Origin of the sequence: Thiohalomonas denitrificans (assembly GCF_900102855.1) — a bacterium.
Classification (GTDB): Bacteria; Pseudomonadota; Gammaproteobacteria; order Thiohalomonadales; family Thiohalomonadaceae; genus Thiohalomonas; species Thiohalomonas denitrificans.
Window position 1 is genome coordinate 54,418 of the sequence record NZ_FMWD01000008.1, and the last position, 115,343, is coordinate 169,760.

At 59.4% G+C, this 115,343-nt stretch carries 88 protein-coding genes, 1 tRNA gene and 1 pseudogene (2 of these 90 only partly in view); 63 read left to right on the forward strand and 27 right to left on the reverse strand.

Going from position 1 to position 115,343, the window contains the following annotated elements; translation table 11 throughout:
• The 15 genes from BLP65_RS12920 to BLP65_RS12990 form a co-directional block, all read left to right on the forward strand.
• Positions 1-171, forward strand: the end of a protein-coding gene (locus BLP65_RS12920; RefSeq protein WP_092997990.1) for a ParA family protein. Its footprint begins 630 nt before the window's first position; only the last 171 of its 801 coding nucleotides appear in the window; its start codon lies off the left edge, out of view; the stop codon is at positions 169-171.
• Between the two features lie 334 nt (positions 172-505).
• Positions 506-1,390, forward strand: a complete 885-nt coding sequence (locus BLP65_RS12925; protein ID WP_092997993.1) for a ParB/RepB/Spo0J family partition protein — start codon at positions 506-508, stop codon at positions 1,388-1,390.
• Positions 1,391-1,794: 404 nt separating this feature from the next.
• A complete protein-coding gene (locus BLP65_RS12930; protein WP_092997996.1) occupies positions 1,795-2,193 on the forward strand; it encodes an ATP synthase subunit I in 399 nt (132 codons plus the stop codon).
• Between the two features lie 19 nt (positions 2,194-2,212).
• Positions 2,213-2,995: a F0F1 ATP synthase subunit A gene (gene atpB / locus BLP65_RS12935; RefSeq protein ID WP_092997999.1), complete on the forward strand. Its 783-nt coding sequence runs from the start codon at positions 2,213-2,215 to the stop codon at positions 2,993-2,995.
• A gap of 63 nt (positions 2,996-3,058) precedes the next feature.
• The gene (atpE, locus tag BLP65_RS12940; protein ID WP_092998002.1) at positions 3,059-3,331 is read left to right on the forward strand and encodes a F0F1 ATP synthase subunit C; all 273 of its coding nucleotides are present in this window, start codon (positions 3,059-3,061) and stop codon (positions 3,329-3,331) included.
• A 49-nt stretch (positions 3,332-3,380) separates the two neighbouring features.
• Positions 3,381-3,851 (forward strand): F0F1 ATP synthase subunit B, encoded by a 471-nt coding sequence (locus BLP65_RS12945; protein WP_092998005.1) that lies wholly within the window; start codon positions 3,381-3,383, stop codon positions 3,849-3,851.
• A 13-nt stretch (positions 3,852-3,864) separates the two neighbouring features.
• Positions 3,865-4,401, forward strand: coding sequence for a F0F1 ATP synthase subunit delta (locus BLP65_RS12950; RefSeq protein ID WP_092998008.1), 537 nt, complete (start codon positions 3,865-3,867; stop codon positions 4,399-4,401).
• 27 nt (positions 4,402-4,428) lie between these two features.
• Positions 4,429-5,970, forward strand: coding sequence for a F0F1 ATP synthase subunit alpha (atpA, locus tag BLP65_RS12955; RefSeq protein WP_092998011.1), 1,542 nt, complete (start codon positions 4,429-4,431; stop codon positions 5,968-5,970).
• Between the two features lie 14 nt (positions 5,971-5,984).
• Complete coding sequence (gene atpG, locus BLP65_RS12960) at positions 5,985-6,848, forward strand: F0F1 ATP synthase subunit gamma (protein ID WP_092998014.1); 864 nt, start codon at positions 5,985-5,987, stop codon at positions 6,846-6,848.
• A gap of 42 nt (positions 6,849-6,890) precedes the next feature.
• Complete coding sequence (gene atpD / locus BLP65_RS12965; RefSeq protein WP_092998017.1) at positions 6,891-8,267, forward strand: F0F1 ATP synthase subunit beta; 1,377 nt, start codon at positions 6,891-6,893, stop codon at positions 8,265-8,267.
• A gap of 136 nt (positions 8,268-8,403) precedes the next feature.
• On the forward strand, positions 8,404-8,832 hold the full coding sequence (locus BLP65_RS12970; protein ID WP_092998021.1) for a F0F1 ATP synthase subunit epsilon: 429 nt from the start codon (positions 8,404-8,406) through the stop codon (positions 8,830-8,832).
• 150 nt (positions 8,833-8,982) lie between these two features.
• Positions 8,983-9,471, forward strand: a complete 489-nt coding sequence (locus tag BLP65_RS12975) for an FKBP-type peptidyl-prolyl cis-trans isomerase (protein ID WP_092998026.1) — start codon at positions 8,983-8,985, stop codon at positions 9,469-9,471.
• Positions 9,472-9,497: 26 nt separating this feature from the next.
• Complete coding sequence (gene glmU / locus BLP65_RS12980; protein WP_175452570.1) at positions 9,498-10,871, forward strand: bifunctional UDP-N-acetylglucosamine diphosphorylase/glucosamine-1-phosphate N-acetyltransferase GlmU; 1,374 nt, start codon at positions 9,498-9,500, stop codon at positions 10,869-10,871.
• Positions 10,872-11,003: 132 nt separating this feature from the next.
• Entirely contained in the window at positions 11,004-12,836 is a 1,833-nt protein-coding gene (gene glmS / locus BLP65_RS12985; RefSeq protein ID WP_092998029.1) for a glutamine--fructose-6-phosphate transaminase (isomerizing), read from the forward strand.
• Positions 12,837-12,935: 99 nt separating this feature from the next.
• On the forward strand, positions 12,936-13,259 hold the full coding sequence (locus tag BLP65_RS12990; RefSeq protein WP_092998032.1) for a c-type cytochrome: 324 nt from the start codon (positions 12,936-12,938) through the stop codon (positions 13,257-13,259).
• Between the two features lie 39 nt (positions 13,260-13,298).
• Here the strand turns inward: BLP65_RS12990 and BLP65_RS12995 are convergent, their stop codons facing one another.
• The 10 genes from BLP65_RS12995 to def all read right to left on the reverse strand — a co-directional run bounded on the left by BLP65_RS12995 (position 13,299) and on the right by def (position 24,967).
• On the reverse strand, positions 13,299-13,622 hold the full coding sequence (locus tag BLP65_RS12995; RefSeq protein ID WP_092998220.1) for a tetratricopeptide repeat protein: 324 nt from the start codon (positions 13,620-13,622) through the stop codon (positions 13,299-13,301).
• 249 nt (positions 13,623-13,871) lie between these two features.
• The gene (locus tag BLP65_RS13000; protein ID WP_092998035.1) at positions 13,872-14,462 is read right to left on the reverse strand and encodes a class I SAM-dependent methyltransferase; all 591 of its coding nucleotides are present in this window, start codon (positions 14,460-14,462) and stop codon (positions 13,872-13,874) included.
• A gap of 206 nt (positions 14,463-14,668) precedes the next feature.
• Positions 14,669-16,123, reverse strand: a complete 1,455-nt coding sequence (locus tag BLP65_RS13005; protein ID WP_092998038.1) for a TrkH family potassium uptake protein — start codon at positions 16,121-16,123, stop codon at positions 14,669-14,671.
• 95 nt (positions 16,124-16,218) lie between these two features.
• Positions 16,219-17,592 (reverse strand): Trk system potassium transporter TrkA, encoded by a 1,374-nt coding sequence (gene trkA, locus BLP65_RS13010; protein ID WP_092998041.1) that lies wholly within the window; start codon positions 17,590-17,592, stop codon positions 16,219-16,221.
• 243 nt (positions 17,593-17,835) lie between these two features.
• A complete protein-coding gene (locus BLP65_RS13020; protein ID WP_092998222.1) occupies positions 17,836-19,200 on the reverse strand; it encodes a sigma-54-dependent transcriptional regulator in 1,365 nt (454 codons plus the stop codon).
• 129 nt (positions 19,201-19,329) lie between these two features.
• Positions 19,330-21,516 carry a sensor histidine kinase gene (locus tag BLP65_RS13025; protein ID WP_092998047.1) on the reverse strand — a complete coding sequence of 729 codons (2,187 nt, stop codon included), beginning with the start codon at positions 21,514-21,516 and terminating at the stop codon, positions 19,330-19,332.
• The gene (locus tag BLP65_RS13030) at positions 21,498-22,058 is read right to left on the reverse strand and encodes a DUF4390 domain-containing protein (protein WP_092998050.1); all 561 of its coding nucleotides are present in this window, start codon (positions 22,056-22,058) and stop codon (positions 21,498-21,500) included. The genes BLP65_RS13025 and BLP65_RS13030 overlap by 19 nt, the downstream gene beginning before the upstream one ends.
• Entirely contained in the window at positions 22,055-23,362 is a 1,308-nt protein-coding gene (gene rsmB / locus BLP65_RS13035; RefSeq protein WP_092998053.1) for a 16S rRNA (cytosine(967)-C(5))-methyltransferase RsmB, read from the reverse strand. Before rsmB ends, BLP65_RS13030 begins: the two co-directional genes overlap by 4 nt.
• Positions 23,355-24,302, reverse strand: a complete 948-nt coding sequence (gene fmt, locus BLP65_RS13040) for a methionyl-tRNA formyltransferase (RefSeq protein WP_092998056.1) — start codon at positions 24,300-24,302, stop codon at positions 23,355-23,357. Before fmt ends, rsmB begins: the two co-directional genes overlap by 8 nt.
• Before the next feature lie 161 nt (positions 24,303-24,463).
• Complete coding sequence (gene def, locus BLP65_RS13045; protein ID WP_092998059.1) at positions 24,464-24,967, reverse strand: peptide deformylase; 504 nt, start codon at positions 24,965-24,967, stop codon at positions 24,464-24,466.
• Positions 24,968-25,111: 144 nt separating this feature from the next.
• Here def and BLP65_RS13050 point away from each other — a divergent pair, with 144 nt between their 5' ends.
• The 8 genes from BLP65_RS13050 to BLP65_RS13085 all read left to right on the forward strand — a co-directional run bounded on the left by BLP65_RS13050 (position 25,112) and on the right by BLP65_RS13085 (position 35,964).
• Complete coding sequence (locus tag BLP65_RS13050; RefSeq protein WP_092998062.1) at positions 25,112-26,245, forward strand: LysM peptidoglycan-binding domain-containing protein; 1,134 nt, start codon at positions 25,112-25,114, stop codon at positions 26,243-26,245.
• Positions 26,246-26,443: 198 nt separating this feature from the next.
• Entirely contained in the window at positions 26,444-27,562 is a 1,119-nt protein-coding gene (dprA, locus tag BLP65_RS13055; protein ID WP_217631994.1) for a DNA-processing protein DprA, read from the forward strand.
• A 1-nt stretch (position 27,563) separates the two neighbouring features.
• On the forward strand, positions 27,564-28,046 hold the full coding sequence (locus BLP65_RS13060) for a DUF494 family protein (protein ID WP_092998065.1): 483 nt from the start codon (positions 27,564-27,566) through the stop codon (positions 28,044-28,046).
• Between the two features lie 191 nt (positions 28,047-28,237).
• Positions 28,238-30,568 (forward strand): type I DNA topoisomerase, encoded by a 2,331-nt coding sequence (gene topA, locus BLP65_RS13065; protein WP_092998068.1) that lies wholly within the window; start codon positions 28,238-28,240, stop codon positions 30,566-30,568.
• A gap of 167 nt (positions 30,569-30,735) precedes the next feature.
• Positions 30,736-31,269, forward strand: a complete 534-nt coding sequence (locus tag BLP65_RS13070; protein ID WP_399352082.1) for an L-threonylcarbamoyladenylate synthase type 1 TsaC — start codon at positions 30,736-30,738, stop codon at positions 31,267-31,269.
• A gap of 203 nt (positions 31,270-31,472) precedes the next feature.
• Positions 31,473-32,372, forward strand: a complete 900-nt coding sequence (hemF, locus tag BLP65_RS13075; protein WP_092998226.1) for an oxygen-dependent coproporphyrinogen oxidase — start codon at positions 31,473-31,475, stop codon at positions 32,370-32,372.
• Between the two features lie 124 nt (positions 32,373-32,496).
• A complete protein-coding gene (uvrD, locus tag BLP65_RS13080) occupies positions 32,497-34,659 on the forward strand; it encodes a DNA helicase II (protein WP_092998074.1) in 2,163 nt (720 codons plus the stop codon).
• A 225-nt stretch (positions 34,660-34,884) separates the two neighbouring features.
• Positions 34,885-35,964 (forward strand): TRAP transporter substrate-binding protein, encoded by a 1,080-nt coding sequence (locus BLP65_RS13085; protein ID WP_092998077.1) that lies wholly within the window; start codon positions 34,885-34,887, stop codon positions 35,962-35,964.
• Between the two features lie 114 nt (positions 35,965-36,078).
• Here BLP65_RS13085 and greB read toward each other — a convergent pair whose 3' ends face one another.
• The 5 genes from greB to BLP65_RS13110 form a co-directional block, all read right to left on the reverse strand.
• A complete protein-coding gene (greB, locus tag BLP65_RS13090) occupies positions 36,079-36,615 on the reverse strand; it encodes a transcription elongation factor GreB (protein ID WP_092998080.1) in 537 nt (178 codons plus the stop codon).
• A 173-nt stretch (positions 36,616-36,788) separates the two neighbouring features.
• Positions 36,789-38,174, reverse strand: a complete 1,386-nt coding sequence (locus BLP65_RS13095) for a TRAP transporter large permease (protein WP_175452571.1) — start codon at positions 38,172-38,174, stop codon at positions 36,789-36,791.
• A complete protein-coding gene (locus BLP65_RS13100; RefSeq protein ID WP_092998083.1) occupies positions 38,174-38,719 on the reverse strand; it encodes a TRAP transporter small permease subunit in 546 nt (181 codons plus the stop codon). The genes BLP65_RS13095 and BLP65_RS13100 overlap by 1 nt, the downstream gene beginning before the upstream one ends.
• A gap of 245 nt (positions 38,720-38,964) precedes the next feature.
• Positions 38,965-39,294 (reverse strand): DUF2782 domain-containing protein, encoded by a 330-nt coding sequence (locus BLP65_RS13105; RefSeq protein WP_092998086.1) that lies wholly within the window; start codon positions 39,292-39,294, stop codon positions 38,965-38,967.
• Positions 39,295-39,308: 14 nt separating this feature from the next.
• Entirely contained in the window at positions 39,309-40,031 is a 723-nt protein-coding gene (locus tag BLP65_RS13110; protein ID WP_092998089.1) for an LOG family protein, read from the reverse strand.
• A 245-nt stretch (positions 40,032-40,276) separates the two neighbouring features.
• On the opposite strand from BLP65_RS13110, the gene polA reads away from it, so the two are divergent.
• Complete coding sequence (gene polA, locus BLP65_RS13115; RefSeq protein WP_092998092.1) at positions 40,277-42,970, forward strand: DNA polymerase I; 2,694 nt, start codon at positions 40,277-40,279, stop codon at positions 42,968-42,970.
• 476 nt (positions 42,971-43,446) lie between these two features.
• On the opposite strand, the gene yihA is transcribed toward polA, so the two are convergent.
• Positions 43,447-44,097, reverse strand: a complete 651-nt coding sequence (gene yihA, locus BLP65_RS13120; protein ID WP_092998095.1) for a ribosome biogenesis GTP-binding protein YihA/YsxC — start codon at positions 44,095-44,097, stop codon at positions 43,447-43,449.
• Positions 44,098-44,363: 266 nt separating this feature from the next.
• Between yihA and BLP65_RS13125 the strand changes: the two genes are divergently transcribed.
• From BLP65_RS13125 to ccsB, 4 genes are all read left to right on the forward strand, one after another.
• Entirely contained in the window at positions 44,364-44,672 is a 309-nt protein-coding gene (locus BLP65_RS13125) for a c-type cytochrome (RefSeq protein ID WP_092998098.1), read from the forward strand.
• An 18-nt stretch (positions 44,673-44,690) separates the two neighbouring features.
• Positions 44,691-45,293: a c-type cytochrome gene (locus BLP65_RS13130; protein ID WP_092998102.1), complete on the forward strand. Its 603-nt coding sequence runs from the start codon at positions 44,691-44,693 to the stop codon at positions 45,291-45,293.
• A gap of 189 nt (positions 45,294-45,482) precedes the next feature.
• Positions 45,483-47,474 (forward strand): cytochrome c biogenesis protein ResB, encoded by a 1,992-nt coding sequence (locus BLP65_RS13135; protein ID WP_139181507.1) that lies wholly within the window; start codon positions 45,483-45,485, stop codon positions 47,472-47,474.
• A 20-nt stretch (positions 47,475-47,494) separates the two neighbouring features.
• Positions 47,495-48,673, forward strand: a complete 1,179-nt coding sequence (gene ccsB, locus BLP65_RS13140; RefSeq protein WP_092998108.1) for a c-type cytochrome biogenesis protein CcsB — start codon at positions 47,495-47,497, stop codon at positions 48,671-48,673.
• 358 nt (positions 48,674-49,031) lie between these two features.
• On the opposite strand, the gene BLP65_RS13145 is transcribed toward ccsB, so the two are convergent.
• On the reverse strand, positions 49,032-49,523 hold the full coding sequence (locus BLP65_RS13145) for a Crp/Fnr family transcriptional regulator (protein WP_092998111.1): 492 nt from the start codon (positions 49,521-49,523) through the stop codon (positions 49,032-49,034).
• A gap of 401 nt (positions 49,524-49,924) precedes the next feature.
• Here BLP65_RS13145 and BLP65_RS13150 point away from each other — a divergent pair, with 401 nt between their 5' ends.
• The 20 genes from BLP65_RS13150 to BLP65_RS13245 all read left to right on the forward strand — a co-directional run bounded on the left by BLP65_RS13150 (position 49,925) and on the right by BLP65_RS13245 (position 87,238).
• Positions 49,925-50,563 carry a thiol:disulfide interchange protein DsbA/DsbL gene (locus BLP65_RS13150; protein ID WP_092998114.1) on the forward strand — a complete coding sequence of 213 codons (639 nt, stop codon included), beginning with the start codon at positions 49,925-49,927 and terminating at the stop codon, positions 50,561-50,563.
• Positions 50,564-50,740: 177 nt separating this feature from the next.
• Entirely contained in the window at positions 50,741-52,378 is a 1,638-nt protein-coding gene (locus tag BLP65_RS13155; protein WP_092998117.1) for an acetolactate synthase large subunit, read from the forward strand.
• Between the two features lie 44 nt (positions 52,379-52,422).
• The gene (locus BLP65_RS13160; RefSeq protein ID WP_245688335.1) at positions 52,423-53,223 is read left to right on the forward strand and encodes an endonuclease/exonuclease/phosphatase family protein; all 801 of its coding nucleotides are present in this window, start codon (positions 52,423-52,425) and stop codon (positions 53,221-53,223) included.
• 137 nt (positions 53,224-53,360) lie between these two features.
• The gene (locus BLP65_RS13165) at positions 53,361-53,873 is read left to right on the forward strand and encodes a hypothetical protein (protein WP_092998120.1); all 513 of its coding nucleotides are present in this window, start codon (positions 53,361-53,363) and stop codon (positions 53,871-53,873) included.
• A 110-nt stretch (positions 53,874-53,983) separates the two neighbouring features.
• Positions 53,984-55,525, forward strand: coding sequence for a 2,3-bisphosphoglycerate-independent phosphoglycerate mutase (gene gpmI / locus BLP65_RS13170; protein ID WP_092998124.1), 1,542 nt, complete (start codon positions 53,984-53,986; stop codon positions 55,523-55,525).
• A gap of 184 nt (positions 55,526-55,709) precedes the next feature.
• Complete coding sequence (locus BLP65_RS13175) at positions 55,710-56,354, forward strand: YceH family protein (RefSeq protein WP_092998127.1); 645 nt, start codon at positions 55,710-55,712, stop codon at positions 56,352-56,354.
• A gap of 328 nt (positions 56,355-56,682) precedes the next feature.
• On the forward strand, positions 56,683-57,186 hold the full coding sequence (locus BLP65_RS13180) for an outer membrane beta-barrel protein (protein ID WP_139181508.1): 504 nt from the start codon (positions 56,683-56,685) through the stop codon (positions 57,184-57,186).
• Between the two features lie 239 nt (positions 57,187-57,425).
• Positions 57,426-57,827 (forward strand): CoA-binding protein, encoded by a 402-nt coding sequence (locus tag BLP65_RS13185; protein ID WP_245688329.1) that lies wholly within the window; start codon positions 57,426-57,428, stop codon positions 57,825-57,827.
• A gap of 324 nt (positions 57,828-58,151) precedes the next feature.
• Complete coding sequence (locus BLP65_RS13190; protein WP_092998133.1) at positions 58,152-58,682, forward strand: hypothetical protein; 531 nt, start codon at positions 58,152-58,154, stop codon at positions 58,680-58,682.
• A 42-nt stretch (positions 58,683-58,724) separates the two neighbouring features.
• On the forward strand, positions 58,725-60,668 hold the full coding sequence (locus BLP65_RS13195) for a tetratricopeptide repeat protein (protein WP_175452572.1): 1,944 nt from the start codon (positions 58,725-58,727) through the stop codon (positions 60,666-60,668).
• A gap of 68 nt (positions 60,669-60,736) precedes the next feature.
• The gene (locus BLP65_RS13200) at positions 60,737-63,757 is read left to right on the forward strand and encodes a tetratricopeptide repeat protein (protein WP_175452573.1); all 3,021 of its coding nucleotides are present in this window, start codon (positions 60,737-60,739) and stop codon (positions 63,755-63,757) included.
• Complete coding sequence (locus tag BLP65_RS13205; protein WP_092998139.1) at positions 63,750-64,442, forward strand: tetratricopeptide repeat protein; 693 nt, start codon at positions 63,750-63,752, stop codon at positions 64,440-64,442. Before BLP65_RS13200 ends, BLP65_RS13205 begins: the two co-directional genes overlap by 8 nt.
• A gap of 2 nt (positions 64,443-64,444) precedes the next feature.
• Entirely contained in the window at positions 64,445-64,711 is a 267-nt protein-coding gene (locus BLP65_RS13210; protein ID WP_175452574.1) for a hypothetical protein, read from the forward strand.
• A 48-nt stretch (positions 64,712-64,759) separates the two neighbouring features.
• The gene (locus BLP65_RS13215) at positions 64,760-65,449 is read left to right on the forward strand and encodes a MotA/TolQ/ExbB proton channel family protein (RefSeq protein WP_175452575.1); all 690 of its coding nucleotides are present in this window, start codon (positions 64,760-64,762) and stop codon (positions 65,447-65,449) included.
• A gap of 2 nt (positions 65,450-65,451) precedes the next feature.
• Positions 65,452-65,940 carry an ExbD/TolR family protein gene (locus tag BLP65_RS13220; RefSeq protein ID WP_092998142.1) on the forward strand — a complete coding sequence of 163 codons (489 nt, stop codon included), beginning with the start codon at positions 65,452-65,454 and terminating at the stop codon, positions 65,938-65,940.
• Positions 65,937-66,437 carry an ExbD/TolR family protein gene (locus BLP65_RS13225; protein ID WP_217631996.1) on the forward strand — a complete coding sequence of 167 codons (501 nt, stop codon included), beginning with the start codon at positions 65,937-65,939 and terminating at the stop codon, positions 66,435-66,437. Before BLP65_RS13220 ends, BLP65_RS13225 begins: the two co-directional genes overlap by 4 nt.
• A 9-nt stretch (positions 66,438-66,446) precedes the next feature.
• Positions 66,447-67,817 (forward strand): AgmX/PglI C-terminal domain-containing protein, encoded by a 1,371-nt coding sequence (locus BLP65_RS13230; RefSeq protein WP_139181509.1) that lies wholly within the window; start codon positions 66,447-66,449, stop codon positions 67,815-67,817.
• 636 nt (positions 67,818-68,453) lie between these two features.
• On the forward strand, positions 68,454-80,669 hold the full coding sequence (locus tag BLP65_RS13235; RefSeq protein ID WP_175452576.1) for an isopeptide-forming domain-containing fimbrial protein: 12,216 nt from the start codon (positions 68,454-68,456) through the stop codon (positions 80,667-80,669).
• Positions 80,670-80,730: 61 nt separating this feature from the next.
• Complete coding sequence (locus BLP65_RS13240; protein ID WP_092998152.1) at positions 80,731-85,953, forward strand: OmpA family protein; 5,223 nt, start codon at positions 80,731-80,733, stop codon at positions 85,951-85,953.
• 178 nt (positions 85,954-86,131) lie between these two features.
• Positions 86,132-87,238 (forward strand): hypothetical protein, encoded by a 1,107-nt coding sequence (locus BLP65_RS13245; protein WP_092998155.1) that lies wholly within the window; start codon positions 86,132-86,134, stop codon positions 87,236-87,238.
• Positions 87,239-87,416: 178 nt separating this feature from the next.
• On the opposite strand, the gene BLP65_RS13250 is transcribed toward BLP65_RS13245, so the two are convergent.
• Positions 87,417-87,493 (reverse strand) — tRNA-Arg (locus tag BLP65_RS13250).
• 764 nt (positions 87,494-88,257) lie between these two features.
• On the opposite strand from BLP65_RS13250, the gene BLP65_RS13255 reads away from it, so the two are divergent.
• The 4 genes from BLP65_RS13255 to BLP65_RS13270 all read left to right on the forward strand — a co-directional run bounded on the left by BLP65_RS13255 (position 88,258) and on the right by BLP65_RS13270 (position 91,591).
• The gene (locus tag BLP65_RS13255; RefSeq protein WP_092998158.1) at positions 88,258-89,145 is read left to right on the forward strand and encodes a DMT family transporter; all 888 of its coding nucleotides are present in this window, start codon (positions 88,258-88,260) and stop codon (positions 89,143-89,145) included.
• 179 nt (positions 89,146-89,324) lie between these two features.
• Positions 89,325-89,822, forward strand: coding sequence for a nitrous oxide reductase accessory protein NosL (locus BLP65_RS13260; RefSeq protein WP_092998162.1), 498 nt, complete (start codon positions 89,325-89,327; stop codon positions 89,820-89,822).
• A 122-nt stretch (positions 89,823-89,944) separates the two neighbouring features.
• Positions 89,945-90,484, forward strand: coding sequence for a c-type cytochrome (locus BLP65_RS13265; protein ID WP_217631997.1), 540 nt, complete (start codon positions 89,945-89,947; stop codon positions 90,482-90,484).
• A 282-nt stretch (positions 90,485-90,766) separates the two neighbouring features.
• Positions 90,767-91,591: a DUF2189 domain-containing protein gene (locus BLP65_RS13270; RefSeq protein ID WP_092998165.1), complete on the forward strand. Its 825-nt coding sequence runs from the start codon at positions 90,767-90,769 to the stop codon at positions 91,589-91,591.
• Between the two features lie 128 nt (positions 91,592-91,719).
• Here BLP65_RS13270 and rep read toward each other — a convergent pair whose 3' ends face one another.
• On the reverse strand, positions 91,720-93,732 hold the full coding sequence (gene rep / locus BLP65_RS13275; RefSeq protein ID WP_092998167.1) for a DNA helicase Rep: 2,013 nt from the start codon (positions 93,730-93,732) through the stop codon (positions 91,720-91,722).
• Positions 93,733-93,863: 131 nt separating this feature from the next.
• Between rep and BLP65_RS16990 the strand changes: the two genes are divergently transcribed.
• Positions 93,864-94,040 (forward strand): hypothetical protein, encoded by a 177-nt coding sequence (locus BLP65_RS16990; protein ID WP_175452577.1) that lies wholly within the window; start codon positions 93,864-93,866, stop codon positions 94,038-94,040.
• A gap of 142 nt (positions 94,041-94,182) precedes the next feature.
• Here BLP65_RS16990 and BLP65_RS13280 read toward each other — a convergent pair.
• Positions 94,183-94,863, reverse strand: a pseudogene (locus BLP65_RS13280) (ATP-binding protein); the annotation flags it as partial.
• Positions 94,864-95,054: 191 nt separating this feature from the next.
• On the opposite strand from BLP65_RS13280, the gene BLP65_RS13285 reads away from it, so the two are divergent.
• On the forward strand, positions 95,055-95,699 hold the full coding sequence (locus BLP65_RS13285; protein WP_092998172.1) for a TnsA endonuclease N-terminal domain-containing protein: 645 nt from the start codon (positions 95,055-95,057) through the stop codon (positions 95,697-95,699).
• Positions 95,700-95,726: 27 nt separating this feature from the next.
• Here the strand turns inward: BLP65_RS13285 and BLP65_RS16995 are convergent, their stop codons facing one another.
• Positions 95,727-96,032, reverse strand: coding sequence for a hypothetical protein (locus tag BLP65_RS16995; RefSeq protein ID WP_175452578.1), 306 nt, complete (start codon positions 96,030-96,032; stop codon positions 95,727-95,729).
• Between BLP65_RS16995 and BLP65_RS13290 the strand changes: the two genes are divergently transcribed.
• The 6 genes from BLP65_RS13290 (at position 95,997) to BLP65_RS13310 (ending at position 106,698) form a co-directional block, all read left to right on the forward strand.
• Positions 95,997-97,613 (forward strand): Mu transposase C-terminal domain-containing protein, encoded by a 1,617-nt coding sequence (locus tag BLP65_RS13290; RefSeq protein ID WP_175452579.1) that lies wholly within the window; start codon positions 95,997-95,999, stop codon positions 97,611-97,613. The genes BLP65_RS16995 and BLP65_RS13290 overlap by 36 nt on opposite strands.
• Positions 97,606-98,502: a TniB family NTP-binding protein gene (locus BLP65_RS13295; RefSeq protein WP_092998178.1), complete on the forward strand. Its 897-nt coding sequence runs from the start codon at positions 97,606-97,608 to the stop codon at positions 98,500-98,502. Before BLP65_RS13290 ends, BLP65_RS13295 begins: the two co-directional genes overlap by 8 nt.
• Positions 98,495-101,365, forward strand: a complete 2,871-nt coding sequence (locus BLP65_RS17435) for a TniQ family protein (protein WP_092998180.1) — start codon at positions 98,495-98,497, stop codon at positions 101,363-101,365. Before BLP65_RS13295 ends, BLP65_RS17435 begins: the two co-directional genes overlap by 8 nt.
• 739 nt (positions 101,366-102,104) lie before the next feature.
• The gene (locus BLP65_RS16765; protein WP_139181510.1) at positions 102,105-102,932 is read left to right on the forward strand and encodes a hypothetical protein; all 828 of its coding nucleotides are present in this window, start codon (positions 102,105-102,107) and stop codon (positions 102,930-102,932) included.
• A gap of 20 nt (positions 102,933-102,952) precedes the next feature.
• Positions 102,953-105,523, forward strand: coding sequence for an ORC-CDC6 family AAA ATPase (locus tag BLP65_RS13305; protein WP_092998182.1), 2,571 nt, complete (start codon positions 102,953-102,955; stop codon positions 105,521-105,523).
• Positions 105,523-106,698, forward strand: a complete 1,176-nt coding sequence (locus BLP65_RS13310) for a hypothetical protein (RefSeq protein ID WP_092998184.1) — start codon at positions 105,523-105,525, stop codon at positions 106,696-106,698. Before BLP65_RS13305 ends, BLP65_RS13310 begins: the two co-directional genes overlap by 1 nt.
• A gap of 7 nt (positions 106,699-106,705) precedes the next feature.
• On the opposite strand, the gene BLP65_RS13315 is transcribed toward BLP65_RS13310, so the two are convergent.
• From BLP65_RS13315 to BLP65_RS17465, 4 genes are all read right to left on the reverse strand, one after another.
• Positions 106,706-107,887, reverse strand: a complete 1,182-nt coding sequence (locus tag BLP65_RS13315; protein WP_092998186.1) for a Druantia anti-phage system protein DruA — start codon at positions 107,885-107,887, stop codon at positions 106,706-106,708.
• A gap of 63 nt (positions 107,888-107,950) precedes the next feature.
• Positions 107,951-108,082, reverse strand: coding sequence for an excalibur calcium-binding domain-containing protein (locus BLP65_RS17345; RefSeq protein ID WP_092998188.1), 132 nt, complete (start codon positions 108,080-108,082; stop codon positions 107,951-107,953).
• A complete protein-coding gene (locus BLP65_RS13325; RefSeq protein ID WP_245688330.1) occupies positions 108,049-108,534 on the reverse strand; it encodes a thermonuclease family protein in 486 nt (161 codons plus the stop codon). The genes BLP65_RS17345 and BLP65_RS13325 overlap by 34 nt, the downstream gene beginning before the upstream one ends.
• Before the next feature lie 395 nt (positions 108,535-108,929).
• Positions 108,930-109,604 (reverse strand): SOS response-associated peptidase, encoded by a 675-nt coding sequence (locus BLP65_RS17465; protein WP_175452580.1) that lies wholly within the window; start codon positions 109,602-109,604, stop codon positions 108,930-108,932.
• A 467-nt stretch (positions 109,605-110,071) separates the two neighbouring features.
• Between BLP65_RS17465 and BLP65_RS13335 the strand changes: the two genes are divergently transcribed.
• The 3 genes from BLP65_RS13335 (at position 110,072) to BLP65_RS17225 (ending at position 112,260) form a co-directional block, all read left to right on the forward strand.
• Positions 110,072-110,857, forward strand: a complete 786-nt coding sequence (locus BLP65_RS13335) for a TraB/GumN family protein (RefSeq protein ID WP_139181511.1) — start codon at positions 110,072-110,074, stop codon at positions 110,855-110,857.
• Positions 110,858-111,162: 305 nt separating this feature from the next.
• Positions 111,163-111,594, forward strand: a complete 432-nt coding sequence (locus BLP65_RS13340) for a hypothetical protein (protein ID WP_092998194.1) — start codon at positions 111,163-111,165, stop codon at positions 111,592-111,594.
• 30 nt (positions 111,595-111,624) lie between these two features.
• Positions 111,625-112,260: a hypothetical protein gene (locus tag BLP65_RS17225; RefSeq protein ID WP_245688332.1), complete on the forward strand. Its 636-nt coding sequence runs from the start codon at positions 111,625-111,627 to the stop codon at positions 112,258-112,260.
• A gap of 1,196 nt (positions 112,261-113,456) precedes the next feature.
• Here the strand turns inward: BLP65_RS17225 and BLP65_RS17000 are convergent.
• Both BLP65_RS17000 and BLP65_RS13365 read right to left on the reverse strand, forming a co-directional pair.
• Positions 113,457-113,624, reverse strand: coding sequence for a hypothetical protein (locus BLP65_RS17000; protein ID WP_175452581.1), 168 nt, complete (start codon positions 113,622-113,624; stop codon positions 113,457-113,459).
• 184 nt (positions 113,625-113,808) lie between these two features.
• Positions 113,809-115,343, reverse strand: partial view of a sigma factor-like helix-turn-helix DNA-binding protein gene (locus BLP65_RS13365; RefSeq protein WP_092998200.1) — the 3' portion only. It continues 589 nt past the right edge of the window; the window shows 1,535 of its 2,124 coding nt (coding positions 590-2,124); its start codon lies beyond the right edge, outside the window; its stop codon occupies positions 113,809-113,811.

The window sequence follows — 115,343 nt, forward strand, 5'->3', positions numbered from 1 at the left end:
ACGGTGATCCCCCGTAACGTCCGGCTCGCGGAGGCGCCCAGCCACGGGGTGCCCGCGATGGCGTATGATCGCTCGTCGCGCGGGGCCATCTCCTATCTGGCGCTTGCCGGCGAGATCCTGCGCCGCTATGAGAAACAGGCGCTGGGTGCGGAAACCGCAAGCGCGGAGTGAAACGGTATTCACCGCAAAGGTGCAAAGGATGCGAAGAAACTGATTTCCATGACGAGTCTTTCGCGCGTCGCCGCAACGTTTGTTGCCGTTTGCGGTTACACTCCGACGTGCCACGATAACCCATTGCGTCGCTGGCGCTCCTGGCGTCTTTGCGGTGAATCTATGAAACGTTCGGGTCGGCTCGCAAGCACCCTCGGCCGCGTTGCAGTCGCTTGAATTGGCTACGCGGCCAGTCTTGTACTCCTGCGCCTTGCCGAGGGCGCTTGTGAGACCGGCTGAGCGTTACACTATTTCCGGCATGGACCACTAGACGAACCTACCGACGACAAAAACCATGGCAACCAGAAAGCGACGGCTCGGAAAAGGCCTGGATGCCCTGCTTGGGGCCGGCAGTTCCCCTGCAGAGGCAACCGGTGATAGCACGGGTGAGGAAACACACGACAGTGAGTTCCGTCACCTGCCGGTGGATGTGATCCAGCGCGGCAAGTATCAGCCGCGGCTCGATATGCACCCCGATACGCTGGAAGAGTTGGCCGACTCGATTCGTTCGCAGGGGGTGGTCCAGCCGATCGTCGTTCGTCCGCTGGCGCAAAAGGGACGTTACGAGATCATTGCCGGCGAGCGCCGCTGGCGCGCCGCCCAGATCGCCGGATTGCACGAGATTCCGGCCGTAATCCGCGATGTGCCCGACGAGGCAGCCATCGCCATGGCGCTGATCGAGAATATCCAGCGCGAAGAGCTCAACGCCATGGAAGAGGCCCATGCCTTGCAGCGCCTCGTCGACGAATTCGGCATGACGCACCAGCAGGTGGCGGAGGCAGTGGGCCGCTCGCGGGCCGCGGTATCCAATCTGCTGCGTCTGCTGAGTCTCGCTCCGGACGTCAAGCGCCTGGTGGAGAACGGCGATCTGGAGATGGGGCACGCCCGTGCCCTGTTGGGCCTGAGTGGCGACCTGCAGAGTCAGGCTGCCCGTCAGGTGGTGGGCAAGGGACTGTCCGTGCGCGAGACCGAAAAGCTGGTGAAGCGGCTCTGCGAAGGTGCGCCGGAGAAGGCGCCGGAGAAGAAGGTCGATCCCGATATTCGCCGCCTCGAGGAGTCACTCGGGGAGCGTATCGGTGCCCGTGTTGCCATTCAGCATGGTCCCAAGGGCAAGGGCAAACTGGTGATCCAGTACAACACCCTCGACGAACTCGACGGGATTCTCGAACATATCTCGTAGGCCGCGCCATGAACCGCCCGCTCCGAATTCCCCTGTGCGGGCAGGCTTCAAGCCGCCGGTTACGACAGCGCTCCCTTGCCGGGCCTTCGCTTGTCGGGCTGAAGCCCGATCTACAAGGATTGCGCCTCCAGTGAGAAGATCGCCACACTGCACTCGCCACTCGCCACTCGCCACTCGCCACTGTACCTACACCACCTTCAGCTAGGCTTGTTCCGTGTACTCCGGGCTTGTAAATTCCCTTATCGTTACATTTATTATTACTTATATAAGGCCTTTTTATTGGTGCATCATTGACGCTCCGGGCTGAGGTTTATATACTTTCGCGCCGCTGAAGCTCGACTCGGCGATGTGAACAAACCGAGACCCAGAGGGGCGTGCTCGAGCCGCCCCGGTTGCCTAATTTAATGAGTTATGCGGCAAAGGTCCTGCTGGGTATGACCCGCAGGCTCCTGACGATTCAGGCAGCCCTGGCCCTGCTGGCGGCCGGGACTTTTCTTGTGCTGAGAGGCTGGGAACCGGCTTTGGCCGCGGTGTTCGGGGGAGCCATCGCCCTCTTCAATACCCTTGTCAGTGCACAGCGGCTCGCGCGGGCCTCCGAGTCGGCCGCCAGCGACTTGAAGCGCGGAATGATGGAGTTGTTTATCGGCGCGGCCATACGCTTTCTGGCCACGCCCGGCTTGATTGCCGTCGGGATCGTCTTTCTGAATCTGGACCCGGTCGCCATTATCGTGGGCTTCGGCGTGGCGCAAGTTGGATATTTCTTCAACAGTGCGCCCTCCCACCTGCAAAAACCGAATTCATAATTGTTCTTGGAGTGAAACCGTGAGTAGCGCGACCGCACCTGCAACCGATAGTCCGGTTACCTATATCCAGCACCACCTGACCAATCTCAGTGTCGGCGAGGGGTTCTGGACATGGCACCTGGATACCCTGTTTTTCGGAGGACTTCTGGCCGCTCTCATCATGCTGGTTAGCTGGAGGATCGGGCGTAGTCTCGATGCCGAGAAGCCCGCCGGCATGCAGAATCTGCTTGAAACCATTCTCGAATTCGTAGACGGCCAGGTGAAATCCATCTTCCATGGCCGCGACCGGCTGGTGGGACCGCTGGGGCTGACCATTTTTGTCTGGGTGTTCCTGATGAATGCCATGGATCTGATCCCGGTCGATCTGTTGCCCAAGCTTGCGGAGATGATGGGTGTTCATTACCTGAAAGTTGTGCCGACCACCGACCTGGGTACTACCTTCGCTCTGGCTCTCTCTGTCTTCGGCCTCATTATCATCTACAACATTCGCTCCAAGGGTGTGATCGGGTACATCAAGATGTTCCTCTTCCACCCGTTCGGAAAATGGCTGATACCGGTCAATATCGTCATGACCACGATCGAAGAGGTGGCCAAACCCGTCAGTCTGGGGCTTCGTCTGTTCGGAAACATGTTCGCCGGCGAACTGATCTTCCTTCTGATCGCCCTGCTGCCCTGGTGGATTCAGTGGCCCCTGGGTGGCAGCTGGGCCATTTTCCATATTCTGGTCATTACCCTGCAGGCGTTCATCTTCATGCTGCTGACGATTGTCTATCTCAGCATGGCTTCGCAGGCCGACCACTAACCGCAGAACCGTTTCTTCACTGTTTAATATCAACTTTTCACAACTATATCGAGGAGAGCTCCAATGGATCCATCCATTCTCGCCAACGTCTACGCCTTCACCGCAATCGGTGTCGGTATCATCCTTGCCGCCGCCGGCCTGGGTTCCGCTCTGGGCTGGGGCCTGATCTGCTCCAAGTACATTGAGGGTATCGCGCGTCAGCCCGAAATGCGTCCGCAGCTGATGGGCCAGATGCTGTTTACCGGCGGACTTATGGAAGCCTTTCCGATGATCGTGCTGGGTATGGCCATGTGGTTTGTATTCGCCAACCCGTTCGTGGGCGCGCTGGTCGGCTAAGCCGGAGTTTTTCAGCCAGTTTCGCCAACCCATACGGGAGATAGAAGACGTGAATGTAACAGCAACCCTCTTTGGGCAGATGCTGACCTTCTTCGTCCTGGTCTGGTTCGTCTGGAAGTTCCTTTGGGATCCGATGACCCAGATGATGGAGGACCGGAAAACGCGCATCGCTGATGGTCTTGCGGCCGCCGAACGTGGAAAACACGAGCAGGAGCTTGCGGAGAAACGCGCCGCCGAGGTGATCCATGAGGCCAAAGAGAAGGCCGCAGAGATCATCGCCCAGGCCCAGAAGCGTAGCAGCGAGATCGTTGAAGAGGCCAAAGAGACTGCCCGTACCGAAGGAGAGCGCATCAAGGCGTCCGCCCAGTCGGATATCGAGCAGGAAGTTAACCGCGCCAAAGAGAGTCTGCGTGGCAAGGTGGTCTCGCTATCTGTGGCCGGCGCATCGAAAGTGCTCGCCCGGGAGATCGACGAGAAGTCACAAGAGGACCTTCTCAAGGACCTCGTGGCGCAGATATAAGGGCTGTACCCAAATGGCTGAACTGATAACCATCGCACGCCCGTACGCCCAGGCCATTTTCAGTCTCGCCCGGGATGAAGGCGATCTGAAGGGGTGGTCTGACATGCTGGCCTTTGCCGCTCTCGTCGCAAGCGATCCCGACATGGCCGCGTTGATCGAAGATCCGAGGGTCGATCGTGAGCAGACGGCGACGATCTTTCTCGATGTCTGCGGCGAACGCCTGAATGCCGGCGCCAAGAACACGATCCGCGTCCTGGCGGAAAATAACCGACTCGAGCTGCTGCCGGAAATCGCCGTTTTGTACGAGGTCGAGCGTGCTACTGCCGAAGGGACCCTGCGGGCCGAGGTGACCTCCGCCCATTCCTTGTCGAATGCACAGAAGAAGGCGATTGCGTCGGCCTTGACGAAGCGATTTGGCCGTGATGTCACGCTCGACTGCAAAATCGATGAAGAGCTGCTCGGTGGGGCCATTATCCGTGCGGGAGACGTGGTCATCGATGGTTCGGTCATCGGCAAGCTGGACAAGCTGGCTCATCAGCTGCTGCGCTAAACCGGACCGATTAGAGGACACATTACAATGCAACTGAATCCTTCAGAAATCAGTGAACTGATTAAGAAGCGCATCGCCGACTACGACGTGGTCACCGAAGCGCGCACCGAAGGTAGCGTCGTCAGTCTGACGGACGGTATCGCGCGCGTTCACGGGTTGGCCGATGTCATGTCCGGCGAAATGCTCGAATTTCCCGGCAACACCTTCGGCCTGGCGCTGAATATCGAGCGTGACTCGGTCGGTGCGGTCATCCTGGGCGCCTACGAGCACATTTCCGAAGGCGACAAGGTCACCTGTACCGGTCGTATCATGGAGGTGCCGGTGGGCGAGGCCCTGTTGGGGCGCGTGGTCAACTCTCTGGGTGTACCCATCGATGGCAAGGGGTCGATCGATGCCACGGAGACCTCGCCAATCGAGAAGATCGCGCCCGGCGTCATTCACCGCCAGTCGGTCGATCAGCCGCTGCAGACCGGTCTGAAATCGGTTGATGCGATGGTGCCGATTGGTCGTGGTCAGCGTGAACTGATCATCGGCGATCGCCAGACGGGCAAAACCGCTGTCGCTATCGACGCGATCATCAGCCAGAAGGGTACCGGTGTTAAGTGCATCTACGTAGCGGTTGGCCAGAAGGCTTCCTCTATTGCGGGTGTAGTGCGCAAGCTCGAAGAGCACGGCGCCATGGAGCACACCATCGTGGTGGCAGCTGCCGCCTCTGATTCGGCTGCGCTGCAGTACATCAGTCCCTATGCCGGCTGTGCCATGGGCGAATACTTTCGTGACCGCGGCGAAGATGCCCTGATTGTCTACGATGACCTGACCAAGCAGGCCTGGGCCTATCGCCAGGTGTCGCTGCTGCTGCGTCGGCCGCCGGGCCGCGAAGCCTATCCCGGTGACGTGTTCTATCTCCACTCCCGGCTGCTGGAGCGTGCATCACGCATCAATGCCGCGGAGGTGGAGAAGATTACCAACGGCGAAGTGAAAGGCAAGACCGGCTCCCTGACCGCGCTGCCGATCATTGAGACCCAGGCGGGCGACGTCTCGGCGTTCGTGCCGACCAATGTGATCTCCATCACCGACGGTCAGATCTTTCTCGAAACCGACCTGTTCAATGCGGGCATCCGCCCGGCCATCAACGCCGGCCTTTCGGTTTCCCGCGTCGGTGGCGCAGCTCAGACGAAGATCGTCAAGAAGCTTGGTGGTGGTGCACGTCTGGATTTGGCGCAATATCGTGAATTGGCGGCCTTCGCTCAGTTCGCCTCCGATCTGGACGAATCGACTCGCAAACAGATCGAACGCGGTCAGCGCGTTACCGAACTGATGAAGCAGAAACAGTACCAGCCCATGAGCGTTGCTCAGATCGCTGTGTCGCTGTTTGCCGCCAACCAGGGCTTCCTGGATGACGTTGGTGCGAAAAAGGTCGTGGATTTCGAACAGGCGCTACAGGCCTACATGAAATCCGAGCAGTCGGACCTGATGGAAAAGATCAACGTTTCGGGCGATTACAACGACGAGATCGAAAATGCGCTTCGAAAGGCCGTCGAAGACTTTAAAGCCAACCATACCTGGTAAGCGGGAGGCACTTGATGGCCAGCGGAAAAGAGATACGTACCCAGATCGGGAGTGTCAAGAACACTCAGAAGATCACCCGCGCCATGGAGATGGTGGCTGCGTCCAAGATGCGCAGGGCGCAGGACCGGATGGTGGCTTCCCGACCCTATGCCGACAAGATGCATAAGGTGATCAGTCACTTGGCGCACGCGCATACGGAGTATAAGCACTCCTACCTTGTGGAGCGCGAGGTCAAGCGGGTCGGGATGATTATCGTTTCGTCGGACCGGGGTCTTTGTGGCGGTCTGAACACCAACGAGTTCAAGGTGGCGTTGCAGACCGTCAAGGAGTGGCGGGAGCGCAATGTCGAGGTCGATGCATGCCTTATCGGCCAGAAGGCCGCCGGATTTTTCAAGCGGATCAAGGTGAACGTCGTCTCCCAGACGACGCAGCTCGGGGATGCACCCGGGCTCCAGGACCTGATCGGTGCGGTGAAGGTGATGCTGGAGGCATTCGATGAAGGGAGAATCGACCGATTGTACATTGTGTTCAACGAATTCGTGAACACCATGACGCAGAAGCCGACCGTCGAACAGCTTCTGCCGATCCGGGCCGGAGAGCTCGACCCCGAACTCAAGCATCACTGGGACTATCTGTACGAGCCGGACGCCGAGCAGGTCCTGGAACAGTTACTGATGCGCTACATCGAGTCGCTGGTCTACCAGGGTGTGGTCGAAAATATCGCTTGCGAACAGGCTGCCCGAATGGTGGCCATGAAAGCGGCATCCGACAATGCCGGAAGTCTGATCGAGGAGCTGCAGCTGGCCTACAACAAGGCCCGCCAGGCAGCAATCACCCAAGAGTTGTCGGAGATCGTCGCGGGCGCAGCGGCTGTATAGGATCCGCGCAGCAAGGTTTCGAGTATTTTAAGGGGACTGACCATGAGTTCTGGAAAGATCGTTCAAATCATCGGCGCGGTGGTCGACGCACAATTCCCGCGCGATGCCATGCCCAAGGTCTACGACGCGCTGAACGTCGAAGAGCTGGGATTGACCCTCGAGGTGCAGCAGCAACTCGGTGACGGGGTCGTGCGTACCATCGCCATGGGCTCGTCCGACGGGCTCAAGCGCGGCATGGATGTCGGCAATAGCGGTGCGCCGATTTCGGTGCCGGTCGGCAAGGCCACACTGGGCCGCATTATGGACGTGCTGGGTAATCCCATCGATGAACGTGGCGATGTCGGCGAAGAGCAGCGCTGGGCGATTCACCGCAAGGCGCCGATTTATGAAGAGCTGGCCGCCAGCACCGAGCTGCTGGAGACCGGTATCAAGGTTATCGATCTGGTCTGCCCGTTTGCCAAGGGCGGTAAAGTCGGCCTGTTCGGCGGCGCCGGTGTGGGCAAGACCGTCAACATGATGGAGCTCATCCGCAACATCGCTATCGAGCACAGCGGGTACTCCGTGTTCGCCGGTGTCGGCGAACGTACCCGTGAGGGTAACGACTTCTATCATGAAATGAAGGAGTCGAATGTTCTCGACAAGGTGGCACTGGTCTACGGCCAGATGAACGAGCCGCCGGGAAATCGCCTGCGTGTCGCCCTGACCGGCCTGACCATGGCGGAGTACTTCCGCGATGAGGGTCGCGATGTGCTGCTGTTCATCGACAACATCTACCGCTATACCCTGGCCGGCACCGAGGTTTCGGCACTGTTGGGCCGTATGCCCTCTGCGGTCGGCTACCAGCCGACACTGGCTGAGGAGATGGGCCAGCTTCAGGAGCGCATTACCTCTACCAAGACCGGCTCCATCACCTCCATTCAGGCCGTCTATGTCCCTGCGGACGATTTGACCGATCCGTCCCCGGCCACGACATTCGCGCATTTGGACGCCACGGTGGTATTGTCCCGTCAGATTGCCGAGCTCGGTATCTACCCGGCAGTGGATCCGCTGGACTCGACCTCCCGTCAGCTGGATCCACTGGTCGTTGGCAACGATCACTACGAAGTGGCTCGCGCCGTCCAGGGTACGCTGCAGCGCTATAAAGAGCTGCGTGACATCATCGCCATCCTGGGCATGGACGAGCTGTCCGAAGAGGACAAGCTGACGGTGACGCGAGCCCGCAAGATTCAGCGCTTCCTTTCGCAGCCGTTCTTCGTTGCCGAGGTCTTCACGGGGTCGCCCGGCAAGTACGTGTCACTGAAGGAGACCATTCGCGGCTTCAAGGGTATTGTCGAGGGTGAGTACGACCATCTGCCGGAACAGGCGTTTTATATGGTCGGCACCATCGAGGAAGCTGTTGAGAAGGCGAAATCTCTCTAGGAGCCTGCTCTGCCGTTTCTCGGACAGGCTCCGGAAGTCGCAAGGGGCAAGCCGCAAGAGACAAGTGGCTTGTTCGAGGGTGTTAGGGCGGCCGCTCCGGCCGTCCGAAGTGCACCTTTAACCTGGAATTGAAATTATGGCAATGACAATGCACGTGGACATCGTCTCTGCCGAGTCGGAGATTTACTCCGGCACGGTGGAAGCCGTGTTCGCTCCGGCAGTTGAGGGAGAGGTTGGGATAATGCCCCGCCACACCCCGCTGCTGACGCAGTTGGCACCTGGTGAGGTGTGCGTTCGGAAGCAGGGCGGAGAAGAGGAGTTCTACTTCGTCTCCGGCGGGATGCTCGAGGTTCAGCCACACACGGTGACGGTTCTGGCGGACGTTGCGATGCGCGCCAAGAGTCTTGATGAGGCTGCCGCCCAGCAGGCGAAAGAGCAAGCCCAGCAGGCGATGCAGGACCGGGTCTCTGATGAAGAGTATGCCCGGGCTGAAGCGGAGTTGGCACAGGCCGCGGCACAGCTGCAGACCATCCAGCGTCTGCGGCAGCGCAAGGGCCGGCGGTAGCTGAGGTACGAGATTCGAGGGAATGTGTCGCTGCGCGGCGCGGATCTCGCTCCTGTAGCCGTGGTCCGAACGTGAGTTGTTAACCCGTGATGTGAGAAGAACAAAGGGCAGTGCTAAACTGCCCCTTTTTTGCTTGCGAGGAGTGCACGAATGAGTGAGCCCAGGGTAGGCGTCAATAAAGTCGTCTCGGTGACCTACAGCATCCTGGACGACCAGCAGCAGGTCGTCGAACAGATCGAAGTCCCCGTATCTTATCTGCACGGCCGCGATCGCGGGCTTTTCGAGCCTATCGAAAGAGCGCTGGAGGGCAAGACGGTGGGCGATGAGGTTACGGTTCAACTGCCGGCAAAAGAGGGATTCGGTGAGTGGGATCCGACCAAGTCCTTCTCCGATGCCATCGAGAACGTCCCGCCCGACTACCGCAAGCTGGGGGCCGAGGCAGAGTTCGAGAACGAAAAGGGCGAAAAGCTCACGATGGTGGTCACTCACGTCGATGAGGGGACCGTCACGCTCGATGGCAATCACCCCTTTGCCGGCAAGGATTTGACGTTCCACGTCACAGTTACCGATATTCGCGACGCGACCCCGGAAGAGGTTGCCGCCGGTGACGTGCAGGAGCGGACGGGCACGCTACACTGACTTCAAAATAACGCCTCACATCGTCAATGAGCAATCATCTGGAAGTCATCATTCTGGCTGCGGGGCAGGGGACACGCATGCGTTCGTCCCTCCCGAAAGTTCTCCATCCCCTTGCGGGCAAGCCGCTGCTCGGCCACGTCCTCGATACGGCCCGACAGCTTGAGCCGACCGGGATACACGTCGTCTACGGGTACGGCGGCAAACAGGTCATTGACACCTTCGAAGAGGAGTCTGTGCACTGGGCCGAACAGGCCGAGCAACTCGGGACCGGCCACGCCGTCGCTGCCGCCCTGCCAGGAGTCGCCGAAGAGGCCACGGCCCTGATCCTCTATGGTGATGTGCCGCTGATCGGGCCCAACACGCTTCAGCGGCTTGTAGAGGCCGTATCCGGGGAGACTCTGGTACTGTTGACAGCGATTCTGGACGACCCCCACGGCTACGGCCGCATCATCCGGGATTACAAGGGTCAGGTGCAGCGAATCGTCGAGCAAAAAGACGCCACCACCGAAGAGCGGAGTGTCTGCGAAGTGAACACGGGCATGATGGCCATGCCTGCCGCACGCCTTAAAGAGTGGCTGGGCCGTGTCGAAAACAACAACGCCCAGGGCGAGTATTACCTCACCGACATAATTGCTCTTGCTCGTGCCGACGGGGTCGCCGTGGAAGCGGTGATAGACGATGACCTCGAGGAGATATCCGGTGTTAACGACCGGGTACAACTCGCCGCCCTGGAGCGCAGCTATCAGCGTCGTCGCGCCGAGGAGTTGATGCGCAGTGGGGCGACCCTGATCGATCCGGCCCGGTTCGACCTGCGGGGGACATTACGGGTGGGCCGGGACGTCAGCATCGATGTCAATGTTGTTGTCGAGGGGGAAGTATCTCTTGGTGACGGCGTGACCATCGGCGCCAATTGCATCCTGCGGGACGCGGTGATCGAAGAGGGCACGACCGTCGAGCCGATGACCATCATCGAACAGGCCCGTATTGGACCGAACTGCCAGGTTGGTCCGTTTGCCCGCGTCCGCCCCGGCACGGAGATGGCCGCAAAGGCGAAGGTGGGCAATTTCGTGGAAGTAAAGAAGAGCCGCATCGGTGCCGGATCCAAGGTCAACCACCTCAGCTATATCGGCGATACCATCATGGGTGCCGATGTCAACGTCGGTGCCGGTACCATTACCTGTAACTATGACGGCGCCAACAAATACCAGACGAACATCGGTGATGGCGTCTTTATCGGTTCGGATACACAACTGGTAGCTCCGGTTGAAGTTGCAGATGGCGCAACCATCGGTGCCGGATCTACCATTACCAAAGATACACCGGCCGGTGAACTGACCCTCAGCCGGAGCAAGCAGATCACCATCAAGGGCTGGAAACGGCCTGTCAAGAAAAGTGGTTAGTGGCTAGTAGCGAGTGGCTAGGATAGTGTGACGTTAGGGAGAACCGTCGGGCGGGACGGCCTGGATGGTGTTTTCATCGGAACTTCGGGCTACCTTACTAGCAACTAGTCACTGAACATTAGGATTTAGAACATGTGCGGAATCGTCGGAGCAGTAGCGGAAAGGGATGTCGTTCCGATTCTCATCGAGGGCCTGCGCCGTCTTGAGTATCGGGGGTATGATTCGGCAGGGGTGGCCGTCATCGACGAGGAAGGGGTCCTGCAGCGCCTGCGACTACCGGGGAAGGTCGACGGACTGGCGGATGCCCTGAAGGGACAGGAATTGGCCGGCTATACCGGGATCGCCCATACCCGGTGGGCCACCCATGGCAGGCCCAGTGGCAACAATGCCCATCCTCACGTTTGTCGCAACACGGTGGCCGTTGTCCATAACGGCATCATCGAGAACCATGAAGCGTTGCGACGCAGCCAGCTGGCGCGGGATCACCTCTTTACCTCCGAAACGGATACCGAGGTCATCGTTCACCAGGTTCACGACTATCTCCACGAGGGGTGCGACCTCCTCGAGGCGGTGAGGAGTACCGCCTCCGATCTCGAAGGGGCGTTTGCCCTGGGCGTCGTCACCGATCGTGAACCGGACCGGCTGGTGGCTGCCCGACAGGGGAGTCCCCTGGTGATCGGCGTCGGCATTGGCGAACACTTCATTGCCTCCGACGTCGCGGCCCTGTTACCGGTCACCCGCCGCTTTATTTTCCTGGAAGAGGGCGATATTGCCGACATAACCCGCGAACGTGTGGTGATCTACGACGCTGAGGGGAACAAGGTCACCCGCCCCGTCAGGGACTCGGAGCTTTCGGCCGATTCGGTCGAGCGTGGTGAATTCCGCCACTATATGCTCAAGGAGATCCATGAGCAGCCGCGGGCTATCGCCGACACGCTGGAGGGTCGCATCAGCGCGGGACGGCTCCTCGAGGCCAGTCTGGGCCATGAAGCCGGCGCCGTTCTGGACCAGGTGCGCCGCATCACCATCGTAGCCTGTGGCACCAGCTATCACGCCGGGATGGTGGCCCGCTACTGGTTCGAGGGTATCGCGGGCGTGCCGTGCAGCGTCGAGGTCGCCAGCGAGTTCCGCTATCGGGAGCCGATTCCCGAAGACGGCAATCTGCTGGTGCTGATGTCCCAGTCCGGCGAGACGGCCGATACGCTGGCGGCTCTCCGGGAGGCTCGGCGCACCGGATTTGCCGACTATACCCTGGCGATTTGCAATGTTCCGGAAAGTTCGCTGGTGCGTGAGACCGACCTGGTGCTCATGACCCGGGCCGGCCCCGAAATCGGTGTCGCCTCCACCAAGGCGTTCACCACGCAGTTGGTATCTCTGCTTTTGCTGGTGATTGCCGTCGGCCGCCGGCACCGCCTGGCACACTCCGGGCAGGAGGAGTCAATCGTTGCCGCATTGAAGCAACTCCCGGGTCAGGTGGAGCGCGCCGTCGAACTCAACAGCCAAATCGAAGTCATGGCCGGGCACTTTGCGGAAAAGCGCCATGCCCTGTTCCTCGGCCGTGGCCCCCACTTTCCGGTGGCGATGGAGGGAGCGCTCAAGCTCAAGGAGATCTCCTACATCCATGCCGAGGCCTATCCGGCGGGCGAGCTCAAGCACGGTCCACTGGCATTAGTGGACAGCGAGATGCCTGTCATTACTGTGGCGCCCAACGACTCCCTGCTGGAGAAGCTCAAATCCAATCTGCAGGAGGTGCGGGCCCGGGGCGGTGAATTGTTCGTTTTCGCAGGCAAGGGCATTCACATGGACAACGGCGATCACGTGCTAGAGCTCGATGCGGTCGATGCGGTCACCTCGCCCATACTGTACACGGTGCCCCTGCAGCTGTTGGCTTACCACGTCGCTGTACTCAAGGGCACCGACGTCGACCAGCCGCGCAACCTGGCGAAGTCGGTTACGGTGGAGTGAAACCGGATGAAATGTCCGGCGGGCGAGCCATACTGACAAAAAAAAAGCGAAGGGATTCTGCTGAGGGGTCTGACACCCAACCCACGAAAGGAGTGAACCATGACCGGAAAGCTTACCAAAATGCTGGCTGTCGTCGGTCTGAGCGCAGCCTTCGCGGCGCCGGCCTTCGCAGCCGACGGCCAGGTCTTGTACGAGACAAAGGGCTGTGCGGCCTGTCACGGTGCGGACGGCAATACACCTACGGCACCCATTTACCCTAAACTGGTGGGCCAGCCGGTGCAGTACCTTGTCACACAGATGACGGACATCAAGAGTGGTGCCCGGAATAACGGCATGACGGCGGTTATGAAGCCCATCATGGCGAATGTGAGCGAGGCAGAGATTGCCGTGCTCGCCCAATGGCTCTCCGAGAAGGGGGAGTGATGGCCTGAAGAAAGGAGGGGCCGGCGTTCGCCGGCCCTTCTACTGTTCTCCCCCGGACGATTTCTCGAGACGTTTGAGGAATACCCCCATCTCTCTGGCAGCTTGCACATCTCCCTTCTGTGTTGCCACTTCGATGCCGCGCCGAAAGGCCTGGGCAGCCTCGTCAGTGTGCTTGGCTTGCACCTGGGCACGGCCCAGCAGTTTCCAGGCTGCGGAGTATTCGGGGTCCTGTTCTACCGCCCGTTGCAGATGCTCGGCGGCACTGTCGAACTCTTTTTCGTTCAGGTAGGCCTTGCCCAGTCCAAAACGAAGCATCGGATTGTCCTGGCCGCTGGCCAGCATGCGTTCGAGGTTTTCGATGATGGTCGACACGTTGAATCCTCCCGAGTGCGTCTGCGTTAATCCTGGATGAGCGTGCCTAGGAGCCTGTCGGACTTAACACGGATCTAGTGCGGAAAAGCCGGATTTGGCCATATTTTTCGATCTTTCTCGTTAAATAGACCCACTCGGCTTTGGCTCCTGCGTCGCTCTAACGACTGCGTCCATGCAGTCGTATTCGCCTCGAAAGATCGAAAAATCTGTCTCAAACCGGCTTCCCCTCGCTACGATCGGTCAAGTCCGACAGGCTCCTAGCGGCTTCACCGCGACCAGCATGGCTTCATCCCGAAAGCCCCGGTCGAGCCGTCCCAGGCGGCCCTCCTCCCGATAGGCGACCACGCGCAGATCCGGGAACAGCGCCAGCAGTTCGTTTGGCGCCAGTCGGAAGGCATCCCGCCCCGGTCCGGCTTCGCTCACCCGTTCCCTGGTATAGGTCTGATAGAACAGCAGGCCACCGGGTTTCAGGGCCGCGGTCAGGTGCGGCGCCAGCGAGCGCTCAAGGTAACGGCTGACTACGATGACGTCGAACCGGTTGGCCGGAGGCGGTTCGCGCACCAGGTCGCGGACTCCGGCCTGAAGGGCAAGTCCGTCGGTGGCGGCCCGTAATCGCTGAATGGCGACCGCCGAAATATCCCATGCAGTCACCTGAAGTCCTTTTTGCGCAAGAAAACGGGCATTCCCGCCCAACCCGCAAGCCACGTCCAGCGCCTCGCCCCGTTCCGGCAGGAGATGCGCAAAATCCATCAATACACGGGCAGGGGCCGCCTCTGCTGCATCGGCATCGCGGTAGCGGGCGTCCCATTTGGCGCGGGGATCATCAGGCATGACGGTTTAAACCACTGCGGACACGAACAAACTGTATGGGGGGACCGGGAGCTTTTTGCAAGCACTATCCCCTGCTGCGCACGCCTAAAAAGAACTGGAAATCACGGGGACTAACCCGGTAAAACAGATTGTCCGATCTTTTTCCCCGTGCGCTCCGTGGTGGAATCCCTTTCTCTGTGTTCTCAGTGGTTAAAAGGTCGAAAAAATCACTTCCGCCAAAAGGCAGGCGTAAGCAGGACCAGAAGTGTGAAGATCTCGAGCCGCCCCAGGAGCATGGCGAAGCAAAGCAGCCATTTGGCGAAGTCGCTGATGTTGCCGTAGTGGGCGGCAACATCGCCGAGGCCGGGGCCGAGATTATTCATGCTGGCGGCGACGGCGGAGAACGCGGTGACCTGATCCAGCCCGGTGAACATCAGCAGCAGAAGAAGAATGGCGAAGATTGCCACGTAGGTGGCGAAAAAGCCCCATACCGATTCCACCACCCGACTGGGGAGCGGCTTTCCCCCTACCTTGATGGTGATAATGGCATGGGGGTGGATCAGGCGAAGGATCTCGCGTAGCCCCTGCTTGATCAGCAAAAGAAAACGAATCACTTTCATGCCGCCGCCAGTCGAGCCGGCGCAGCCCCCCACAAAGCTGGCAAACAGCAATACCACCGGCAGAAAGCCCGGCCATTGGCTGTAGTCGGCGGAGGTGAAGCCGGTGGTGGTGCCGATGGACACCGCCTGGAAGACGCCGTGTAGTACCGCCTGCGAGGCATTTGGAAAGACTTCCGCCAGGTAGAGATAGGAGGAGGTGATGACGGCCAGGGCACCCAGCACGATGGCATAGGTGCGAAACTCGGCATCCCGCAGGTAGGGGCGCAGGTTCAGTGATCGCCAGGCGAGGAAATGCAGGGCGAAATTCACCCCCGATGCCAGCATGAAAATGATGGCGATCATCTCAATGAGCGGCTTGTCCTGGAAGAAGCCCATGCTGGCGTCGTGGGTTGAAAAACCGCCAATCGCTACGGTGGAAAAGGCGTGCCCCACGGCGTCGAAAAAGCTCATTCCCGCCACCCAGTAGGCCAGCACACAGGCAACGGTCAGCCCCAGATAGATGTACCAGAGGGCCTTGGCGGTTTCGGTGATGCGCGGGGTAAGTTTGTTGTCCTTCATCGGGCCCGGGGTTTCGGCCCGGTAGAGCTGCATGCCACCGACGCCGAGCATCGGCAGGACTGCCACGGCCAGCACGATGATCCCCATGCCGCCAAGCCACTGCAGTTGCTGCCGATAATAGAGCAGCGAGGGTGGCAGGTGATCAAGGCCGGTAATCACCGTGGCCCCGGTGGTGGTGAGCCCCGAGATGGACTCGAATACCGCATCGGTCACCGACAGGTTGGGCTCGGCACCGACAGCGAAAGGGAGGGCGCCGAACGTTCCCAGTACGCTCCAGAACAGTACAACCACCAGGAAGCCGTCGCGCAGCCGCAGATCCCGGCGGATATTCCGTACCGGAAGCCAGAGCATGATCCCGGTGGCAAGAGTGAGGCCGAAGGCAAGCAGAAACGACTCGTAGAAGCCGTCACCAAACAGCAGTGAGACCACTACCGGTGGCAGCATGGTCGTGGAGAAGAGGGCCAGAAGCAGGCCCAGAATGCGCTGAACGACAGTAAATTGCATGGGTCAGGGGCGAGCAGCGGGAAACGGGATTCGAGCCGCCGCGCCCGGCGGCGTGGCCGGGCGGTCCACAAGTACCGAATCTCGACCCGCGTAGTTCACAGGAAGGTGATCCCCACCTGGAACAGCTGTTCGACGTCGGGGATACGGCGCTTGTCGATGACGAACAGAATGACATGGTCTTCCGATTCGATCACCGTGTCGTGGTGGGCTATGACGACTTCATCGCCCCGCACGATCGCACCAATGGTGGTGCCATGCGGCAGACGGATCTCCTCGATCGCCCGACCCACCACTTTCGAGGAACGTCGATCGCCGTGCGCCACTGCCTCGATGGCTTCGGCTGCGCCTCGACGCAGGGAGTGCACCATGGCCACATCACCCCGGCGTACGTGGGCGAGCAGGGAGCCGATGGTCGCCTGCTGGGGTGAGATTGCGATATCGATATCGCCACTTTCGACCAGATCCACATAGGCGGCCCGGTTGATCAGGGCCATGACCTTGCGCGCCCCAAGCCGCTTGGCGAGCATCGACGCGAGAATGTTGGCCTCGTCATCATTGGTCATGGCGCAGAACACATCGGTTTCTTCGATGTTCTCCTCCAGGAGCAGCTCCTCGTCGGCGGCATCGCCGTAAAGGACGATGCACTTGTCGAGGGCTTCGGAGAGATCCCGGGTACGGGCCATGTTGTGGTCGATGAGCTTGACCTGATACTTGTTTTCCAGCGCCATCGCCAAGCGTTTGCCGATATTGCCGCCGCCGGCCACCATGATCCGTTTCACCGGCTTTTCGAGGCGGCGCAGTTCGCTCATTACTGCCCGGATGTCCTTGCTGGCGGCAATGAAGAAGACCTCGTCGTCCGCCTCGATAACGGTCGTGCCCTCCGGGATGATGGCCCGGTCGCGGCGATAGATGGCCGCTACCCGGGTCTGCACGCCGGGCATATGGTCGCGCAGGGTGCGCAGCTCGTGGCCTACCAGTGGACCGCCATAATAGGCCTTGACGCCCACCAGCTGCACCTTGCCCTCGGCGAAGCCCAGCACCTGCAATGCGCCGGGATGGGCGATGAGCTGGACCACGTAATTGGTGACCAGCTGTTCGGGGCTGATCAATACGTCGACCGGAATCGCTTCGGGCGTGAACAGTTCGGGGTTTTGAAGGTACTGCTGGGAACGGACGCGGGCGATTTTGGTGGGGGTATGGAACAGTGAATAGGCGACCTGGCAGGCCACCATATTGGTTTCATCCGAGTTGGTGACCGCGATGATCATGTCCGCGTCTTCGGCCCCGGCCCGGCGCAGCACCTCGGGATGCGAGCCGCGACCCGCTACCGTGCGCAGATCGAGACGGTCCTGCAAGCCCTGCAGACGTTTGCCATCGACATCGATCACGGTGATATCGTTGGCTTCGCTGGCCAGGTTGTTCGCCAGTGATGAACCCACCTGACCGGCACCGAGGATGATGATCTTCATGCTTCACATTCGCCGCACCCGGGAAGTACGCATTGTAGCGCGCACCTGAGGTAGTAGCGAGTGGCTAGTAGCTAGTTGCTAGTTGCTAGTTGCTAGTTGCTAGTTGCTAGGCGGTGGGGTTTACTCTTGTAGACTCGCCACTCGCCACTCGCCACTCGCCACTCGCCACTCGCCACTCGCCACTCGCCACTCGCCACTCGCCACTCGCCACTCGCCACTCGCCACTCGCCACTCGCCACTCGTCTATTCCACCTGCTTCGGGTCGATCCCCAGTGTCCGCAGTTTGCGATAGAGGTGGGTGCGTTCGACGCCGGCGTGCTGGGCGGTCTGATTTACGTTGCCGCCATATTCCCGCAGCAGGTGTTCGAAGTAGGTGCGTTCGAATTGCTCGCGCGCCTGACGAAGGGGCAGGTCGAAGGCGACCCCCACTGCGGGGGACGAGGCGTGCTTTGCGCTCCCGAGTGCAGCATCCACCTCATCGGCATCGACCTGACTGCTGTGACCCACGATCAGTAGACGCTGGACGAGATTCTTCAGCTCACGGACGTTTCCGGGCCAGGCGTAATGGCGCAGCCGGTTCTGCGCGGAGACCGAAAAATCCCGGTAGGGCAGATTGTCCTGACTGACGAAGTAGTCCACGTAGAAATTCAGCAGTTCGGGGATATCCTCGGCATGCTGGCGCAGGGGTACGACCGTTAGCGGCACTACATTGAGCTGATAGTACAGGTCGTTACGGAAGCGTCCCTCGGCGATTCGCTGCTCCAGGTCGTAGCGCGTGGCGGCGACGATGCGTACATCCGTCTTCACCGGTTCGCTGCCGCCGATGCGTTGATAGCGGCCCGTTTCCAGGGCTCCCAGCAGCCGGGCCTGTGTGGCCACGTCCATATCGCCGATGTCGTCGAGAAACAGTGTGCCGCCGCTGGCCTGCTCCAGAAGCCCGTACTGGACATGCCCCTCCTCTTCCCCGCCGAAGAGTTCGACCGCCGGATTGTCCCCCAGTAGCGAGGCCACCCCGACGTCGACGAAGGGGCCGCGACGACGCGGGCTCGAGTCATGCAGATAGTGGGCGAACAGGCTCTTGCCGGAACCCGGTTCGCCGCTGATGAGCACCGCCGTGTCGTGCTGGGCAATGCGGCGAACCTGATTGATGAGCCGGCGCATCGCTTCGCTCTTCCCGACCGGTTCGGTAACCGGCTGCGCCTGGCGCTTGAGGCCGGCGTTTTCCCGGTAGAGATTGTAGGCTTCGAGCGCCCGCTGCACGGTCACCAGCAGCTTGGCGAGCGACAGCGGCTTTTCAATAAAATCATAGGCCCCCAGGCGGGTCGCCTCTACAGCGGTCTCCACCGTGCCATGCCCGGACATCATGATGATCGGGGTACTGCCGTCCTCCTCCTCCTCTTTCCACTCCTTGAGCAGAGAGATGCCGTCGATTCCCGGCATCCAGATGTCGAGCAGGACCAAATCGGGACGGCGGACGCGCCGCAGCCGGCGCGCCTCTTCCCCGGACTCGGCAGTGGCCACCTCATAGCCCTCGTCCTGGAGGATTTCCTGTAGCAGGGTACGAATGTCCGGTTCGTCATCGACGACCAAGATATATGCCGAAGCCATTGCCATCCTGTTGTCAGTTCCTGAAAAAGCAAAATTCATCGTACCACCGAGCATTCGGGTCTTGTCATTCAACCAGTGTGGCTTTCACGAAAACCGCGACGCCCTTTGCGATGCAATCCTGTTGACCGGTCAGGAAGCAAGGGCGTCGGTTTGCCGAATCGGCAGGCGAATGCTCACGCTCACGCCCCGGGGTTGCGTGTTCTCCACGCTCAACATGCCCCCGTGCTCCTCGATGATCTTCTGGACAATCGCCAGTCCTAATCCGGACCCCTTTGGTTTGGTGGTGACATAGGGTTCGAAAAGCCGTCCCAGCAGTTCTTCGGGAATCCCCGGGCCATCATCAGTAAGGTCTAGCTGTGCGAACCGGCAGCTGTCACTGCCGGGGCAGGATGTGGCGACGGTAATCGTCACGGGGTGCACATCGCTGCCGGCCTCAATGGCATTTTTGATGAGATTGTGGAGGACCTGGCGCAGACGCCCGGCATCGGCCTCCACCGGCAGCAGCTCCCGGTCCAGCTTGAGTCTGATGGTGGCATGGCCACCTCGGTAGAGTTCCACCACCTCGCTGACCACGGCATTGAGATCGAGGGGTCGGAAATCCATCTCCGGCGTGTGGGCGTATTCGGAAAAGGAGCGCACCATGGTTTTCATCGCCTCTACCTGCTGGATGATGGTGTGGGTGGCACGGTCCAGCAGGTCGGCCTCCTCGACCGACATTTCCTTGAGGTATTTGCGCCGCAGACGCTCCGCCGAGAGCTGGATGGGGGTGAGCGGATTCTTGATTTCGTGGGCGAGCCGACGGGCCACCTCCGCCCAGGCGGCGTTTCGCTGCGCCTGGATCAGGGCAGTGACGTCATCAAAGACGATAACGTGCCCACCCTGGATGTCGCCCACCCCGGGTAGCGCCGAGCCCCGGCACATCAGTACCTGTCGGCCATTGCTGCCGAATAGCACGACTTCAATGCGCCAGTCGCCGGCCGGCTCGTTTAGCCGCGGCAGAAGGGACTCCACCAGCGATTCCAGTGCCGGGTGGCGCTCGCGCAGTTCGACGAAGGGTCGCCCGAGTAACGGAGCCAACTCAACCCCCAGGATGTGTCCGGCGGTGGCATTGGTGGTACGCAGCACCAAATTGGTATCCACGGTCAGCACTCCCGAGGAGAGGTGGCCGAGGACGGTCTCCAGGTAGCTGCGCTGCTCCTCGGCGTGTTGCTGGCTCTTGTGCGCCTCATCCCGTGCCAGCGCGATCTTGCGCGTCATCTCGTTGAATGAGCGCACCAGGAAGCCGAGCTCATCCCGTCCGGGCAGCGGTAGTTTTTTGTCGTAATCGCCGGCGGCCACCGCCCTGGTGCCTTCCACCAGGTCGGAAATGGGCGCCACCAGTCGTCGTGCCGCGAAAAAAGCCGCCCATACGGCCGTCAACAGGGACAGCAGGAGAACCAGCGACAGCGTCAGGATGAAGCTGTACTTGAGCGGCTGGCGCAGAAAGGACAGCTCCCGGTAATCGGCGAACGCCGATTGTACCGAGTCGGCCAACTCGCTGACCTGTCCGGGGACCGAAAACAGGGCGTGCAGAGCGCGCTTTTCCCCGGCAGGGTGACTCTTGGGTACGCGAACGGCAATGCGCACCTGCAGCCCGCCACCCTCACTCACCGGCTCCAGGGCGGCAAAATCCTCTCCCTGGCGCAGTTGCAGCAGGATCGCTGAATTGGGAATGGCGGGGACCAGTTCCGCCGGCTCCGCGCTGCTGCTGGAAATCACCGTGCCGTCGAGGGTCAGCAGGGTCAGTTCCAGCGCCTCGCTCGCCGAGCGGAGCTCGTATAGACGCAGGGTGGCATCGGAAGAGGCTACCGGACCGAGAGTCTCAGCCATCTGGCGACTCTCCCGCAGCAGTTGGCGCACGCGACCTTCGAGAACGGTGCGACCCATATCCAGAGCGTCGCCGAGGGCCTGCTCGACGCGGACATCGAACCAGCTGTCGATGCCGCGATCGAGAAACTGGAGTGCGAAATAGTAGACGACTGAAACCGGGGCAACCGCGAGAGAGACGAACATCACCACCAGTCGGACCGTCAGCCGGGAACCCGGTGAACGCTGCCTGTACTGGACGACCAGTCGCCATAGATGACGGAGGATCAGCCCGACCAGCAGTATCAGTGCGGCGATATTGACTGCCAGCAGCAGTGAATAGAGCTTGTCGAAGGTAGCCGAGTTCTGGGTGGCGCCACTCATCAGGTAGAGTGAAGCCAGCAGCAGCGTGAATAGCAGCGCTACCGGGCGGGCCCCCGAAAAGAGGCGTTTCAGGGGCTTAAGGTGCATTCGTACCAGTCACTCGACAGGCGCCACCCGGGTGTCACGTAGGCGAGAGGCCGCAGCGGCGACGGTAGAGATTCGATGTCCAGCCGTGACCGGAGTTGCACTTCGTAGCTGGCATCCGGTTCGATCAGGTTGGCATCCAGGAGTGGTAGTCCGCGGATATGTCCGACCGCGTCCGCCGTTGAGGAGAGCGTGGGGTAGGCGTAGAGGGCGCCGCTATTGAGATTGCTGAGCAGGTACTGGTCGGAAAGGGCGTGGTATTGGATCTCGAAACGCTGTTCCAGTGAGGCCACTTCGGAGTCATACCACCACCAGGGACGCTTTTTCTCCACCTCGATATCCAGAACCAGTACCAGCGGGACACCGTTCTCCAGGGCCTCCAGCGCCTTGGAAGAGAAGCGATAGTCGACCTCGGCATCGAGCAGATAGACGCCTCCCTCGAGCCGGGTCTTGGCGTCCTGAACGACAAAGTCGTCCTTTGCAACGGCCGCTGATAGTGGCAGCAGGGAGACCAGCAGTGCGGAGAGCCAGCGCTTCAACATCATTTCATCGTTTTGCTCAGACGCGCGTAATAGAAGCCATCCATTCCGTTCTCGCCCGGCAGTATCTGGCGTCCTACCGCTGCCGCCCTTCCCCACGCGGCGCTAATCGGTTCTTCAACGGCATCATCACGCGACGCCAGAAAAGCGGCGAGCTGACGATCGTTTTCATCGCGTAGCAGCGAACAGGTGGAGTAGACAAGCATACCGCCTGGACTCAACAGGGGCCACAGTGCCTCCAGTAACCTCCGCTGCTCCTGCACCAGGGCATCGATGTCGCTGGGCCGGCGCAGCAGTTTGATATCCGGATGCCGGCGGATCACCCCGGTCCCCGAGCAGGGGGCGTCCAAAAGGATGCGGTCAAACGGCTGTCCGTCCCACCAGGCATCGGGCGCCCCCGCATCTCCCGCTGCCACCTCCGCGGAAAGCCCCAGACGGCTGAGGTTTTCCCGGACCCGTTGCAGCCGCGCCGCATCCCGATCCAGAGCCACCACGCGGGCCTCGGGTACGAGCTCGAGCAGGTGCCCGGTCTTGCCGCCGGGAGCGGCGCAGGCATCGAGAATCCGTTCGCCTGCAGCGGGTGCGACGAGAGCGGCGGCCAGTTGTGCGGCCTCGTCCTGGACCGATGCGCTGCCCGCTTCGAATCCCGGCAGCCGATCGACGCCAACCGGCTGTTCGAGGCGAATCCCGCAGGGTGCGAATTCGGTCGCTGTAGCGCCGATATCGGCCTTTTGCAGTGCCTCGAGGTAGGCCTCGCGTGTGGTTTTCTGACCGTTCACTCGCAAGGTCATCGGCGGGCGGGCATTGTTGGCCTCTACGACCGCCGGCCACTGTTGCGGCCAATCGGCCTGCAGCCGCTGCAGGAGCCAGGCAGGGTGGGCGGTGGCGGCGCTTTCATCACCGTCCACTTTCTCCAGCAGCGCCTGGTGCTCACGTCCGGCGCGGCGCAGTACCGCATTGGTGAGACCTCGAGCCCACTCCTTTTTCAGCGCTCCCACTGCCGCCACCGTTTCGCCGACAGCGGCGTGGGGCGGCATCTCAAGGATCAGCAGCTGATAGAGCCCCACCAGCAGGAGGGCTTCCACTTCCCGCTCCCTGGCCTTGAGCGGCCTGGAGAGCAACTGCTTCAGGATGGCATTGAGTCGCGGGTGCCAGCGAACGGTCCCGTAGGCCAGCTCCTGGGCCAGCCCGCGATCCCTGGGCGGCAAGCCATCGAGCCCCCGCAGGACGAGATCGCTGAGGGAGTGACCGGCCAATACACCGGCCACAATCCGTGCAGCACTCACACGTGGTGCCGCACCATCACTCATCGTTGAACCGCTCGTCCCGGATTTGGTGTGCATTGACGAAGTCTGCCACGTCCATGGGACGTTTGCCCGGAAGCTGTAGCCTTTTCAGTCGCAGTATGCCGTCTCCGGTGGCCACATCAATCCCGTCACGGTCGGCGGCCACTACCGTACCCGGTGCAGCATCACTGGTCGGGGCCTCGATCGTTTCCGCCTCCCAGACCCGCAGGGTATCGTCCCGCCAACGGGTCTGGGCGACCGGCCAGGGATTGAAGGCCCGTACCTGGCGCGCCAGTGCACGGGCGGGGAGCGTCCAGTCCAGGCGGGATTCGGACTTGCTGAGCTTGGCTGCATAGCTTGCCTGCGCCTCGTCCTGTGCCTCGGGTGTCAGTTGTCCGGCCTGAAGCGCATCCAGAGCCTCCAGCAGGGCCTTGCCCCCTATCGCTGCGAGCCGATCATGGAGACTTTCCGAGGTATCGTGCGGCTCGATCGGCGTCGAGCGCTTGTGCAGCATGGCGCCGGTATCCAGACCGGTGTCCATTTGCATGATGGTGATGCCGGTTTCGTCATCACCGGCCAGTATGGCCCGATGAATGGGGGCCGCACCGCGCCAGCGGGGCAGCAGTGAGGCGTGTACATTCAGGCAGCCATGCCGCGGGATCTCCAATACCTCTTCGGGCAGGATCAGGCCATAGGCGGCGACCACCATCACATCGGGAGCCAGTGCTGCGAGCCGTTCCTGCTCTTCGGGGTCTTTCAGGCTGGGCGGCTGATGAACCGGCAGGCCATGTTCCTGTGCCAGTTGTTTTACGGGACTGGCCTTCAGTTTGCGGCCGCGGCCCGCCGGCCGGTCGGGCTGCGTATAGACCGCCGTGACACGGTGCCGGGAGTCGAGCAGGGCCCGGAGCGAAGCGGCGGCGAAATCGGGCGTGCCTGCGAAGACGATATTCAGTGGTTGTGGCATTGGAATCTATGGTTATTTGCCGGGAGGGGCGACGGGCTGTCCCGGAATATGGATTAATTACCGCAAAGGACATTGAAAAACCGATCAAAACCCTTCGCGGCTTCGGCTGCTCCTGTTCAGGAGTCGCCCGAAGCCGCAAAATAGCGTGGTGAAACGCGAGTCTACATGGTTTGGCGGCGCTGTTTTTCCAGTTTCTTCTGGATACGCTGTCGCTTAAGGCTGGAGAGATAGTCGACAAAAAGCTTGCCTTCCAGATGGTCCAGTTCATGCTGAATGCAGACGGCGAGCAGACCCTCCGCTTTCATCTCGAAGCTCTTTCCGTCCCGGTCGAGCGCCCGGATCCTGACACGGTCCGCCCGCTGCACCTTTTCAAAGAATCCCGGCACCGAAAGGCAACCCTCTTCCATCTCTTCAATGCCGTCTTTTTCCAGGATCTCTGCGTTGATCAGGACCAGCGGATCATTGCGCTCTTCGGAGATGTCGATCACCACCAGTTGTCTGGCGACATTGACCTGGGTCGCGGCGAGCCCGATGCCGGGCGCGTCATACATGGTCTCGAGCATGTCGTCGACCAGTTGCCTCAACTCGTCATCGACCGACGCCACCGGTTCGGCCCGGTTTCGCAGCCTGGGGTCGGGGAAATGCAGGATGTTTAAAATCGCCATGACTAATGTTCCGGTCTGTTGGGGGTTGCTCCGGCAGACCCCGGTAACCCGATCATACTGAATTCGCCATTGTGACGCCCACACTGTCGACGCCGTTCATTTTCGGATAAACTCCGTCCAGGTTGCCTAACCGAAGGGATGTCCATGGATAACCCCACAATTCGCCTGTTGCTGCCCCTTGCAGTTGCTGCACTGCTGTATGGCTGCGCCAGCGCGCCATCGGAAATCCCGGCAGCAGCGGCGGTCGAAACCGAACCCAAGGCCGAACCCAAGGCCGAACCCGAGCCGGCCGTTCGGGCGAAAAAGCCGGAGCCGATCGCGCTCAAGCCTGACTACCCCGAGCTGTACGTAGTCAAAAAGGGCGACACATTGTGGGATATCTCCGGCCGTTTCCTCCGGGACCCCTGGCATTGGCCGGAGTTGTGGCAGCACAATCCCGATATCGAGAATCCACACCTGATCTACCCGGGGGATGTCCTCCGGCTTGTCTATGTAGACGGGCGCCCGACACTTGAAGTTCAGCGGGCCGATCCGCGGCTGCCCACAGAGCGACTCTCGCCCAGAATACGTAGCGAGGAACTCGATCGGGCCATCGCCACCATTCCCCTGGATAATATCCGCCCATTTTTGCAGCGGCCACAGATCCTCGATGAAGAGGAGTTGGAAGCCGCTCCCTACATCGTTGCTGCGGCTGACGAACACCTGATTGCCGCCACCGGTAACCGCGTTTACGTGCGCGGCCTCAGTGAGCCGGACCTGACCACTTACGTGGTGGTGCGCAAAGGACAGGCCTACCGCAACGCGGACGACAACGAGCTGCTTGGTTACGAGGCGATCCATGTCGCTGACGCCAAAATCGAGCAATTCGGCGATCCCGCCACACTGATGCTGTCCAAGTCCCGGCGCGAGGCTCTGAAGGGCGATCGGTTGCTGCCGGGCGCCCGCGAGCGCCTCAGTGCCAATTTTGTTCCGCGGGCGCCACAGGACCAGGTGGACGGGCAGATCCTTGCCGTGATCGATGGCGTTTCACAGATTGGCCAGTATCAGGTGGTAGCCATCAATCTCGGGGAGCGCGAGGGCATGGAGGCCGGCCACGTGCTTTCGATTTATCAGCAAGGCGCGAGCGTGTCCGATCCCGTCGTCGGCGGCCGTGTCACTCTGCCCGAACAGTATGCCGGCGTGATGATGGTATTCCGACCCTTCCAGAAGATGAGCTATGCGCTGGTGATGGAGGCGACTCGGCCGATACACGTACTGGACCGGGTGACCAACCCATAGTACGGGGTCCATGAAACCGAATCTTTGCACCGCAGGGAGCAGGGTGTGCCGGGGGAAGCCCGGGGATGCAGTGCACCGGTCGCAGCGAAAGCCAGGAGGTTTTCGTTGCATTGGTTGCTCCCGTTGCGGCCGCCTGTACGTTTCTCTGCGGTAGCAGGCCCGTCCCGGAATACCCGAACCACAAAGGAACTGCATCTCTTGCATGCCACCGATGACAAGGAGGAGTTGCATTACCGGCTGGCGCTGCTGCATGCGCCGGGTGTGGGTCCTGTCACCTTCTCCGACCTGCTCGGGCGCTACGGTAGTGCCGTTGCCGTTTTCCGGGAGGGGCGTGAACAGGGAGCACTCGGCACGTACCTCCGCGGGCCGGACTGGGTGGCGGTCGAACGGGACCTTGCCTGGTCCGAAGAGCCCGGCTGCCGATTGCTCCTCCAGGGCGAACCCGAATACCCTGAACAGCTTGCCGTTGTTGCCGATGCGCCTCCGGTCCTTTTCGTTCGCGGAGACGCCGCCCTGCTGAGCGGGCCGCAACTGTCCATGGTCGGCAGTCGCAATCCGACCCCGCTGGGGGCCGAAACGGCCCGAGAGTTCGCGCACCACCTGGCGGGTGTGGGGCTGACCGTCACCAGCGGGCTCGCCCTCGGCATCGATGCCGCCGCGCATCGCGGTGCACTGTCGGCCGAAGGGAGCACGGTTGCCGTCTTCGGCACCGGTCTCGACCGGGTCTATCCGGCACGGCACCGGGAGCTCGCCCATGCCATCGTCGAGGCCGGCAGCACGCTGGTGTCGGAATTCCCGCCGGGTACGGCGCCGCTGCCAGGTCATTTCCCCCGCCGCAACCGAATCATCAGCGGACTGTCTCTCGGCACGCTGGTGGTGGAGGCGGCCCCGCGCTCCGGTTCGCTGATCACCGCCCGCCAGGCCAATGAGCAGGGCAGGGAGGTGTTTGCCGTGCCCGGCTCCATTCATAACCCGTTGGCCCGGGGGTGCCATCAGCTCATCCGCGATGGTGCCAAGCTGGTGGAGACCGCACAGGACATCCTCGAAGAGCTGGCACCACAACTCGAAGCGATAGTGAACACACCACCGGCGTCGCGGGAGGCCGACAAAGCCTCCCGGGAATCGGTGCCTGAGCTGGACAAAGAACAGCTGGAGCTCCTGGTGTGCCTGGATCACAGTCCCACCAGCGTGGACCGGCTGGTCGAGCGCAGCGGATTGACGCCCGATGCGGTTTCCTCCATGCTGTTGCTCCTGGAATTGCAGGGGTACGTGGTCTCCGTCGCTGGCGGCTACGCCCGTACCGTCAAGAGAGAGTGAGATGAAACAAGACGTTTTCGAGATTCTTCTGTATCTATTCGAAAACTATGTCTACGACGATGACGGCGATCTTGAGGCGGATCGTGAAACCCTTCGTAGCGAACTGACGCAGGCCGGTTTTCGCCAGAGCGAAATCGGCAAGGCGTTCGACTGGCTGGAAGGCCTGGCAACGATGCAGGACAGTCCGGATTCCTACCCGCTGGCCAACCAGCAGTCGGTGCGTATCTACTCCGACCCGGAATGTGAGCGGCTGGACAGCGAGTGCCGGGGTTTTCTACTGTTCCTCGAACAGATGGGTGTCCTCGATCATGGCACGCGGGAGATGGTCATTGACCGGGTGATGGCCCTGGATAGTGATGACAGCGATCTCGATCAACTCAAGTGGGTCGTGCTGATGGTGCTGTTCAACCAGCCCGGCCAGGAGGCCGCCGTGGCCTGGATGGAAGATCTGGTGCTGGATGAAATGGCGGGCTTGCTGCACTAGACTCCGTCGTTGGGATCTGCTTGCAATGCCCGCTGCCGCGGGCATTGCTGTTTAGGGCTCAAGGAAATCCCGGTTGGGTTCAGCAAGCCCCGAGAGGAAAGAAGCGAACTTCCCGGCCGTATCGGATCACTAAGGGCAACAACAGCCTCGGCCCGGCGGGAGCGCCGGGCTCTCTATAACGAGCGAACCGTATGACCAAAAACCTGGTAATCGTTGAATCGCCGGCCAAGGCGAAGACCATCAAGAAATACCTGGGCAAGGACTTCGAGGTCCTGGCCTCGTATGGGCACGTGCGCGATCTGCTGCCGAAGGAGGGGGCGGTCGACCCCGAGCACGACTTTGCCATGCGCTATCAGGTGATCGACCGAAACGCCAAGCATGTCGATGCCATCGCCAAGGCCCTTAAAAAGGCCGATGCGCTCTATCTTGCGACTGACCCGGATCGCGAGGGCGAGGCCATTTCCTGGCACCTGTATGAACTACTGAAAGAGCGCAAGCTGCTCAAGGATAAGGAAGTGGGCCGGGTGGTCTTCAACGAGATCACCAAGGGCGCCGTTCGGGATGCCGTCGCGCATCCGCGGGAGCTCTCCCTCGATTTAATCAATGCCCAGCAGGCGCGCCGTGCGCTGGATTATCTGGTGGGTTTCAATCTCTCGCCGCTGCTGTGGAAGAAAATCCGCCGCGGTCTCTCCGCAGGCCGGGTGCAGAGTCCCGCATTACGGATGATCGTCGAGCGCGAAGAGGAGATCGAACGCTTCCAGTCCCGGGAGTACTGGAGCCTGGAGGCCGACGTCTCCAGCAAGGGCCAGAATTTCGCCGCCAAGCTCACCCACTACGCGGGCGAAAAGCTCGGCCAGTTCAGTGTCGAGGATGGTGACACCGCTCACGATTGGGAAAGAAACCTGCTGAAGGCCGCCGACGGTCGGTTGACCGTCGAAAAGGTGGAGAAGAAGCAGCGCCGCCGTAATCCCGCCGCGCCCTTCACCACCTCGACGCTCCAGCAGGAGGCCTCGCGCAAGCTGGGTTTTACCGCCCAGCGCACCATGCGTACGGCCCAGCAACTGTACGAGGGTATTGACCTCGGCGGCGAAACGGTGGGTCTGATCACCTATATGCGTACCGACTCGGTCAATCTCGCCCAGGAAGCGATTGGGGAGATCCGCGACTTCATCGGCCAGCGCTACGGCTCGGATAACATTCCCAAGGAGCCGCGGCTCTTCAAGACCAAGGCCAAGAATGCCCAGGAGGCGCATGAGGCGATTCGCCCTACCGGTATCACCCACGTGCCCGAGTCCATCAAGGGCTATCTCTCCAAGGACCAGGCCAAGCTCTACGAACTGATCTGGAAACGCACTGTGGCCTGTCAGATGGTTCACGCGACCATCGATACCGTGGGTGTGAATCTGGTCTGCGGCGAAGGCAATGTATTCCGCGCCAACGGCTCGACGGTGGTGAATCCGGGGTTCATGGCCGTCTACCAGGAAAGCGTGGACGACCGGAAGGAAAAGGAGGAGGACAGCAAGCTCCTGCCTCCGCTGCTGGAGGGCGAAAAGGTCGATCTGCTCGGTATCCGTCCCGAGCAGCACTTTACCGAACCACCCCCGCGCTATACCGAGGCAAGCCTAGTCAAGACCCTGGAGGAGCACGGCATCGGCCGGCCCTCCACCTACGCCTCGATCATCTCCACCCTGCAGCAGCGCGAATACGTGGAGATGGACAAGAAGCGTTTCATTCCCACGGATGTGGGCCGGGTGGTGAACAAGTTCCTTACTCAGCACTTCACCAATTATGTGGATTACGATTTCACAGCGAAACTGGAGGATGAGCTGGACGCCATCTCGCGCGGCGAAGCGGAATGGGTGCCCATCATGCGCCGTTTCTGGAAACCGTTTCACGAGCTGGTGGAGGACAAGGAGAAGAGCGTTCAGCGCAAGGATGTGACCCAGGAAGAGCTGGACGAGAAGTGCCCCAAGTGCAGTCAGCCGCTCTCCATTCGTCTGGGACGCCGCGGGCGCTTCATTGGCTGTACTGCCTATCCCGAGTGCGATTACACCCGTAATCTGGGTGAGAGTGCCGATCAGGCCGCTAGCGAGCCCGAGAAGGTGGAGGGGCGGACCTGCCCCAAATGCGATTCGGAGCTGATCATCCGTTCCGGACGCTACGGCAAGTTCATCGGCTGTTCGAGTTACCCCAAGTGCCGTTATATCGAGCCGCTGGAGAAACCGGCCGACACCGGCGTCGAGTGCCCCGAGTGTCACAAGGGTTCACTGCTGGAGCGGCGCTCGCGTAGTGGCAAGACCTTTTACTCCTGCTCCCGTTATCCCGACTGCAGCTATGCGGTGTGGAACCCTCCGGTGGCCGAAGCCTGCCCCAAGTGCCACTGGCCGGTACTGACCATCAAGACCACCAAGCGGCGGGGTACCGAAAAGGTTTGTCCGCGCAAGGAGTGCGACTTCGCCGAACCGGTGGAAGAGAAGGATGAGGAGCCGGCGGAGGATGAGCAGCGCAAGGCAGCCAACTGATTTTTTGCACCACAGAGGCGCAGAGTACGCAGAGAATTGATGCCGGAAGGTGAGCGGCTCCCGGCGTTCGGTGACCATCCGGCTGATTCTTTAGGGTCTTCAGTGTTCTCAGTGGTGATTTAGAAAAGAGGCTTCAGGTGAGATCCCCAAGTGCCCACCGGCTGCGAATGGCGCGCAGGGTCCTGCAATCCGGCGGCGTCATTGCCTACCCGACCGAAGGAGTCTGGGGACTCGGCTGTGATCCGGCCAATTCATCTGCCGTCGAAGCCATTTTCCGTCTCAAGGGTCGTGCCGCGGCGAAGGGCCTGATTCTGGTCGCAGCCGAATTCCGTCAACTCGAGCCCTGGCTGGCGCCGCTGGACCCGGAGTCCCGATCGCGTGTGCTCCCAAGCTGGCCGGGGCCGGTTACCTGGCTGCTGCCGGCGCGACCCTCGGTCCCCTCCTGGCTACGGGGGCGACACGCGACGCTGGCGGTTCGTGTCTCCGACCATCCGGTGGTCCAGTCCCTGTGCAGGACCGCGGGGATGCCGCTGGTCTCGACAAGCGCCAATCGCAGCGGCGGCCACCCCGCCGTCAGTGCCTTCGAGGTGCGGCGTATCTTCGGCAAGGATATTGATTTGATCGTCACCGGTGAGTTGGGCGGGCGCAGGCGGCCCAGTGAGATCCGCGACCTTTCCGGTCGGGTCCTTCGTCCCGGGTGATGGGTGGATCAACCACGGAGGACACAGAGGAATACGTATTGCACTCTCGGCAACTGCTCCATGCGTTGCTCTACCTCCTGCATCTGACCCACATGGACGTGGGGAATGCAGAAGAATTGCAGGGAGCAATCCCTGCCATGCAGTCGTGTGCGCTCTGTGGTTTTGCATTATCCTCTCGGACAGTTCCTGGAGATGCCTTGATGATGGAGCGCGATTTTTCCACCGTAACCACCCGCTTTACTGCCCTCCAGGACCGGATTACCGATGCACTGGAGGCTCTTGATGGCAGTCGTTTCCGTCGTGACCCCTGGCAGGGCGGGCCGGGGCGCGGCGAGGCTCGAATCCTCGAGGCCGGCGCGCTGTTTGAAAAGGCGGGGATCAACTTTTCGGAGGTCGGCGGTGATCAACTGCCGGCGGCCGCGACCCGTGCCCGCCCGGAACTGGCCGGACGCCGTTACCGCGCTGCGGGCGTGTCGCTGGTGGTCCACCCGCGTAATCCGTTCATCCCGACTGCACACGCCAATGTGCGCTATTTCGTGGCCGAAGCGGAGGGTGTGGAGCCGGTCTGGTGGTTCGGTGGCGGTTTCGATCTGACGCCTTTCTATCCCTTCCACGAGGACGTGGTGCACTGGCACCGCACTGCGCGGGACGCCGTCGCCCCTTTCGGGGAGACGCTCTACCCCCGCTTCAAGGCGGCCTGCGACGACTACTTCTACCTGCCCCACCGGGACGAGGCGCGGGGGGTCGGCGGCCTCTTCTTCGATGACTTCAATGAGGGTAGTTTTGACCACGGGCTCGCCCTGGTCTCAGCGGTGGCCGAGGGGTTTATCCATGGCTATGTTCCCATCGTCGAACGGCGCACCGATACCCCCTACGGCGAGCGGGAACGGCAGTTTCAACTCTATCGCCGGGGCCGTTATGTCGAATTCAATCTGGTGTGGGATCGCGGCACGCTGTTCGGCCTGCAGAGCGGTGGCCGCACCGAATCCATCCTGATGTCACTGCCACCGCTGGCCGCCTGGCGCTATGACTGGGCGCCGGAGGCCTCGAGCGAGGAGGCGCGCCTGGCGGAATTCCTGCGTCCCCGTGACTGGCTGGATTGAGATCAGCGATGGCTTCCGCTCTTTCACGCCCAGAAGGATGGGCGCTTGTGGAGTGATGCAATCGGTCTCCGCCCTCGGCCGACAGCGTCGGCGCGCGGGTTAGACTCTGATACCATCCGCCTCCATGGACGTTTCTGACCTGATCGACCCTCTCAACGAGGCCCAGCGCGAGGCAGTCTGCGCACCGGCGGGCAACCTCCTGGTGTTGGCCGGCGCCGGCAGCGGCAAGACCCGTGTGCTGACACACCGCATCGCCTGGCTGATCCGCACCGAAGGCGTCTCTCCCTTCGGTATCCTTGCAGTGACCTTCACCAACAAGGCGGCCCGGGAGATGCGTGGCCGGATAGAGTCCCTGCTGCAAATGCCGGCCGGCGGTATGTGGGTGGGTACCTTCCACGGTATCGCCCATCGTCTGTTGCGCCAGCACTGGCGGGAGGCGGACCTGCCCCAGAGCTTCCAGATCCTCGACTCGGACGACCAGTACCGCATGGTGCGCCGCGTGCTGCGTGAGCTGCAGCTCGATGAGACCAACTGGCCGCCGAGGCAGGCGCAGTGGTTCATCAATGGCCGCAAGGATGAAGGTCTGCGGCCTGAACATGTGGATCCCCAGGGTAATCCGGTGCAGATGCAGCTGGTACGCATCTACCAGGCCTATGAGCAGGCGTGCCAGCGCGGCGGTGTAGTGGATTTCGCCGAACTGCTACTGCGGGCTCATGAGTTGTGGCGCGACCGGCCGGACTTGCTGGCCCACTACCGAGAGCGGTTCCGGCATATCCTGGTGGATGAGTTTCAGGATACCAACGCCATTCAGTACGCCTGGATCCGGCTGCTCGCCGGTGATTCCGGCCAGGTCTTCGTAGTAGGGGATGACGACCAGTCCATCTACGGCTGGCGTGGCGCCCGGGTGGAGAATATTCATCAGTTCCGCCGGGATTTCCCCAATGTGAAACTCATTCGCCTGGAACAGAACTATCGCTCTACCGGCACCATCCTGTCCGCCGCCAACGGCATCATTGCCCACAACGCCGACCGGCTCGGCAAGGAGCTGTGGACCGCGGGGGAAAAGGGGGACCCGGTACGCATCTACGGGGCCTTCAACGAAATTGAAGAGGCCCGCTTCGTGGTGGACCGTATCCGCACCTGGAACCGGGAGGGCGGGGCGCGCTCCGAGGTGGCGATCCTCTACCGTTCCAACGCCCAGTCGCGGGTGCTCGAAGAGGCCCTCATGCAGGCGGCGGTGCCGTACCGGGTCTATGGCGGCCTGCGCTTTTTCGACCGCGCCGAGATCAAGGACGCGCTTGCCTACCTGCGCCTTATCGTCAACCGTGGCGATGATCCCTCCTTCGAACGGGTGGTCAATACCCCCACCCGCGGCATCGGCGATCGCACCGTGCAGGCCATCCGGGAGCATGCCGCCGCCCATCAGCAGCCCCTATGGCAGGCAGCTATGGAAGTGGCCGAGGGTACCGGGCTTCCGGCCCGGGCGCGCAACGCCGTGCGGGCCTTTCTGGAGCTGGTCGAGCGTCTCGCAGAAGAGACGGAGATGCTCGAACTGCATGACACCTTCGAGCATGCGGTGACGCGAAGCGGCCTCATCGAGCACTGCAAAAAGGAGAAGGGCGAGCGCGGACAGGCGCGTATCGAAAACCTCGAGGAGCTGGTCAACGCTGCGCGCCAGTTCGAATTCGACGAGGAGCAGCACGAAGGGATGAGCGCCCTTTCGGCATTTCTCGCCCACGCCGCCCTGGAGGCAGGCGAAGGCCAGGCGGACGAGTGGGAGGATTCGGTGCAGCTGATGACCCTGCACTCCGCCAAGGGACTGGAATTCCCCCTGGTGTTCGTCTGCGGCATGGAGGAGGGGCTGTTCCCCCATCGTATGTCCGTGGAGGAGCCCGGCCGGCTCGAGGAGGAGCGCCGCCTCTGCTATGTCGGCATGACCCGTGCCATGCGCCAGCTCTACCTTACCTATGCCGAGGTGCGCCGCCTCTATGGGAAGGAAAACTACACCCGCCCCTCCCGCTTCCTGCGTGAGCTGCCGCCGGAATTCGTCGAGGAGATCCGTCTGCGCGGAATGGGCGCGGCCATGCCCTCGCCGTCGCGCCGCGCTGAACCGACGGAAACCGCCGACGGACTCGGTCTGGGTCAGCGGGTCACCCATCGCAAGTTCGGCGAAGGCGTGATCCTCGCCCTGGAGGGCCAGGGCGCCCAGGCCCGCGTCCAGGTCGCCTTCGACGATGTGGGCACCAAATGGCTGGTGCTCAGCTACGCCAACCTCGAAGCTGTATGAATAACCACGGGGGACACCGGGAGCACGGGAACATGCTTTTTAACCACAGAGAACACAGAGGAAAAATCATCGAAGCACCAAAGTCCAAAAAGGGTTTACTCAGTGTTCTCGGTGGTTTTCTTTTTAAAACCCCGTGCACCCCGTGGTTCAATCCCTTTGCGCTCTTCGCGTCTTTGCGGTTAGATCCGACTCTGCGCGTCCGCGGTGACACATAAAGGAGAAATCATGAAGCGTCGCGACTTTATCAAGGGGGTCGGTGTCGGCTCCGTGCTCGCCGGGAGCACATTGGCCGCACCGGCGGTGCATGCCGCCAAGCCGCACAAGTGGAAGATGGTCACCACCTGGCCGAAGAATTTTCCGGGTATGGGCACCGGCGCCAATAATCTGGCGAAGTTGATCACCGAGATGTCCGGCGGGCGTATCGAGGTGAAGGTGTATGGCGCCAAGGAGTTGGTGCCGGCTTTCGAGATCTTCGATGCGGTTTCCCGCGGCACGGCGCAGATGGGTCACGGCGCCGCCTATTACTGGAAGGGCAAAAGCGAGGCGGCCCAGTTCTTTGCGGCGGTGCCGTTCGGCATGACCGCCCAGGAGATGAATGCCTGGCTCTATCATGGCGGCGGTATGGCGCTGTGGCAGGAGGTCTATGCACCCTTTGGACTGATCCCCGCCGCGGCCATCAATACCGGTGTGCAGATGGGTGGTTGGTTCAACAAGGAGATCAACTCCCTCGATGATCTCGAGGGCCTGAAGATGCGTATTCCCGGATTGGGGGGCGAGGTCCTGAAGCGCCTCGGTGGTACGCCGGTCAGCCTCCCCGGCGGTGAGATCTTCTCATCCCTGAAGTCCGGCGCTATCGACGCGACCGAGTGGGTGGGGCCCTACAACGACCTGGCCTTCGGCCTCCACAAGGCGGCCAAATACTATTACTACCCCGGCTGGCATGAGCCGGGCACCGTCCTGGAGTCCTTTATCAACAAGGAGGCATTCGAAGCCCTCTCGGCCGATCTGCAGGCGATTGTCATCAACGCATGCAAGGCCTCCAATGTTGACGGCCTGTCGGAATTCACCGCCCGCAACAACGAGGCGCTGGATACCCTGGTCAACCGGCACAAGGTGCAGCTGCGCCGCTTCCCTGATAGCGTCCTGAAGGAGTTGAAGGGGATCTCCGACGATGTGGTGGCGGAAGTCGCCGCCAGGGACCCCCTGTCGAAAAAGGTCTACGACTCCTTCCGGACTTTCCGCGACCAGGTCGTGGCCTGGCACGACGTGTCGGAGCGCGCCTACCTGAATGCGCGCGCCCTCTGAGGGTTAACCACGGGGGACACGGGGAGCACGGGGTACACGGGGTGTTAAAAGAAAACCACAGAGGACACGGAGTAAACCCTTTATAAACTTTGGGGTCCTCGGTGTCCTCTGTGGTTAAAAAGCAGTTCCTCCCGTGTCCCCGTGGTTCAAGCCTTTTCGTTCGTAGCTCACCCCCACTATCCAGTAGGTCGCCTCGCCCTCGGGAAGCCGGACAGTCACTTCGTCGTCGAGGGCCTTTCCTAGCAGGGCGCGCGCCACGGGGGCATCGACACTGATGTAGCGGGGATCGGCGTCGAATTCGTCGGGGCCGACGATGCGGTACGGGTGCTCCTCGCCCGCATCATCCTCCAGCGTCACCCGGGCGCCGAAGAAGACCCGGTTCCGATCGGAGGGGATAGTGTCGACGATTTGCAGATCCGGAAGCCGCTTCTGCAGATAGCGAATGCGCCCGTCGATGCCCCGCAACTCCTTTTTGCGATAGATGTACTCGGCATTCTCCGAGCGGTCTCCTTCGGCCGCTGCTGCGGAGAGCGCCTTGACCACGTCATGGCGCCGCGCCCACAGCGCCCTCAGCTCCGCTTCCAGTCTGGCGTAGCCCTCCGGGGTGATGTACTTCGAACCGGGTTCTCGCGGTGGTCGCCAGCGTCCCATCGACCCTCCTTCCAAAGAGTAAACCACGGGGTGCACGGGGAACACGAGGCTGCTCTTAACCACAGAGGACACAGAGAACCCGTTTGATCCCGAAACTCTGTGTGCTCAGTGCCCTCTGTGGTTAAAAAAGTGGGTTACCCCGTGAACCCGTGTCCCCCGTGGTTAAATCCGATCTATTCGCCGTAGACGACCCCCGGAAGCCAGGTCGCCAGTTCGGGCCACCAGGCAAGGGCGGCGAGGGCGGCGGCCTGGATGACGATAAACGGGGCGACGCCGCGGTAGATCTGCACCGTGGTGACCTCCGCGGGTGCCACGCCCCGCAGATAGAAGAGGGCGAAGCCGAATGGCGGAGTGAGGAAGGAGGTCTGCAGGTTGATGGCGATCATCACCCCCAGCCAGACCGGATCCAGGCCCATGGCCAGCAGGATCGGCGCCACCACCGGTACGACCACGAAAGTGATCTCGATGAAATCGAGGATGAAACCGAGCAGGAACATCACGAGCATGACCACGAACATGGCGGCAAAAACGCCCCCGGGCAGATCGGTGAGTACACCTTCCACCAGTTCATCACCCCCGTAGCCTCGAAAGACCAGGGAAAACAGGGAGGCACCGATGAAGATCAGAAACACCATGCTGGTGACCTGAGTGGTTGCCCGAACCACCTCGGTCATTTTTCCAAGCGTCAACTGCCCCTGCGTCGCGGCCAGCAGGATCGCCCCTACTGCGCCGACCGAGGCCGCTTCCGTCGGCGTGGCGGCGCCGGCCATGATGGAACCGAGTACCGCCAGGATGAGAGCCAGTGGCGGCAGCAGCACCTTGCCGGCGCGAAGCGCCAGGGCGAGGCCCCTCTCGGTGCGTTCCGCCGCGGGGATCGCCGGGGCCGCCGATGGTCGGAAAAAAGCGACACCGGAGAGATAGAGGATATAGAACCCGACCAGTAGCAGTCCCGGAAGCAGGGCACCGGCGAACAGATCACCGACCGAAACCGTGTCGGGCGACCAGATGCCCATCTCCAGCTGCGCCTGCTGGTAGGCCGATGAGAGCACATCACCGAGCAGAACCAGGATAATGGAAGGGGGAATTATCTGCCCTAGGGTCCCCGAGGCGCAGATGGTGCCGGTGGCCAGTTCCGGGCTGTAGCCGCGCTTGAGCATGGTGGGCAGCGACAGCAGTCCCATGGTGACCACGGTGGCGCCCACGATGCCGGTGCTGGCGGCCAGTAGCATGCCCACGATGGTGACCGAGATCCCCAGGCCGCCCCGCAGCGGTCCAAACAGGGCGGCCATGGTATCCAGCAGGTTCTCCGCCACCCTCGAGCGCTCCAGCATTACCCCCATGAACACGAACAGCGGGACCGCGATCAGTGTCTGGTTGGTCATGATGCCGTAGAGGCGGTTGGGCAGCGCGTCCAGGAAGGAGGGGTCGAAGACTCCCGATAGCTCGCCGATGAAGGCAAAGGCGAGTGCGGTCCCCGCCAGGGCAAAGGCGACCGGATACCCGGCCAGCAGCACCAGGCAGACCGCAAAGAACATCCACAGGGGAGCGAGTTCGGCCATCAGAGTTCTTGTGTCGGATCGTGTTCGGGGGTCGCCTCGGGGTGGCCGGTAACGACCAGCAGACTGCGCAGCGCCAGCGCGACCCCCTGAAGCATCATCAGGATGGCCATGGCGGGAATGGCGCTCTTGAGCAGGTAGACCCACGGCAGTCCGCCCGTCTCGCCGGAGCCCTCCCTCAGGGCCCAGGAACTGACGACGTAGTCCCAACTAACCCAGACGATAAATCCGGACACCGGCAGCAGCAGAAGCAGCGTGCCGAGCAGGTCCACCCACGCCCGCCCGCGGTCGGAGAGGCGCCGGTAGACGATATCCACCCGTACATGCCCATCATGCTTGAGGGTGTAGGCCGCCCCCAGCATGAAAACCGCCGCATGCATGTAGGTGATCGACTCCTGCATGGCGATCCAGCCGATGTTGAAGGCGTAGCGCAGGACCACCACCGTGAAGGTCACCATGACCATCCCCAGCGTCAGCCAGGCGACGGCCCGTCCGGTGGCTTCGTTGACGGCGTCCAGATAGCCGATAAGGCGCTGAATTGTTTTCATAGGGTCAAAGCCGGGGCAGGTGCGCGTCTATTCTAGGCACCCCCCCACCCGCCGACAACTGCATAAACCACGGCGGACACGCGGATCACGGGGAAGGGCGAAAACCACAGAGGGCACAGAGAAAACCCGAAATTGAGGGATTGGCAGTCAAGCGTGACCGGGAGACAACACGAGTATTTCCTCTGTGCCCTCCGTGTCCTCTGTGGTTAACCCCCGTATCCTCCGTGCTCCCCGTGGTTAAAATCTCACCACTCGAACAGCCGCCACTGCACGATGGGCGGGTTTTCCAGGTCGTTGCGGAAGGTCTCCAGCCGGCCGTCGCCATCGGTGTCGATGAGGTAGTAGGGCGCTCCGGCGGTCGGCGTGATCTTCACCATATAGACCTGTCCGCCGACGCTGTACTGCTCGATGACATCCTCGCCCCGGCGCTGAATGCGGACCTCCGGCTCCAGACCCTCCGGCATCGGGAGATTCTCGGGAATGGGCGGCGGGGGCTCGGTTTCTCCGCCCGGCGGCTCCTGGGCCGCCGCGGGAGTCAGCAGGGCAAGGGCGAGAATAACGGCAGGTGTGCGCATGGTCGAATCCTTGTTTAGAGATCCAGCAGGATCTCCTGCTCTTCGGCTGAGGGCTCAAAGCCCCGGGTTTCGTAATGACTGAAGATGGCCTCCACTACTTCCCGAGGCTCGTCGATGACCTGGAACAGGTCCATGTCCTCGGCAGCGATGGTCTTCTCCGCCACCAGTATCTCTTGCAGCCAATCCACCAGGCCATTCCAGAACGGGCTGTGTACCAGAATGATGGGGATGCGGCGGGTTTTTCCGGTCTGAACGAGTGTCAGAATCTCTGCCAGTTCGTCCAGAGTACCGAATCCACCCGGGAGCACAACATAGGCGGAAGCGTATTTTACGAACATCACCTTGCGGGCAAAAAAGTGCCGAAAGGTTAGCGAGATGTCCTGATAGCTGTTTCCACTCTGCTCGTGTGGCAGCTGGATGTTCAGGCCTATCGAGGGTGATTTGCCCGCATGAGCCCCTTTGTTGGCCGCCTCCATAATGCCCGGTCCGCCCCCGCTGACTACGGAAAACCCGGCGTCGGAGAGGGCCCGCGCGATCTCCTCGGTGAGCTTGTAATAGGGGTGATCCGGTGAGGTGCGTGCCGAGCCGAAGATGCTCACCGACGGCCGGATACGGGCGAGTTTTTCAAAGCCCTCGACGAACTCGGCCATGATCTGAAAGATCTTCCAGGATTCGCGGGTAAGCATTGCATCGTCAATCGGTGTCATACCCGGATGAGATTTGTTGTTTTCGTCCATACGCGGCGAATTCCTCTGTTAACACCAAAAGCGAACCACAGGGGCATGGGGAACATGGGGTTTTTCAGGGTGGACCACAGAGAACACGGAGGGGATTTTCGCATATTCCACCCGGTGTTCTCTGTGGTTATTTTCCGTTGGTTCCCTGTGCCCCTGTAATCTCCGTGGTTTAATGGCAAAGCTTGTCGCTAGTGTACCGCGCCGCAGTACACTACGGCCCGATAGTGCAGATTTGAGAAGACCCGATGACAGAACGCAGTAACAAGCCACTGGTGCTCGTGGACGGTTCGTCCTACCTGTACCGCGCCTTTCATGCCCTGCCGGCGCTGACCAACTCCCGCGGGGAGCCCACTGGCGCCGTCTATGGCGTGGCCAATATGCTTCGCCGACTGCTCAAGGATTACGACCCGGAGTACATGGCCGTCGTCTTTGATGCCAAGGGCAAGACCTTCCGGGATGAACTCTATGATCAGTATAAAGCCCATCGTCCGCCGATGCCGGATGAACTCCGCGGTCAGGTGCAGGTACTGCATGAACTCGTGCGAGCCATGGGCCTGCCGCTGCTGATCATCGACGGCGTCGAGGCGGACGATGTTATCGGCACCCTGGCGCGTCAGGCCGAGGCGGTGGATATGGAGGTGGTGGTCTCCACCGGTGACAAGGATATGGCCCAGTTGGTCAGTAAACGGGTCACTCTCGTCAATACCATGACCGGTACGGTAACCGACGCCGACCATGTGGAGGAGAAATTCGGCGTTCCGGTGGAGAACATCGTTGATTGGCTCGCCCTGGTGGGCGATGTGGTCGACAACGTCCCCGGGGTACCCAAGTGCGGTCCCAAGACCGCCGTCAAATGGTTGCAGCAGTACGGTTCGCTGGACGGGGTGATGGAGCATGCCGGGGCGATCAAGGGGAAGGTGGGCGAAAACCTGCGCGCCAGCTTCGACCAGCTGCCGCTGTCACGGGAGCTGGTGACCATCCGCTGTGATGTGCCCCTCGATCAGGGGCCTTTTGATTTGCGCCGCGGCGAACCGGACCGGGAGGCTCTGCGCGAAATCTATACCCGGCTTGAATTTCGCGCCTGGCTGTCGGAACTGCTGGATGGCACGGAGCCCGAGGAGCAGGTGCCTGAAGGCACCGAATACGAGCTGGTCCTCGACGAGGCCGGGCTGGACGCCTGGATAAAGCGCCTGGAGGGCGCGGATCTGTTTGCCTTCGATACGGAAACCACCAATCTCGACTACATGCTGGCGGAGGTGGTCGGCGTCTCCCTGGCGGTGGAGCCCGGGCATGCGGCCTACATCCCTGTCGGTCACGATTACCCCGGCGCACCGGACCAGCTCGACAAGGAGACCGTCTTCCAGCGTCTGGCGCCGCTGTTGCTCGACCCGAACAGGGTCAAGCTGGCCCAGAACCTCAAGTACGACATGAGCGTACTGGCCGCGGCCGGTATTCACCTGGAGGGCCCGGTGCACGACACCATGCTGGAGTCCTACGTGCTCAACAGTACCGCGGCGCGTCACGATATGGATTCCCTGTCGTTGAAGTACCTGGGTCGCAAGACCGTCACCTACGAAGAGGTGGCCGGCAAGGGGGCGAAACAGCTGGGCTTCAACGAGGTGGATCTGGAACAGGCGGCGCCCTATGCGGCGGAGGACGCGGACGTTACCCTCCAGCTGCACCGCAAACTCTGGCCGCAGCTGGAGGCGATTCCCTCACTGGCGAAGCTCTACACCGGGATCGAACTGCCCCTGGTGGCGGTGCTATCCCGTCTGGAGCGTAACGGCGTGCTGGTGGATGTGGGCAAGCTGCGCCGGCAGAGCACGGAATTGGCGAAGCGCATGGGTGAAATCGAGCTCCTGGCCCACCAGGAGGCGGGCGGCCCCTTCAATCTCGGCTCACCCAAACAGCTGCAGGTCATCCTTTTCGAGCAAAAGGGGCTGCCGGTGGTGAAAAAGACCCCCAAGGGGCAGCCCTCCACCGCCGAGGAGGTGCTTCAGGAGCTGGCCCTGGACTACGAACTGCCGCGGCTGATCCTCGAATACCGCAGCCTCTCCAAGCTCAAGTCCACCTATACGGACAAACTGCCGGGCCAGGTCAGTCACGACGGGCGGGTGCATACCTCCTATCATCAGGCGGTGGCCGCCACCGGGCGGCTCTCCTCGTCGGACCCGAACCTCCAGAATATTCCCATCCGCACCCCGGAGGGGCGCCGGATCCGCCAGGCCTTCGTCGCCTCCGACGGTTACAAGCTGCTGGCCGCGGACTACTCCCAGATCGAGCTGCGGATCATGGCCCATTTGTCACAGGATGAGGGCCTGCTGGGCGCCTTCGCCGAGGGCCAGGACATTCATACCGCTACCGCCGCTGAAGTCTTCGGCATGCCCCTGGAGGAGGTCACGGTTGCCCAGCGGCGCTCCGCCAAGGCGATCAATTTCGGGCTCATCTACGGTATGTCCGCCTTCGGCCTGGCGCGCCAGCTGGGTATCGACCGGGCCGCTGCCCAGACCTACGTCGACCTCTACTTCCGGCGCTATCCCGGGGTGAAGGCCTACATGGACGCCTCCCGCAGAAAGGCCAAAGATGACGGCTTTGTGGAGACCGTATTCGGTCGCCGGCTCTATATCCCGGATATTAAGGCCAGCAACGCCCAACGCCGGCAGTATGCCGAGCGTACCGCCATCAACGCCCCCATGCAGGGCACCGCGGCCGATATCATCAAGCGGGCCATGATTGCCGTGGACGGCTGGTTGCTGAAAGGCAGCGTGGATGCCCGCATGATCATGCAGGTTCACGACGAGCTGGTGTTCGAGGTGGCGGAGGAGGACCTGGATATCGTCCGCACGACCGTAATCCGGTGCATGTCCGGGGCCGCCGACCTCTCGGTACCGCTGGAGGTCGAGGCCGGCGTAGGCGATAACTGGGACGAGGCGCACTGAGTGGCGAGTGGCCAGTGACTAGTTACGAGTGGCTAGTTGCGAGGGACGAGTGGTGAGCGGGTAACGGTGGATGCGGGATGAGAAATCGTGAATTTTTGTGAATCGAGGAAACTTCTTTCGGAACTTCTTTCGGGAGGGTGTGTCTATCAGGGTAAGCGCAGCAATGCGCTCTTTCCCGCCCCTCTCTCCCTGGCGGGAAACAGACACCCGGCTCTCCCCAGCCGGGAACATCTAGGCCCCGGGCGCATTTCTCCCCCTTTTGCGCGTCCGGGGTTTTTTTTGTGTCAGTGAATGCGATTAACCACGGAGGGCACAGAGTGGTTATTCTGTGGTGACAACAGCGGTGGGCCACGGGGTGCACGGGGTACACGGGGTTAATTACTTACTTATTAGAGAAAGTACTGGGGACAGACCGGTCTGCTCGGTGCTCTCACAGGTTTTCCCTGAAATCCCCGTACACCCCGTGTTCCCCGTGGTTACTCGCCTTGACGTTCAGTGGCTTCAAGCGGTTGTTCCGGTTCCAGCTTCATCCAGCGGTCCAGTACTTCGCGAACCTCGTCGACGCCCTGGCGTTTCAGGGCGGAAAACAGCTGGACGGTAGCACCGGGGTACTCCGCGTCCAGCGTACGCCGTACCTGCTGCAGGGTACTGGCGGCGGGCCCGCGTTTCAGCTTGTCGGCTTTGGTCAGCAGAACATGGGTCGGCATGCCGGAAGCAGCGCACCAGGCCAGCATCTGGCGATCGAACTCCTTCAGCGGATGACGGACATCCACCAGCAGGATCAGCCCGGTCAGACACTGCCGCTCCCGAAGATAGCGCTCCAGAAACTGCTGCCAATGCCGCTTGACCGCCTCTGGGACCTTCGCGTATCCGTACCCGGGCAGGTCCACCAGCCTGCGCTCTGCATCGATTTCGAACAGGTTGATCAGTTGCGTCCGGCCCGGTGTCTTGCTGATCCGTGCCAGCCCCTTCTGATCGGTGATGACGTTCAGGGCGCTCGATTTGCCGGCATTGGAGCGGCCGGCAAAGGCCACCTCGAAACCCTCGTCGGGGGGAAGGTGTTGGGGGGCGTTGGCACTGGTCAGGAACTGTGCTCGCCGGTAGGGGTTTTCGCGTTGCCGCTGCATCAAAATCGCGCCTTTTCGGTTGACCGGATAAAACCTGCTTGGTATATACATCTTTTGGCACTCGAAGGAACCGTGCCCGGGGAGTTGCAGTGGATTCCCTGTCGCTTGGATTATCCGGTTCGGTTTTGCTTCCGCGCGCTTCCGCGCCGGGGGCGCTGATGGTAACATGCCCGCATTCCGGGCGGTTACCATCCCCTGAACCACTTTTGACGGCCCCTCCAGCTATGCGACGGAGTCGGGCTTATTGCATAATTTAGGAGCATCCGATGAAGAAGAGTCTGGTAGCGGCACTTGGTGTGTTTGCAATGTTTTCCGGCACCGCCATGGCCGCCGATGGTCAGGCCGTTTACAACAAGGCCTGCCTGGCTTGTCACGCCTCCGGCGCCGCCGGCGCTCCGAAGATGGGCGACAGTGCCGCGTGGGAGCCGCGTATTGCCAAGGGTATGGACGCGCTTTATGAAAGTGCGAACACGGGCGTTCCGGGCACTGCCATGATGCCGAAGGGCAACTGCCCCGATTGCTCCGAAGAAGATCTCCAAGCCGCCGTGGACTTCATGGTGGGAAACAGCAAGTAATAACGGTTGGGCAGTTTCATGAAAAAGGTAGCAATTGTAGCCGCAATGGTTCTGGGCGTCGCCGGCGGTGCCCAGGCACAGGGCAGCGCCTCTGCCGGCGCAACGAAATCGGCAAGCTGTACCGCGTGCCATCAGCAGGACGGCAACAGCCTCAATCCGATTTGGCCCAAGCTGGCCGGTCAGCACGCGAGCTATATCGCCAAGCAGCTGTCCGATTTTAAGTCGGGTGCCCGCACGGACCCGACCATGAACGGCATGGCCGCGCCCCTTTCGGAGCAGGATGTGCTGGACCTGGCGGCCTACTTCTCGGAGCAGACGGTCGCCATCGGCAGCGCGGATCCGGAAAAGGCCGCTGCCGGCAAGCGGCTGTTTCAGGGTGGTGATCCTGCCCGTGGCATTTCTGCCTGCATGTCCTGCCACGGTCCTTCCGGGGCGGGTAATCCCGGCGCGAAGTTCCCGGCGCTTTCCGGGCAGCATCCGGACTATACCATCAAGGCCCTCAAGGACTTCCGTTCCGGCACCCGGAGCAATGATCTGAACGGCATGATGGTGGATGTGGCAGCCAAAATGACGGATGCCGATATCGAGGCCGTCGCCGCATACATCAACGGTCTGTACTGATTTTCGGGAGTGACTGCGGCGACAGAGGGCCCTCCGCCCTTTGTCGCCGCACTTCGGTATTGCCGGCATTTCTCACCAGGGCTCGGTCTACGAGTCGCCGGTTGAAAGCCGGCTCGGGAATTTTTTCCGTCGGACGCAGTCGGACATTGAGGCTGCCACTCCTCGAAATTTCCCATTAGGTGACGTTCCTTGAACGGTACTTTGCGCGCAAGCCCCTCTCCGGCCACGGTCCTGCTCCGGTTCCTGGGGTCGATGAATCTTGCCATCACCCTGTTGGTGGCGGTTTCGATCGCATCGATCATCGGAACGGTTCTCCAGCAGAACCTGCCGTATAACGACTACGTCATCAAATTCGGACCGTTCTGGTTCGAAGCCTTCAATGCACTGGGCCTTTACGATGTCTACGGGACGCCCTGGTTCCTGGTGCTACTCGGGTTTCTCCTGGTCTCCACCGCGGTCTGTGTCTTTCGCAATACCCCTGCGATCATCCGGGACATGCGCCACTTCCGGCTGGACGTGCAGACCAAATCCCTGCGTAGCTTCCACCACCGTGCCGAGTGGAGCGTAAAGGGGGCGCCGCCGGAACTGGCTGATCGGCTTGGCAAGCAGTTGCGAAGGGACGGCTACCGCACCCGGCAGGGTGATTACGGCGGCAATGCCCGGATAGTGGGTGCGATGCGGGGATCGATGGGACGACTGGGGTATCTGCTTTCCCATGCGGCGATCGTGATTATCTGCATCGGTGGTCTGATCGATGGAAATCTCCCGCTGAAGTTCGCGGAGTCTACCGGCAAGATCCAGGCCGAGACCCGTGATTTGCCGGTCTCCGATGTACCGGAGAAGAGTGTCCTTGCTTCAGACTCCGGCTCTTTCCGCGGTACCGTGAACATTCCCGAAGGCTCCAGTGCCGATTTCGTCTACTTGGGGCTTCGTGATGGCTATCTGGTGCAGAAGCTGCCGTTCAAGGTGGCACTTGATGAGTTTCGCGTCGAACACTATCCGACCGGCCAGCCCAAGTCCTACGAAAGTGACCTTGTCATCTTCGACGAAGAACTGGAGGAACCGCTTCGCAAGACCATCGCGGTCAACCACCCGCTGGTCTACAAGGGCTATGCCATCTACCAGTCGAGTTTTTCCGATGGCGGCTCGCGTTTGGTGCTGCAGGCGCATTCGCTGGATAGCCCCGACACGGAAGCACTGCGTCTCGAAGGGCGTATCGGGCAGCGCCTCCCCGTCGAAACCCCGCGTGGCAAACGTACTGTGGAGCTGATCGACTTCAAGCCGTTCAATATCTTCCCCATCGAAGAGGAGGATGGCACCGAGAGGCAGAAGAACTTCGGCCCCAGCGTCATCTTCCGGCTCCGCGATTCCAGCGGTGAGGCGATGGAATACGTCAACTACATGCAGCCGGTACCGCGGGGCGAGAGTCTCTTCTTCCTGAGCGGCGTCCGTAGCACTCCATCCGAGCCCTATCAGTATCTGCATGTGCCCCTGGATGAGAGTGGCAGTCTGGAGCGTTTTTTGCGTCTCCGGGCCCGGGCCATGGAGATGGACCACCTGCAGACCGAAGTGGTGGCACAACTGGCATCAATGGCCGGTGGTGCCGATGCCGAGCTCCCGCAGCAAGTGGCCGATTCCATCGTCGATTTGGTGCAGACGTTTGTCACCGAGGGCATCGGCGCAGTGGTCGCCCGGGTCGAGGCCAGCGCCCCGGAGGCCGAGCAGGAGGCGGCCCTTAAGTCGTTCGTCAACATCATCCAGAGTACCCTCGGTGCCATTTACGTGGATCTGCTGGCAGAGGACGAGGGCAAGGATCTGACCGAAGGCATTTCGGCGGTGGATCAACGCTTCTTCGAGGATGCCATGAATGCGTTCTCGCTGATGGGTTCCTACGGTTCACCATTTGTCGCCCAGCTGACCGACTTTGAACAGGTCCAGGCCTCGGGGCTGCAGATCACCAAATCGCCGGGCAAGGATATCGTCTATCTCGGCTGCGTGATGTTGATGGCCGGAGTGTTCTTCATGTTCTATATGCACCATCGCCGGCTCTGGGTCCGCATTGAAGAGGATGGCGGAAACAGTCGCATCCTGTTTGCGGGCACCGGCCATCGCAATCGCGGCGACTTCGGCAAGGAATTCCAGCGTTTGCAGCGGCGGCTGAAGGCCGTCAGCGACGCCTAATCAGAGGTGAGTGACTGAATATGTCCGTATCCCACGAGTATATGGAGGAGCCACTGGAGCAGCCGCACTTCCTGAAACGCCTGGGTCTGTTTGACTGGCTGTGGGCGGTTTTGCTGCTGGCCGGCACCGTGTACACCATCGCGAACTTCAGCGCCCTGATGGATGGCTACGAAGTGGGCATTCTGATCGGAACCGGGCTCTCGCTGACGCTGTTCGGGTGGGCCTGGAAGCCCATCCGCCCCTTGGGCTTGGCCGTTGCCGCGCTCAGTCTGCTTGCGGTCTGGACCTATGGCGATACGCTTGCTGCGGCGGAGACCAACTTCTTCCTCAAATACCTGTTTTCGAGCCAGTCGGCAATCATGTGGATGAGTGCGCTGTTCGTGATGGCGACAGCGGCGTACTGGTTTGCTCTGGCGATTGGTTCAGTATTCAGCGGCAAAGTGGGGACGGCCCTGACCTGGTCCGCGAGCACGATGGGGCTGGTCGGTCTGATGGTGCGCTGGCGTGAATCGTATCTCATCAGCCACGACGTCGGGCACATCCCGGTGGCGAATCTCTATGAGGTTTTCATCCTCTTCGCTGTGATTACCGGACTGCTCTACCTGTTTTACGAAAAACGTTACAACAACCGGGCGATGGGTGCCTTCGTACTGACCGTAGTCAGCGCTTCGGTAGCGTTCCTGCTGTGGTACTCCTTCGAGCGCGGTGCTCACGAGATCGAGCCCCTGGTTCCGGCCCTGCAGAGCTATTGGATGAAGATCCACGTACCGACCAACTTTGTAGGCTATGGGGGCTTCGCTATGGCGGCGATGTTGGGCGTGGCCTATCTGCTGGTCGATTGGCGTGCCGCCAGAAACCCGCAATCCGCCTTCGTTCGCCGAATGCCCAGTCTCGAGCAGCTGGACGATCTGATGCACAAGCTCATCGCCCTGGGCTTTGCCTTCTTTACGGTAGCCACCGTGCTGGGAGCGATGTGGGCTGCCGAGGCGTGGGGCGGCTACTGGTCCTGGGATCCGAAAGAGACCTGGGCGCTCATCGTCTGGCTCAATTACGCCGCCTGGTTGCACATGCGACTGACCAAAGGCTGGCGCGGAAAACCGCTTGCCTGGTGGGCCATAATCGGTCTGTTCATTACCCTGTTCGCCTTTTTGGGCGTCAACATGTTCCTCTCCGGGCTGCACTCCTACGGCGAGTTGTAGGCTGGTGAGTGGCGAGTGGCGAGTGGCGAGTGGCTAGTAGCTAGTAGCTAGTAGCTAGTGGCTAGCCCGGAAGTTCACGAACTCACCGCAAAGCTTCCGCTCCTGCGCATGCCCCTCACCTACATCCATGTAGGCGAAGAGACTAAGAGCGCCAAGAATTCAATTGTTTATCGGCATACATGACCGAGAAACAACGGAAACCGCAGAACCTCGGCGATAATGCAAGATGTATTGTAATCAAAGCTTTGCGTCCTTTGCGGTGAATAAAACGGGCTAGGACAGTCGGCCGTAGTGGGTACAACCCCGCCTCGCAACTAGCCACTCGCCACTCGCCACTCGGAACTAGCCACTAGCCACTCTACTTGCTGGTCTTCTTGATGGCAGTCACGTAGCGCGAGAAGGTGGCCATGTCCTTGCTGACGCGGCGGAACAGGTGATCCAGACTGACGATGGCCTGTTCGAGAAGGTTGACGGCGATGAACGGGTGCTCCACCCGCAGGCGCTGGTACATGGTGCGCGACAGGCGCAGCAGTCGTGTGTCGGGGCTTTTGGCCACGAGGCGTACCGAACGTGGTTCCCTGTCGAAGAAGGACATCTCGCCGACCAGCTCACCCTTTTTGGCGTGGGCCATCTCGGTGGTCTTGCCGTCCGCCTCGAAAGCCAGTGCCGCCTCGCCTGCAATCACGAAATAGAGGGCTTCCCCCACTTCACCGATGTCGGCGATGATGGCGTGTTTCTTGAACACTACCTCATCCGTGAACTCCAGCAGGGTCTGCACTTCGCGAATCGTAAGAGACTCGCAGAGGTACTGCTGGCTAAGGAATTCGGTCAAGTTGAAATCTGCGCTCATCGTACGTCTCCGGCACGTCTCTTTGGGGCCAGTTGTTTTGTCTGCTGCTTGAACCGGCAGGCTACCAGGAGCCTGTCCGAGAATAGCCTGACCTACTCGGCTCGGGCATCCTCAAGAATAGGTTCCAGGCATTCTCTACTGCCGCCATCCAGGTGGCATGCGTCGCTTTTAACGACTGCGTTTATGCAGTCGTATTCGCTTCAAATGACCGAAAAATCTGACTCAATTCAGTCTTGTCCTCGCGACGGCCGTTATTCGCGGACAGGCTTCTAGCATAGAGCAGTGCTCTTTCGACGCAAAGCACTGCCGGGGTTCGGTACTCCCCGTAGCAGCTCTGCAGTATAGTGTAAGCGAGAACCACTCAAACGGCCGTCGGGCTTGTATAGTACAAAGGAGGAACCATGAATTTTCGCGTCTTGGGGCTGCTGATGGCCCTTTTTGTTTTGCCATTTGCTCCGGCAGGTGCCGAGGAAGACTACGCGGCCGGCATAGACTACGAGCGGGTCTCCCCACCGATGACTACCAAGGAGCCCGGGAAGGTCGAGGTCCATGAATTTTTCTGGTACGGCTGTCCTCACTGTTATCGGTTTGAGCCGCATCTGCAGCAATGGCTGGAGCAAAAACCCGATAACGTGGAGTTCACCCGCGTTCCCGCCATCTTCAACAACCCCGACTGGGAGCTGCACGCACGCGCCTACTACACGGCGGAACTGCTGGGGGCTCTGGATCGGGTCCATGATCCACTGTTCGATGCCATTCACAACCAGCGTAAGCGCCTCAACACTCGCGATGCGCTCCGGGACTTTTTCGCCGCACGGGGTGTCGAACCGGATACATTCAACAAGACCTTCAACTCCTTTGCTGTTGAATCCAAGATACGGCGGGCGCGTGACCTGACCAAGCGTTCGGGTATTGACGGCGTCCCTGCGATGGTCGTCGATGGTGAATATCGGGTCAGTGCCTCCCAGGCGGCCAGCTACAAGCGACTCATTGGTATTACCGACTACCTGGCTACCCAGGGCGCCGAAGGTAACGACTAGTGGCCCATTAGCGGGGCTCCCTTCGGGCTGGCTCACAAGCGCCCTCGGCTGCGTTGCAGTCGCTTGAATTGGCTACGTACGGCCAGTCCTGCGCTCCTGTGCCTTGCCGAGGGCGCTTGTGAGACCGGCTGAGCGTTACACTATCCCGTATGGACCACTAGAGAGGATTGGCAGCGGATGAAGACGGCAGAGTTTTTCGCCAAGTGCCTGGAGAACGAAGGCATCGAGTACATCTTCGGCATCCCCGGCGAGGAGAACCTCGACCTGATGGATGCACTACTCGACTCTCCCATCCGCTTCATCACTGTGCGCCATGAACAGGGCGCCGCCTTCATGGCCGATGTCTACGGCAGGCTTACCGGTCACGCCGGCGTCTGTCTGTCGACGCTGGGGCCGGGTGCCACTAATCTGATCACCGGGGTCGCCGATGCCAACATGGATCACGCCCCGGTGGTGGCTATTGCAGGGCAGGCCGATACCACCCGGCTGCACAAGGAGTCCCATCAGGTCCTGGACCTGGAGGCGATGTTCGCGCCGTTCACCAAGTATTCCACCCGGCTAGTGTCACCGGAAATCACCTCCGAAGTGGTGCGCAAGGCCTTCAAGCTCGCCCAAACCGACAAGACCGGCGCCACCTTCATCGAGTTTCCCGAAAACATCGCCCGGATGGAGGTGGAGGACGATCGGCCCCTGATGGTCAAAAACCCCTCCCTGCCGGAACCTGCAGTGGATCGGGTAGAACGGGCGTCACAGCTCATCTCCGATGCCAGGCAGCCCATCATCCTGGCCGGCAACGGTGTGGTCCGGGCCAAGGCCTGGAAGCAACTTGCGGACCTGTCGGAGCGCCTCAATATCCCGGTCGCCAATACCTTCATGGCCAAGGGAGTGGTGCCGTTTGCCCGCAATCCGCTCGCCCTGGGCAGCGTGGGTCTGCAGTCGCGGGATTATGTCTCATGCGGATTCGATCAGGCCGATGTCATCATCTGCATCGGCTACGACCTGGTTGAATATCACCCGCACCTCTGGCATCCGAGCCGCGATCGCACCATCATCCACGTCGATACGACCCCGGCGGAAGTGGATGCACACTATCCGGTCGAGGTCGGGGTGGTCGGGGATATCAAGCACTCCCTGCTGCGTATCGCTGCACTCGCTACCCCCCATCAGGGTCGTAGCCTGCGAGCTTTGCGTGATGCCCTTGTGGAGGAGATGGATGCCTGCAAGGACGACGATGAGTTTCCGGTGAAGCCGCAGAAGATCATCTGGGATCTCCGCACCGCGATGGACCTGAAGGATATCGCCATCTGCGATGTGGGTGCCCACAAGATGTGGATGGCACGCATGTTCCGTTGCGAAGTGCCCAATACCTGCCTGATTTCAAACGGCTTTGCGGCCATGGGGATCGCCTTGCCGGGGGCCATTGCCGCCAAACTCGCCTTTCCCGATCGCAAGATCGTCGCGGTGACCGGCGATGCCGGGATCCTGATGAACATCCAGGAGCTGGAGACCGCGGTTCGCCTGAAATTGCCGCTGGTCGTCTTGATATGGAACGACGACGGCTACGGTTTGATTAAATGGAAACAGCTAAACCAGTTCGGGCGCCCGTCCCATGTGGACTTCACCAATCCCGACTTCATCAAACTCGCCGAGTCGTTCGGAGCCAAGGGTTATCGGATCGAGCGCGTGTCGGACCTGCTGCCCACCCTCGAAAAGGCACTTGCTGATGATGCGGTGACCATCATAGATTGCCCGGTCGATTATCGGGAAAATCTGAAGTTGACCCAGAAACTGGGTGAGATGGTCTGTCCGGCATAGGTGAAAGTTATGGAAAAGAACAAGTTGGCCACGGGGGTTGCGTGATGGAGAGTCTCGAGCTCTCTCCACCGACCGAGGTGAAGTCAACACGCAAGCTGCGCTTGCTGAGCTACAACATCCAGGTCGGCATCGCCAGCATCCGACCCCACCATTACGTGACGCGAAGCTGGCGTCATCTGCTGCCTGCGGCCACCCGTTTCGATACCCTGGACCGGATTGCCCGGTTTCTGCGTGACTACGACATCGTCGCACTGCAGGAGCTGGATGCCGGCTCGCACCGCACCGGGTTTATTGATCTGACCAAGTACCTGGCGGATCGCGCCGGATTTCCTTTCTGGTATCACCAGCTCAATCGGGATCTCGGCCCGCTGGCTCAGCATGGCAATGGCCTGTTGACCCGCTACCGGCCGACCGAGGTGGTGCAACACAAGCTACCCGGTGTGATCCCCGGTCGCGGCGGGCTGGTGGCCCGTTTCGGCAATGCCGACAATCCGCTGATGGTCATGCTCATCCATTTGGCCCTGGGAAGGCGGGCCCGCGATCGCCAGCTGGAGTATATCTGTGACCTCGTCAACCGCCACGAACACGTCATCGTGATGGGTGACATGAACACGGCGCCCAACAGCCCGGAAATGAAACAGCTGTTCTGCACCACGAATCTTCGCGAGCCGGAAGAGGCTCTGCACACCTTCCCCAGCTGGCGTCCCAATCGAAGCATCGACCACATCCTGGTCACTCCGGGCATCGAGGTGAATCGCTGTCACGTATTGACGCACGCGTTTTCGGACCACCTGCCCATCGCAATGGAAGTCAATCTGCCGGAGGCGATCGCATTGCCGGTCTGAATCGGTGATGTGCCGGTGATACAATCACCGGATTCGAAGGGGAATCTTGTGACTACTGAATACGATAGCGCCGCTTGCCTGCCCCCCTACCGGGCCGGGATCGGCCGCCGCCGCTATCCCAGCGAGGAGAAATTGCCATGAAAACGGCTGCTGCCGGTCACCGTGGTGTCGGCCCTGCCGGCCGATGGTTGGGCATCGGCGTCTTGCTTGCAGCAGGGGTGGGGATTGCGCTGCTGGTGAATCACTACGCTCCACTGCTAAGCCCGACTGCACAGGTCAATGTCCCGCTGGATCCCGCCTGCGATCTGACCGAAACTGCCTGTAGCTCCCGGGTTCCGGGTGGTGGTGAGGTGAAGTTGTCACTGACACCTCGGCCGATTCCGGTGATGGAAGAGATTCGCATCGAGGTTCAGATCGAGGATATTCAGGCAGAGTCGGTGGAAGTGGACTTCGCCGGTGTCGATATGAACATGGGCTTCAACCGCTACCATCTGACCCGTACCGAAGGCGAAGGCGGAGGTTTCCGCGGAATCGGTGTCCTGCCGATTTGCATTCGTGACCGTATGGCCTGGGAGGCCACAGTGATGATTCAGTCCGACGACGGACTGATCGCTGCGCCGTTCCGCTTTGAGACCGTGCGGAGTCAGTAAGCCGCAGTCGGGTCCGGACCGGAACGGGATTTCGAGCGAAGGAGCGAGGGCCGGGTGCTTCGAACGCACCTTTCGCCCGCCACTCAACGGTGAAAAGGACAGGAGCGGTCATGCAACAGGACCATGGAGCACCCCGCCGACCGGTTGTTCTGGTGATACTGGACGGATTCGGTGTCAACCCCAGTAAGGTCAACAATGCGGTGGCGGAGGCCGATACGCCCCGCCTCGACAGCTATTTTTCGCGTTATCCGCACAATGTCATTCAGGCATCGGGGCTTGCCGTAGGACTGCCGGACGGTCAGATGGGCAACTCGGAGGTGGGACACACCACGCTCGGATGTGGCACGGTCGTTCGTCAGGATCTGGTGCTCATCAACGATGCCATTGGCGACGGCAGCTTTTTTGAAAAACCCGCGCTCGTCGAAGCGGCGGATGCCGCCGCCGCTTCGGGACGGCCGCTGCACCTTTTCGGACTGGTATCGGCAGGCGGTGTGCACAGCCACGTGCGTCATCTGCTGGCCTTGATCGAGTTGTGCGAGCGTCGCGGCGCGCGGCCGCTGCTGCACATGTTTACCGACGGACGTGATACACCGCCCAAGGCAGCGCGGAGTTGTGTAACCGACGTCGAGGCCGCGCTCGCCAAGGCGGGCGGTGCGATAGCCACCGTCATTGGCCGGTACTGGGCCATGGACAGGGACAAGAACTGGGAACGCATCGAGCGGGCGTGGCGGGCCATGGTGCACAACGAGGGGGCTACCGCGGACTCCGCCCGGGACGCGATCGAACAGGCCTATGCAGAGGGACAGACCGACGAGTTCATTCCTCCCACGGTACTGCCCCCGGCCGTGCCCATCGAAGCCGGAGACCATGCAATCAGTTTCAACTTCCGCAAGGATCGGCCGCGGCAGATCGTTGCCGCCCTGGCGATGGCCAGGTTCGACGGCTTCGAACGAGGCGATTACCATCCGATCCCGGTTGCCTGCATGATGGAGTACGATAAGCGCTACGGGTTGCCGTTTGCCTTCGTTCCGGAACGTCCCGCCACCACCTTGAGCAAGGTGATCAGCGAGGCCGGGCTCAAGCAGTTCCACTGCGCGGAAACCGAAAAGGCCGCGCACGTCACCTACTTTTTCAATGGCGGGCGCTCGGAGCCCGTCTCGGGCGAAGAGCATAAAATCATCCCCTCTGCGAAGGTGGCGACCTATGACCTGAAGCCGGAGATGAGCGCAGTGGAAATCGCCGACTGCTTGGTGGAGGCCCTGCATAGCGATCGCTACGCCTTTATCGTCGTCAACTTCGCCAATGGCGACATGGTGGCGCACTCCGCCATTCGCGAGGCGGTGATTCGTGCCGTCGAGGTGCTCGACGAACAGGTGGGCCGCGTTCTTGATGCCGCTGTGGCCTGTGATTACTCGGTTATTGTGACTGCCGATCACGGTAACTGCGAACAGTTGGTGGACCCGGGTACTGATGCCCCTCACACCCAGCATACCGAGTATCCGGTGCCGGTACTGGTCATCGACAGTGTCGATTGGCGGCTCTCCACGTCCGGCGGTCTGGGTAATATCGCCCCTTCGGTGTTGCACCTGATGGGGCTGCCGAAGCCGCCGCAGATGAAAGAGGATTCCCTGTTGCTGCATCCGCTTCGCTAAATAGCTGTTCCGAAATGGTGTCCATCTCCATGTAGGTCGGGGCTTCAGCCCGACGCTTCTCAGCCCTCGACAGGCCAGGCTGTTGGCCTGAAGGCCGACCGACAGCGTGGGAAGGATCCGGATCGGAACGCCTATTTAGTGGTGCAGGACTGAATCATCCCCCAACCAATCCGGAGCTGCCGACATGCCTTTCGAACTCAACCCGGTAGAGGTGCGCGTCCTCGGTTCGCTGGTGGAGAAGGAGCTGACCACTCCCGATAATTATCCCTTGTCGCTCAATGCGCTGGTCGCTGCCTGCAACCAGAAGTCCAATCGCGATCCGGTGATGGCATTGAGCGAGAGCGAAGTGGTCGAGGCCCTGGATGCATTGATAGGCCGTTATCTGGTGCGCGAGACCGGGGGTGCCGGCAGCCGGGTGCCGAAGTACGCCCACCGTCTGTCGGGTTCGCTTTTTGAAAAGCGCCAGTTCGGCAGGCGGGACCTGGCGGTGCTCAACGTGCTTATGCTGCGCAGCCCCCAAACGGTCGGCGAGCTGCGCACGCGTACCGCCCGGATGGCCGATTTCGATTCACTGGAGGCGATCGAAAATCAGTTGCAGGAACTGGCCAGCCGCGACGACGGGCCTTTTGTGAGAGAACTGCCGCCCCGGGCCGGTCAGCGAGAGCGACGTTACACCCATCTGTTCGGCGTATTCCCTGCAGTGGAGCAAGCCTCGATACCGGGTAACACGACGGACGAGCGTATCGCCACTCTGGAGCAGGAGGTGGCCGAACTTCGAAAAGAAGTGGCTGCATTGCGGGCTTCGGTGCAGGCCTTCAGGGGCGACTAACCTTTCGCTTCCGGTAACCGGTCCCCGCCGAATCTCATCCGGACAAACCCCTACCGTAACCGGCTCATCTGCTATCTCAATCCCACCGTTCAACTCTTCCGCAGCCGCATCGAGCCCCGGCATGTGATTTGCATCACAAACCCGACAAAATTCCGGCCTCCGGAGTCACGGTCCGGGACCGCTTTGCAGCCTGAATTTCCCAATAAAAACGACAACTTACGGGGTGATTTGTGATTCGCGGCAGAAAAGTGGTGACCAATGAAATTTGTTAGAGTTGCGCCGGGATGCCCTGAGATCGGGCTGTCGACTAATAAAAATCAACGAGGGAATGAAACAGATGCGCAAGCTATTGATGGTTGTCGGGTTCGTCGCAGCAACGGCTGCAGGAGGCGCTTCCGCGCAAGGCTATAGCGATGGCTTCTACCTGGGCGGCGGTTTTGGCAATAATTCACTGAGCGGCTTTGACGATGCCACCGGCTTTCAGGTATTCGCCGGCTTCCCGCTCGCCGCCAGTCTCGGCCAGGCCAGCACTGCAATCGAGGTGGGCTACATGGATAGCGGTGATTTCGATTACTGTGTGCCGTCTTTTGCAGGTGAACTCTGCGGCTCTACTGATGCTGCCGGCCTTTGGGCTACCGGCGTAGCCGATTACGCGCTCGGCCCGCAGCTTTCGGCTCTTGGTCGGCTCGGTCTCGACTTTGGCGACGACGACGGACTGATGTTTGGCGTCGGCCTCGGTTACGATGTGACCACGGAACTCGAGGTTCGCGGGGAGTATGTGGTCCGTGACAACATCGATTCCCTTCAGCTGAACTTTGTCTTCCGGCCGTAAGCGAAAGGCACTCGTTGCGCAGCGGAAGAACGGGGCCCTCAGCCCCGTTCTTCGCGAGCCGTACCCCCTGCTGATCAGGCCCGAATCAATAAGAGCTGGTAACCACGGGGTACACGGGGACCACGGGGTAAACAGGTTGTTTGGTTTTTTCTCCCCGTGGTCCCCGTGTTCCCCGTGGTTTAAAATCCCCGCTTGCCAAGGCTGTGGATTCGCCCTTCTATTCTAAATCGGAGCTGCACGTGAACCAGCCAGCGACCCCTCTGCCCGCCAGTCCTGCCGAACACCGGGTGGTTATCCTCGGCGCAAGTCCGAAGATGGATCGGTATTCGAACCAGGCCCAGCACATGCTGATGGAGGCGGGTTACCAGGTCATACCCGTGCATCCCAAGATTGAGACGATCGGCGGCGTACCGGTCGTGCATGATGTGAGGGACATCGACAGACCGGTGCATACACTAACGCTCTACGTGGGTCCACAGCGAACTGCGCCGATGATCGACGCGATAGCGACGCTGGCTCCTGCACGGGTGATCTTCAATCCGGGAACAGAATCCGATGTGCTTGAGGAGCGCCTTGCCGGGCAGGGAGCCGAGTGCATTCGCGGTTGCACTCTGGTCATGCTGCGTACCCGGCAGTTTTGATCCCCGGAAGCCCGGAAACAGGACATCGTCCTGTTCCAACCATCCCTCTTCCTAACGTCTTCCCCGACCGTTTTTTTGGTCCTCACCCATTTGTTCCTCAGGTGTCATCCTGAAGGCTCTTTTTGTGACAGACGCCTCAAGTTTAGATATCACCTAACTCCCTTCGTTGCCTAACCACAAAATACTCTATTACTATCAGCACCTTAGGTGATATGGAAGGCCGCGAAAGAATTACAGGAAACGCGGTTGAGTCGAAGGAATTCCAACCGGCCGTCCCGGTACAGTGGCCCTAACCAAAAAGAAACAGCAGGAAGAGACTCTCATATGTGGAAGTTCTGTGGGACCGCGATCATATGCGTGTTGATTGGATACCTGCCCGGTGCCGTGGTGGCTGAGGAAGTGTCCAGGGAGCAGATCAAGGGACTGGATGAAAAGGTGCAGGAGATCAAGTCCGAGGCACTCGGGATCGCGGCTGCATTGAGCGGGCTCGAAGAGAAGCTGCTGTATCCGTCCAACACCCAGTTGTCCCTGTTCGTGGCACTCGCCGAGGGTGACAACTTCCGGCTCGATTCCGTGGAAATCCGGATCAACGGCAAGGTAGTCGCTAACCACCTCTATACGTTCAAGGAACTCGAGGCGCTGCGGCAAGGCGGAGTGCAGCGTCTTCACACCGCGAATGTCAGAACAGGCGAACACGACCTGCAGGTCACCATGATCGGCAAGTCACCCGGCGGTAGTGAGTATCGCGACACGGCCGATTTCACCATCGAAAAGGGCGTCGGCCCGAAGCTGGTCGAGCTTGTCCTGGCCGGGCCGGACGTGAACACCAAAAGCATCAGCAAGAAAGATTGGTAGAGCATGTTGAGCCGGATCGTGTGCCTGCTTGGGATCGGCTTCATGACGTCTTCTGTTGCGGCCGATTCCCCCTCGGGTGAGTTGAAAGACCTCTTTTTCGGGGAGGCCCTCTATTATGCCGGGCAGGGGGAATACTTCGATGCTATCGCGCGTCTGGATGCAGAGCTTGGCCAGCACTACGGACTCGATGATCCGGACCTGGACAGTTTTTACTTTCACGTCAATCAGGCCGAGTTCTCGGTTGGCGATTTCGAGCTCTCCTACCGCATGCACCTGCGTGCCGGTCGTGCCGTCGAAGCCGTGCTTGAGGGCAATGTCGATGAGGCCATCCGTAATGAGGCCGCCTACCGACTCGCCCGCATCTACTTCCAGAAGGACCAGCCGCTAAATGCCTTGCACGCCCTGGAACGGATCCGGGGACGGGTCCCCGATCGCATATGGGACGACCTGGCGTTTCTCCGCGCCCAGGTCTACATGGCCACCGGACGCTTTGCCGAGGCTGCGGAGATCCTGGAGCCATTGGAGCGTGCCGATGGCTATGCCGGGTTCGCCGCCTACAACCGCGGCATCGCCCTCCTTCAGGACGGCGAGCAGGCAGCGGGCACTCGTGCGCTCGATCAGGCCGGACAAGTGCGCGGTACGCAACGCGGTACCCTGGCGATCAGGGACAAGGCCAACCTGGTGCTTGGCAGCAAGCTGCTCGACGACGAAGAACCGGTAGCGGCCAAGCAATTTCTCGAGCGGGTGCGTTTACAAGGACCGTTCTCGGGCCGGGCTCTGCTCGGCTCCGGCTGGGCCGACGCGTCAGCCCGACGCTATGAACGTGCGCTCGTACCGTGGAGCATTCTCGCGAAAAGGAATGTGACCGACGAGTCGGTGCAAGAGGCCTTGCTGGCCGTGCCGTACGCCTATGGAAAGCTGGGTGTCTACGGCAAGGCGGCATTGGGATACGGCAGTGCGCTGGAGGCGTTCGGGGGCGAGATCGACAAGCTTGACCGTTCCATTAAAAGCATTCGGGAGGGAAAGTTTCTGGAGGCACTGGTTCGCGAGGAGCTGAAGCAGGACAAGAACTGGATGGTAAAGCTGCGAAGCCTGCCGGAAGCCCCCGAAACTTATTACCTGATGCAGTTGATGGCATCGCACGACTTCCAGGCGTCGCTGAAGAACTACCTGGACCTGGAGGAGCTGCGCAAGCGTCTCGTGGTGTGGGAGAAAGACCTCGAAGCCTACGAAGATCTGATCGCCGTACGGCGTGCCTACTACGAGCCTCTGCTACCTGATATCGATGCACAGTTCAGGCGCCTCGATTCACGCATGCGGCTACGGATGGAGCAGCGCGATCGTCTGGATGAACGGCTCCAGGCGATGCTCATTTCACCGCGCCCCGAGTTTCTGGCTACCGCCGAAGAGCGTGTGATCTCGGAACGCATCTCGATCATCGAAAAACAGCTGAAGCATACGCGGGCAAGTGAAGAGATGCGGCATCGCATCCGGCGTCTCAAGGGCATCATCCATTGGCGAATTCACACCGAATACGATCAGCGCCTCACCGAGGCCCACAAACACCTGCGTGAGTTGGACGGGATCGTGGAGGAGCTGCAAAGCCAGTACGACTCGTTCGTCCGCACGCGCCAGGCGGCAACGCAGAGTTACCAGGGTTATGAGACCGCCATTCGTCAGCAGAGAACTCGCGTGCGCAACACCCTGCAACCGGTCCAGAACCTCATGGCCAGACAGGGGCACATGCTCGAGACCATGGCGGTAAACGAACTCGAAAGGCGCCGCACGCGTCTTGAGGAATTCCAGATCAAGGCACGATTCGCCATGGCAGACAGCTATGACCGTGCAACCAAAGCCCAGGCGGACAAGGAAGCCAAAGCGCTGGAGGAGGCTGCCAGGGCGCGTGCGTCGAGCGAGGCGGAAGAGCGGCTCGAAGAGGGTGGGGAGGCTCCAGAGGAGTCGCCCGGAACGAGCGGCGCGAAATGAAACCGCTTCACCTCCTTGTGATCTGCGTGCCGGCGCTTGCATCTTGCGCGTCAAACGGCGGAGCCACATTGGCGCAATTGCGCGATGTGGAGATCGAGATTCGGGAAGAGACGATTGAGGGCGGCCTGGAAAAGGCAATGGCGAGCTATCAGCATTTTCTGGAAGAAACACCGGAGTCGGGCATGACGCCCGAAGCGATTCGTCGTCTGGCCGACCTCAAGGTAGAGAAAGAGTATGGCTACATCCAGGGCGCTTCGGAAATGGCCCCCCCTGAACGCGAGCAGGTCGCACCTGTTCAGCAGGTATCCAAGGAGAAAAACAGCGGTGGTGAAGCCGCTGGTTTGACCGCGACTCCAGGGGCGCAGGAATCGGAGCGGGAGTTCGAGAAGCGTGCGACGGCGGCGACTCCGATGGCCACCATGAACACCGCACCCGCTGCCAAGTTGCCTGGCGGAGTGGATGCCGATCTGGAAAGGGCCGGTGCTCTGGAGGCCATAGAGCTCTACAAGCAGCTGCTTGCCAAATATCCGCTCTACCAGCGAAACGACCAAGTGCTTTATCAGATGTCGCGGGCCTACGAAGAGCTGGGCAAGGTCGAAGATGCCATGCAGGTGATGAACCGGATCATCACCGAATATCCGCGATCACGGTACATGGATGAGGTGCAGTTCAGAAGAGCCGAGTATTTCTTCACCCGAAGCCGGTTTCTCGATGCAGAAGACGCCTACCAGGCCATTGTCGACATGGGTGTGAGCTCCTCCTATTACGAGCTGGCTCTGGACAAACTCGGCTGGGTGTTTTACAAGCAGGAACTCTACGAAGATGCGCTGCACAAGTTCATCGCTGGCCTCGATTACAAGGTTTCTGTGGGGTACGACTTCGAGCAGACCAGTAACAAAACCGAAAAGAAGCGCATCGATGATACCTTTCGCGTAATTAGTCTCAGCTTTTCAAACCAGGGCGGGGCCGCCTCGGTTACCGACTATTTCGACAGGTTCGGGCACCGACCCTACGAGGCCGAAGTGTATAGCCATCTTGGCGAACACTATCTGACCAAGCGCCGCTACAGCGATGCCGCATCTGCCTACAAGGCCTTTGTCGAGCTGAACCCACTGCACAGGAAATCGCCCCATTTTCATATGCGGGTGACGGAGATTTACAAAGAAGGTGGATTCCCGAAACTGGTTGTGGAAGCCAAAAAGGAGTTTGCCCGGGTCTATGGGCTTGACGCCGAATATTGGCAGCATTACGAGATGGCCAACCAACCCAAGGTAGTCGGGTATCTCAAGACCAATCTCAAGGATTTGGCGAACCACTACCACGCGCTCTATCAGGACAAACGTTTCGTCAAGGAGAAGGCAGCCAATTATAGCGATGGGCTACTCTGGTACCGCGAATTCCTGAGCTCTTTCCCGAAAGATGAGGAGTCACCCGTCATCAGCTACCAGTTGGCCGACCTGCTGCTCGAAAACGAGTCGTATGGTGATGCCGCACTGGAGTATGAGCGGACCGCCTATGACTATCCGGAACACGAAAAGGCTTCGGAAGCAGGCTATGCGGCAGTCTACGCCTATCGCCAGCACCTCAAGGTCGTCCCGCAGGCACAGCGCGGGCGGGTAAAGCGGGATACGGTGCGCAGCTCCCTGAGGTTTGTCGATATCTTCCCCCGGCATGAAAAGGCATCGGTTGTCCTGGGCGCGGCGGCAGATGATCTCTATGAGATGAAGGATTTCGAAGGTGCCGTTGGTGCAGGGCGCAAACTCATTGCCGATTACCCGCAGGCGGATCAGCCGGTCCTGCGCTCGGCCTGGATAGCCGTTGCTCACGCATCGTTCGACCTCAACAACTACATCGATGCCGAGGAAGCCTACTCTGCTGTTCTGCGACTGACGGAAGGGGAGGACAAGTCACGTTCGGGGTTTGTCGATAATCTTGCGGCGTCTATCTACAAACAGGGCGAACAGGCCAATACCCTCGAAGAGTATCGAACCGCCGCCAGTCATTTCCTGCGGATTGCGGTAGCGGCGCCCACCTCCAAAATTCGTCCTACCGCCGAGTACGAGGCCTCGGTTGCGCTCATTACGCTGGAAGACTGGACGGCTGCCGGTGACGTACTGGTCGACTTCAGAAAGCGGTATCCCGAACATGAACTGCAGCCGGAGGTTACCAACAAACTGGCGTACGTCTACAAGGAAGCGGGCCAGTTGTCGCTGGCGGCAGCGGAGTATGAGCGGGTCGAGACCGAATCCAGTGATGACGAGGTGCGCCGCGGCGCCTTGATGCTGGCAGCAGAGCTGTACGAAGAAGCCGGTGACACGGACCGTACCCTGCAGGTATACCGGCGCTACGTCGAATACTTCCTCCGTCCGGTCGAGCTGGCACTGGAGACCCGGTTCAAGATTGCGACGATCTACAAGGAGCGTTCAGAAAACGATCTGTATCTTTCGGAGCTGAAGGCTATCGTTGCGATCGATGCGGCCGCGGACTCGGAGCGAACGGACCGCACGCGTTATCTGGCCGCCACTTCGGCCCTGGTGCTGGCGGAGCCGTTCTACTCGAGGTTCTCCAAGATCAGGATCATCAAGCCGATCGAAAAAAACATGAAGGCCAAGCAAAAGTCGATGAAAGCGGCGATCGACCAATTTGCAAAACTGACGGATTACGAGGTGGGAGAGACCACCGCTGCCGCCACCTTCTATATGGCGGAAATCTATTACGACTTTGCGCGGGCACTTATCGAATCCGAGCGGCCACAAGAGCTCAGTGCACTGGAGCGGGAGCAGTACGAACTCGCTATCGAGGATCAGGCCTACCCGTTCGAAAACAAGGCCATTTCCGTGCACGAAAAGAATCTCGAGCTGATGGGCATCGGCATTTACAACGAATGGATCGACAAGAGCATCCACAAGCTCGCTTCGCTCGTGCCGGTGCGTTACGCCAAGGCCGAGGAAAGCACCGGCTTCATACCGCGTCTGGAATCTTTCCGTTATACCCTGCCGGGCGCTGTGCCTGAATCCGGGGAGATGGCCGAGGGCGAACAGCCCGCCGAAGCCGGAGACAGTGAGATAGAGGGTGGGCCTGATGCGTAAGCTCCTCGGAACAAAGCGAGCATGGACACGGCCTGCTTTGCAGGAGAGGGCGCACCGCAATGCGGGCGTATCCCGACAGCGGATTACGCTGATTCTTCTTCTTTACAGCATCTTTTTCGTCGGCTGCGCCGGTGTGACTCCGGAACCAGCCGTCAATGAAACCAAACCTGAAGAGCAGAGCGATACGATCACAGTCAAGGACCACGCTTCGATCGATTCACGCGCCCGTTCCGATTTCAGGGCGGCACTTACATTTCTGGACGACGGGCAATACGAAAAGGGTATCCAACTTCTGGAGAGTGTGATCGAGCGCGCTCCCGAGGCGATTGCGCCGCAGGTCAATCTGGCCATAGCCCATGTCAGGCTGGAACAGCTCGAGTTGGCTGAAGAAAGGTTTCAGCGCGCGCTGGAGATCAACCCGTCCCATCCGGTGACAAATAATGAATACGCTCTTCTGCTTCGCAAGGTGGGCCGTTTCCCGGAAGCCAGGAACTTCTATCGAAAGGCGTTGCAAGCGTATCCGGACTTCCAGCCGGCGCGAAAAAATCTGGGCATTCTGTGTGACCTGTACATGAACGATCCGGAGTGTGCTCTCGAGCATTATCAGGCCTATGCCGAAGCTGTGCCGGGAGATGAGGATGTGGAGCTCTGGATCGTGGATCTGAAAAGGCGAGTGGGGGACTAGGTATGCGTGTCCGAATGAGCTGTCTGGTGATGTGTCTCGTGTTGCCGGCGTTTGCGGCGGCGGAAGATGAAGCGAAGGAGTTGTCAGGGATCTCCGTCGTTGGCAATGACGAGGCGCCCAAGTCCCTCTACATCGTGCCCTGGAAAAGTTCGGAGATTGGCGTGGAGTCCGGCCTCTCCTCAAATCTGATGAACGATGGCATGGGCCCGGTGGACAAGGAGGTCTTCATGCGGCAACTGGATTTTTATGAAACGAGCAGTCAAGAGTGACTGCGTACCCAACAAACATGAGGTGACTACAACGATGAGGACGAGGACATGGGTTTGATCGAGACACTTGTAGAGTTCATTCAGAACGGGGGCAAATTCATGTTCCCGATTCTGTTTGTCGGCGCTATCGGTGCGGGGATCGCCATTGAGCGTTTCATCACGCTGAGCCTGGTGAGGGTCAAGAACCGCAGTATGTGGAACCGCCTTGAGCCGGTGATCTCCGAGGGCGATTTCGCAACCGCGCGCGAGATGACCAGTGACAACGATTCCACCGTCAGTCAGATGCTCGCACTCGGGCTTGCGCGCCAAGGTTCCGTGCGGCGCCGTGAGGACATCGAGATCGCGATGGAAGAGGGAATGATGGAAATCATCCCGCAGCTCGAAAAGCGCACAGGCTACATCGCACTGTTTGCCAATATCGCAACACTGTTGGGGCTGTTGGGGACCATCATGGGCTTGATCTCGGCTTTCAACGCGGTGGCAAATGCCAATCCCGCGGAAAAGGCCGACCTGCTCTCCGCGAGTATCTCGGTGGCGATGAATACGACGGCGTTCGGTCTGATGGTGGCAATACCGCTCCTGGTGATCCACGCCTATCTCAATTCCCGCACGGGAGAAATCGTCGACAGTCTGGAAATGGCGTCGGTCAAAACCCTCAACGTCATCTCGGGTACCGCTCCGCGCAAATATCAGGCGAGTACCGCGAAGGCGGAACCGGCTCCGGCGGCGGCAGGCTGACTATGGGTCGCAGACACCACTACAGGCGAAAAAAAGAGACGCCCGAGCTGGACGTCACCACCTTCCTCAACCTGATGGTGGTGTTAATCCCATTCCTTCTGATCACGGCGGTTTTCTCGCGTATCACGATTCAGGAATTGAATATGCCGGAGTCTGCCGGCGGTGGGGAGGTCGATAAGCCGCTGGTGACGATCGAGGTGATTGTGAGGGAAAACGCGATCGAGATCGGTGATGGCAAAAGCGTCACTCTCTCCATCCCCAAGGTGGACGGCGCCCATGATATCGAGAAGCTTTCGGAATTTCTGATGAAGCTGAAGGCGAAGTATGAAGACAAGGAAGACGCCATCGTCCTGGTTGAGCCCGACATTCCCTATGAGGACATGATCCATGTGATGGACGCGGTGAAGGTTGCCGAAATCACGGAAGAGGACGAGGAAGAGATACAGAAGCTGGTTCTTTTTCCGGAGATTTCGATAGGGGATGCACCATGAAAAATACCCGCCGGATGAAGCGGATGTCGCGCGCGAAAAAGCGCAGCAAAAACAGTGCTCTCAATCTGACGTCTTTGATGGACGTGTTCACTATCCTGGTTTTCTTCCTGTTGGTGAATCAGTCGAGCACCGAAGTGCTCGAGCCGCCAAAGGAAATTGCTTTGCCCGATTCGGTGGTGGAATCAAAACCGCGCCAGACGGTCATCATGCTTGTGAGTGCTGAACACGTGATGGTGCAGGGGGAGCCCTTGATCGAGACAGCCGACGTAATGAAAGTGAAGGGGAGTAGCGTCGAGGCCATCGAAGAGAAATTAAAGCGCATCCAGGAGAATACCGTCGGACTCAACACAGCGGCTGTGGCGAAGAGCAAGGAAGTGACCATCCTTGCGGACAAGGGCATCCCTTTCAAAATTCTTAAAAAATTGATGTCGACCTGCACCAGCGCCGGATACAGCAGAATTTCGCTGGCAGTGAATCAAAAAGCATCACAAAGCTAGTTGAATCGCGTGAATACAGCCAAATCACAAGAAGAACAAGACCTCTACGCGTTGATCGCCGAGACGGAGACGAACCTTTCTGTCTTGCAGAAACGATTGCGTGCCATAGAAACCGAATTCGAAAGCGTTGCCCCGCAAAAAGAGCGCTATGAACTGCTGGCGACTGTCTGCAGCTCACTGGACCGACTGCATGAACTGGGGGCCGATGACCTTTTCTGGGGAGAGAGTGTACCGGATGCCGACGGGCAACTGGACCGTGCCCGGCGGAGCGTCGCCGCATTCAGCCAGAGCATCGAAGGCCTCGAGCAGAGCCGAAAAAAGGTCGAGCAGGGCATCGAAGAGCAGTCATGGAAGCTCGAAACACTAAGTGAAGAGCTGAAGGAACTGAAGGAAAAGGAACGGCTGCGACTCGATGAATTCGTCATCGAGCGGGAAGAGAGTGCACTTCCTTACCGCCCCACCGCCATGCCCTGGTCGAAACAGGGTGAAGACGAACGCCGCTTTCGAAAGGTCCTGCTGCTAACGCTGCTTGTCAGCTTTCTGTTTGGCTATACCACGCATTACTGGACGCTCCCGATGCCGGATCCGGAAGAACCGGTAGAGATCCCCGAGCGTCTCGCCAAGCTGGTGAAAAAATCCGAGCCCCCACCTCCGCCTCCGAAAAAGGAAGAGAAAAAGGAGCCCGATACCGAGAAGGAGAAGACAGAAAAGAAGGAAAAGAAGGAGCCCAAACCCACTCCGGCCGAAAAGCAAAAGGCACGCAAGACGGCGGAGAGTTCCGGTGTGCTGGCTTTCAAGAACAGCTTTGCGGATCTGATCGACAACGCACCCGATGCGGAGCTGGGTGCCGACGCCAGGGTCAATGACGTCGGGAAGAAGGCCGAGGGCGGCCAGACCCAGCGCTCCATTGTCACGTCAGCAGCGAAGAGCGGTAGCGGCGGAATCGATTCCGCAGCGCTCAGTCGAGACGTGGGTGGTGGTGGCGAAGCCGGTGTAACCGGGGTGGCCTTCTCGCGAGTCGACAGTGCAATCGGTACCGATATGAAAGACGGTGCCGATCGTCCGCTGAGTGATGGGCCGGGGCCATCACGTACGGACGAAGAGATCCAGATCGTGTTTGACCGTTACAAGGCGACACTCTACCGCATCTACAACAAGGAACTTCGCAAGGACCCGACCCTACAGGGCAAACTCGTACTGCGGATGACGATCGAACCGGATGGCACGGTCTCCGCAGTCAGGTCCGAATCCAGCGACCTGGGCTCGAAAGAACTCGTTGCACAGATCGTCGCGCGTGTCGGCCGGTTCAACTTCGGCCCGAAAGAGGGTGTACCGGCAGTGACCATTCTGTATCCCATCGACTTCCTGCCGGCGAGCTGAATGTACTGCCACGATCTCCGGGCCGATCCGGCCCCGGAGACTTTCGCCCTGCACGATCATGGATGTTTTTTTCCGCCTTCACTTGGCCTTTTTACCGGACCCGGGGTTTGTCTTTTTCACCTCGGGCGGGCGTGCGGGACACCGAACAGCCAGGCGCGATCGAACGCAATCCGTTCATGGCCTGGTGACGAACTTCACCGGTTTGCCTGCGAGAACGCCCATCTGGTCGAGCAACGCCTGCAGGTGCGTAGCTGTTCACGTTTTTGACTGCTTTTAAGACGCACAATCACCCCGAAAAACTAACAACAAAAAGAGCCAGGAATTGTCCACACGCTTGCAGGGAACTATTCGAAACATGGTCAGACGAGTGTTCACGATTGCTGTGTCCGCTCTCGTCTTGCTATCGCCTGCCGAAATACTCCCTGTTCAGTCGTCGTGGTGCCGCTCTTTTCAGCTTCGCATGGGATGTATTCCGGGATGAGGGGTTGGTGTTCGCAGAATCTCGTTTCGGCGTTCGCGGCACGTCCGGACAACACCGTGTTGCTTGAAAGGGGCCCGTTCGGGCGTGCCGCGGCCGGTGGTTTTTGCAAGCAGACTGATGCGTCCCCCCGCCGTTTTGGGCTTGGTCTCCAACTATTGCTTCTTTTCATCTTTCTGGTGGGTGCGGCCTCCTCTGCCCAGGCGGACGACTGTTCCTCTCACGGGGGTGTGATTGACGGTACCGTAGTCAACCCTGCTCCTTCCCAGATCAACATCGACACGAATTGCACCATCAGGAACTTTCAGGACCCCAACGAACTGATCAGTAACATCAGCTTTTATACGTCGCCTGGCCAAACCGACACCAGGCACCTGGTGATATTCGATAATGTCACTCATACCGGCAACATGTCGTGCAACTCCACGCATGAACACAAGATCTGGTTTACCAACGGATCGGCCAGCAAAATCATGGACAGCTCCTGCCAGAATCTGGTCATTCCGGTGGAGAAAATCGATAAAAGCAACCCGGCACCCACTGCCACGGTTGGTATCCCCTTCACCTACACCATGGCGATTCCGGTCTTCTATGACCCGGCGACCGGCAGCGTGCTTGATGACACCGGTTCCCCAAACCCCCTGGGAACCATCACCATCCGTGATGACCTGTCGACGGCTGCCATCGGCGCCGATCTGACCTATCTGGAGCACAAGGTCTATTGGAAGGAGGCGCCGGATTCGCCGCTCACATCCGGTACGGACTACACCTTCTCCGACGGCGGTGGCCAGCAGCTCGAGTTCAGTTTTCCTCCGGACTTCTCCATCCCGGCTTATACACAGTTGATGATTGAGCTGACCGTCGTTCTTGATGACACGCCAGCCAACACCGCCGGGACGATGTTCAGAAATACGGCCTCGTGGGAGTTCGCGCGCTGGATCGATGTCAACGAAAACGGTATCGAGGATGAGGGCGAATACTTCAATCCGCTTCCTGGCGAGTCCGGGGTAACGGAGTACATGACCATCGCCGAGCCCGATTTGCTGGTCACCAAGGAGAGTACCGCGACGGCTCTCAATATCGGTGTTGTTGCCCCCTTTACCATCGATGTGCAGAACATCGGCGGTGAGGATGCCTGGGAGGTCACCATTGACGACATCTTGCCCGACAACGGTGCTGGCGCCGGCATGTGCGAGTATGACCCGCTTACTCTCACTCCCGGACTCACGGCAGAGATCACCGATGCTGGCGGCAATACGCTACGACCATTGACGGCAGGCACTGACTATCTCGTCAATTATAATAGCTGCGATCTTAGTCTGACGGTGACGGAGGATGGGGGCCAAATCGCACCCGGCCAGCATCTGCTAATCAATTTTTCCGCGCAACTCGACTCCGACACCTCTGCCGATGGCGAAACGCTCACCAACATCGCGGGTGCCACCCGCTGGTTCAATGCCGCCAGCAGTTTCGGTAACCGCCGACAGTACGACAGAACACTCAATGACGGCACCCCGGGCATTGACGATCACCAGGACAGCTACAGCGTTACTACCGGCCTGTCCGGCTACTACTTCGAGAAAACCGTAGTCAACCGGGATACAGGCGTTGGTCCTGGTCCGGACATGACTGCCGCGCCGGGCGATACGCTGCGCTACCAGCTGCGCCTGTTCAACGTCGACCAGACCATCGACGGCGTCACCATTACCGATTCGCTGGATTCCGATCGTTTCGACCTGTCGAGTTTCTCGATGGTGACGCGCCCTGCGAACACCACTTTCAGCCTGACCGGTAACGAGTTGGTGGTTACCGGTGCCGCCGGCACTCCTCTTAATGTTGACGAGTTGGGCGAACTCATTGTCGAGTTCGACATCACCCTGCTCGATACCCTGACAACGGGCACTGAGGCCCACAATCAGGCGAGCCTCACAGCCGATCAGGGTACCCCCGCGAACACCGACGACGACTTTGTCGCCATCAGCGATGACCCCTATCTCAACGGTGTGGCCGCCCCCGATGATCCGGACGACAACACTACGATAGGTGACGAAGACCCCACCATCGTGACCATCCAGACGCCCGGTCCTCTGTCCAAGGCGAAAACTCAGGACACGGCCAGCATTGGTGAGCGGTTCAGCTACGCCATCACTGTGCCGGCGGACCCGGTTGATGTGTCCCTTTTCGACGTGCGGGTCGAGGACGTCCTCCCGGACAACGTGGAAATGGAATTTGTGGGGGCCGAGGTGCTCGCCGGAGGTGACTGGACGCTCACCAACACCGGCACAGCTACCGCACCGGTGCTCGAGGATACGATCAGTGGTATCGACGTTCCCGCCGGTGGCCAGGCGGAGATCGAAATCACCTTCGAGCTGCTCAATACGGAAGGCAATCAGAGCGGTTTAAGTTTCGTCAACAGTGCTTCTTACACCTACAACCGTCGCAACGACGACAGCACCACCACCATGCCGGGTGGCGGGGATACCAGCGGTGAAATGACCATCGTCGAGCCGGATCTTGTGGCCGAAAAGGCGGTCAGTTTCTTCTCGCCAGCCGACAAACAGCCGACGGACGCAGCCACCGTCGGTGATGTACTCGAATACGCGGTTACCATCACCAACAACGGCGACTCCACCGCGTTCGATACCAGTGTGGTCGATACCCTCCCGCCCGATGTCTCCCTGGTTACCGGCTCCGCCACCGCACAGATCGAAGGCGTCGATGTCGACGGCTTTGTTGTCACACCGACCACGCTGCCCAATGGTGATCTGGTCTGGGGCGGGGAGAACGGTGACGGCAGTTTCGATATACCTGCCGATCAAACGCTGGTGCTGACTTATCGAGTGACAGTTGAGTCGGTTACCGGTACCGACATCACCAACAGCGTCCACGTGGACTGGACTTCGCTGGACGGCGGCAGCACCGCCGAGCGTAGCGGCGACGGTTGCCCGGTCACCACCGCGCTCGATGATTATTGCTTCGGACCGGCTACGGCTTCCCCTATCAACACGGTCGATAACACCTCGATCAGCAAATCGGCTATCGACGACAGTTATGGAGAGGAGCCGGCAAGCACTACCGATCGTGTGCTACGGGTCGGTGACACCGTTACCTATGAGCTGACGCTGAGTCTGCAGGAGTACACGACGGGTAGTGTCGTGGTGCAGGATACCTTGCCGACAGGGATGGCCCTGGAGAGCTTCAGCATCGAACACGGCGGCACCAACTTCATTTACAGCCTCGAAACGCCACCGCAGCCGGGCGACACCGGTCTCCTGGAGTGGAACTTCGGCGACATAACCAACGAGCCTGATGGTACGTCCGTTGATCAACTGGTGATCCGCTATGTTGCGGAGGTCGTTGTTGATGACCCGGATGTGGGTGTGGGCTACGACACCTCCATCCTGCTCGACAACGCCGCCTCGCTCACATATACCGGCGGTGATCCCGAAGTCTATCCCGACCGCCTGACGGCGACCACGACGATCGAGGTGCGCCAGCCGCAGATGAGCGCCATCACCAAGGTGGATCTGGGCACCGATCGCACGGGCAGTGGTACCGAACTCGATCCCTATCAGGTCGACATCGCCAACGATGAGATGCTCTTTCAGCTCTCTTCCTGTAACGCTGGTCTGGCGCCGGCTTACGGAGTGGTGATCACGGACCTGCTCGCCGGGGAGCTGGACGAAGCCGATCTGACAGCGAACTCTCCGGTGGTGAAGATCGGCGACACCACGTTGCAGGAGGGTTCCGATTACTCCCTGACGGTACCCGCACGCGAAGGTGAGATGCGGATTACCCTGCTTGATAGCGCCCCCGTCGCTCCGACCGAATGCGTTACGGTCGACTACAGCATCGGCTTTCATACCGACCTCACCAGTGAAACGACATGGAATAATGCAGCTCAGCTGGCGGAGTACTGGTCGCTGCCGACAGATGGCCGTAGCTACACCTCCACGGAATCAGCGCAGGTATGGATGACCAATCTGGTCAACGTGGAGCCGCTGTCCAAGGAGTTGGTATCGCCGAATGAAGCGACCATCGGTGAAGAGGTGATTTACACCATCAGAGTACCCGGTGAACCGGTCAACGCGGCGTTCGAAAATGTGGTGGTGACGGATGAGTTACATGCTGCACTCGAGTATGTTGGTGCGACTGCAGTCGATCTGAACGGCGACCCTGTTGCTCTGGTAGACAGCAGTGTCGGGAATAGCGTGGAACTGGCCGTCGAGCACATCCCGGCGGGTCAGAAGGCCATCATTACGCTTACGGCAAGGGTGGCGAACAACGCGGATGCCAATGCCGGCACCAGCTTCAGGAATGCGGCTTCCTATACCTATGAAGGGATGCCGGTGGACGCCGACACTTCCGACGACAGTGGTGCACTCACCATCGTCGAGCCGGAGCTGGCCATCGCCAAAGAGGTGGCCAACGTCACCAGTCCGGACGCAGCGCCCAAGGCCGGGGATACCCTGCGCTACAGCGTGACCTTTACCGCCAGCGGCGGGACAAACTTCTCCGACGCCTTCGATCTCCTGATTGAAGACAGCCTTAGCCTTGGCCTGGTATACGAGACCGGCACGGCCACTGTGGATGGAACGGACAACACCATTACCGACCCTGCGACCAATGGCGGCGACGGTATTACCACCGCGCAGACCCTGACCTGGAGTTTGGCCGACGCCACAGCGGACATCGACGTGCCTGAAGGAAGCACGCTCACCGTGACCTATGACGTGCTGGTGCTGGACAGCGTGCTGGCCGGACAGGAACTGACCAACAGCGCCAACGTGCAGTGGACCGGTATCGATGGTGATGACGCTTTCGAGCGTGACGGCAGCGGCGCTCCGGACGTCAATAACGTCAACGACTATTTCACCGGTCCGGCTACCACCACGCTGAACACGCTGGACAGCACCACTCTCACCAAGAGCCGTGTGACCGACACCTGGGAGGCGGGGACCGATGTGCGTGTGGGCGACCTCATCGATTACGAGCTGCGTATCCAGCTCGATGAGGGCAGCCACAGCGGCCTGACACTGAGCGATGTACTGCCTCAGGGGCTCCAGTTCGAGGAGGTGGTGAGCATCAATGGGGAAACCACCGCTCCTTATAGTGCAGTGGCTCCTTTCAGTCATGCGGACATCGCCGCTCCGGTCGTGGGGGGCGATGCAGCCAGCGGTACGAGTACCGTCACCTGGACCCTGGGCGATATCGTCAATGCAGCGGACGGCGACAGCAGTAATGACAAGTTTGTCATCATCTACCGAGCCCGTGTGCTGAATGACAGCCTTGCCCAGACCGACAGCACCACGCTGAGCAATACCGCGACCCTGGACTACAACACCGCCACCGAAACGGCGAGCCAAACCGACGGCGAAAGCGCGACCCTCCTGCAGCCCCATCTGACGGTCGGCAAAAGTGCGGCGCCGGAGGACGGCGACAGCGCCATCAGCGCCGGTGAACTCATTACCTATACGGTGGATGTCACTAACACGGGTGCGGCACCCGCCTACGATCCGGTGGTGCAGGATACCCTGCCGGTGGGGCTGCGCCAGGGTGGCGTGACCACCACCAGCATTACCCTGGTAGCTGCCGGTACCGAACTGCCGCTGCTGCAACCTGACTTCGATCCGGCCACCGGCACTGCCATCTGGGATTTCGATACCGGTGCGGCCGATGCCTACACCATCCCGGCGAACGATACCCTGCGTATCACCTATACCGTCAACGCCGATGACAACCTTGGCCCCAGCCTGACCCTGGCCAACTCGGTACTGGCAACCGACTACTACTCCTTTGATAACGATGCAGTGCCGACGGCCGGTACGGTCAGCGGCGTGCGTCAGCACTACGGCCCGAGCAACATAGATACGGTCGAACTGATCACACCGGTACCGGGTGCACCGCTGAAGGAGAGCCCCGATGACGCGACGATCGGTGAGGAGTTCACCTATACGATTACGGTGCCTGCCGAGCCGCTGCCGACGGCACTGCATGATGTCCGCTTACTCGACGATCTCGGGCAGATCGCTGCGGATGTGACCCTGGTCAGCATCGACAAGATCGAGGGTTCCGGCTCCTGGACCCCGGTCAACACCAGCGGTTCCACGAACCTGGTAATTGAGGATACAGCGAACGGTATCGATATCCCGGCCAATGAGCAGATCCGGGTCGGTATTACGCTTCGGCTGGACAACACCACGGCCAACAATGCTGGTGATACCTTCACCAATACAGCCTCCTACACCTACAGCCAGGTGGATGGCGATGGCGTACCCGTTGATGGCGGCAGCAGCGAGGCTGCCATGGAGGTGGCCGAGTCGGCACTGAGCGTGAGCAAGACCGCGACCCCGCTTGCCACACCGATCACCGGCGGCAGCGTTATCGAGTATGCGGTCACCATGGATAACAGCGGTGGTTCCACGGCATTTGACGTCAACGTGTCGGATACCCTGCCGCCGGAGCTGACGCTCTACAGTGGCTTCACACCCACTGCCACCATCAATGGCACAGCGGTTCCCGGGTTTGTGTCTACACCGGCAGGCGCCCCGGACGGTCCGCTGGTGTGGGGCGAGGGCAACGGTGACGGCAGCCTGGATGTGCCGGTCGATGGTCAACTGGTGATCACCTACCAGGCACAGGTGCAGGTCAGTACCGCCGCCACGATTGAAAACGAGGTCTGGGTCGACTGGACCTCACTCAACGGCGAAAGCAGCTATGAGCGGACCGGCGCCGGTTGTCCCACAACAACGGAACCGGACGAATACTGTGCCGGCCCGGCCAACGCCACCATTGAAGTCACCGACAGCAACAGCCTGGAGAAATCGGTAGTTTCCGACAGCTACGTGGATGCGCCGAGCACCGCCAGTGATGCCACGCTGCGTATCGGCGATTCGGCTATCTATCAGCTGGAAGTGAATCTGGCGGAAGGGACTACCGCAGGCGTCAGCGTCTCCGACGTGCTGCCGGAGGGCATGGCCTTCGACAGCCTGATCGGCATTACCCAGAGCTCGGGTGGCGACTTCGGTTACACCCTGGCATCACAACCGGTAGCCGGCGATACCGGTACCCTGACCTGGGATTTCGGTGACATTACCAACACCCCGAGTGGTGACGATACGCCGGTCGATACCCTGACCATCGAGTACACTGCAACGGTACTGCCCGATGCCGGAATTGCGCAGCAGCCTGCCACCACGCTGACCAACAGCGCCACGCTGAGCTACGTGGACGGGAGCGGTACTACGGTGTTGGATCCGGCTCGACTCGAGAGCGAGGCCAGCCTGACGCTGTGGCAGCCGGTGATGGATGGCCTGAGCAAGACCGACCGCCAGGGTCGTGTGGGTACCTCGGCGACACCGCTCAGCGTCGATGTCGCCACCGATACCATGCAGTTCCGCCTGGAGTCGTGCAACAGCACCGGTCAGGCCCCGGCCTACGATGTCGTGCTGACCGATGTGCTTCCCAGCCAGCTGGATGAGACCAGCCTCACCATACCGGTGGTCTCCGTGGGTGGCGCCGTATTGGACACCGGCGACTACAGCTATACACCGCCGGTGGGCCGTGGCGACTCCCTGAGTATCCAGCTGAATACGCCGGTCGATCCCGGCCAGTGCGTTACGGTCGACTACGACATCGGCTTCCATACCGACTTCGGCCCCGATCAGACCTGGAACAACAGCGTCACCCTGGACGAGTACTGGTCCCTGCCGCTGCAGTCGGGGCAGGTCTACGGGCTGGTGGGTCCGGCCGAGTTCTGGATGACCAATCAGGCCACCATCGACCCGCCGAGCAAGGTGCTGACCAGCACGTCCGAGGCGACCATTGGCGAGGAGGTCACCTACGAAATCAGGGTCCCCGCCAATCCCGCGAATGCGGCCCTGTATGATCTGGTGGTGAGCGATACCATGCACGGCAGCCTGGAATACCTGGGTGCCACGGAGATCAGCGGCAATACTCTTTCCCTTACCGACAACACCGACGCGACTGTAGCTCCGACCGAGCTGAATCTGGTCCTCGACCGGATCCCGGCCGGAGAGCAGGCGGTCATCGAAGTGACTGCCCGGGTGGCGAACAATGCCGCTGCCAACGCCGGCACGAGCTTCAACAACAGCGTCTCTTATACGTACGCCATCACCGATGGCGGCATAGCCAATCCCGGCGGCAGCTACACCACCACCGATCCGCTGACCATCGTCGAGCCGGAACTGGCCATCGCCAAACAGGTGGCCAACGTCACCAACCCGGGTGCGGCGCCCAACCCCGGGGACATTCTGCGCTATAGCGTGAGCTTTACCGCCGGCGGCGGGGAAGCGGGAGATGATTTCTCCGATGCCTTCGACCTTCTGATTGAAGACAGCCTGAGTCTGGGTCTGGCCTACCAAAACGGTACGGCCAGCGTCGATGGCGGCAACACCATCACCGACCCCGGCACCAACGGCGGGGACGGTATCAGCACCGCACAGACCCTGACCTGGAGTCTGGCCGACGCCACTGCCGACATCGACGTGGTCGAGGGGACCGTCGTCACCCTCGATTACGACGTGCTGGTGCTGGACGGTGTGCGGGCCGGACAGGAACTGACCAACAGTGCCACGGTCCAGTGGACCGGCCTGGATGGTGATAGCACGCTTGAGCGTGACGGCACCGGCACACCTGAGGTCAACGACTACTTTACCGGCCCGGCCACCACCACCCTGATGACCGAATTTGCGGTCTCGTTCGTGAAATCCGTCGTGAATGCGACCACCGGAGAGGATCCGGGTGCGAACGCTCAGCCCGGCGACACCCTGCGTTACACCCTGGTGATCAGCAATGAGAGCATTGCCTCTCTGAACAACGCCTCGGTGGTGGATGAGCTGGCCGCACACTTTGCGCCGGGCAGCCTGCAGGTGCTCAGCGTTTCGGACGCGAATGCCGACACCACCAACACCAGCGCCACGGGTGGTGTCAACGGCACCGGTATTGTCGATATCCGCAACCTCACTCTGGCGCCACAGGGGGATGCGGGGGATACGCTGACGATCGTCTTCGAGGCGACACTCGCCCCGGCCATCGACAGCGGCACGACCGTGCTGAACCAGGCGCAGCTGACCGGGGATGCTCTGGCTTCTGCAACCAGTAACGAGACCTCCACACTGATCAGCTCGGCCCCGGCGTTCGAGGTCTGGAAGAGCTCGCTGGATATCTCCGATGACCCGTCCGAGCTGCGCGCCGGGGATACCCTGCGTTACACCCTCACGGTGAAGAACGTCGGTAACGAGGATGCCATCAACGCGGTCCTGCACGATCAGCTGCCGACCAACACCAGCTACGTGCCCGAAAGCACCACACTGAATGGTGCCCCCGTCGCCGACCAGAGCCCCGGCGTCCTTCCGCTGCAGGATGGTATTCCCCTCCACGCCCCCGAGGACCCTACGCCGGGGGTAATGCGCGCGGATGCCGGGTCGACGAGCGATAATATCGCGACCATCACCTTCGATGTCGTGATCGATGCCGATGTCTTCAGCGGCACCATCATCGCCAACCAGGGTTTCGTCAGCGCCGACGGGGCGGGCAGCGGGCCGATGCCGCAAGAGCCGTCGGACGACCCGGATACGACGGTCGCCGATGATCCGACCCGCGACATCGTCGGTAGTGTGCCGCTGCTCGATGCCCACAAAACGGTGGTTCTCCACGACGACGCAAATTCGAACAACATCGTCGACCCCGGTGATCTGCTGCGCTACAGCATCGTCGTCACCAACACGGGATCAGCGCCCGCTACCGAAGCTGTCCTGGTGGATGCGGTGCCGGCCAATACCAGCTACGTGCCGGATTCGGTGATACTCAATGGTTTGCCCGTCGGACAGCCGGATGGCGGGACTTCGCCGCTGGCCTCCGGGATCGCCATCAGCTCGTCCGATCTGACGCCGCCGCTGCCCGCGGCGGGTGAGGGCACACTGTCCGTCGGCGGCTCGGCAGTCGTCACCTTCGATGTGGAGGTAAATGCCGGCGTCGCCAGTGGCACCATCATCAGCAATCAGGGCGTGGTGCAATCCAATGAACAGCTGGACGAGCCAACCGATGCGGATGGGCTCGATTCGAACGGTGATCAACCGACCGAAGTGGTCGTCGGTGATGCCCAGCAGCTGTCGATCAGCAAAGAGGTATTCGTAGTCGGTGGTGGTGCTGCCGTCCCGGGTTCCACGCTCGAGTACGTGGTTCGGGTGACCAACATCGGTGGCGTGCCGGCGACCGATGTGGTCATCACCGACGACCTGGATACGCCGGTACCGGGGCAGCTGACCTATGTGTCGGGTTCCGGACTGCTGAATGGCCTGGCAACCGGGGTGAGTTTTGTCGCTCCGGTTCTGACTGCAGACTACTCGGCCCATTACGGCGTCCTGGACCCCGGCGCATCGGCGATACTGCGTTTCCGGGCGCAGATTGATCCGGCACTTGCCGTCGGCACGACGATCACCAACACCGCAGAGGTCTCCTGGAACACGCCGGTGCAGACCGCGACCTCCAGCGTTTCGATCGACCTTGGAGGCACGCCGGGGGCGGTCAGTCTCAGTGGTGCGGTATGGCACGACGCAAACTTCAACACCGTCGCCGACGCTGGCGAATCCCTGCTCCCGGAGTGGTCGGTGGATGTCTACCGAAACAACCGGCTGCTGGGCAGTGTGGTCACCGACGAGAACGGTGCCTACCGCATCCAGGGCCTTGCCGCGACCGATGCATCGAGTGCCTATGAGCTGCGGTTCCGTGCACCGGGAGCGGGCGCCAACACGGCACTGCTCGGCGAGGCCCATTCCAGCTATACCAATGGGCTGCAGCGGATCTCGGATATCACGGCCGCGGAAGGAAGCAGCGTCGGCAATCTGAATCTGCCGATCACGCCGAACGGCGTGGTCTACGACTCGGTCCTTCGTACGCCCATCGCCGGTGCGGCCGTGGCCATGCTGCGCGCGGGCAGTGAGCTGCCCGGGAGTTGTTTCGATGACCCGTCCCAACAGGGCCAGATCACTTCACTGCAGGGCCATTACAAATTCGATATCAACTTCAGTGATCCGGCCTGCGTGGCCGGTGGCGACTACACCCTTCGGGTGACTCCGCCGGCGTCCGGCTATACCGGCTGGCCGTCACGGATCATTCCGCCACTGACTGATGAGAGCTCCCCCGCATTCTCCGTGCCGGGCTGCCTCGGCGGGAGCGACGACGCCGTGGCCACCACCGCGGAACATTGTGAGGCGCAGACCTCGGAATATGCACCGGCACTCAGCGTGCGCGCGCGTTCGCCAGGTACGAACCATCACCTGCATCTCACACTGGACGGGAACCGGGTACCGGGCGAGAGCCAGCTGTTCAACAATCACATCCCGGTCGACCCGGAGCTCGACGCCGCGATCGCCATCACCAAGACCTCCTCCCGGGTCAACGTCAGCCGTGGCGAACACGTGCCCTACACGATCACGATCCGCAATACCCTCGGCACCACCCTGCAGGACCTGAGCATCGTCGATAACTTCCCGGCGGGCTTCAAGTACGTCGAGGGCTCGGGCCGTATCGATGGGCAGCCGGTGGAGCCGGAGGCCAACGGCCTGCAGCTGACCTGGTCCAACCTTGAGCTTGGTGCCGAGTCACGGCACACCATTCAGATGCTTTTTGTCGTCGGATCCGGTGTGTCGGAAGGTGAATACATCAACCGGGCGCGGGCGATCAACAGCCTCAATGGAGAGCACGCTTCCGGCGAGGCGAGTGCAACGGTTCGGGTGGTTCCGGACCCGACGTTCGATTGCACGGATATCACCGGCAAGGTGTTCGACGACGCCAACCTCGACGGCGAGCAGGACGGAAACGAAAAGGGGCTGCCCGGCGTACGCCTGGTCACCGCTCGCGGACTGATTGCCAAGACCGACGAGCATGGCCGCTTCCATATCACTTGTGCCGCCGTCCCGAACGAGAGCCGCGGCAGCAACTTCATTCTGAAACTGGATGATCGCTCGCTGCCGACCGGTTTCCGGGTGACCACGGAAAACCCCCGTGTCCAGCGGGTGACGCGCGGCAAGATGATGCGCTTCAACTTCGGCGCAACCGTGCATCGCGTGGTGCGTCTCGATGTGGCAGACGGGGTGTTCGAACCCGATTCCACGGAGATGCGCCTGCAGTGGAAGCCGCGCATGGAACTGCTGCTCGAAGAGCTCCGCAAGTCGCCATCGGTGGTGCGCATCGCCTACCTGGCGGACGTGGAAGAGCCCTCGCTGGTCAAGCGGCGGCTGCGCGCACTTCGAAAGAGCATCAGCGGGAAGTGGGAAGAGCTGAACTGCTGCTACCCGCTGACCGTGGAAACGGAAACCTTCTGGCGGCGCGGCGCGCCACCAAAACGATAGCACCTGCGGTCATAGCAACGGCGCAGCCGAAGACCCGAAGAGAACAACAACGATCAACACCATGAAGCTCGGTCATAGACAAACAGAGAGGGATCAGTACTACCGGATCCGCAACACCCGTTCGGGTCGGGGTGCGGGTCATTGTGGCCGCACGATCCCGGTAGTAGCTCCTTTCTGGTCGCGAATCGGTCACGGCGCCACGCGTGCTGCCGTGCTGTGCATTTGTCTGCTGGCTGCCGCAGCGCCGGCGCGAGGTGATACGACCGCCGATACGCCCGTGCAGGATGCGGGACGGGTGGAGTCCGGTGTTGTCGGTGAGGCAACCGAACGACATCTCTCCACTGACGAAGTGTTCCGGCCGTGGATACAGGACCCTGATCAGTACGCGCAGGAGCAGGGTGACAAGATCGAGGTCCGGAAGGTGCTGGATAAGGAAGCCGAGACCCGCAAGCTGCAGGGTGTCATTCCGCCAATTCGCTTCGCGTCGGGGGAAGCCGATATTCCGGACAGCTACATCGACCTGGTGCGCAAAACCCTGGCGGAGATGAAGCACCGCATCAATGTGCGACTGCACTTCGTCGGACACAGTGACAATGTGCCGCTGAGAGGAGCGCTCCAGCAGCAATACGGCGACAATCTCGGGCTTTCGCGCGAGCGGGCCGGCACGACCGCCGAGTACTTCCAGCGTGCGCTCGATCTGCCAGCGGAGTCGATCTCCTATGAGGGGCTTGGCGAGACCCGGCCCGTGGCCAGCAACGACACAGCGGAGGGCCGGGCGCAGAACCGGCGCGTCGAGGTCGAGGTGTGGTATGACGAGGTCAGCGAGAAGCTGGTCGAGAAGGAGGTGGTGGTCTCTGACGAGATCAAGCGCGTGAAGATGTGCCGCGTGGAAACAGTCTGCAAGCTCAGCTACAAGGAGGGCAACGCCAAGCGTACCCGGATCAAGAATCTCCTGCCGCCGCTCCGCTATGACGAGGATGCAAGCGCGATTCCGGCCCGCTATCTGCAGCAGATCCGCGAGGCGCTGCAGAACCTGCGCGGCAAACAGAACGTGTTGGTCAAGTTTATCGGCTACACCGACAACATCCCCCTGACCGGAAGACCTGCGCGCATCTACGGCAACCACGGGGGATTGTCGAAGGCGCGCGCTCGCCGGGTGGCACTTGCCGTACAGGATGCCCTGGGTTTGCCCACCTCGGCGGTCGACAGTGACGGCAAGGGTGCCGCCCTGCCGGTGGCCTCCAATGAGACTCCCCGGGGCCGGGCACTCAATCGACGGGTGGAAGTGGAGTTTTGGCACGACGACCCGCTGGCGGAACTGCCGGATGAGCCTCAGCTGTGTCCCGAAGCGGCCGCGGCGGAGACGGTGACCCGCGTCTACGATCCGCCCACCGGTGCCATCAAACCCATCTATTTCGAAAATGGACGGCCGCAGGTGCCAACCGGCTATATCGCTCGCCTCGGTCGGGTTCTGGACGAAGTGCGTGACAAGACCAACCCGCGCCTGCGCTTCATCGGTTACACCAACAATGAGCGCCTCGATCGCCGGACCGCCATGGTGTACGGCGACGATGTCGGCCTCTCTGCAGCGCGTGCGACGAAATTGATGGAGCGCGCCAAGGAGCAGCTCGAACTCGAAGATGCCGGTGCGGAGTCCGAGGGACGCGGCTATGTGCAGTCCGAGGATGTGGTCAATTCCGGTTTCGTCGAGGCGGAGCTCGCGCGGGTGGAAGTCCAGGTGGTCTATGACGAACTGGCGTCGATGGACGATGCGGATTTGATGGAGATCCAGCGGCTGACCAGGGAGGTGACCCCGAAGAACCCCTTCGCCCTGAATCTCATGCGCATCACGGTCGATGGCAAACCGGTGAGCGACCCGAACAAGAGTATTCCCGATGTGCAGCGCTGCACCGACGTCGCCCTTGACCAGGCCGACATCCAATTCAAGTTCGACAACCTGGACCTCAAGCCACGTCTGAACATCACGGCATGGCCGAGTGCGGTCCGTTACAAGAATCTTGGTGACACCGAGTTCCCGGAGAATCGTGTCCGCTTCCGACGCTATAGTAATTATCCCGACTTCATCGCCAGGTCGGAGGTGCGGATCTTCGATGCCGAAGACTCCACGCGCGCCGAGCCGATTGCAGTGGTCCCCGTCAGCGAGGAGGGCTTCGCCGAGTGGCACGCCAGTTTCGACCGCATCGAGGCAACCGGTCGTGAGTTGAAGTATCTGCTGCGGGTCTACGACGAAGAGGGCCACTTCGACGAGACGGAGTCGCAGGCCCTGTGGATCATCGACGAACTCCAGGAAGAGCTCGAGGGGCGCGATGCCGACAGGGAGTTGCTGGTCGGCTACGGTGAAAATCGTCTCGGGCAACAGAATATTCCCCTGCAGGGCGGCGCCATCAAGGTCTTGGGCACCGGTATCCCCGAAGGCCATTCGGTGTGGCTGGCCGGTCGCCCGCTTCCCGTGAGTGAAGACGGCGAGTTCGTTGCCGAAGAGATCCTGCCCTCGGGCATGCACACGGTGGAGGTCGCCATTCTCGATCAGGCCGGCAACGGCGAACTGTTTCTGCGTGACCTGGAGCTCAGGAAGAGCGACTGGTTCTACGTGGGGATTGCCGATCTGACCATCGCCGCCGATGACACCAATGGGCCGGCAGAGCTGGTCACCGGTGATGAGACCCACTACGACAACGATGTCAGTGTCGACGGCCGCCTCGCCTTCTATACCAAGGGGAAATTCGGCGACGGCTGGAGACTGACGGCCAGTGCGGACACCCGGGAAGGGCCGGTCGAGGACCTCTTCAGCAACTTCATGGACAAGTCTCCGGACGCGCTGTTCCGCCGTATCGATCCCGATTACTACTACCCGACCTTCGGCGACGACAGTACGGTGGAGGAGGATGCCCCCACCTCGGGCAAGCTCTACGCCCGCCTGGCACGGAACCAGAACTACGGCCTGTGGGGCAACTTCAAGATCGGCTACCTCGGTAACAGCCTGGCGCATGTCGATCGCAGCCTTTATGGTGCCAACCTTCACTATCAGACCCTGAACGCAACCAGCTTCGGTGAGGAGCGCTTGATGCTGGACGGGTTTGTGGCCGAACCGGGGACCATCGCCAGCCGCGATGAATTTCGTGGTACCGGTGGTTCGCTCTATTCCCTGCGGCATCGGGATATCCTGACCGGCTCGGAGCGGGTGCGCATCGAGATCCGGGACAAGGATTCGGGCATCGTTACGGCGGTCAAGAACCTTTCGCCGGGTCTGGATTACGACATCGACTACCTGCAAGGTCGGGTCCTGCTCGCCGAACCTTTGTCGGCGACCACCAGTGATGACATGCTCGTCGACAGCGGTACCGGCGGCGGCGATCAGGTCTATCTCGTTGCGCGCTATGAGTACACCCCTGGGTTCGACGAGGTCGATACGCTGGTCGCCGGCGGCCGCGCCCACTACTGGTTCAATGACTATGTGAAGCTCGGCGTAACCTCGAATCAGAACGATGAAGATGACGCCGAGAGCAGCCTCAACGCCCTTGATTTGACCCTGCGAAAGAGCACCGATTCCTGGGTACGCATCGAGGCATCCGAAAGTGAAGGCGGGGATGTAACGACCCTGTTTTCCGGGGATGGCGGCTTCAACTTCGATTCCATTTCGGAACTGGAGGGGCAGGACCCCAGCGGCGGTGCCTACCGGGTCGATGCCAGTCTCGGACTCAGGGATGTCTTCGCGGACCTCGAAGGCAAGTTGACGCTTCACCGGCAGAGCCTCGAAGCGGGTTATGCTTCCCCCGGACTCACCGCGGCGACCGATACCGATCAGTATGGCGGCTCGCTGGAGATGCCGGTCACCGAGCGGGTAGGCGTCAGGGCCAAGGCCGACAAGAAGTCGAAACAGCTCGGCCTGGAGACCAGTGCCGTAGAAGTCGACGTCGACTATCTCCTGAACGACCACTGGACTCTGAGCGGTGGCATCCGGCACGACAAGAGAACCGACCGCTCCCCGGTCGTGCCGCTCACCCAGGAACAGGGTGAGCGTGCCGATGCCGTGGTTCAGGCCGACTACGATTCCAGGGAAAAGTGGAATGCCTACGGCTTCGTCCAGGACACCGTGAACACCACCGGCAACCGGGACGAGAATGGTCGCGTGGGGACCGGCGGCGCCTATCGTGTCAGTGACCGCATCCGCGTCCGCGGCGAAGTCTCGGGGGGCGACCTGGGCGCGGCCGGCAAGCTCGGCACGGACTACCTCTATACCGACCGGACCAACCTCTATCTCACCTATGCGCTCGAAAACGAGCGTACGGACAACGGCGTGCGGGCCAGGCGGGGTAACCTGACCTCCGGCTTCAAGACACGCTACTCGGACAGTGCCAGCCTCTATGCCGAGGAGAGCTACTCCCATGGTGACGTCCCGACCGGGCTCATGCACTCGACCGGCGTCGATCTCGCCCCGAATGACCGCTGGAATTTCGGCGCCAACCTCGACATCGGCACCCTGAAAGATCCCGAGACCAGCGCCGAAACCCGCAGAGAGGCCATCGGGGTTCGCGTGGGCTATGGCTTCGACCGGTTCACGGTGGCTAGCGCCCTGGAATACCGGGTGGATGAGACGGAGAACCCCGATACCGATTTTGATAAACGGACGACCTGGCTGACCAAGAACAGCCTGAAGTACCAGACTACCCCGGACTGGCGCTTCATCGGGAAACTCAACCACTCGGAAAGCGAAAGCTCCCTGGGCGAGTTCTACGACGGTAACTACACCGAAGCCGTGCTCGGCTACGCGTACCGCCCGGTAAACCATGACCGGATGAATGCGCTGTTCAAATACACCTACTTCTACAACCTGCCGAGTACCGACCAGGTGTCGCTTGAGAGTACGGCCTCAGACTATGTCCAGAAGAGTCATATCGTGTCGGGCGATCTGCTGTACGACATCACCAGGCACTGGAGCCTTGGCGGCAAGTACGCCTATCGTCTGGGGCAGATTAGCCAGGAAAGGGAAAGCCCGGAGTTCTTCGACAGTAATGCCCATCTTTACGTCCTGCGTGCCGACTGGCATTTCGTTCGCAAGTGGGATGCACTGATGGAGTGGCGAGTCCTCGACCTGCCGGAGGCACAGGACCGGCGCGACGGTGCCCTGGTAGCCGTCTACCGGCATGTCGGGGATCACGTCAAACTCGGTGTTGGCTATAACTTCACCGACTTCTCGGATGACCTGACCGATCTCGACTACGACTCCCAGGGCGCCTTTCTCAATATTATCGGCAAGTTCTGATTCGACGGCGGCCACCCGCTATCCCGACGGCGTCGTCACGCCTTCGGGGAGCCACCCTCCCTCCCGGTGCCAAAAGGGTTAAAATCGGGATACGCGGACATTTTCTTGCAGAATGTCCGGATCGATGTGAAAAACCCGGGTGAGGGAGAGACTCTCAGAACCGGGGGAGGGTGGCTCCTTGGCGAAACTTTATATCGCGCTTGGCGCAGCAGTGGTAGCCTCGCTGTTCCTGAGCATGGCCTGGAAGCCGTTGCCTTTCGAGGAGCGGCTTATCGCCATCCAGATGCAGGAGGCGCCCCCGGAACTGGCCCGGTTGGTGGCGGATGAGCCGATCGAGGTTCAGGCGCTGTTGCTGGATTATGCGAGTGATGAAATCCTGAAGCTGAAGGCCCAATCGGCACTGCTTCGATATCCCGAATTGGTGAGAAGAGTTCTACCGATCTACGGTTCCGACCAGGATTTCCAGGGCATTCTCCGCGAGCATGGTGAGAGCGTTTTCCTGCCGATCGCCTATTTTCTGGCGAATGAAGTCTCTTCGGTTGCCGTAATGCACTACACGGCCCAAAAATTCCAATCCCTCCGACAGGCCACCGGAAGCAACTCCACCACCTCCCGGGACAACGCCGAACAGCCGGGTACACTGACACCCGAGCTACGCGGCCGCTACGCGGTGCGCTTCATTGAAAATGAAGGTCACGGCTTTCTCGGCCAGTTCGTGCTGGACAGCAGCGGAAATCCCCGGTGGCTTCAGAGTGAACGGCTGCTGGAAGGCGCCGGCTCCTTCTTCGTAGGCGGCATCGGCAGCCTCGAGCGAAAGGCAAAAACCGATCAGGCGATCAACATCGCGGATGCCGGCTGGGCCGGGGTCGATGTCCTGTTGATGGCCAGTGCCGTCAAGCTTCTTCGGCTGGGTCGGGTGGGTGCCGTCGCCGGAAAGCCCCTGAGCTCCTCGACCCGGACCGCAGCGCTGGCGTCGCGCGTAGCCCGGGTGGGACAAGCCGGTGTAGGTTTGGCGAGACACGGCAAATGGCCCGCAATCATCCTGGCCGGCTACGTCGCGATCCAGCATCCGGGGATCATCAACGATACCTTTGCCAACCTGGCCCGCTTCATCGGCCTCCCCGGCTGGCTCGGCCAGTTTGCAGGGTGGCTCATCATCCTGTTGCCGGTTTTCTATCTTGGCGCGTGGATCATGCGGTGGATGGTCGCCCCCACAATCAAACTGCTCCGCGCCACCCTGGCGACCCTGTCCAGATTTGAACCCGCAAAGGGACGTAACGCGTAGGGTGGATAAGCGAAGCGCATCCACCAAACGACCGGGAAGAGTGCGGATGCGCTGCCGCCTATTCGCCCTACGGTGTACTGGTGCCCCGATGTCCAACAGGGACAGGAGTAATTTCGTGATGGAGAATGCCCGGTTCGGGAGGACTTAGCGGAGAAAAAGCGAACCGAAATCAGGAAGATGGCGCGCCCGAGAGGATTCGAACCTCTGACCTCTGCCTCCGGAGGGCAGCGCTCTATCCAGCTGAGCTACGGGCGCTTACGAGCCGCTAAGGATACATGGACGCGGCATTGACGTCCAACCCCGCAACGGCTTCAGCTTGGCGCTGGTGCGCTGATCTCGGCCACGCTTGATGAACTTGCCCTCGCTGTCATTACGAGGAGCCCCAGCGACGACGTAATCTCTCCTCCCAACGCCGAGATTGCCACGTCGCTCGGGGCTCGGCTGTCTACTCCCAACCCCGGGATTGTTACGTCGCTTGGCGCTCCTCTTGCTGATGAACTTGCCCTCCCTGCTGTCATTACGAGGAGCCCGAGCGACGAAGTAATCTCCTGCTCCCAGAACCGCTAGATTGCCCGCGTCGCTTAGGCTCGGCTTCGGCATCCTCGAGAATAGGCTCCAGACATTCTCTACTACCGCCATCCATGGCGGCATGCGTCGCTCTACCGCCTACACCCATGTAGGCGTCCTCGCAATGACGGCCAAATGTTCGTCACTCAAGCTGCGGAGCGGCGGGTAGTGCTCTGGCCAAATCGACGATTCACCCCTTGGACTTCGAACCACGGGGTACACGGGGAGTAAATAACTCGAGAAACTTGTGTTACCCCGTGTACCCCGTGGTTACAGTTCTTCATTGATCCGGGCCGCGGAGTGGCAGGCAGGGCTTGCAAGTGAAAAACAGAGCTTGGTAGCCATCCGTCTTTGGTATCCTTTCGGCTGCTCGGGCCTGCGCTTTCCGAGGCTCGGCCAGACATGCCATGGCATGGTCGGACGCCGCCAAAAAAATCCCAAACGGTAACTCAATGCATCCTGTACTGCCCGTCTTCGTTCTCATCAGTAGTGCCATCCTTTGGGGAGTGACCTGGTGGCCACTGCAGTATTTTCACACCAATGGTGTTGCCGGAATTCCGCTCATCCTGGTGGGTTACGGCGTGGTGGGGCTCGTACTGCTGCCGTGGCTGATTCGCGAGCGCAGGGCGTGGCGGGGCGAGAGCCGTTTTTTGTGGATCATGCTCCTGCTGGGCGGCTGGGCCAACCTGTCGTTCGCCTCGGCCATGATTTATGGCGAGGTGGTGCGGGCGATGATGCTGTTCTATCTGGCGCCGGTCTGGGGCGTGTTGGGTGGGTGGCTGTTTCTCGGGGAGACAATCGACCGCGCCCGCTGGTTCGGTGTGGGGCTCGCGCTGCTTGGCGCGTTTCTGGTGCTGGGGGGGCCGGTGGTCTTCGAGACCGCCCCCTCCTGGCTTGATCTGCTGGCGATCAGTTCCGGCCTGGCCTTCGCCCTCAACAATGTTACCTGCCGCGGGGCCGCTCACGTGCCGCTGATGAGCAAGACCGCCGCCATGTTCATTGGCTGCGGGTTGATGGCAATCGTCGCCCTGCCCCTGGTTTCCGCCGGATTGCCGGAGGTGCCCGGTACCACCTGGTTCTGGCTGGTGATGTTTGGCCTGGTCTGGTTGCTGATAGCTACCCTCGGAACGCTGTGGGCAGTGACGCATATGGAGGCGGGCCGCGCGTCGGTGCTGCTGATTACCGAATTGCTGGCCGCGGTGATCTCCGCTGTGGTGATTGGCGGTGAAACACTGAGCGCTGGCGAACTCGCGGGTGGGGCACTGATTTTGGCGGCGACGCTAATCGAGGCGAGGCGCGGACCGGACGAACCGGTGGTGGATGTTCCGGCGGCTTACTGACACGCGCGCCTCGGGAATCCTGCACCCGTAACTATCAAGGACTTACATAAAGTATGCGGTTGCCCTGGAACCATCGCCCGATTGGGGGTGACAATGTCCGCCTTGATATGGATCATCCAATTGATTGGTCAGGCAGATTACTCTTGGCCTCTCGGCGCGCCCTTACGAATTGAGACCCAATGAACTCGAGAAAACCACCACTGGCCGGCAAGTTGGTCTTCTTGTTAAGCCTGTTGTCCCTGCTTGTTGCCTGCTCCGGCGACCCGGGGACGGGGCCGGTGGATGTGGAATTCAATAGCGACAGCGATACCTGTGAACGCTGTCGCATGGTCATGAGTGACCCTCACTATTCGGCGCAGATCCGGGGCGGCCCCGAAGGGGGGGAAAGCCGCGTCTATCGATTCGATGACATCGGTTGCGCGGTGATCTGGCTGGACGAGCAGCCGTGGCGGGATAATCCCGCCGTGGAGATTTGGGTCAACGACCATCGTGACGGGGAGTGGATCAATGCCCGTGAAGCCTGGTACGTGGAGGGCAACAAAACGCCCATGGCCTACGGACTCGGGGCCCGTGACGATCCGGCGGAGGGTGCGCTCACCTTCGAGCAAGCCAGAGAACGGATCTATGAAATGGAGCGGCGCTTCAATACCCACAGCGGGCATCAGCAAGGCTTCTAAGGGCAGGTCCTTTCACGATATACTCGCCTACTGGTTTTTGAAGTTAGCCTCTGGCTTTTTCGGGGTACGCCCATGAGGCGCGTCCCTGTACTACTACAGCATCTCGGAAGAGGGGATTTGCAGTGAACCGGACAAACACCCATCTCGGTTTCAGCATCATGATTTTGGTAGTGGTCGGTGTCCTGGTGCTTTTGATCGCCAGAGGCATGGGCCCGGTGCTCAATCCGCAAAATGCGGACATGAGTGAAGAGGCCATCGCCGAGCGTATCGAGCCGGTAGCGAAGCTGAATACCGGCGAACCGATCCAGCCGGAGGCTCCGGAAGGGGCTGAAGCTCCAGAAGTGGCAGAAGCACCGGAAGCGGCGGTGGCCTCGGCAGAGGTAGCGGACGAAGCCGGCGCTGATGAGGGACGTAGCGGTGAGGATGTATACAACAGCGCCTGTATCGCCTGCCACGCAGCGGGCGTAGCCGGCGCACCGAAGATAGGTGACCCGGCTGCTTGGGGACCCCGCATAGAGAAGGGCATGGATATGCTGGTTCAGAATGCCATCAATGGCTTCAACGGCGAAACGGGCGTCATGCCGCCGCGGGGCACCTGCGGTAACTGTTCGGACGCAGAGCTGGAGAAGGCCGTGGAATACATGGTCTCCGAGTCCCAGTAAAAGCCGGTTGACAGTGCTTGAAAAAAGGGGCGTCCTCCGGGACGTCCTTTTTTTGTAAATTGTAACTGCTCGCCCGGTTGATCATGCGCGGCATAGGAGATTCGTCATCCCCGCGCAGGCGGGGATCCATTTTTGAGCCATGCCGCTGCTCTCTGGATTCCCGCCTACGCGGGAATGACGGGGGAGTGAGCAGTTACCGTAAATCGCCAAATTCGCAGTGCCTCCCGGTTGGTTGACTACTCTTTTCCGTAGAAACCCTTATCAGGCGAGTAGGAGATTGCCATGCCTCGTCATGCTATCCACCACGTCTCGCCGGTCTCCATGCCATCCATAAACCCCATCGACTTCGGGGCACCGCTGCGTTGGCTGAGTGCCGGCTGGGATGATTTGAAACAACATCCTGCTGCAAGTATCGGGTACGGCCTAGTGGTTATTGCGCTCTATGCCCTGATTGTCGCTTTTGCACTCAGCACCACCTGGTACCACGTGGGCCTGCAATTGACGGCGGGCTTTACCCTGCTGGCGCCGGTGTTTGCGGTCGGCTTCTACCGCATGAGCCAGCGAATGGAGGAGGGCAGTCCCACCGGTCTTGCCGATGCCTTCAAGGCCTGGAATGCGAACCCTCGCGGGATTCTGGGTATGGGCGTGATTTTGCTGCTGGTCCTTCTCTCCTGGTTCATGGTCGGTATGTGGACCACGGCCTTTCTGCTGGAGGGTAAAGCGGAATTGGTATTGAGGTTCGGGGGGGGCGGCTTAGGTGACTACATCACGGCCCTTCCGGCGCCGCTCATCATTGCCTTTTTCCTGACGGGACTGGTGGCCGGGCTCGTCGCCTTCTTCTTTTCGGCTGTTTCGATCCCGTTCCTGATGGAAGAGCCCGACCTGGATTTCATTTCGGCGCTGGTGACGAGCTGGAACGCAGTGATTCGCAATACCGGTCCGATGCTCTGGTGGGCGCTGCTGATTGGTGTGATCTTCGCGGGCGGTCTGCTGCTCGGCTACATCGGCCTGGCCATCGCACTGCCCTGGCTGGGGCACTCCACCTGGCACGCCTATAGGGAAGTGGTCAATCGGGAGGTGTCGGAATCGGAAGTTCATGAGGCGTGACACCGCTGTCCGGGAATAGCAATGGGCTACAAAATGCAGGTTGGCGCTGAGGAACGAAGCCCGGCAAAATCAGCGTTGGGGGTCGCTTAACTCACCCCAACCTACCAACGATGTTCTCGGACAGGCTCCTACGTCTCGGTGCCCAGCATGCCCCGCAGGGCGGCGAGGTGCGCCTTGCCACGCTCCTGCTTCTCCTCGGCCGGGGCTTCGATTCCGGCACCCTCCCACTTCAAGTCCTCTTCCGGCAGTTCGGCAATGAAGCGGCTGGGTTCGCAGCGGACCACCTCACCGCCACGGCGGCGACGATTGGCCAGAGTGAGGGTGAGGTTCTGCTGGGCGCGGGTGATGCCCACATAGGCCAGGCGCCGCTCCTCTTCGATGGAATCCTCTTCGATACTCGTGCGGTGGGGTAGCAGTTCCTCCTCCATGCCCACCAGGAAGACGTTGGGGAACTCCAGCCCCTTGGCGGCGTGCAGGGTCATGAGTCGCACGCGATCGCGGTCCTCATCCTCTTCGTTGCGTTCGAGGATGTCCATCAGGGTAAGCTTGGCGACCAGCTCGCCAAGGTCGGGCTCGCCATCCTCCTTTCCGGCCATGCGCGCTATCCAGTCGAACAGCTCCTCGACGTTCTTCATCTTGCGTTCGGCTTGTTTCAGGCTCGGACAGGTATCCCGCAGCCAGCTCTCGTAACCGATCTCCTGTGCCATCTCGCGCATGGCCGCCAGCGGGTCGCCGCGCCGCGCCCGGTCGCCGATCGCCACTATCCATTCGGTGAAGGCCCGCAGCCGATTGAGCTGACGCTCCTTGAGTACCTGCGTCAGACCCAGTTCGAAGCTTGCCGAGAACAGGCCGATCCCCCGTTGCGAGGCATAGTTGCCCAGTTTCTCCAGCGTGGAGGGGCCGATCTCCCTTCGGGGCGTGTTCACGACCCGTAAAAAGGCGGTATCGTCGTCGGGATTGATCAGCAGTCGCAGATAGGCGAGTACGTCCTTCACCTCGCTGTAGGAGAAGAAAGAGGCGCCGCCGGAGATCTGGTAGGGGATGCGCTGCTCCCGCAGGGCCTTTTCGAACAGTCGCGACTGGTGGTTGCCCCGGTAGAGGATCGCATAGTCGCTGAAATCGGTGCGCTTCTGGAAGCGGTGGTGCATGAGTGAGGAGACCACCTTGACCGCCTCGTCCTCCTCATCGCGGGCCCTCACGACGCGGATCGGCTCTCCGTAGCCCATTTCGCTCCAGAGCCGCTTTTCGAACACGTGGGGATTGTTGCCGATGAGCCGGTTGGCCGCCTTCAGGATACAGCCCATGGAGCGATAGTTCTGCTCCAGCTTGACTACCTTGAGGCCGGGGAAATCCTTGCCGAGTTCCACCAGGTTTTCCGGGCGGGCGCCGCGCCAGGCATAGATGGATTGGTCATCATCGCCCACCACCGTCAGGGCGCCACGCAGCCCCACCAGCATTCGAACCAGCCGGTATTGGGTGATATTGGTGTCCTGGTATTCGTCCACCAGTAGGTGGCGAATGCGGTTTTGCCAGCGCTCCAGCACCTCCGGCTTCCGTTCGAATAGCAGCACCGGTAGCATGATCAGGTCGTCGAAGTCGACGGCGTTGTAGGCCTTGAGGTGGCGGTTGTACTCGGCGTAGATCTGCGAGGCGGCGAAAGAGGCGGTATCGTCCGCGTGGCTGACGGCCTGCTCCGGGGTGATGAGGGCATTCTTCCAGTCGGAAATGCGGCGCTGGATCTCCTGATCGAGGCCGTCGCTGCCACCCTCCCGCCGCAGCAGCTCCCGAATGAGTCCGGCGCTGTCCTGGGCGTCGAAAATGGAGAACCCCGGCTTGTGGTCCAGGTGTTTCAACTCGCTGCGAATGATATCCAGACCCAGAGTGTGGAACGTCGAAACCCGCAGACCGTGACCCTCGCGGCCGACCAGCAACTGCCCCACGCGCTCTTTCATCTCGCGCGCTGCCTTGTTGGTAAAGGTCACGGCTGCGATGTGCCGCGGCGACAGTCCGCACTCCTTGATGAGATAGGCGATCTTGCGGGTGATCACCCGGGTCTTGCCACTGCCTGCTCCCGCCAGGACCAGCAGGGGGCCGTCAATGTAGCGTACGGCTTCGCTTTGGCTGGGATTCAGATTGGACACGGCCCGAAAATACCGATGAGAGAGGGTCTGTATTCTAACAGGCCACAGCACTGTTGCGGCGTGCGGTTTGACCCGTCGCCTGTTTTCCGTGATCCTGAATCTGCTTACCAACAGAGTACTTGTAACCCCCCATGGCCGAAGACCTGAACAAAGCGGAAGACCGTTGGCGCAACCGGGGCCTGTTTCGTCCGAAACGCAGCCGGCGCTGGGGGCGGTTACTCTTTTTCGGGATTGTCCTGCTGCTCCTAGGATTGTTCCTGAAAGAAGCTGGCAGCGAGTGGCTCTACGAATGGCTGCAGACTCGCTAGTAGCTAGTAGCTAGTAGCTAAACGGTGGGGTCTACTCTTGTAGACTCGCCACTCGCCACTCGCCACTCGCCACTCGCCACTCGCCACTCGCCACTCGCCACTCGCCACTCGCCACTCGTCACTCGCCACTCGTCACTCGCCCCTAGACACTACCTACCGCTGCACTCCGATCCAGCTTCCGGTAGCCGATCGCTTCACTGATGTGCGCGGCCTCGATGGATTCATTCTGCGCCAGATCGGCGATCGTGCGGGCGACACGAAGCACCCGATGATAGGCTCGGGCCGAGAGCCCCAGTCGATCTACGGCCTGTTCGAGCAGTGCCGCCTCACGATCGGACAGCCGGCAGATGGACTCGGTCTCCCGGGCGTTGAGAAGGGCGTTGGGTTTGCCGGCGCGCTGCAGTTGTCGAGCCCGGGTTTGTGTCACGCGGTCCTGCACGCTGGCACTGGTCTCGCTACGGGCATCGCCTCGCAGGAGTTCGCGCGGCAGCGGCGGGATCTCCAGCTGCAGATCGATCCGATCGAGCAGCGGCCCGGAGATACGGGCGCGATAGCGCTGGATCTGTTCGTGGGTACAGTGGCACTGGCCGTTCGGATGGCTGAGATAACCGCAGGGGCAGGGATTCATGGCGGCGAGCAGCTGGAAACGGGCCGGAAAGCGCGCCTGACGGGCGGCCCGTGAGATGGTGATGGTGCCCGACTCCAGGGGCTCCCGAAGCACCTCGAGTACCCTGCGATCGAACTCCGGCAGCTCATCGAGAAACAGCACGCCACCGTGCGCGAGGCTCACCTCGCCGGGGCGCGGCTGACTCCCGCTGTGAATTCTAAAAGAAGTTGCAAACGGCTACACCAATACTCAATGACTTAGGTGCGCCATTTGCACCACCTTTTGTAGTCAGGTTCTAATAGGGGCTGCAAATGGTTTTAGAATCACAGGTGATATTGCAGGTGGTTTGACTCACGTGCATTTAGCACGATACTTCCTGCAAAAGGCCCTGTGACAAGGAGTGTCAGTTGCCGGTCCGGCGAATCCCCAAAAACTACCGTCACGTGACCGGCATGCTCGGCAGTAGTAGGAGTGAACGCAAACCCTTCTACGAATCCCCGCTGGAACGCGACTTTTTCATCCTCCTCGACTTCGACCCGCGGGTAGCCTCATTCGAAGAACAACCTGTTGCGGTCCACTACCAAGATGATATGGGCACCTGGCGTCGGTACACCCCAGACGTTTTGGTCCTCTATAAGGAAGAAGCTCACAAGCGCCCCCTTCTCTTCGAAATAAAGCCTCGCGAAGTGTTGCGGTCCGAATGGAAGTCCCTAGAAAGGCGGTTCAGAGCCGCTTATCAGGTTGCGAAAGCACGCGGCTGGGGATTTCGAACCGTAACAGACCGGGAAATCCGGACACCGCGCCTTGAGAACATCAAGTTTCTTCGCGGTTACCGGGATACGCCGGCAGACGAGGAGGCCTGTGAACTGATGGTACAGACAGTCACTAGCAAGCAAGCGATAACCGTACAGGGTCTACTTGATACCCTCGCGACCGACCGCTGGGAACAAGCCCGACTGATTCCCTCGGTCTGGCACCTAACCGCGACCGGCAGGTTGCAGGTGGATATGGATATCCCGCTGACCATGGTCAGCACTCTTACATCACCCTAGGAGGGCCAAGGAATGGCGTCTCTTGACCTAAAACCCGGTAGCGAGGTCAGCTACCGGGGGAAGAATCACCGTATTCTTCGTCCCGTTGACTTGTCTTCCGTTTTGGCCCTGGAGATCCAGACCGGCGAAAAGCGCACGGTTCCGGTTGCGGAATTGACGCCGCGTGCTACCGATCAGCCGCAGACCCTGCCCGAGGCAGCCGATCTGGCCGCCCTCTCCGAAAAGGAGTGGGAAATCGCCAAAGAGCGCTACGAAACCATAAAACCCCTGCTCGACGCCGAAAATCGCACCGAAGCCATGGTGGATGAAGCGGCCGGCGAAGCCGGCGTTCATACGGTGACCCTCTACCGGTGGATTCAGCGTTTTGAGTCGACCGGCAAGGTTTCGGCACTTGTCCGGGTTCCGCGTAGCGGCGGCAGAGGGCGCAGTCGGCTGAGCCCCGATGTCGAGACAGTCCTCGTCGCGACGATCGAAGAAGATTACCTGCGTGCCGAAAAGCCCAATATCGAACACACCGCCGAAGAGGTCGAGCGTAGGTGTCGAAACGCCGGTTTGAAGGCGCCTCACCCGAATACCGTGCGCAACCGCATCAAACTGATTTCGGAGAAGGAAAAGGTCAAACGCCGGAAAGGACCTAAAGCAGCGCGGATTTTCGAGCCTCTCAAGGGACGGTACCCCGATGCGCACTGGCCGCTTTCGGTTATTCAAATCGACCACACCAAGCTTGACGTCATATTGGTGGACGATATCCATCGACTTCCGATCGGCCGCCCGTGGATAACCATCGCAATCGACGTATTCAGTCGCATGGTGACTGGCTTTTACATCGCCTTCGAACCGCCAAGTGCGATGTCGGTCGGCTTGTGCCTCGCGCATTCCATACTCCCCAAAGATGAGTGGCTTAGCGACCACGACATCAATACGCCTTGGCCCATATGGGGCTTGATGCGCAAAGTGCATGCCGATAACGCCCGTGAGTTCCGAGGCACGATGCTGAGCAAAGCCTGTAGCGAGTACGGAATCGACCTGGAGTGGCGCCCGGTGAAAAAACCGCAGTATGGCGCTCACATCGAGCGTTTGCTCGGTACATTGAACAACAGAATTCACGGGCTTCCCGGTACGACGTCTTCCAATACCAAGAGCCGTGGAGATTATCCGGCCGAGCAGAAAGCGGTTTTCACGCTGAATGAATTTGAAGCCTGGTTAGGGATCTTAATTGTCGAGGCCTATCACCAGCGCGAGCATAGTCAGCTGCTGACGAGTCCGGTCGGAAAATTCGAGCAAGGGATATTCGGCACCGGCGATACCCCCGGCTGTGGTCTGCCCGACCGGATCATCGATGAAGACCGGCTACGAATTGACCTCATGCCGTACGAAATTCGGACGGTTCAGCCTTACGGCCTTCTCATCGACGATATCCATTACTTCAGCGATGTTTTGCGACCTTGGGTCCATGCTACCGACCCGGAAAACGACAACCAAAAGCGAAAATTTGTTATTCGGCGTGATCCGAGGGACATCAGCCAGGTCTATTTCTACGATCCCGAACTGAACCAGCATTTCCTTATCCCCTACAGGGATAACTCGCGCCCGGCAATAACCCTATGGGAGCTCAGGGAAGTCCGCCGGCGTTTGAAGGAAGAGGGGCGCAAGCACATCGACGAGAATGCCATCTTCGAGGCATACAATCGGATGAAGGAAATCGAACAAAACGCTACCCGCGAAACGAAGAAAGTGCGTCGAGCGAACCAGCGCCAGCGTTCGGCCAAGCGGCAGCCGAAGCCCAAAGCGCCCGTGAGTCGGTTTGAAGTTCCGAGTGCCAAAATCCTCGAGACTCCCGCTACGGAGGAACCGGATATTTTGGACGATGCCGACATCGAGCCCTTCGAAGTGGATGGGTTTGACTATGACTGAAGCGCAGCATGTTGATGAGAGGTTCCGTGATTGGCTTTGGGTTCCCACCGAAGAGCGGATCGAGAAGATTCAGCGTCCGCGCTGGATAAACTACCCGCAAGCCAGGCGTGCGCTCCTGCGAATGGAGGAGTTGCTGAGCTATCCACGGGTCCATCGGATGCCGAACCTGCTGGTGGTTGGTGACACCAATAACGGCAAAACGATGTTGATTGAGCGGTTTCTAAGGAAGTATCCCGTGGACGAGAATGCCTGCGGAGAAAGCGTCCAAATGCCGGTTGTCGCGATTCAGGCACCGCCGCTTCCGGATGAGAATCGGCTGTACAGCGCCATTTTGCGTGCGATAAACGCCCCGCATAGCTCTTCAGATAATGCGGGAAAGAAGCAGGACCAGGTCTACGACTTACTACCGGTGATTGGGGCCAAGATACTGATCATCGATGAGATTCAACACCTTCTGGCCGGCGCCCCGGCAGCCCAGCGGCGTTTCCTTAACGCGCTGAAGCATTTGGGCAACGAGCTTCGTATCCCCATCGTTGCTTTTGGCGTACCGGAAGGGCTACGGGCCATCCAGTCCGATTCCCAGCTCGCCAACCGCTTCCAGCCGATTCCTCTCTATCGCTGGAAACGAGGAACGGAATTCTTACGTCTTCTAAGCAGCTTCGAAAGATTCCTGCCTTTGCGAAAAAAATCGAATCTCGCAAAGGAACCGATTGCAGGAAAGCTCTTGTCGATGAGTGAGGGCGTAATCGGGGAGCTTGGGGCTGTATTGGAGATGGCCGCTATTCACGCAATCCGCTCAGGGAAGGAGCAAATCGATATGGATGTACTGAACCAAATCGGTTGGATCTCACCTTCCCAGCGAAGGTTGAGGACCGAGGCATTTGTTTGAAAACAGAACGAGGCTCTGGCCGGCGCATCCGAAGCCAAGATCCGACGAACTTCTGTCGTCTTGGCTGGTTAGGTTGGCCAATGCCAACCGAGTGCCATTGCACACTTTCTGCCGTCTGGAGTGGCCTGAAAAACCGATTTGGACTCGGGATATCGACGGGAGTGCCGATACAGAGCTATTGACTGGCTTGGCACAGAGGACGGGAACGCCATTTGCCGATGTTTTCGGTACAACGCTCAGGGCGTATGAAGGGGTACTGTACGAACGATACAACCCAAACGGGGCAACACCGTGGATTTTGCCACTTGGTGTATACCACCGTATCAGGCGCCGTCCCGGCCAGCAGTTCTGCTCGAAGTGCTTGGCAGAAACCGGCTATTTCCGTCGAGCTTGGCGATTGGCGTTTGCAACCGTTTGCCTCAAACACGGGGACTGGCTGCACGACTGCTGCCCTGAGTGCGGGAAACCCGTAAACTTTCATCGAACCTCCGCCAAGCGTTTAGAGCTTTTCCAGTGCTCTTTCTGTGCGGCCGATTTGTCTCAGCCTGGAAAATCGCCTGCCGATCCCGAGCGCCTGGAACGGGCGGTCCCGTTCCAATCATTCATTTCTCAAGCGATCAACAACCGGCAGGCTATCCTGCAAGACGGGACTACAGTCCCCTCCAGGCTATTGATGCCTGTTCTCAGGCAACTGGTTTACCTTCTGGCCTCCGGTAAAGGAAAGCGGTTGGCAAGCACAGTCAGCCTCGCGAGTGGTCTCCAGTACGACCAAAGGCTGATCTACACCCGCCGCGAATATGAACGTTTCGGCCTGACGGAACGCACCAACCTGATTTCGATGGCCGTCTGGCTTCTCCATGATTGGCCCCGTCGGTTTATCGATATTTGCAAGGATTCAGGTACCTGGAGTTCCCCACTTCTTGCGATATCCGGTGAGGACCTACCCTCTTGGTATGAAAAGGTTGTAGTACAAGTGCTTAGCCAGAAAGGCTATTCCGAGCGCGACCGCGACCTTAGAGCGATCAACAAAGGGCTAGGGCGTAGCAATTGCAACGCTGAACGGCGCATAGCACGACAACGGACTGGCACAGCTAAGCGCCCTCGGTTGACGGCTATTTTGCCCAAAGGCGCCCGTATCCCGTATACACCTGCGCTGCAGGAAGCAGAAGCTCGGCTTTTCGAAATCAGTTTCGCCACTTGGGTTCGCCATCGCCGTTACAAGAAGAAACATACGGCGAAATCGCTGAATCGAGATCTTGGCGCGATAATGCTCATTGTGGACTTTACGAGAGAGCCTCCGTGGCGGTGGACCGAGGAGCTCTTCGATCAATGGGCTGAATACCTTGCGTTCGGCTGTCACCTCACCCCGTCGAGCCAAAGTACTTACTTCGGCGCTGTTCAGAGTTACCTCGAGTTTTTCGCCAAACACCGTGAATTGCAGCGATTCGTGCGCACCGAATGTGGGCACAAGGTTCGGCAGGTTTGCTTTCGCCGTAACCGTATCCCGTTTGCCGCTGATCTTGAGTGCGCGCCCCCGGCTCCGAAGTTTGTCCGAACGGACATCCAATCACCGCCAGCAGCTGATGTGCCGCAGAAGGAGCCACCAGCGCCATCTGCTGACGAAGCGAAGCTGACGACCTGTGAGCGAGTCAATCCTACCGGTGGGCGAAAAAAGTGCAGCGAATGCTCGCGGCCCATGAGAAAAGCGACGGCCGTGTTCGACGATAGAGGTTTCTGTGCCGCTTGCTACAAGCGTCTGTTCGACCGTATCGCCTGTAAGGGCTGCGGGAAAACGACTCGCGTTTTTCGCGGAGCGGACAAGGAGAAACATCTATGCAGGACCTGTCGAACGCATGGCAGGCAGTGCCTGCGCTGTGGAAAGCCTGTACCACGAGCGCGCCTTACGCTGAAAGAAGGGGTGGCTTGTCCATCTTGTGCTAAACACTTCAAGCCGGCAAAAGCCTGTTCGAATTGTGGGCGGTTAAGTCGGCAATTAGCCCGGTGCCGTCGGTTAGGGTTTACTGAACCGGTTTGCGACAGTTGCCGTAGGAGCGAGAACGTAACATGTGCCGGGTGCGGTAAATATCGACGTCCTGCGGGAGAAAACCCTGAAGGGCGGAAAGTGTGTAAGCGCTGTTTTGAGCGGGAAGGAAAGCCATTTCTGTGTCCTGAGTGCGGGCGGGAAGGCAAGCCGCACAGTGCAAGCCGGTGCACAGAGTGCTATTGGAGGTCCCGAATCGCACAATACAGGGTAAAAGGAAACGGGCTACGGAATCCTCGAATACGGGAGGCTTTTTTCGACTTTGTTGATGAGCAGTCGGCGGCATTTAGTCTTCACGCTACAGCGCTTCGACTGCCTCGTGATCTCAATTTCTTTTCAGAATTGGACATACGATTCCCAGAGACTCGCCAGATTACCGCAGATGCATTGATGGGGGCAGTGAGTCCAAAATGGCTGACGCGCCACCGGGCCCCTTACCGTTTTCTTGAGGACAGGAAGCTTTTGCCGCCGAGGAAGTCTGAAGAGTTAAGGAATTCACAGAGTCGCTTGATTCTGCAGGACCTGTGGAAGCGGATTGATAGCGATTGGCACAAGAAACTCGTTCGTGAATTTATCGACTCTCTCGAGAAGAGAAATGCGCGGTGTTTGGCTAGGGGGAGACGTGAACTTCAGTTGACCCCCCAAACCGTAAGCGCGAGTTTACGTGCAGCAATCAAGCTTCTTGAAGACCTCGACCGGAAGGGTATCAACCAAGAATTGGATGCTTTGAGATATCTTAAGCGAGAGTCGCCAATGAAAGAGACTGCCTATCAGTGCGCTTCACTTTCGTTCATCCGATTTTTTTTAGAGAAGGCGAGCTAACCAGAAATGTTCAGCTCAAGGCCAAAACAAAAAGATGTCTCGTTTCTTGCATAACCGAGCATGCCGACACTCCGCTCGATCCAGACGACGCGCTGTTGTTTCTGAAGAAGTATTTCGCGGCGACATGCTTGCCCACCCGGATTTAGTTGGCGGCCGGCGCCGTGCTTGGAGCGCTTGCGAGAGCATGCTGGCATCTTGCAAGGCCTCGCCCACATGTCTTAGTTGCGGTGGAATTACGAGCTGAAGGAGGTCGGCCGTTTTGTGCGTAATGCCAAGCTCGGCGCTTGGGACTACTTCCTCTGTGGGTGCCCTTTATCGACGCGGCCCGCCAAACCATCGTAGTGACGATCGACTGGACCGATGTCGACCGGGACGGCCATGCGACAAATGCTGTCCGCCCACGGGTATCTAAGTCCAGCTACTACCCAGCTAATGCACCGCTGCGGGTCCGAAGGGAATCATGCCTACCGCGTCCTCTGGCAGCGACTAGAACGACCGACTGAAAAGTGAACAAATGGTGGACTAAGCTGAACTGCCGTGTGGCCCGAAACTCGGTGGTAGACCACCGGAAAGCGCGGCTAACAACAACAGTTCATCCACAATGGCTTTCACCTTTGCTTATATCTTCCAGTCTGATAGCCTGCCGAGTTGGGATAACGACGATTTGATATCCCGGAAGCAAAGGCATGTCGTCAAATGGAAAGGATAAAAACCGCTGGGAACGTAGGGATAATCTGCAATGTCATCAAGGGAAGCTGAGGCGCGAAAGCTGGAGCGCGGGCTGCGCGGAAGTGCTGAAAAATGGTTTTATGGTGCTCTTGTGGCCAAAACACTGACGCTTCTTGTCGGCGTGTCGGCGCTCATCTTTTATCCCACTGCTACTCAACCCAGCATTATCATCCTTCTATTGTACGTCGTTGCCGAACTAGCTTCTTGGCGCCACAACACAGTGCGTAATGACTGGGAATATCTCCAAAGGCAATTAGATGCACACAATTCATTAGGCTGGAGGCTTGACCAACGAAAGTTAGCCGACTTATCGATAGAATACAAACGCCTTTTGACACATCTCCCACCGGTAAACATCGCGTACGATGAATATTTTGCGAGCCCGGAAAGTAATGGACCGAAGCGGGCACTCGATAACACCCAACAATCTGCTTGGTTTGCGAAACATATAGCAAAATCAACATGGATTTTATATGTTACTGTTTTAGTTTTTTTGGCACTTGCCGCCATTATAGGGCTACTCGTTACGACAGCCAGCCCAACCAATTATAATACTGTGAGCAGCTTTTCGAAAATTGTAACTGCTTCACTGACCTTTGTTGTTTCGGTAAACCTAATCCACTACACCCGGGGATACTTTCGTTATACCCGTTGTGCAGCTAGCGTCGAGAACGAGATTGCCGCAAAGCTCGCATCAGGAAACTATGATCTTTATGAGGCGATTGCGCTAATGCACGAATATCACCTTTGTCACGCGGCCGCACCTATGAACCCAAGTCTGGTGTGGCGTTGGCGGCGGGACGATTTAAACGAGCAGTGGCGTAAATACAAAAGTTAGTTTAGCGGGAGTCGCCGGTAGTGAAAGCCAGTAAGTGGATAACCAATGTTTTATTCCCGGAACAGCTAACAGTTGAAGGAAAACAATTCAGGATTATCGACGGCCTAGAAAAAGGGATCGTGAACCTACGGGAAGATAGGAGTGGATACCAAGGCTATGTCCTGAAAGTTGAAGACACCGAGTCTTTGTTATCCTATGCATTAAAAGTTTGTTTAGCTCGTGGTCAACCCGAAAACCAGTCGGAGTCCTATGACGTTCGGATTAACCGTGAGCTTGGGGATACTAAAGGCCTATTCGTGCTTCCCCGCTTCATCGACTCTATAGATTTGATATCCGCTGAGACGGGCACTGCTTCGACATATACATGCTTTGTTACTGATTGGATTGATGGCAAAACGCTATCGATGTATTTGCGCGATCATCCTGATGAGATAACTCCAGATTGGGTATGCGCTGTTGCAACTCAGTTGCATCGTGGAGTGCAATATCTTCGAAAGCGCAACCTGAAACATGGCGACCTCCACGCAGATAACATCATGCTCCGCAATGAAATTGAGGACCTCCTACCATTGCATGGGCAAGGCCCGCAAGTCGACTTAACAATCATCGACACCGGACACACTGCACGCTGTACGGAACCTGATAATGCTGATTTCATAGCGTTTGTTGACCTTCTTGTCCTTTTGTACAATACCGCATTGCGGAATAGGCGTGCGGTAAAAGAAACTCCAGGTTTTGCGCTGAAATTTAAGCAATTTTTAGAAAGATTAACGGAAGATGATGAGGCCCGTTATTTTCCGAATGGTGGTGATGAGAAATATTACGAGCTGAGACAAGTCTGCGATTCAATTTCAAATGAGTTTGGGTTGATTCAACAAAGCTTTCAGCCATTTGACGCGATTTCAGCAGAGCACCTTGCTAATGATAAGTTGCTGTTATCATTGTTTAATAAAAAATTTCCTTGGTACTCGACCGTAGCCAGCAAGAGTCCGACGGTCCTCACCGGCCCGCGAGGATGTGGAAAATCAATGTTTTTCCGCTATTTGGCGGCTAAAACGCATTTATTTTCCGATACCTGTGCCGAAAAGCTACCCTCCATTCCCTTTTTGGGAGTGTATGTAGGTTGCTCAAGCGACCTTCAAAATAACCTACTCTGGCTTTCAAGGGATCCCGCTGTTGCTGAGCGAAAGGCTAATGACGTTGTCACTTTCTTTTCACTGATCGTCCTGCGCGAGCTTCTCCGAACCCTGGCGGCTATTCACGATAACTCTTTCGCACGACGCCTTTATGGGATAACCACTTCAGCAATCGATGCATGTGTAACCTATTGTAACTACTTCCTCCCATCCTCAACAGAAACTCCCCGCCTTTCTGGTACAAGTCGTGCTTGGCACTATGCCGAACGTATAGACAAGCTCCGAGTTGATGTCGGGCTTGCGATGCTTCGTGATCGCCCGTCACCCACTGTTTTACCTGAAACGTTTATTGGTGAGATTACCACGAAACTACAAGAAAATTGTTTGCCACTGATCGAGCGGCCGATCGTGTTTTTGCTCGATGACTATACCAAACAGCGAATCGGTTCGCCGATCCAAAGAATACTCAATAAAGTAATTTGGGAAAGAAGAAAGTCGCACTATTTTAAGATTTCGTGTGAAAAGTTTGGGTTTGACCCAAATGCTATCGATGGGGTCAAGGTGGACTCCGATCGTGAGTTCGCTCTTATTGACGCCGGTGACTACGCGGTCAGCTGGAAAACACAAAATCGTAATACCGGCTTCATTAAAAATCTTATTGACCTGAGGCTCTCTGCAGCTAGCTGGGACGGAAATGTCGAGTCATTGATAGGGCATAGTGAATTCGACTCTGATCTTAAGATGGCGAAATATATTAGGCAGAACCGGTCAGGGACTAAGTCGCACTATCATGGTATAGAGATTATATCGCGATTGTGGAGCGGTGACGTATCTTCAATATTGCACATTGTGCGTGAGATATTTATCCGTGGTGAAGTCACAAGTTCAAGTAGGTACTTGGTGCCGAAAAAGACACAGCATGATGCCATCGTTGGCGTCTCTAAGGCATTCGCGAAACGTGTTCACACATATCATCCCTATGGAGATATGCTTACGAGAATTCTTCAATCGTATGGCAGTTTTGTTAAAGACGTTCAAGTGAGTGGTTCTTTCGAAAAGAATAGCAATAATCCTAGAAGACTAATTCAATTGGAATTTTCGATTCGGCCAGAAGAAGATTTGTTCTGTCTTTTGCGCGAAGCGGGATGGAAACTTTATCAAATTGATAATATTGATAGAATTGCTAAAGAACTATTGCGGCGTGCGGTTTTTATTGAGCGCAAAGAAAGCAGGGCGAAGGAATCCGCCGACCTTAGAACGATTCGTTGGCAGTTTCGCCGTGTATATCTTCCTAGTTTTGGGACAGCACTGGAGCGAAAGTCGTATCTAGATATAAAGACGATAGAGGAGTTTGCCGCGTTTATTATTGAGCCAGCGAAATTCCTGCGGCAGAAAGGGATAGGGTTCGGAGTCAAATCGGGTGGGACGCCGGACATGTTTGAAGGGGAGTCGTGATGGTCGCAAGATTCGGTGACATTCAGACAGTAGACGTCCGCGAGTGCGTCGCGGATTTGCCAAGTATCAGAGAGTATCAGCCAAACTCCGTTGTGCCCGACATTTTTATTTGTGCGCTGGGCTTTGAAAAAAGAGCGCCTACTATGGTTATGGAAGAGGCGAAAGCGAGGAAGGACAAATACGGGGAAACTATTTCGCTCTTGGGTGAATATACGACGAATCTTACGGATAATGCCCGAAACGAAGAAACAATTCTCGACTATGTTTCTTCTTTTTCCAAAGAAGTAAAAAGGGTAAACGCTGATGATCCCAGAGCGTTAGCAAATACTATCATGGAGCTAGTCGATAAAAAACGAAGTGGCAAGGGTAAAGTCAAGGTCTCGTTTGATATTAGTGCAGCTTCAGAAAACTTTATTATATCCGTTGTGGGGGGGCTCATAGCCGCACGAGAAAAGGTTCAGTTAAGGGTTTTATACGTCGAGGCAGAAAGCTACCATCCAACAAAAGAAAAATTTGACATCGATGGGGAGTCTTTAATAAAAGAGGGAGTAGAGTTTGGAGATCAACGTGTTCACCTTGAATATGGAGTTCAGGAAGTTGAATGGAATGAGCTATTTCCAGGTTTTCATCAAGAGAGTCATCCGGATTATGTCATAGCAATACCAACGTTTCGAATGACTCGGATGATCCGATGCTTGAATGAGATCGGTGAGCAAATTGCCGCTGTGCCAGCGCGGAACGTATTTTGGATATTGGGGCAACCGCCATCTGCAGCGAATCTTTGGCGGGCTGATTACCTCAGGGGCCTAATAGAGGAAATAGTTCAACGGGCGTCGGGTGGCGTAAAAGAAGAGTGTCAGTTAGACGGCCGTAATTCGGCATATTGTAGTACGTTAGACTACAAGGACGTTTTGCAACAAGTGGTTCGTCAAGCTGACCAACGGCTGGATGCAAATATAACCCTTGTCAACATGGGCTCCAAAATGCAGGCTTTAGGTGTTGGCCTTGCACTAGCCGCAAGAGAAGAAATTGCAGTGATAACAGCACGACCGGTCCAATATAACGTCTCATCCTACTCGATGGGGGTTGGTCCAAAATGGGAGGTCACGTTCGAGTTGGGCGAAGTTGTTACCCAAATCCGAAATGCTTCGACTTTGAAGTATCTTTATGGATAAAGGAAGATCAGCCAGTAACGCTATCGGCCAGATTCCTCAAGGTTGAGTTAATCCATTCGACTGATTCGAAGCGGCTCCAGTTTGGCATGCGTTTCGACCGTGGTACGGCCCAACGTTCGGTCCAGAATTTGGAGTAATCGTCCATCCCTAGAGCGATAGGGCGACCGAATGCTCCACCGCTCATTCCGCGCTCAAGGGAGGTGGTCAGACGAAACAGAAATACCTCTCGGGCAAGGCCATGACGCAGCAGCTCAGTTGGTAGTCCGAGCGCTCTTAACGCGATCGTTGTATTTTGCCAACGGACTTTGGGACCGTGCCCAAATCCAGATGGCACCAAAAGGCCCTTGGACTCAAGCCAAGTTTTTATATCGTTATAGTGGTCATCAAAATGGACCATTCCATAGCCCTTGGTGTAACCAATTGGTTCTGCGAGGAGTCGATTTTGGTACTTTAGCCGGTTGTAGATAGAGCTTCTTCCGAATGCGCTTGTGGTAGTGATCGCCACAAGAGGCTGTGATATTAATCGGTCGTTAATTGTTGTTTTCTTCGAAATATACGTGCGCCAGTATGCCCTTCGCACGGCGTCCGAAGCGAGTAGTCCGGCTACGAGCTTGCCGCCCAAAATATGGGAATAGGGCGGAATAGCGCCTACCGTATGCGCATCGAGGGTATGGTTCACGAGCTCTAGTTTTCGTTGAGATGGGTAGGAGAAAAGCTCGTCTCGACAGCTAAGATCCGCTGGCGGGGATTGTAACCCGAGGATCCCGATTACAGCCTCATGATGCTCGTCGAAGACGACAAACCTAAGTCTGCGACCGTATCCGCGCGAGTAAGGAAGGGACCAGAGCGAACGCACTATTTGATAAATCTCGTGCCATTTCCCCCTGCCATTTTCAACTAGATACAACTTCGGTTTTATTTGCGCAACCGAAATTTTTTCGCCGTTCCGAAAAAGTTGGCGATGTTTCTGAAACAGCCGAAATACGTTAGTGAACTTGATGATAGGGTTTACGGTCTTTGTGGCGGCATGAATGCTGCGTAGGTAGTCCTTGTCTTGATGGAAAAGCGCTTGTTGGAAAGCTACATGTGCGTTTTCTAGCCGAGCCCGGAGTAGCTCGTCATGTATGGCTACGGAATGCGTAGTTGAGGCCGTACTGATGGCCTTAGGTGAACGGAGTTGGTGGGCCATTTAAGACGTACCAGTATGCAATGGGTCAATACGGGGTATTTGGCCACCCCACTGGCACTAGTGTCAAGTATTTGTTAGCATGAAAAACGATCGGCTCCTGCAAATCGCTTCACACGGAACTCCATCCTCATCACCATCCAATCGGTCACGCCCGCATTGCTCTAAATAGAAGCGGGCCTCAACACAGTTCGCCATCTGCTACAGTACCGCTTCGTTCCGCATTGTGCGTCGGCTGGAACCGTATCGCTATCGCTTTGACGTGTCTGGCGCTTCCCTCGCCGCCACTCCCACGGCTTTACCTGTTTCGCCTCTGACAAGCCCCATAGGCCGCGCTCGGCCTCTTTCGCCCGCTTCTCCAAATCCAAAAGAGAGCGGTCTCGCACATAGCGGCGGTAGACCCATGCATGCCCCTGGCGAACCATTTCGGCGTTTACGTCCAATCCATCGACGTAAACACGGCCCACGATGCGGCCGTAGCGGTCCACGTCCTGTTGCTCGACTCTGGCGGTCTTGCCAAAGGCGAGCGTCGATAGAGCCTGTTTGGCGCGCTTTCCCCACTGTTGCCCCCTCTCCGGGGTATCAATCTCGCCGAGACGGATTTTTTGTTTGCTTGTTTTCGGCGGTGAGAAGCGTAAGGGTATCGCCATCGGCGATCTTAACGACACCGCCCGTCAGGTCGGGTTCGCCAAGGACAGCCAAAGGAAGTAGGAGAAGTAAAACAGTAAGACAATGCCCGGCATCGATCAGTAACACTCCTGCGTGTAGACCCGCGAGGCTGAGGAAGTTGGCTCCTAAAAAAAACAGCCGAACCCCTTGGGGTTGCCATGGTAACAGCGGGAACACTTTGGGTCAGGGCTGTAGGGAATGTCCTACAACGGGAAGAGCGGAAGACTGACAGACGCCATTTGCCGCTTTTTGGCATACTGAGGGTCTTCGCAGGAGAAAACCGAAAAGGAGGCCGGTAGGCATGGACAGGCGACTCGATAACCTCACCCCGCCCGCCTGAAACGGAATGCCGAAGCAGAAAGAGACAAGTGGCCAGCTAAACAAGAGGGCCTACTTGGGCAATCACGTCACTTCCTTTGTTCTGCGGCTTGTTGACCGACGTGGAAACGGGAAAGCACTCCATTTCGCTAGCGTTGTACGGAACAAGGTAGTCCTGAAGAGTTTTAATGTCGGCAAGTGGGTCCAGCCACTCCTGGTGGTGCTCGGGCGGCAAGATAGCCGGCATCCGGTTGTGAATATGGGCGGCGAGCGCATTGGGCTCGGTAATGATAATCGTGAAGGTCTCGAGGATTTGTCCCTGGCCCCGCCATCGGCTCCCAGACCGGCGAAAAACATCGGCTCGCCATTGGTCAGCCGGAAGTAGTACGGCTGCTTGCGCCCATTCTCCGTCCGCCACTCGAAGAAGCCGTCCGCCGGCACCAGGCAACGACTTGCCCGGAAGACGTAAGGGTTTCTCAGCTACGGTTTCCGCCCGGGCGTTGATGGGGAACGGTCCTTTGCTCGGGTCCTTTGACCAGTGCGGCACCAGTCCCGAGTGAAGGGTCACCAACTCAGGCTCGTTTTCGTACTCGCTCCAGCGGGCGACCAAGGGCGTTTCCGAGGGGGCGACGTTGTATCGGGCCATGAGGTCGCCGTACTGGCGGTTCCCGGGCAGTCCCAGTCGGACGGCATACTCGGCCGTCCGGCGATGTTGGTCAAAGCGGCCGCGCATAGTGGTGTTCCCTTCGATGATGATCGAAACGATCTTAGATCGTAACCCGGTTGCTCGCATTTGACCCAACGCCGACAGCGGTGCCTAGGTGAATAGAGGCTGTTCCGCTTGGCCATGATGCTTTCGAGGCTCTGCTCTTGGACTGCTTCGAAGAGTGTCGTTCCTGATCGAAGTGGCCGGAAAAGGGAAGGTCGGTATAGCGGGGGACAGCTGCAGCAACGTCGGCCGCCACTCTGCCATGTGAACTCCACCAGGTTCGGTCGCGAATGGACAAGCCGTCTGCCAAATGGGTGGTGCCGATCGGCTGTGATTAGGGATGACGCACCACCACCGAGCCAGCACAGGTGCCTAATTGGAAGCAGGTGGTAGACGTGTGGTATCGGTATACCGCGCAACGCAAGCAGAACGCCCGCGCTGGATATGGCATAGAGCTGTCTCCCTCGCATATGCAAAGGAGGCTTCAAGGAATGAACCGTATGGAAGTTCTGGTCGCCGCCTGTGCGCTATGGCTGTGGTCGGCCAACTCGGCTGCACATAGCGACCTCCTCGCCTTTCCCCAGCCGTTGCTCCGCCTTCTACAGCCGTCCACCGTCGTCGTGCTCGGCGAGAAACATCGCCAGCCCGAATCCCCGCAGTTCGTCACCCGCCTCGCCGAAGCCTATCTCCACCAGGGCGGCTGTCTCGCGGTGGCCCTGGAGATCACGTCCGACCAGCAACCGACGTTGGAACGCGTCTTGGCCGGTGAACTGCCGGTGGGGTCGATTCAGGTGTTCCAGGGCATCGACCACCCACCGTATCGGATAATGATTGAGAGACTGGCCAATTTGATGCAAGCGGGGCACTGTCTGACGGTGCACGCCATCGATGAGCCGACTAACGAGAAAGGCTCTCGGGATGCGTGGATGGCACGAGCGGTAGAGGGCCTGCTAACTGAGCAACGGGCCGTGCTTGCCCTGATTGGGAATTTACATGCCGTAAAAACAGTTCATTGGGAACCGACGGTGCTCAAACCGAAGCGTTTTCTAGCCGAGCACCTCGTCGATGCTGGACTGGTCGTCGTCAGTGTCATGCAAAGCTGGCCAGAAGCAGCCAGCTCAACACCGCTACGTGCCACGCTGGTACCTGCTGGGGCGCCGGCAGGTATCACTGCGGTGAGTCGGATCACGGGTATTCTTGCTGCTTATCCGCCCAAGACACCAGAGGATGTCACCGACTGGGTAATCACTTGGACAACTGAAGCGGGTTTCCGGTAAACGATCTTTTGCGCGCAGACGGGGCAATATCGGCCAGAAGCGGTCAGTACCCTCGACCGACTTCTTGCCCTTCGGCTTAAGAGCCGATCCGGCATGAGTTCCGGATCTGAGCCCCATCGATATGTATGCCTGCACAACCGTAAGCATTGAATCAGCACCTTCCACTGAAACACCAACTGACACCCAAAAGGTGGCGCAAGTGGCCGAACGCAACACGGCGTACCCCTAATGGGTGGCTATGGTTGCTTATAGGCTTCTTTTCTTGGTATTCTCTATATCCCTGGAAGGTTCCGGAGAGGTGCATAGTGTCAGAGAAGCACTCACTACTGTTTGTCCCCGCTGTGGAAGAGGCTCGTGCCCTATATGAAGCAGCACCAGTCGACCGCCATTTCCGACACCAGCGTCATAACGAAAGGCTATTAGGGCTTGTGATCTTAGATGGCAACCGCGCGGGAGCCCTCATCGAATATTCGCAGTTTCAGCACATAGATGAACCAGCAAAGCTGTATTTTGCGGTCAACCCGGAAGGAAAATTGGAGCTGAACAACGAGCAAGTTGAACTTGCTATTAACCAGATGTACGAGCGCGGCCAAACAGTAAGAAAGCGAAACCTGTCAATGACAGATTCTGACCACAAGTTTCTAACCAAGTTAGGGTCAGGTAATGCAAGCGCCGGATTGCGTGTGGCTGTCGAGATAGTAAAAACCTCAAAGTCACAGTATCCAGCGTTTTGGTGAAATGTGGCCCATCACCATGGGGAAAAATAAATGAGCGAACACAAAGAAGTGAGCATTACCCTGGTAAGAAAAAGAGCACCCCATAAATCCGTTACTGTTGTCATACGAAAAAAACCGCCGAAAAAGATGGTCTCACCAGCCCGACAAATGTCGAATCCACCACTGCCTCCCGCCGCAATGGAAGGAAGTGACACTTCCAAAGTATTTGTCGCGACGACTAGTGGGGGGGCCGCGGGAGCCGCCGGTTCGCTAGCTTCGATTTCGATACTGGGGCCAGTCGCCGGAATGTCGGCGTCTGGAATGACCTCCGGCCTAGCTGCCCTCGGAAGTGTTGTTGGTGGCGGCATGGCTGCGGGAATCGGTGTGGCGGCGGTTCCTGTTTTGGCACTTGGGGCTGCCGGTGCTGCATTGGCGAGCGACGATATCGGAGCAGATGAGGCGGCCGCCGCAGGAGTCGGTGGTGCCGTTGGTATTGCAGGTTCTGTCGCAACGGTTTCAACAGCCGGTAGTATTAGTGGCCTTTCGGCAGCTGGAATCACTTCGGGATTGACGGCAATTGGCGGCGCTGTAGGGGGCGGTATGGCAACCGGAGTCGTGGTTACGTGCGGGGCGCCTTTGGCAGCAGCAGGGGCGGTATACGGTTTGTACAAATGGTTAACAGATTGAGAAATCACTTTTCCAATGTGAGCCAAAGCGGGAGGGATGCGCCTCCAGCAGGAGGGGCGAGTTAATAGGAGCCGAAGCATGCCAGTGCTGTTGCAGACGCAAAGTTGGCGGATTCGCATGTTTTGACGATAAAGGAGGGAGTTGGGAGCGAAGAACCTTAAAGATTCGTCGACACCACTGAAGCTCCGTCGTTCCCGCTGGAGCACCTTAGTGACTGCTGGCGAGCAACCGAAGTTTCGCAGCTAACCCGTAGCTGCTTAACCCGTATTACAGTCGTTTTTTTCACTAGTTGGAGAATCCGCAGGTTGGTGGCGAAGTGTGGGGTGTGATGGCGGCAGCAATAACGATCGGAGGACAGGCGATGGATACAAAAGCGGATCGGTGGCGCGCCCGCGGTAGCATCATAACGGTGGCGCTCAGTGCTGGGCAGCATCGGATAACTGAGGCGCTTAGGACCAAGGGGGTAACCGAGCAAATGCTCCAGCCTCAAACCTACGACCGGGTGTATACCGTTTACCTCGAAGCAGACCCGGACAAACTAAAGAATACAGGTTCGGTATGGGTCTTTCCGAAGAGCGGCAAGGGGCTGAAGGGGCCAAGTTGAGATCTTTTTATGAATTGTACAGTAACTAGCGCGGTTGTCATTATGCCCTCATACTGAGTCCGAGTAGCTGAGTATCTGATAGTTGCCGCTGGTCTGATATTTTTCAGTAAGCCATCTTGGCGAGCCATAACCCGAAGGTCCGCAAGGGTCGTTCGCCGCCAATGCCTCTTGGATTCCCGCCTTCGCGGAGAATGACCGGTGAGTCGAGTGCGGCCATGGGGTTCTGGATTCCCGCTGTCGCGGGAATGACGGCTCAGGGTCGGTTTCAGCCAAATCTCGGAAGGAGCAAAACCGGCCAGAAGCGGTCGTTGACAACAGACCGTGTCGGTGACCGCTTGATATGGGTTTGCTGACGCTCGTCTGGGTTTGAGCGTCGGCAACTACTGACTCAGAGTTGGCGCCCCGGGATTCGCCTGCTTCGCCCAGTCAGCCGCAGCAACGAAGAAGATAAGTATGTCCCCGGAACTCCCCGCTCCCCCGCCGGCATGACCGACCCGTACTGCGGATTGTCGTCTTCGAACAATAGAGCGGTCGAAACTGGTCGATATCCGAGACATCGAATACCTCGGTGAAGTGCTGAAGCAGGTCACGATCAGGAAACAGGCCGCTGCCAGTTCGTAACGTTATGGGCGTCCTGGCCGTCCAGCGGTTTGAACTTGCGCACCACCGTGATCATGTCGCGCACGCCCTTGTAGGTCTCACGTCGGTTCCCGTTGGGATCGATCAGCGTGGTATTGAAGCGCGGTCCCGCGTCAACCATGCCGAAGCCGATGTGCGTTATGGGTGCCCCAGCTTTTCCCTGAATCACGCCGATTCCGCGTGTATGCCGACCCAAACCCGCCGGTCTCCTCAAACTCTCGCCGAATCTGCTCAATGAACCACAAGTCACGCACCCTGGCGCCAGAGCCATTCCTACCGGTGGGAGACTTTTTGTCAGAGCCGTATCAGTCCGGCTCGATCCCTAAGATTAGGTCGTGAATCTCCTGCTCTCTTCGAGCTTTGTAGCCCTCTGCAACGGAGACGATGTCCGCACCGGGCGCGAATTTTATCGCAGAAGCCAAGGCCGCGATCGCCCCCTCTACGTCGAGGGACATTTCAGCGCCGACGAGCCGTAGCGCTTGCGCCATCTTGCCGGCGGGCGTGGCCGGAAGCTGCTCGACGTCGAAGGTTCCGTCAGCCTTAAAAACGAGAAAAATCTCGTCACCAATTCCGAGGTCCATGTCCTCAAGGAAGCGTTTGATGCTGCCGAACGTCGGTTGGTGGTTCTTGTAGGAGAACTTTTGGTATCCCAGCCGGGAGGGGAGTTCAGCGTGCTCCCCTGGTGCCATCCGAAGGATGGTCGACAAGGCCGTCGATGCAGGCCAGCCGCTTCCGCGAAGGTGGTCGAACGTGACTGTTGTCCGGTAAAGCCAGTCGTCATTTCGCCGGTAGTAGCACTGCACCTTCGCGGGGTTTTTTCCCGCGCCGGCCAGCTGGCCTTTGTCGTGGCGGATGATACCATTCATTACTTGGAACGGTTTGCTTCCGGCGTAGACGGCGACGGAGTTAGCCGAGACCCCGAATCGATCAACGAGGGACTCGACTACCGATGCCATAGGTAGCTCGCCTTCGGCTTCCCCTAACAGCTTGGCGATCTCGCCGCGAATGTTGGTGTAGCCCTCCATGCCCCATTCTGCGAGGGCGAAGTGCTCGCGGTTGACCTTGGTGAAGGTTGGATCTGTGCTGAGCTGGTTTCGTAGACTGCCGGGAGCGCCCCGGCCGACCCTCTGATGAAGCTCGTCGAAGATGAGAGGCGCGCCTTCGATCGAGAGGATGGCTGCTGCCATATCATTAAGGGACGCCGTTCTCACCAAAACGAACTGGTCCCGGACCTCGTAGCCGAGGTATACCAGCCAGTCCTTAAGCCAGGGCAGGGAGCCCGCGTCGTTGGTGAGTGTCACATCAGCAAGTCGCACGACGCCGTAGGGGTCTGCCAGTTCGTCTAGGACGACGCCTGTGGCTAAGCGTGCTGCTTCGAAGCTGGGCTCAGCGCACCAGCCGTCGGCAATCTCATAGGCGTCATCAAGGACATCGATGATTCTCCAAGCGGGCTGACCGACTGTCACAACTTCCAGTGCCAACGCCGGCACGTCAGTGAGCAGCTCTTCGAGCGGGCGGATCCCGCGAATCTGTGTCCGAACGAGGCGGGCAACTTGGCCGACGGGATTGTCACCGGTGACGAAGTCGTTGAGCTTGGCACGGGCCTCGACTTCGAGTTGTCTTATGCGCTCCCGAGTGACGCCGAACTCCTGCCCCATTTCTTCGAGTGTCTTCGATTTCCACGCGAAGAGCCGCTTCGCGAGGATTGCTTGGTATCGCTCGCCCAGCCTGGAGATCGCGACGTCCAGTTGATCGGCGACGTTGGCGGATCTGGTTGGCCGAATATCATCGGCATGCAGATCCAGCAGGCGCTTGCGCGCTCCTACCACCGCCTCAGGCG

Bases quoted from the DNA above. Each gene is read 5' to 3' on its own strand.
- BLP65_RS12925 (WP_092997993.1), top strand. From the start codon at position 506: ATGGCAACCAGAAAGCGACGGCTCGGAAAAGGCCTGGATGCCCTGCTT.
- BLP65_RS12930 (WP_092997996.1), top strand. From the start codon at position 1,795: ATGAGTTATGCGGCAAAGGTCCTGCTGGGTATGACCCGCAGGCTCCTG.
- atpE (WP_092998002.1), top strand. From the start codon at position 3,059: ATGGATCCATCCATTCTCGCCAACGTCTACGCCTTCACCGCAATCGGT.
- BLP65_RS12950 (WP_092998008.1), top strand. From the start codon at position 3,865: ATGGCTGAACTGATAACCATCGCACGCCCGTACGCCCAGGCCATTTTC.
- atpA (WP_092998011.1), top strand. From the start codon at position 4,429: ATGCAACTGAATCCTTCAGAAATCAGTGAACTGATTAAGAAGCGCATC.
- atpG (WP_092998014.1), top strand. From the start codon at position 5,985: ATGGCCAGCGGAAAAGAGATACGTACCCAGATCGGGAGTGTCAAGAAC.
- atpD (WP_092998017.1), top strand. From the start codon at position 6,891: ATGAGTTCTGGAAAGATCGTTCAAATCATCGGCGCGGTGGTCGACGCA.
- BLP65_RS12970 (WP_092998021.1), top strand. From the start codon at position 8,404: ATGGCAATGACAATGCACGTGGACATCGTCTCTGCCGAGTCGGAGATT.
- BLP65_RS12975 (WP_092998026.1), top strand. From the start codon at position 8,983: ATGAGTGAGCCCAGGGTAGGCGTCAATAAAGTCGTCTCGGTGACCTAC.
- glmU (WP_175452570.1), top strand. From the start codon at position 9,498: ATGAGCAATCATCTGGAAGTCATCATTCTGGCTGCGGGGCAGGGGACA.
- glmS (WP_092998029.1), top strand. From the start codon at position 11,004: ATGTGCGGAATCGTCGGAGCAGTAGCGGAAAGGGATGTCGTTCCGATT.
- BLP65_RS12990 (WP_092998032.1), top strand. From the start codon at position 12,936: ATGACCGGAAAGCTTACCAAAATGCTGGCTGTCGTCGGTCTGAGCGCA.
- BLP65_RS13000 (WP_092998035.1), bottom strand. From the start codon at position 14,462: ATGCCTGATGATCCCCGCGCCAAATGGGACGCCCGCTACCGCGATGCC.
- BLP65_RS13005 (WP_092998038.1), bottom strand. From the start codon at position 16,123: ATGCAATTTACTGTCGTTCAGCGCATTCTGGGCCTGCTTCTGGCCCTC.
- trkA (WP_092998041.1), bottom strand. From the start codon at position 17,592: ATGAAGATCATCATCCTCGGTGCCGGTCAGGTGGGTTCATCACTGGCG.
- BLP65_RS13020 (WP_092998222.1), bottom strand. From the start codon at position 19,200: ATGGCTTCGGCATATATCTTGGTCGTCGATGACGAACCGGACATTCGT.
- BLP65_RS13025 (WP_092998047.1), bottom strand. From the start codon at position 21,516: ATGCACCTTAAGCCCCTGAAACGCCTCTTTTCGGGGGCCCGCCCGGTA.
- BLP65_RS13030 (WP_092998050.1), bottom strand. From the start codon at position 22,058: ATGATGTTGAAGCGCTGGCTCTCCGCACTGCTGGTCTCCCTGCTGCCA.
- rsmB (WP_092998053.1), bottom strand. From the start codon at position 23,362: ATGAGTGATGGTGCGGCACCACGTGTGAGTGCTGCACGGATTGTGGCC.
- fmt (WP_092998056.1), bottom strand. From the start codon at position 24,302: ATGCCACAACCACTGAATATCGTCTTCGCAGGCACGCCCGATTTCGCC.
- def (WP_092998059.1), bottom strand. From the start codon at position 24,967: ATGGCGATTTTAAACATCCTGCATTTCCCCGACCCCAGGCTGCGAAAC.
- BLP65_RS13050 (WP_092998062.1), top strand. From the start codon at position 25,112: ATGGATAACCCCACAATTCGCCTGTTGCTGCCCCTTGCAGTTGCTGCA.
- BLP65_RS13060 (WP_092998065.1), top strand. From the start codon at position 27,564: ATGAAACAAGACGTTTTCGAGATTCTTCTGTATCTATTCGAAAACTAT.
- topA (WP_092998068.1), top strand. From the start codon at position 28,238: ATGACCAAAAACCTGGTAATCGTTGAATCGCCGGCCAAGGCGAAGACC.
- BLP65_RS13070 (WP_399352082.1), top strand. From the start codon at position 30,736: ATGGCGCGCAGGGTCCTGCAATCCGGCGGCGTCATTGCCTACCCGACC.
- hemF (WP_092998226.1), top strand. From the start codon at position 31,473: ATGGAGCGCGATTTTTCCACCGTAACCACCCGCTTTACTGCCCTCCAG.
- uvrD (WP_092998074.1), top strand. From the start codon at position 32,497: ATGGACGTTTCTGACCTGATCGACCCTCTCAACGAGGCCCAGCGCGAG.
- BLP65_RS13085 (WP_092998077.1), top strand. From the start codon at position 34,885: ATGAAGCGTCGCGACTTTATCAAGGGGGTCGGTGTCGGCTCCGTGCTC.
- greB (WP_092998080.1), bottom strand. From the start codon at position 36,615: ATGGGACGCTGGCGACCACCGCGAGAACCCGGTTCGAAGTACATCACC.
- BLP65_RS13095 (WP_175452571.1), bottom strand. From the start codon at position 38,174: ATGGCCGAACTCGCTCCCCTGTGGATGTTCTTTGCGGTCTGCCTGGTG.
- BLP65_RS13100 (WP_092998083.1), bottom strand. From the start codon at position 38,719: ATGAAAACAATTCAGCGCCTTATCGGCTATCTGGACGCCGTCAACGAA.
- BLP65_RS13105 (WP_092998086.1), bottom strand. From the start codon at position 39,294: ATGCGCACACCTGCCGTTATTCTCGCCCTTGCCCTGCTGACTCCCGCG.
- BLP65_RS13110 (WP_092998089.1), bottom strand. From the start codon at position 40,031: ATGGACGAAAACAACAAATCTCATCCGGGTATGACACCGATTGACGAT.
- polA (WP_092998092.1), top strand. From the start codon at position 40,277: ATGACAGAACGCAGTAACAAGCCACTGGTGCTCGTGGACGGTTCGTCC.
- yihA (WP_092998095.1), bottom strand. From the start codon at position 44,097: ATGCAGCGGCAACGCGAAAACCCCTACCGGCGAGCACAGTTCCTGACC.
- BLP65_RS13125 (WP_092998098.1), top strand. From the start codon at position 44,364: ATGAAGAAGAGTCTGGTAGCGGCACTTGGTGTGTTTGCAATGTTTTCC.
- BLP65_RS13130 (WP_092998102.1), top strand. From the start codon at position 44,691: ATGAAAAAGGTAGCAATTGTAGCCGCAATGGTTCTGGGCGTCGCCGGC.
- ccsB (WP_092998108.1), top strand. From the start codon at position 47,495: ATGTCCGTATCCCACGAGTATATGGAGGAGCCACTGGAGCAGCCGCAC.
- BLP65_RS13145 (WP_092998111.1), bottom strand. From the start codon at position 49,523: ATGAGCGCAGATTTCAACTTGACCGAATTCCTTAGCCAGCAGTACCTC.
- BLP65_RS13150 (WP_092998114.1), top strand. From the start codon at position 49,925: ATGAATTTTCGCGTCTTGGGGCTGCTGATGGCCCTTTTTGTTTTGCCA.
- BLP65_RS13155 (WP_092998117.1), top strand. From the start codon at position 50,741: ATGAAGACGGCAGAGTTTTTCGCCAAGTGCCTGGAGAACGAAGGCATC.
- BLP65_RS13160 (WP_245688335.1), top strand. From the start codon at position 52,423: ATGGAGAGTCTCGAGCTCTCTCCACCGACCGAGGTGAAGTCAACACGC.
- BLP65_RS13165 (WP_092998120.1), top strand. From the start codon at position 53,361: ATGAAAACGGCTGCTGCCGGTCACCGTGGTGTCGGCCCTGCCGGCCGA.
- gpmI (WP_092998124.1), top strand. From the start codon at position 53,984: ATGCAACAGGACCATGGAGCACCCCGCCGACCGGTTGTTCTGGTGATA.
- BLP65_RS13175 (WP_092998127.1), top strand. From the start codon at position 55,710: ATGCCTTTCGAACTCAACCCGGTAGAGGTGCGCGTCCTCGGTTCGCTG.
- BLP65_RS13180 (WP_139181508.1), top strand. From the start codon at position 56,683: ATGAAACAGATGCGCAAGCTATTGATGGTTGTCGGGTTCGTCGCAGCA.
- BLP65_RS13190 (WP_092998133.1), top strand. From the start codon at position 58,152: ATGTGGAAGTTCTGTGGGACCGCGATCATATGCGTGTTGATTGGATAC.
- BLP65_RS13195 (WP_175452572.1), top strand. From the start codon at position 58,725: ATGACGTCTTCTGTTGCGGCCGATTCCCCCTCGGGTGAGTTGAAAGAC.
- BLP65_RS13205 (WP_092998139.1), top strand. From the start codon at position 63,750: ATGCGTAAGCTCCTCGGAACAAAGCGAGCATGGACACGGCCTGCTTTG.
- BLP65_RS13210 (WP_175452574.1), top strand. From the start codon at position 64,445: ATGCGTGTCCGAATGAGCTGTCTGGTGATGTGTCTCGTGTTGCCGGCG.
- BLP65_RS13215 (WP_175452575.1), top strand. From the start codon at position 64,760: ATGGGTTTGATCGAGACACTTGTAGAGTTCATTCAGAACGGGGGCAAA.
- BLP65_RS13220 (WP_092998142.1), top strand. From the start codon at position 65,452: ATGGGTCGCAGACACCACTACAGGCGAAAAAAAGAGACGCCCGAGCTG.
- BLP65_RS13225 (WP_217631996.1), top strand. From the start codon at position 65,937: ATGAAAAATACCCGCCGGATGAAGCGGATGTCGCGCGCGAAAAAGCGC.
- BLP65_RS13240 (WP_092998152.1), top strand. From the start codon at position 80,731: ATGAAGCTCGGTCATAGACAAACAGAGAGGGATCAGTACTACCGGATC.
- BLP65_RS13255 (WP_092998158.1), top strand. From the start codon at position 88,258: ATGCATCCTGTACTGCCCGTCTTCGTTCTCATCAGTAGTGCCATCCTT.
- BLP65_RS13260 (WP_092998162.1), top strand. From the start codon at position 89,325: ATGAACTCGAGAAAACCACCACTGGCCGGCAAGTTGGTCTTCTTGTTA.
- BLP65_RS13270 (WP_092998165.1), top strand. From the start codon at position 90,767: ATGCCTCGTCATGCTATCCACCACGTCTCGCCGGTCTCCATGCCATCC.
- BLP65_RS16990 (WP_175452577.1), top strand. From the start codon at position 93,864: ATGGCCGAAGACCTGAACAAAGCGGAAGACCGTTGGCGCAACCGGGGC.
- BLP65_RS13290 (WP_175452579.1), top strand. From the start codon at position 95,997: ATGGTGGATGAAGCGGCCGGCGAAGCCGGCGTTCATACGGTGACCCTC.
- BLP65_RS16995 (WP_175452578.1), bottom strand. From the start codon at position 96,032: ATGAACGCCGGCTTCGCCGGCCGCTTCATCCACCATGGCTTCGGTGCG.
- BLP65_RS13295 (WP_092998178.1), top strand. From the start codon at position 97,606: ATGACTGAAGCGCAGCATGTTGATGAGAGGTTCCGTGATTGGCTTTGG.
- BLP65_RS16765 (WP_139181510.1), top strand. From the start codon at position 102,105: ATGTCATCAAGGGAAGCTGAGGCGCGAAAGCTGGAGCGCGGGCTGCGC.
- BLP65_RS13310 (WP_092998184.1), top strand. From the start codon at position 105,523: ATGGTCGCAAGATTCGGTGACATTCAGACAGTAGACGTCCGCGAGTGC.
- BLP65_RS13315 (WP_092998186.1), bottom strand. From the start codon at position 107,887: ATGGCCCACCAACTCCGTTCACCTAAGGCCATCAGTACGGCCTCAACT.
- BLP65_RS17345 (WP_092998188.1), bottom strand. From the start codon at position 108,082: ATGGCGAACTGTGTTGAGGCCCGCTTCTATTTAGAGCAATGCGGGCGT.
- BLP65_RS13325 (WP_245688330.1), bottom strand. From the start codon at position 108,534: ATGGCGATACCCTTACGCTTCTCACCGCCGAAAACAAGCAAACAAAAA.
- BLP65_RS17465 (WP_175452580.1), bottom strand. From the start codon at position 109,604: ATGCGCGGCCGCTTTGACCAACATCGCCGGACGGCCGAGTATGCCGTC.
- BLP65_RS13335 (WP_139181511.1), top strand. From the start codon at position 110,072: ATGAACCGTATGGAAGTTCTGGTCGCCGCCTGTGCGCTATGGCTGTGG.
- BLP65_RS17225 (WP_245688332.1), top strand. From the start codon at position 111,625: ATGAGCGAACACAAAGAAGTGAGCATTACCCTGGTAAGAAAAAGAGCA.
- BLP65_RS17000 (WP_175452581.1), bottom strand. From the start codon at position 113,624: ATGGTTGACGCGGGACCGCGCTTCAATACCACGCTGATCGATCCCAAC.